We start from the raw sequence: 115,343 nt of genomic DNA on the forward strand, positions 1-115,343 counted from the left end.
AATGCCGAGCTCCCGGACAAGATGGCTGTTGTGTTTCAAGTCATGTTTTAATGCCCGATATAGCATGCTAAAATCATGCTACAGGAGGAAAAGCCATGACAGAAAAAAAACTCGCTGCAAAGCTTAGAGAGAAATACATCCAGGATCCGCCAGAAGGCATGTCGGCGGAAGAAATCCGTAACATGAACGATGGAGATATCCTTGATATGGATTACTTCATGCACGAAGATGATGATTTCTATGATGAGGTAGACTGATAACTAGTTATTCAGTATACCTCCGCTTTGCATGGCTCGGTCTTGCCCGAGCCTTTAATTCAAGGTTGCGCCTCTAAGGCGCAATTTCCTATTAAAGAATAAAGAGTCGCTTGCGACTCTTCGCGCCCGAGCGGTATTGCAAAGCAATAATTTTCATCTCCGCGAGGTGCGCATCCATAGCGGAGCGTTTTTTATATCATAGGAAAGCAATTTCCTATGATATAAAAAAAGACTGTACCATACGGCACAGCCTTTTTATAGCATAAAATTACTTCTTGTTTACAAGATCCTTAAGAGCCTTACCAGCTTTGAACTTAGGTGCTATAGATGCAGGAATCTTGATAGCTTCGCCAGTCTGAGGATTCTTACCTGTTCTAGCAGCTCTCTTTGTTGTCTCGAATGTTCCGAAACCAACAAGCTGAACCTTTCCTTTTTTCTTGAGCTCCTTAGTAACTGTCTCTGTGAAAGCGTTGAGTGCTGCGGCAGCATCCTTCTTTGAAAGTCCTGCTTCCTTAGCGATTGCATCGATAAGTTCTGTCTTGTTCATGTAATTTCCCTCCAAAAAGAAATTTATTTTACTACATTGCCCATTTTACCACCATTTCAAGCGCATAACAACAAAAAAAAGCGGAAAAATGCGGAAAAATCAAGATTTTTCACAAAAAAATGCTTAATTTTAGCCGTTTTTATCATAATATATCCTGGAATCCCGGCCTGTATAGATGTCTCGGAATACCGTCAACCATGATAGGGCCTACATCTCCCTGGATCAGAGGTCTTACATATGTAATAAACTCGTTCGTTACATAAGTTCCGTCTTTACTGATCCATTCTCTGGGTACAAGCCTCTCATCGTTTGCAATCTTATGAACGTCTTTTACCTCAGTTCCTGCCTGATAAGGATCGTCGGAAAGCCTCTCGATAACCACCATCTTACCGCTGTCGCCCTCATCGGCGGACTTCATTGCGGCACCACCGACTTCATACGCTTCAAGAATATCTACTCTGGATGCACAGTGGCTTGCGGCTCTCTGAAGTGTTGAAAGCTCGATTGCACGTGTCTTGCATCCACACTCTGTAGAAACAACGTTGCAAAGATATCTTGCAGTACCAGTAAGCTGCTTGTGTCCGAATGCATCAACGTACTCAACGGAGTTGTCGAGATCGCTGACATATTTGCCGTCCTTGGTTCTGATGCCCTCAGATACGGCAACAACTATAGATGCTTTTGTTTTCAAAAGAGATTTGATCTTCTTAAGAAATGCATCCATCTCAAAAGGAATCTCAGGCATATAGATGGCATCGGGGCCGTCACAATCTTCGCCCTTAGCAAGCGCTGTAGCACCTGTAAGCCAGCCTGCATTTCTTCCCATTACTTCAACAATAATAACCTGTCCGTGACTTGTCTCAAGAGACCAGCTGTCTCTTATTATCTCTTTTACGGACGTTCCGATGTACTTAGCTGCCGATCCGTAACCCGGTGTGTGATCGGTTAGCGCCAGATCGTTGTCGATTGTCTTGGGGCATCCGACAAATCTGATATCAGAGCCTGTGATAATGGCATAATCGGATAACTTCTTTATCGTATCCATGGAATCATTTCCGCCGATGTAGATAAAACAATCGATCTCAAGTTTTACAAGAATCTCAAAAATCTTCTCGTATATCTCTTTACTTTCAAAAATCTCCGGAAGCTTGTATCTGCAAGAACCAAGATATGCCGAGGGAGTTCTTTTCAAAAGCTCGATATCGAGCCCGGATTGAATGTGATCCGAAAGATCTACATAACGACCTTCCATGAGACCCTGTACGCCATGGATCATACCGTAAACTTTCTTGTATCCACGGTCCATTGCGGTCCTGTACACGCCGGCAAGTGAAGAATTAATTGCCGCGGTAGGTCCACCTGATTGCCCAACAATTACGTTTCTTTTCTTTTTCTGCACCATAACTCCTGTCCCCTTTCGAAAGTATATTTCCATTATATTCGAAAAAGCGATAAGTGTCATTAAAAAAAGAGCTTGATGAACGTTTTTCCGTTTATCAAGCTCTTTTTAGCAATCTAAAAAAATGTAACGCGCATAAAGAGCGCATTCCTTATAAGTGCAACGCAATATCAGATAAATCTACCTCTGCGGCTCTTACCTAAACTATATGCAATAGAAGCCACCACAACAAAGCTTACAACAACGATAGCACACACCGTGTAAAGTCTCTTCTTGTCCTCATCAAGTCCGTTCCAGAACTTGATAGCTTTATCAAGCTTCTTCTTTCCAAAATCCATAGCGTTTTGTACAAACTCTATCATTACATTACCCCCAAATAGAAACAATCTAAATCATTTATCTACTATATATTGTACCTCTGTGAATGTTTTTCCTCAAGTTTTTTTATCACATAGTCTTTCCAGATAAAATCTATTATAGCCGCAAAAGGAATTGCCAGAACGATTCCGATAACGCCGAACTTTCTTCCTCCGAGGACAATTGCCACAAGTATCATAAGAGGTGATACTCCAAGGCTCTCTCCGAAGAGTCTGGGCTTTAAGATGTATCCGTCAATAGTCTGAAGGATGATGGTAAAGACAATAAACCAAAGCGCATACCACGGATTCTCCAAAACAAGGATAAATGCACCTATCGCTCCACCTACTATAGGTCCGAATGTCGGCGCAAGATTGGTCACTCCGACAATAACGGAAATCAGCACAGAATACGGCTGTCCCGCTATAAGCATATAGATAAGGTTTGCAAAGCCGACTATGATTCCGTCAATAATATCAAAGCTGATATATCTGATAAGGATCGTATTACATCTGTCCGTGACATCACAGGTTCTTTTATATGTCTTTTCATTCATAGCAAGGCTTAAGAACTTTGAAAATCCCCTGATAAGTCTTCTGTTATCCAAAAGAAAATATATTGCGAAAATAAATGCAAGAACAAGATCGAACATTCCTCTTCCCGCATTAAGTGATCCGTTCACCAAGCTTCCCATATTCTCTGAGAAATAGCCGCCGATAATGCCGAGGATATCCTTCTCAAAGCTCTCCAAAGCCGTAAGATCTATACCAATAAGTTGCACTATTTTATTATTCTCAAGATCTTTCAAAAAATTATTTGAAGGATCGACATATTCTCCGATACTTGAGATCAGCTTCGATACACTGTCGATAAGCTGAGGAACAAGCGCCACAAACAAAAGAACTACCGCAAGAAGAATAAAAAATATAGTAAATGCGACAGAGAGTTTCCATCTCCTGCTCTCTTTTTTTATTTTCTTAAACAGGCCTCTTTCAAACATGAGCGCCACAGGATTAAATATATATGCTATTACTATGCCCAGAATTACAGGTCTGAGGAAACTGAAAAAAGAATTTATTCCCTTGAGAATTGAAGGGAAATTTGCCAATACCATATACAAGACAACAGCTGAACACGTAGCTATCGTGTAAGAAACCCACTTCTTTTTAATCCACTTGTTATCTAACTTCATTTCATTCTCCCGTCTATAAAATAAAGTTCTGCCAAACATCATGGAAAAAGCAGTCATAGCTGATATGACTGCTTTTATTCCCAATTTTATCCCAAAATGCCGGTTCCTGTTATTTGACTCCTAGCTGACGCCAGGTGGGTTACCGCAACTGCTATGCCTGTCTTCCTCTCCCGTAGCTGGTCTGCGCATGCGCAGGGCCGAAGGCGTGACATTTATAACAGCGATGTAGGAGTCCCGTTTAAAGTAATGTAGGTTCAAATTACACAGGAGTTGTCGGACATCCCAGGAGAACTACCTACGTAGTTCTTTTAGTTCTAATATAATTATATCCATACATGCGCATTTTTCAAGGGTTTACGCATGATTTAAGAGTAATTTCACAGATACCTAATATTTATAAATCGCACATATTCTGTACAAAATGTCAGATTTCCCTTGTAGCTTCCTTAAGCCAGTTCTTAATCTTCTCATCCTCAATAAGCGGTGAAACCCTGTCGTACACTGCTTTGTGGTACTTATTGAGAAGTTCGACCGCATCAGGCTTCATGTACTTCTTATCGATCGCTTCAAGATCTATCGGCACATAAGTAAGGTGATCGAATCCGTAGAACTTGCCATACTCAGATTCAGAGCGGTTTACAACTTCAACAATGTTCTCGATACGGATTCCATGGCTTCCCTCGATATATACACCCGGCTCGTCCGATACTATCATTCCCGGCTTAAGCTCTGCTTTGTTAGCGCCCTCCGAACTCCTCCATCTGATATTGTGAGGGCCTTCATGCACATTAAGCATATATCCTATGCCGTGTCCCGTTCCGTGGTTATAATCAATTCCAATATCCCAAAGCGGTCTTCTCGCATATATATCAACGTTTCTTCCCGTGCATCCGTCCTTAAATATTGCATTTGCAAGTTCAAGCATACCGGATACAGTCGCTGTGTAGTGCTTCTTTATCTCATCGGAAATCTCTCCGACTACGATAGTTCTTGTAACATCAGTTGTTCCGCCCATGTATGTTCCGCCCGAATCAACAAGAAGCATTCCCTGTGCCTTTACTTCAGCAGCGTTATCTTCAGTAGCTTCATAGTGCGCCATTGCCGCATTTGCATTATATGCACTGATCGTAGGGAAAGAAAGCTCAATAAATCCCGGAAGCTCCGCTCTCATACCGTCAAGCTTCATCGCAGCGGAGTACTCAGTCATAGGGATCTTTCCTACATTTTCTTTTACCCAGTAGATAAACTCTGTGAGCTTAGCACTGTCTCTTAAATAAACCTCACGGATATTCTTAAGCTCAGTCTCGTTCTTGATAGCTTTCATTATTTCTGTAGGGTTTTCCCTGTCTTCAATGACATATCCCGCTTCACTTGCCTTATCGGCAATAAGCCTATATGTAAGGTAATTGGTATTTCTCTTATCGATAAGGATATTTCCTGTAAGAACAAGCTCTGACACGTACTCTGCATATTCAGCATAATCTTTAAGAACAATATCGTTACTCTCGCAATATGCGCGAACCTCATCTGTAACTTCATCTTTCTGCACAAAAAGAATAAACATATCACTTGTTATCATTGCATAAGAAAGCGCTACAGGATTACATTCAACGTCATTTCCGCGAAGATTTGTAAGCCACATGATATCATCGAGCTTTGCCAAAAGATGCATCGATGTTCCGTACTCTTTCATCTTTGCTCTCACATCTGCAAGCTTTTGCTTAAAAGACTTACCGCAAAGTTCATCGGATAAAACATACATGTCATGGCAGGGAAGCGCCGGCCTGTCTGTCCAGACTTCTTCCGCAAGATCCTTACCAATCTTTAAATCCGCATTTTTAATCTTAAACATAGACTCAAGCACTTCGCCGTCTTCAGCAGGGACTACTCTTCCGTCAAAACCAAGTGCCTCACCTTTTTTTACATTATCGGAAAGATATTTCTCGATAGTGGGAACGCCTTCCTCTCCCATCTTGTAAAGAGTAACTCCCGTACCCGCAAGCTGGTTCTCAGCCTGAATAAAGTATCTTCCGTCAGTCCAGAGTCCCGCTTCCTTGTCACTTACGACAAGTGTTCCGTTCGATCCGTCAAAACCGCAAAAATACTCTCTTGTCTTGAAAAAATCTGCCGCATACTCTGAGTTATGAAAATCCGAAGTAGGAATCATATAATAGTCGATTCCGTTTTCTTTCATCGCTTTTCTGAGCTGCGCCAGTCTGTTTTTAATTGTTTTATTCTCTGTTCCCATATTAATTCTTCCTCTAAAATATTACTACTCACAATCCATGGTACACCAATTGTACCGGAACTGTGAGTAGTAATTGAATTTTTTTCTCAAATATTAAAGTCCGTACTTCTTAACTACAAGAGGAACAACCTTAGATGATCCGATTCTGCTGCATCCTGCCTCAGCATATGCCACAGCATCTTCTATCGTGCGTATTCCGCCTGCTGCCTTGATCTTAACATCAGGGCCGATGTTCTTCTTAAAGAGCTCGATATCCTCAAGAGTTGCACCTGCGCTGCCAAATCCTGTTGAAGTCTTGATATAATCAGCCTTTACCTCAGTAACGATCTTGCAAAGCTCTTTTTTCTCATCTTCTGTAAGATAACAAGTCTCGATGATAACTTTAAGGAGCTTATCTCCGCAAGCCTTTCTGATCTCTTCAAGTTCTTTCTTTACTTCGTCATATCTGTGATTCTTTACATCACTAACGTTAACAACGGTATCGATTTCCTCTGCTCCGTCCTTAATCGCTTCTTTTGCCTCTACAACCTTAGCCGCTGTGCAGCTGTAGCCGAGAGGGAAGCCGATAACAGTACAGAGTTTAAGGTTATCACCGTACTTATCATGCGTTCTCTTTAAATATGTTGGCGGTATGCAGACCGTCGCTGTTTTGTACTTTACTGCCTCGTCACAAAGACTTACGATGTCTTCCCATGTTGCATCTGCCTGAAGCTGAGTGTGGTCAATAAGTTTTATTATTTCTTTCTCGTCCATATTGAACCCCTTTCTTAATCCCTGTCCTTCATATCCATATAGCCCTTTCTGGGCTCGATTGCCATATATGCAGGACGTATGATCTTGCCGTTATTGGCAAGCTCTTCCATTCGGTGAGCACTCCATCCGACTATTCTCGCCATAGCAAAAATTGTAGGATAAAGCTCCTCAGGAAGCCCAAGCATACGATACACAAATCCTGAATAGAAGTCAACATTCGCACTTACACCTTTATACATAGTGCGCTGTCCGCTGATGATCTGCGGAGCAAGCTTCTCAACAAGCTCATACAATTTGAGCTCATCCTCACGGCCTTTTTCTATCGCAAGTTTCTCAACAAAGCTCTTTAATACCATAGCTCTCGGGTCTGACTTGGAATAAATGGCATGTCCGATACCGTAAATAAGTCCCGCCTTATCAAAGGCCTCCTTATTAAGAATCTTCTTAAGGTATGTGGCAACCTCTTCCTCATCTTCCCAATTCTTTACATTGGCTTCAATATCATCAAACATGTGCACAACCTTGATGTTGGCACCACCGTGTCTGGGTCCCTTAAGTGAACCGATTGCAGCTGCGATAACCGAATATGTATCGGTCATACTTGAGCTTACTACGTGTGTTGTAAAAGATGAATTGTTACCGCCGCCGTGTTCCATATGAAGCACAAGGCAGATATCAAGAAGTTTTGCCTCAAGCTCTGTGTACTTACAGTCAGGTCTTAATAAGTATAAGATTGTCTCCGCTGTAGACAGTTCCTCAAGAGGAGGATGAATAAAAAGCGTATTCCCCTCGTGATAATGATTGTAAGCCTGATACCCGTATATTGATAAAAGCGGGAACAAACTTATAAGCTGAAGGCTCTGCCTCAGTACATTCGGAAGTGATGTATCATCCGCAAGATCATCGTAAGAATAAAGTGTAAGGACACTTCTTGCAAGTGTATTCATCATATCCCTGCTAGGCGCCTTCATGATTATATCTCTTACAAAACTTGTGGGAAGACTTCTGTAAAATCCAAGAAGTCTGTTAAAATCACCAAGTTCTTCTTTATTCGGAAGCTTATCAAAAAGAAGCAGGTAAGCACATTCCTCAAAAGCAAATCTGTTGTCATCCGATGCAGCCTTTATGAGTTGTTTTACATCATATCCTCTAAAGTACAGTTCACCGTCCTTTGGAATGCTCTGTCCGTCTCTTTCTTCCTTTGCAACAATTTCTGAAATACGTGTAAGGCCTGTAAGTACGCCTTTTCCGTTTAAATCTCTAAGTCCTCTTTTTACGTCATACTTGACAAAAAGCTCATTTTCTATCTGATCAGCAGCTTCTGACAGTTTGGCAAGCTCAACTATCTCAGGTGTGTTTTCAGAGTAAATATTCTTTCCGTTTTCCATCCGCACCTCCGTTTAAGCATTTTTATATAAAATGTTTGAATCAAAGACCGAGGAATTCTTTTACTGCACCTTCCATCTCAGTCTTATCCACAACTTTCTTGTGTCTTATCTCAGCGGTTCTGATTGAAGATACCGCCTCGGGGATCTTAACCTTTGAAACCTCGGAGAGTTCGTCTGCAAGTTCGAAATCTCCCTTGGAATCATCCCCTTTGCCAAGAGCGTTCATTACGCTTCTTGTGAATTTGAAGGGACTTGCGGTTGATGCTATTACTGTAGGTGTCTTATCGCCCGTCTCTTCTATATATTTGCTGTATACCGCACTGGCTACAGCTGTATGTGTATCCATAAGATAACCTGTCTTGTCGAATATCATTCTGATAGTGTCAAATGTCTCCTGCTCTGACGCATATCCGCCAAAGAAGTCAACAAGCTTTGATCTCATATCATCTGTTATCTCATACTTTCCGTCCTTAGAGAGCTTGCCCATGTACTCAGCATCAGCTGCGGCATTATCGCCGGAAATATGATAAATGAGTCTCTCAAGGTTTGAAGAAATAAGAATATCCATTGAAGGTGAAGCTGTAAGCACAAATTCACGATTTCTGTCATATTCTCCCGTTTTAAAGAAGTCGAAAAGCACCTTGTTTGAATTTGATGCGCAGATAAGCTTTCCGATGGGCACACCCATGTTCTTAGCGTAGTATGCGGCAAGAATATTACCGAAGTTACCTGTAGGTACAACTACATTGATAGGATCGCCGTCTGCAATCCTTCCCTCTTTCAAAAGTTTTGCATAAGAGTATACGTAATATACGATCTGGGGAACCAAACGTCCAATATTGATGGAGTTTGCAGATGAGAACTGGAATCCCTTCTCATCCATCTCTTTTGCAAGCTTTTCATCTGTAAAGAGCTTCTTTACTCCTGTCTGAGCATCGTCGAAGTTTCCTTCGATACCGATAACACATGTGTTGTCACCCTTCTGTGTTACCATCTGCTGTTCCTGGATGGGGCTTACGCCGTGCTTAGGATAAAAAACTATGATCCTTGTGCCCGGAACATCCGCAAATCCTGCAAGAGCAGCCTTTCCCGTATCTCCGCTTGTTGCAGTAAGGATAACGATCTCGTTCTTTGCGTTATTCTTCTTTGCTGCCGTAGTCATGAGATATGGAAGGATTGAAAGTGCCATATCCTTAAAAGCAATAGTTGCGCCGTGGTACAGTTCAAGATAGAAAGCACCGTCTGCCTCTGAAATCGGAGCTATTTCTTTTGTATCGAACTTTGAATCATATGCATGTGAAATGCAATACTTAAGCTCTTCCTCTGTATAATCGGTAAGAAGAAGTCTCATTACCTCATATGCAGTACCCTGATAATCGAGCTGTGCAATCTCTCTTAAAGTCTTTTCAAGATGCGGTATATGATCAGGGACATACAAACCTCCGTCCGGTGCGAGTCCTCTGAGAATTGCTTCTGAAGCCTTAATATTACCCTGTGCTCCTCTGGTGCTACTGTACAAAACTTCCTTTGCCATTGCTTTTACTCCTCTTTTGTTGATACAATATTTAAAAATAAATGATTTAAGGACAAAAAAATAGAGCCCTTAAGTTAAAATTATAACATACAAACCGGGGGATTGTGTGAAAAAAAATAATTCAATAGGTGTTTACGAGACAACTTTAAAAGATGGAACTCCTTCCTTCAGGGCTTCCATAACATATTGCGGAAAACACATCGCACTTGGCTCTTTCCCAAGCAGGAAGGACGCTTCCAAAGTTTACCACGAAGCAAAACGAGTGTTAAATCGTTTATCTGTAGATATCGAATCGTACAAGCCATCCATGACTCTTCCCTTCGAAAAATTTGTTTCGCTAATAAATTACCGCGATAAAGGGATGTATATTGCCAATCCGATCTATTTGGAAAAAAAATATTTCACTTATTACCTTTCAAAAGATGAAAAATTAAAATTCGACATAGACGATCTCTTCTACTATTCATCTCACAAAATAATGAGAAGAGGCTCGCATCTGTTTGTTGCAGACTACGGAAGTCAGCTTTCCGTCCTTCAAAGGTACGGAATCAACAGCTATTCGGTAAGAGGACGTGACTACCGCTTTGCCAACGACGATCCGACAGACCTTAGATATGAAAATATAATCATTCTCAACAGATATCGCGGTGTAAGACAGTTTGCGGAAAAAGGCTTTGTCCGCTACAAAGCCGTGATCCACGTAAAAAGCAACTATGTCATCGGCAAATACAACAGCGAGGCCGAAGCTGCCATCGCATACAACAAAGCCGCCGATATTCTTCTTAAAAACGGCATAAAAAAGAACTTCTCGGTAAACTATGTAGAAGATCTCACACCGTCGCAATATGCCGACATATACCACAGAACAAAGATTTCCGACAAAATTTACGGGCTGAAGGTTTAAATTAACCTCCAGCCCGTTATGGTGAATTGTGAAATTGATGGTAATCTTATACGTAATTCATCTCATCGAATACGATAAGTCTCTTCTTCTCATATTCTTTTATCATTCTGTCTTTTTCAATCTGCTCAGCCTTAGCTTCGCCTCTGGCTATAGCATTGTTCTCAACAACAAAGTCAAGGAACTTGTGATATTTCTCTTTATCATTGATAATCTCCTGCATGTTGTTGATAGTATAGATGCAGTTCTCTCCGCGGCTCTTAAACTGGAATGTACAGTCAAAGATAACATCGTCAAAGAGCTTTATCATCATCTTCTTAGGTCCCTTAGGAATAGCAAGGTTGACGCATGCATAGTTGAAGTTCTTTACACGAACCTTGCTCTCTCCTTCTCCCAATACAGTTGCTTCATAGTTAAGAAGAACTCTGGGATAGATTCTCTTCTGGAATGTAGGAGGATCAAGTCTCTTCTTTGTATTAAGCATGATATCGTCATAACTTCCGCTGTTCTTGATAATCTCTGAAGGAAGCGGAGGAATTCTGTTAAATACAAGGTTGAGCCAATCGTTGTAGCTTTCCTTGTAATCAATGATCTCCATTGCATAACGCCATGTGTTCTTGTGTCTCTTTACATAAACAAGCTTTGCAAGAACATTGGTATTGCAGTTTTCCCAGTTAAGACTTACAGGCACCATAGCCTCTTCATTGATATAGTAAGGCTTATCAAGCTGAACCGAAAGTCCTTCTTCAGATATATCAACCGTAGTACCCTGGATGTCTTCACCGTCAACAGTGAATGTGCAAGGCACTTCAAGAGGTATTCTCTCTGTTCTTCTGTACGCAACACGTCCGTCAATGAACAGAACAGCCATGATCATATAATACAGATTCATGATCATCCAGAATAAAACTACACCCGGACCAAACGATGAACTGTCAAATATAACCACAATACATCTGAATATACCATAAACCGAAAGTGCAATAAGAAGCAGGAACGGTATCATGTAAAGCTCGTAGTGCTGCTTACCGCTGAGCTGGCTCTTCGCCGTAACCTTAAACTTCTTAAGCGTGATTCCGAAAGTCTCTAATGTTATGGGAAGAAGCATATAAGGGAACATAATAGTCTCATATATGCCCGTCCACTTATTGGAGCGGACGTTCCCTGAGAGCTGGCTAAGTGCAAGGTTCGACGTCAAGTACATCGGAAGCCAGAATGCCAAAACCTGCGGCAGGGTACATTTGAATATTGTAAATCCGAAAACCGCGTACAAAATCGGAGATATCATGTACACAAGTCTTTTTACCGGTGAATACCAATACCAGATTGATGCCCAATAATTTAATTTTTGAGAAAGAGAAAGATCTTTCGCAGTATAAATGTGCATCTTTCTTCCGGTTGCAATAACGCCTCGTCCCCAACGTATACGCTGCTGGATGAGGTTAGGAATATCTGTGGGCGAAAGACCCGAAGCCAAAGGATCGCTTGTTCCAAGGCAGACAAAGCCTGCTCTCTGGATCAGGATACCTGTAGCAAAGTCCTCTGTAATAGCCTCTGTATAAAAACCTCCAATGCTCTCAAGAGCTTCCCTAGCAATAATAGTATTTGAGCCACCATAGATAACACTGTTACTCTTAGTTCTGGCAGCCTGAATATCCTTGTAGAAATAGTCCTGTTCGTTCGGAATTCTGTTCTCTGAGAAAAGATTGAACTGGAACAGGTCAGGATTGTAAAAGTTCTGAGGAGACTGGATAAAGCCGATCTTTACCTTTTCTTCCTCACTCTTTCCTTCGTTCTTCATCTCCGCATCAACAAGATACGGTACGAGCTGCATAAGGAACCTCTTCTGAGGTATCATGTCAGCATCGAATGTAACAACGTAAGGTGATGTTGAATTTGCAAGAGCATGGTTAAGGTTACCTGCCTTTGCTCCAATATTATTGGCACGCTTGAGATAGTTTACGCCCATTTTCTTGGCAAGCTCTTCCATCTCAGGTCTTCTGTTATCATCGCACAGATAAACATGCACCTTACTCTTATCGGGATAATCCATGTTTTTACAGCCGTTGATAGTCTTGTATAAAAGCTCAGGCTCCTCACTGTATGTAGAAATATATACATCTATATGAGGAAATCTCTCCTTAGGAACATCCGGAACCTTGTAATTGTGGTCCGTGTGCATGTTCATAAAGTGAATAAGAGCTTCCACCATACCAAGTGCTTCAAAAACAAGGAGAATAACACCGCATACTACAGATAGTGCGCCTGCTCCGAACGGAATTGTAAAAAATATACGCCAGAACAGATACAGCACTGAAAAAAATGTATTTATCCAAAAGCAAATTTTAATCTTCATAATTGTTATCTCCGCGGAAGAATTTGAATGCATCTTCTTCAATGTTATGAGGATAATACTCAACTATAAGATAATCGTATTTTTCCCCGCTTTCATACTGTTTCTTAATATATTCACCGACATTAATATCATCCATCTTTTCCAAAGACCAGATGGCATCGATCTTACTGCACAAAGGAGCCATAAAAGGAATAACAGGTCCGAAATATGAATCCCTTATCATAAGCACACTGGGGCCGTCAGGATTATCGAGATTCTCGATATTTTCAAGGTTTGTAACCTGATCGACATAGAGTGAATACTGTGAATCCACATAATAATCGATATCAGGATTAAGAACCTCCATATTCAAAAGAGTATCCGAATACGATCCTTCCAATGTCTCTTCATCATTCATTATATAGGTTCTCTTATAATGACCTTCGAAATTAGGAAGATATGCTTCAAAATCCTCAAGTCCGGAATAAATAATACCGGCATCTCTACCCATAGATCCAAGCATATGGCCTTCAAATTTCTGCTTCTTATATGCCTTATCTGACAGGTAATATCCTGTAGGATCAAGGTTTGCTCCATATCTGTCATTAAGTTCATTGACCACTATCTTTGTTCCTTCAAAAGCTGCCGGAACGGTCCAGTGGTGGTCGGTCTTAAAGAACGCCTCTTTATAAGGAATGTCACTACTTGGTATATATTCACCAAGATTTATATTTGGTACGCCGAGTCTGTTGAGATATATCATCATCTCTAAGGTATCTTCTGTAGGGTCGTTTACAGGTGTTCCTGTTTTAAAATCAGAATACTGCCTGTGGTACTTGGATGGTGCCATGACAAAGAGCACCTTTGTACCATACTTCTCTACATAATTCTGTAATTTCTTAACTCTGAGTGCACACTCAAAGATATTTTTTTCTTCATCACGATAGAATGCCGAGTAATAAAGAAAACCGTTTTTATCTTTGACAAGCTCAAAATTATTAAATTCATCTTTGCCCAAAAGCTTCTGCGTTAAACCGTATGCTTCAACGAACTTAGTCTTCTCATAGACTCCGTCCTGCATAACGCTTTCATACTCTTTCGGAAGCTTTTGAGGCTCATTTAAATGTTTATCTGTTTCTTTTATAAAAGTATCTTTATTTGTGTAAATATTTACGGCACTAAACGCAAACATAGCCAGCAGGAAAACTACCGCAAATATTCTCTTTTTTACGAAATATTTCATGACGGCACCTTCCTTTAAAAGTTAAAGTAAATAAACGGATTGTAACTTCCGATAACCAGATAACTTACACTGATTATGATCATAACCGACATAAGAACCGGATATGCGATTGAGTATATCTTATGAACAGCCGAATCCTCATGTGAATGGAACCACTTGTTCATCATGGGAATAACAGGTGTTGAGAAAAGTATTCCCAAGATTAACGTAGGATAATACTCCCTGAGCATCATAACAGCAGTTGAACTTAATATTCCGTTATTGTTAAGTCCGAACATATTAAGATAAAAACGTCCTGCCTGATATATATCATCCGCTCTGAAGATTACCCACTGGAAATTAACTATCAGCAAAGTATACGCGTGCTTGATGAAAACATTATGTACTCGGTTGTCAAAGTCCAAAAGTCTCTCAAGAAGCTGCAGTACAAAGAAGAACATTCCCCATATAATAAATGTCCAGTTTGCACCGTGCCAGATACCTGTAAGAAGCCATACAATAGCAAGGTTTCTAACCATGGTATCTCTGTTTGCAACTCTGTTTCCTCCGAGAGGAATATAAACATACTCTCTGAACCAGTCTGTCAAAGAGATATGCCAACGCTTCCAGAACTCTGAAACTGATCCTGCAATATACGGATAGTTGAAATTCTCTTTGAACTTAAATCCAAAACAGAGTCCGAGTCCAATCGCCATATCGGAATATGCAGAAAAGTCATAGTAAAGCTGCAACGAATAAGCAATTGATCCAAGCCAAGCAAGTGTGGCGGGAACAGGAAGCTTATCGGTACCGATACGTGACCAGTTAAATACATTATCTGCAATCTGTCCAAAACTGTTGGCAAGGATGATCTTCTTACCTACACCGACTGCAAAACGTGACAGTCCGAGAGAAATCTTATCAATACTGCTCTTTCTGTCTCTGATCTGCTCCGCAATAGTGTTGTACTGTACAATAGGTCCCGCAATGAGCTGAGGGAAGAAAGCAACATAAAGTCCTACATAGAAAGGATTTTCTGCCTTTGTAACTCCTCTGTACACATCAACAACGTATGAAAGCGCCTGGAACGTGAAGAACGAAATTCCTATAGGAAGTGCAATCTTAAATTCAGGCACCAGTCCCTTAAATGCACTATTCACGATTCCAAGAACGAATCCAAGGTATTTGAATACAAACAACACCGCGATATTTCCGACTATCGAAAAAATAAGCAGTCCTTTTTTTACTTTATTATCTTCAACCTTCTCAATAATGATCGCTATTATACTGTTAAACAGTATCGAACCGATCATAAGAAAAACATAAACAGGCTCTCCCCAGGCATAGAATAAAAGACTCGCAAATAAAAGCCATACATTCTGCATCATTCTTGAAAAAGAGAGCAAATAATATCCCAGAAATACTATCGGGAAGAAATACACCAAAAATGGTATGCTGGAAAATAACATTCTTTACCCCTTTCTCTGAATCAGATATGACGGAATGATGAGCAGTAACAATGCAGCAATAAGGAGAAGTTCTCTGATACCTCCAACGGATGTATCATACTCCGCACCCGCAAGAAGTTTTCCGAGATCAACCTGCATTACTTCACCGTGCTTCTGAAGGAAGTTCTTAATAACATAGATCTCATCTACATAATCATCCGTAAATCTTGATAAAGTAACACCGTCTTTTTCATATGGTGCAAGATGATAATTGCCCGGATTGTCCTCTGTGGGATCAAGGTAATCATCAGCCCATCTGTACCATTCTCTTGTCTGTGCAGACTTAAGGTACGCTGTTGTCTCATCGATCACATCAAATAAATGCTCTTCAGAAAGCTGGTTCTGGCGAAGGTATGCAAATCTGTTCTTCAGATGCTTCATGAATTTCTTATCATTGCATATCTGTGCGTAGATATCACGTGTCTGGAACGCAAGGTCACCAAGATCCATCTCAACAAGAGGGTTGTTATTCATCGCCTGGTCATAATCCCATACAGGTCCGATCTTGAGTTTTTCACCCGAGTTCTTGTACATGTATGTTGAATGTTTACCGGCGTCGTAATTTCCAAAAAACTCATTTATCAGGAAATAATCCGCAAATGACTGAGTATCGATATACTGATCGTAAGTTCTGAAAATTGAGTAATCATCAGAATATACGACTTTTTCCATCTTGGAAAAATCTTTTTCAATGTACTGTTTTGTAACATCCGTAAGCTTAGACTGTGAAGGATACTTAAGACCGATCCAGTTATCGTAAGGCTTAACCTCACTTATAACTTTTCCGGACAATCTTCCGTATGTCTCAAGCATCGGATCCATTGATGTCTTTCTGTCTCTTCTTACAAGATAGCTGGAGTACACGTTCTTGGGATTGTACTTGTCAATCTTGACTCTGTCGTCTCCTCTTGAAATTGTCTCCATAAGAAGATATACACCCTGATATGTATATTTTCCGTTCTTTTCCATCAAGACTTCGCAAAATCTGCTGTCGGGAGCCATATTGTTGCCACCGATCTCAGATGCGATCCTGTAAGCAAGATAATTTCTTATCATGCTCTTATCGGCCATACTTCCGTTAAGAACCCACTCAGAGCCCATTCCCATTCCAAGGATATCTGAATCGTTCTCTTTTCCGTCAGCCAAAACAGTCTTGATCTTATATTGTTTCTTATCGTATCCGATAGATGAATGTCCCTTCATCTTGATACGTATCTTACTGTTATAAGAAACGGGAGTTGTAAGAGTATTCTCTCCTACTCCGCCGTCAATTACTTTGATATTTCCCGTTACATAGGGATCTTCACCGGAAAGGACTTCTTGACCTTCTCTGTACTTCTTATATGCAGGCATTTCCTTATCAACTGAAAGTACTACAATCGGAAGGTTTGTATGAAAACCCTCTTTAACCTTGTATTCGCTGTCAATATAACGAATAGGATCTTCAGTTGATGTGTCGGGAGCAAGCTTCGTATATGTTCCGTCTGATTTCTCCGTTAATGTTTCACCGGAACTGAAAGCACTTAACACTCCCATGACCACAATTACAAGAAAGAAAAGGGCAATAAGAACCTTCTTTTCATTAAACTGAAATTTCTCTCTCATTGGTCGCCCCATTCATTCTTATTGATTACTGATTGATCTCTTCGTCCTGTCTTACAAGACTAACTGACTTGATTCCAACTTTTGCTGAGAAGTTGGGAACAAATGATCCATTAGCCTTCTCACGCTTCTTAAGGATTGTCTCTGAAATTTCATAGATAAGCTCTGCTACATTCTTATCTTTGTTGACATTCTGAAGCTTCATGATAGCTTTTCCCGCAAAGAAAGATGCGATTTCCTTGTCAAGATCGTCTACCTTGTCAGCCTCTGCCTTCATAACGATCATAATTCTCTCGTTATCTCTTACAACACCGAAGAGTACAAGGAATACAAAGATGATAAATGTTCCGATTCCGGCCATAAGATAGTCAGATACACCACAAGTAATACCGATGGCAATTGCCCAGAAGATATACGCTGTGTCTCTGGGATCCTTGATAGCTGTTCTGAAACGAACAATTGACAATGCACCAACCATACCAAGTGACAACGCAATGTTATTACCAATTACATTCATAACAAGTGTTGTTACAAGTGCAAGCATAACAAGGGATACATTAAATTTACGGCTGTAAACAGCTCCCGAATGAGACACTCTGTATGAGATGTAGATCATAAGACTGAGAATGCATGCTGCTACAAAGTTTAAAATAACATTCTCGATTGATAAACTTCCTGCTTTGTCCATTAATCCTGTGTAAAGATACTCTTTCATTTTTTAACTCTCTCTTTCTCTTTCTCGTTTTTTCCTTTTATTTAGCAAATGATCTTGAACGACCATATTTACTGTTTGATACTCTCGGTTTGTCTACAATATCAAGTGTCTGCTTGATATATGAGAACAAGAAACCGTTATACTTAACTTCCATTGTTGTTTCTGAAGGATCTGCAACCCTGTATGATTCAATGTCATCTTTGAAGAACTGTGAAGGATCTTCAAGCGCTCTCAGATTCATATCGAACGTTATTCTTATATCATTGAATTCATTCATAAATGCCATTCTGTCATACTCAACGATACATTTTGGAATATATCCCTTCGTATGCATAAAGGTGTACAGTCCGTGGGCCAGATGTTCAGGCCTCTCAAGCAGGAAAGTATAGTCCCCATCTATCATACTCTCCGCCTCTTCAAGACTAAGGCTGAGCGATCTTTTTCTCTGGAAATCGCCCTCTTTAGCTTTAAGCTCAAGCTTAATGATATTGGTCTGGCCGTCGTAGATCCTCATTCTGATCTTCTGTCTCTTATCGAGTCCGTCCAGCTTCTCCATATAATCGTTATCATGGAATGTGTCAAAGTAAAGTGATCTTATTGTATAACCACCACCGTCCCTATTATGCGGATCGGCGTCCATGATCTTCTCAAGCTTGCTCTTATAAATGTATATCTCATCTGTTCCAATGATATACTTTAGTTCTTTTCTACTTACATCAAGCATATTCACCTCCCGTAATATATATCATCATAGGTGCGGAACTGAATATCATCGCCTTTTGAGCACATCTGGATAATGTAGCCCAATACTGCAAATACTGCAGCGATGCAAGCATCCACGATTATGTCGCTGTATACACCCGTGTATATAACGCCAAACATAACTCCTGCTCCTACAATTGGTGCAATCGCGCGGATAATCCGCTTCATTCCTGATTTGTCCTCGCTCTTTTCGCGTCTCTTCTTTTCAATAAGAGATAACAAGCCCAAGAATAAGCTCATTACCAAAAAGACGAAAAGCACAAGCAAGAACAGTTTAACTGTCGGACTTGGAATAAGAGGTTCCAAAACAATCATTCCACCGGCCATCAATCCCGTTCCTATAAGGAAAGAAGCAATCACCTTAAAGCTTCTGTGTCCCCATAGACACATACATATCGAAAGAAGTATCGATACGATGATTGCCAAAAAGAGGATTGAGTCCTTGGTAAAGTACAGATCGTAGTCCACTTTGGGTAATTCAAAAATTAGTTTTTCTTTCGTAAACATTAACAAATACCACCATTTTCACAATTTGAACACATTCTTACCACACAACGGTCACAATTATACATCATTTTCATCCGATATGGTAGACTTTTTTTGAAAAAATTAATTTTTTTATAATTTCTTATTAAATCAGCCTTTACATCACACCCTTTCTTCCAGAATATATGCGGAACCAAAAATAATTACAAAAAAATTTAATTACTTTGTTGACACCCATAATCAATTATGTTATAACTGTACTAACATTACTAGTACACGATTATTTCGGAGGTTTAAATATATGAATAAAAGATTTTTTGCAATTTTGGTTGCAGCAACATTAGCTTTTTCGCTTATGGCATGTCAGTCGTCGGAAGAATCATCCGAGTCAGGCACAAATATAGAAAATACCGCGTCCCCTTCGGATGCCACCCCTTCATTAGATACGGGTTCTTCATTCTCTGTTGGCGGTGATTTATCATCGCTTTCAGATGCCGCATCTACAGGGTCCTCTCTTTCTTCATCATGTGGCATCACTACTGACACAAAAACGGGGAACATTGGTATTTCAGCTATCCTATCTACCGGCACTGACATTGCCATAACTTACTAAACAGACGTCTCACTCTAGGGGTGATCAAACGACTCTGTATATATACTTTTAACCACCCATCTTGAGATTATCCCGATCAGATTACCTCCTTCTGCTGATACGATAATCCCAAGGTGGGATATAACCCAAACACATTTCTACGCACTGCGTATTACATATATATTTAGGACAGAACTATGGAGATTATGGAAAACAAGAACTATCTAAATGAACTTACATCCAATACAGACATTGATCCGGAATCTCTCGACATTCTTAAGATAGTGATCGTATACGGAACACTCTTCTGTGTTGGTGCTTACAATATAATCAATGCAATCTCAAATATATTTTTATCACTTCCTTTCGATTTCAGCGTAAAGCCCGGCAATGCAGCAATGACCAAATGGGCTGTTTTTGATATAGTTGAGATTCTACTGCACCTTTTAGTCGCAGCTCTATGCTTAATTGCCTTAAAAGCAGTTATAAAAAATGCAAAAAACCTCGAAACACTGGTCACTGCACCATTTGCTTTTGAATTTTTCGGATACACGATCAAATCCGTTATGTACAGAGAGTTTTTTTGCACAATGTATAAAATGCGTTGGCAGAACATATTATTTATCATAACGACCCTTGCTATGATCACTGCCAACCTCATTTATCTAAAGAGAGAAAGCATATATGAAATGATAAAAAAGCTTAATTGAAAAGTAGGGTAAAAAAATAACAGCCCGGATTGTTTTTCAGTCCGAGCTGTTTCTTTTATGCATGCATAATCTTGCCTTTGTTTAGCCGGATGCTACCATGTTATCAGCATTCTGTATAGCCTGAAGACGCGCTTCAATAGGCACAGTTCCTTCGCCTTCCGCTACTTCTCCTGTCTGAATCGTATTTATCGTCTCTGCGGTACGCTCAATCTCCCTGCTTGCCGCATCATCTTCAATTATTTCACGAGTGTTTTCCTTAGCACTTTCAAGTCTTGCTTCCCTTGCCGCATCTCTCGCTTCAATCTCGGAATTATACTCAATCTGGGACACATCTCCCCTTAAGTACATCTGTTGAAGCTGAGCATCTGTGTAGCCGGCATAGGCACTTGAGCCCGCCTGTGCTATCTTCTCCTGATTCTTTCTGTCAACAAGGCCGGGATTGGTCTCTTCAATAGTCTGCCTCTTTGCATTTTGGGCAGCTTCCTTTGCAAGTTTTTCCCTCTCACCTTTATCGGAAAGGTCTATCTTGCTTCTCTTCTGCTCCTGTTTTGGAATTTCCTCTTCTTTTAACTCCGGCTTAGGAATTTTCTCTTCTTCCCGCTCCGGTTTAAGCGCTTCCTCAGCTTTTTGTTTAAGCTCCTCAGCACGCGTTGTTTCCTTATCCTGCTTTTTCTCAGGAAGTTCGATGTTTGGAACAACTTCTTTTTCCCGCCTGTCATTTACTGCCTTATTGACATCATAAATGGCTGCGGAGTTTTCCTTGTCATCCGCTCTTAGGTCTGACTTATCATTCTTTACACGAACTGTATCACCATCACCGGATTTCGCTATTATAGGTCCATATTCCGATGTTTTAACTTCTTCAGCCTTAGCAAGCGCTTCCTTCGCTATACCTTGCGCCTTCTCATCGGGATTCCTATTCTGAGTATCAACGCTCTTTGCATCTGCCGTTTTCTGGAGTTCAATACCACGTGTATTTACGGATGAATTCTGCGAATTAGATATCTGACTATTAATACTTAAATCTGCCATAGTACCTCCTTCACTTTGCGCCGGTACATCACCTCAAATAACCGTGCAAAGATTTCATCCTATTTTGCAACCTCATTGTACTTCACTCTGACGAAAATAGAAAGATATATTCACGATATTTAATAGCCTTTTTATAAAAATTTTTCATTGCATAAAAAGAAGCTGTAACACTATATTTAGTGCTACAGCCTTTAAGCAGTACACATTACTGCGCATCATCTTTTTTATCCATGATCATATCAACCCGGCCTGCATACTTGATCTTATAGATTCTTCTAAGTGACTCGTTGATTCTGTCTTCAGATATAGTTCCGGCCTCGACAGCCTTCTTAACGCCTTCATATGCCTTTTTAAAATCTTCGGGAAGATATATCATATCGGCACCTGCTTTAATTGCCGCAACTGCCGCTTCATCTGCAGAATAGAACTTTGTTATCGCAGATGTATTAAGTGCATCTGTAAGTATGATACCGTCAAATCCGAGGTGATTACGAAGCTGGTCTGTAACCATCTTCTCAGAAAGGCATGCAGGTGTATCATCTCCGTCTACGTTAGGATAAGATGCTCCCGTTACCATGATCGCATTTACGGAATCATTCTTTACAGCTTCCTCAAATACCTTGTACTCAGAAGATTCAAGATCGGTTACACTCTTCTCCACTTCAGTCTTTCCACGTGACGTATCAGCCTTAGCAGGGAACGCATTAAGACATGAAGTCATTCCTGCGTCTTTAAGACCTGATGAAAAAGATACAGCGATATCCTTAACCTTATTAAAGTCCTTTTCTTCCTTATCACTGCTTGATGAATCAAGCACAGGAGAAATATTGAAGTTAAATCCATACTTATACATGGCACTTCCGATTGCTTTCGCATTATCGCGCGCAGAATCGGAATCAGTAACATCTGTTATGCCATCAATTCCGAGATTTGAAGAGATTGCTCCGTTCTTACTTCCGTCTTCAGCAACCAAAGTAAAAACAGGATACTTACTCATAGAAGAAGTTGTATCCAGCATTTCTGTTATCTGCTCTTCATTTTTGATATTTTTTGAAAAATAAGCCATTCCGCCAACAGCATAATTCATAAGAGCTTCCTGTGTTCCGCTCCCTGCCTTGACGGCTGTAGACACTCCCGTAAGCTGTTCGGGAGTAACGATAAAGAGTCCCGCAACCCTATCTTCCAAACTCATCCCCTCGATAATCGTATCAATACTGTCATCAAGAAGATCGTCATACGACATCTCCTGCGTCTGCGCCGAGTCTCCTCCAAATGCCTCAGGGCTTTCGATAACCACTTCCTCCGAGCTCATTTCGGCAGCCGCAACAAGATCTCCGCCTCCGTTTGGTTTAACAAACTTAAATACTTTATTTAGGGAATATACCGTTATGAAAACCAGGGCAGTTGTAACTACCATTACTCCTGCCAAAATTAAATAAGCAATCCTCTGGTTTCGCCTTCTTCTCTGTCTCCTCTCAAGTCTTCTTTGATCTAAAACTTGCTCATCCATTTCACTCATATCCCCATTATTCATTTATTCTTCCCCATTATTTTAACACATAAATATGCATAATCAAAGGGCAGAAGCTTCATCTTTTTACCTGCTTCTGCCCTATACCGAGTACCCTTCTGAACTAAAATTCTCCATGTCCAATGGACCGTCCTCCAATTTCCCAGCTACAATCTTTCCATTCATTTTCGCATTCAGATGCTGTGGTTGCAAGATATTGATATTGTCATAACCACTAATCATGTACCGGAAGAGCTGAACTTTAAATAAATCCTAAACAATACCTAATTACTTAGTTCAAAATATTTTGGTGGTCTGTACCATCCTTTCCCTGAATATTTTAATTACCTATCCCTTTGGACCGTACCTCCTATTCTTTCTCCCTGCTCTTTCCGTCTAAAGAACTCTCAGGAGAAGTATTCTTTATATTAATTCCCTTTTCTTTATCTGCCTTTATTATATTTATAGGCTCTTAATTTGTCAAGACATTTTATATTTTTTCTTTATTTATTTTGATATTTTATTTATAATTGTAAAATATTCTGTGTATATTCTAAATTGTATGCACATTACAAACAATTGTGCATATTCATTTCCCGGTAAAAAAGTCCCAGTAACAAAGCTGATTATAAAAGAAAAAATTGTCACACATTTAAAATGCGGACAATTTTTCCATAAAATAATTTACGATATTTTATTTTGTTTTTTGACAATATGGTTAAAAAACTGATCTATTACTGCCTCAAAAAAAGTAAGACCGCAAACAGTATCTTCCCTTTTATTTTTCAGACACATGCGCTCGGGATGCCATTGAACGGCCGCTATATCATAATCTTTGTGTATAACGGCTTCAATAATTCCGTCTTCACTCCACTGTATAGGTTCAAGCCCTTCTCCGAGCAGTTTTATATCCTGATGGTGCGCACTGTTTACGGTTATATCAGTCGTACCGTATGCTTCGGCAATAAAGCTCCCCTCTTTGGCAATACCGGAATGTACTTTATCAACAAGGCCTATATTCGTATGAATATCGCAGCTATCTATATTCTGCGTAAGCGTTCCTCCAAAAAATACATTGATTATCTGAAGCCCTCTGCAGATTCCCAGAACAGGAATATGATTTTCGACCGCATACTTAAGTATCTGAAACTCAACCTTATCCAAGTCATCATCTATGTCCCTGCTGTCGGTATTAAATTCACCGTATAATGCGGGATTTATATCGACGCCTCCTGGTATTATCACCATATCCGCATAGGGAAGTATATTTTTCAGATCATCTTCACCAACAATCTCAAGAGAATCTGCTCCCAATGCAGATACTACGTCATAATAATTATCATTTCTTTTTTCGTGTTTCTTTCCAACAACTGCTATCTTAAGCTTATCCATTTAAATCATTCGCGACTTAGAAAAGAATCAAGAAATTCTCTCGCTCTTTCCGTTTCGGGTTTTTCAAAGAAGCTCTCAGGTCCGGAATCCTCCAAAATCCTTCCGTCATCCATAAAAATAATCCTATTCGCAACCTTTCTGGCAAAATTCATCTCATGTGTCACAATGACCATAGTCATTCCGTCTGCGGCAAGCCCCGCCATTACATCAAGCACCTCTCCAATCATTTCGGGATCCAAAGCACTTGTCGGTTCATCAAAAAGCATGACCTCAGGATGCATGGCAAGCGCCCTTGCTATGGCAACTCTCTGCTGCTGTCCACCCGATAACTGCGCAGGAACCTTATCCGCCTGTGACAACACGCCTACTCTGTCGAGAAGTTCTGTCGCTTCTTTTCTTGCCTGGGCTTTTGAAACTCCCAGAACCCTAATCGGAGACATTGTCACATTATCAATTACTTTCTTGTGAAGAAAGAGATTAAACGACTGAAAGACCATTCCTATCTTGGATCTGAAAGCAGCAAGCTCTTTTCCCTCTTTGGGAATCTCTTTTCCGTTAACCTTTATCTCTCCCGAATCAATACTTTCCAATCTGTTGATAGTTCGGCTCAAAGTAGATTTGCCCGATCCGGAAGGACCTATAATTGCCACTACCTCACCCTTATTGACTGTAAGATTTATGTCTTTAAGTACATGATGATCGCCGTAATGCTTATCTACATGGCTGATCTCAATGATGGGATCACCGTTTTTTATATTAAAATTTCCGTTGTTATTATATTCTTTTTTATGCATTATACAATCCCTTCAACGCTAAGTTTCTTTGCGGTGCGCTCCGAAATTCGGTTTATCAGATAGTTTATCAGTATGTATATCACTGCCGTCACAAGATACACCGAAAGCATTGCGTCATAATTTGATATAAGAACCTTTGAATTCTGCATAAGATCCGGATAACTCACAACATACGCATATGTAGTGTCTTTTATCACTATAACTATCTCCGAAATAAGCGACGGTATGACAATCCTGAATCCCTGAGGAAAAACAATTCCGATAAACGCAGTAAATTCTCTCATTCCAAGTGACAATGCCGCTTCTCTCTGCCCTTTCGGAACAGCATTCACCCCTGTCCTTAAGACTTCGGCAACAACTCCCGCCGCAGATATTGCAACAGGAAGAACGATTTTCAAAACGGACGGCATATTTATGCCAAGCTGTGGAACGACCAGGAAAAAGAAATAAATAAAAAGAAGCGTGGGAACTCCTCTGGTAAATTCAATCAAAGCCATACTCACGGCATTCAGCGCCTTGAATCGTGACAGTCTTCCCATCATAAGAAACATTCCCGCAAAGAAGGCAAGAGTTCCTGCAAACACAGATGCTTTTATTGTTCCAAACAGTCCGCTTATCAGAAACTTCCAAGTTGTAAACTTCAAAAAGAAACTCCAATATTTTCCCGCAAGCTGTCCTTTTGAATAAAATCTATAGATGACTGCCGCTACAACAGCCGCAAACAAAGTTGCTGAAATTACCGTAAATATATTTATCAGTCGTTTGGTTCTTGGCCCCGGCGCTTCGTACAGATATGCCATGGCACCGGAATAATCAGCTTTTTTCATCTCTTTATCCTCACCTTTTTATCAATTCCGTTACCAATCTGTCCTATAATAACAGCCGTTACCAGATACAAGAATGCTGAAACAGCAAATGCCTTTACACCTCCGACATCACGCGAATTTATATGTGACACCAGACCCGTAAGATCTCTTGGCTTAAGTGGAACCTGTGAAGCAATTGCTGTTGTAAGCATTGTTGCAACACAGAGATTTGTAAGAGACAACACACTGCTTCTTACTGCCTGCGGAAGGATTATGTTTCTGACTATCTGCAAGAAACTCATTCCCAGGGCTCTTGCCGCTTCAATCTGTCCCTTACTCACCGTATTGACACCCGATATCAGATATTCTGATGCAAATGCAGCCGGAATAAGAGTTGTAGTTATCAATACGCAAGTCTCATAAGACCACACGTAATCAAGATACGGGAATGCATATACCAGTACTATAAGAAGCGCCGCTCCCGGTATATTCCTAAATATCTGAACAAAGCCATTTCCCAAAATGCGCATAGGCCCGATAGGACTTATGCGCATCACAGTAATTATCATTCCAATGACAATAGCTAATGCAAAAGAAATAAAGGTAAGTTTCCATGTGGTAAAAAGAGCCGCTATATAATCATTTCCGTATTCACTTAAAAGCTCACCTATACTCATTTATTACTCTCCAATAGTGGGTGCTGCGGGAACAGAATCAACATTTGTTCTGTCTCCGAGACTTATCTTCCAAAGCTTCTCCCATGTTCCGTCTTTTTCTATCTTGGATAAGAAGTCATTTACAAATTTTACACCGTCGGAATCAAGAGGAAGTCCTATTCCGTAGTTATCTTCAGGACCAAATGACTCACCTGCAAGCTCGTACACTCCGGGGTTCTTTACAAGTGTGCTGAGATTAAGTGTGTAATCTGTTACATATGCATCAACTCTACCCTGTGAAAGAGCTGCAAGTGCTTCCTGATCCGTTTCAAATTCCTGTACATCAGCCTCGGGAGCAAACTCTTCAAGGATTGCGGGACCTGTTGAACCGGCCTGAGTAGCAACCGTCTTACCTTTTAATGAATCAACACCTGTAACTTCTGTATTTCCGGCCTTTACAAGAATTCCCTGCTTTGATGTGTAATAAGGACCTGCAAAAGAAATCACTTCTTTTCTCTTATCGGTAATCGAATATGTAGCAAATACCGCATCAACCTGTTCGCTCTGAAGAACCGATTCTCTTGTGCTTGAATCAACCTGAGTTATCTCATATTTTGAAGCATCTCCGAGAATGTAATTTGCAAGAAGCTGATACAATCCCGCATCAAAACCTCTTATATGGTCATCTGTCTCATCGAGCTGACCAAAAAGGAATGATGTTCTTGTTCCTCCAATCTTGAGAACTCCCTGTTCCTTAACTTTTGTAGCCCACTTACTTGCTGCTATCTCATCATCTGTAGCAACTATTCCCGATGAAACAAGCTTATCAAATGCATCTTTATCTATAGGTGTAGATGCAAGTGCTTCTTCTGCATCTTGTGATGTAGCCTCAGATGAGCTTTCAGGTGCAGATGCTGTCTCTGTAGTTTCACTGCTTTCAGCTGCGCCGGACTGCACTTTTCCCTCTCCGCAAGCCGTAAGCCCCAATACCAATGCAGATACAGCTATTGATGCAACTACTCTCTTAAATAGATCTTTCTTTCTCATAATATATCTCTCCTGTACTTGAATTTATACGTATGATGATAAGTGACGTCGCATGTACGGTCAATTTGCCAAAATTTATAGCTCGGTATAAATTCAGCTTATGCGCATTATTACGAGACTTTTTGAATCAAAAAGAGTTTTTGAAATGTAAATGATTTATAACAAAAAACAGCCAAATACCTCCTGCTTCGAGAAGGTATCCGGCTGTAGTAGCGGTTCGCAATTTTCTGTTATTGTTCTTCCCAGAACGGGATTTTGAGTCTGACGATAGAATTGTCTTTTAAGTAGAAGCCGTCGCCAAGTTCTGTCTTCTTCCTGAACGGCTTGCCCTGGATCATAGTAATTTCCAAAGCCTTTGAGTTTGCAAGATCGTCAAAGAAAAGCATATGGCGTGTTTCTTTAACTCTCTTGAGCATATCAGGTGCACTGTAAGGAATTGCCTCGTTCTCTATGCCTCCGATAATGATACCGACACGCATATTCTTGTATTTACCTATCATGTTTCTGTAAGCTGCCATTACCGTAGCATTTGATTGAAGCTCTTCGACAATGGAAGGCTGATTTATTATGATAAGAATCAGCTTGCTTTTTGCAATGACATCTTCATTTCCGGCCGCAAGCTCATCATACCTTCTCTTAAGTTCCTCTTCTGCTTCTTTAAATGTTTCTACCGCAACTTCAGAACTTAAGCTGTAATGTGAAACGTTCGGCAGATTTTCAAGGCACGCAAGACGCTTATCAATTCCGTCAAAGATATGAACCTCAGACCTGTCGCGGTACATGACGTTCAGCATGCGAACAACATATTTGATAAAGCTGTGTCTGCCTCTTCCTTCCTTACCACTGATACCAAGAACACCGATATTTGCAAGGTTAATGATAAACGGATCAACCGTAGCATAATCAAGACCGATGATAATATCAAATGTTCTGCGCACATATTTCGCATAATCACGCACAACGTCTTTTGCAGTAAGAAGCGCAGGAATAACAGGAATCTTCTTGGCTTCATTATCATCTCTGCCATTTATCTCTTCGATGTATGCCCTTATTGCCATAACTCTGTCGATTTCCTTCTCACCTTCAAATGCAAGATAAGTCTGGCAATCCATGTATTTCTTGTTGACTTCGATAAGACATCTTCCCTTGATGTCCTCGATACGCTCCCTGCAATGTTCAAACAACGAACTGTATTCATTAGTATCATTACAGAACATCGCTATTCTACATGAGAAGTTGCTGAGATACTTATATCCCATGCCCTGAGTCTGCGTATTTGCAATAACAACGCTTATACCTACAGCAAGGCCTTCACGACAAAGCCCAAGAAGTTCATCATTGTCATTAAAATACATCTCACGCAAAGCGGTAAGATTATCTACCATCAGTATAATCTGCGGCAAATCCGTCTTTCCGGCTTCTCTGTAAGCGGAAAAAGAACTTACACCGACAGCAAGGAGTTTCTCTTTTCTTGCATCAAGCTCTGCATACAGAAGCTTAAGGAGATTTTTAAGCTTCTCATCCTCTGAAGATGTTACGACACCTCCAACATGCTTTAAGCCTTCGAAGTTTCTAAGTACCATTGAAGCAAAGTCTATGATAAAGATGTTTACTTCATCCGAAGTATACTTCGTTGTAACGTTTCTTATAAGAGTCTGCAAAAGATTAGTCTTTCCTACCTGAGTAGAACCGATAATCATAAGATTCTCTTTTGTAAGATTTACAGAGTGAACTCCCTGATACTGATTATCAGGATCATCAAACATACCGATTTCGCAAATTATATCGGTATCTTTGTTCTGATGAAAGCCGATCTCAGACGGGAAGTTAATAACTTCAGCCAAAGGCGGCAAGCAGATATCCTGAAGCTTTGCGATATTTTTTTCCTCGCAGTAATTCTTAATTCTGGCAACTATTGCCTCAAGCTGGTTTTGCTCACCCTTTGATTTCTCACCCTTCTGACTATATAAAACAGCTCTCCTTCCTGAAAGGTCAACGCTACTTATTTCAAATTTACGTCTGTTCTCCGTACTACTTACAACAGCAGGATCTCCGCTGTATGCCGACTGGAACAGCTCGAATATCTCGTTATTTCCAACCTGCAGATATGCTCTACCCGGCTCTCTGATCTCAGCAGCAAGAGGCGACTTAATTACCTCGTTACTATCCTGTTTGTCCTGAACCTTAAGACAAAGCTTGAACTTTGAGTTTGACCAGATCTGATCGTTTACGACACCTGCCGGCTTCTGCGTTGCAAGAATAAGATGCACACCAAGGCTTCGACCGATTCTGGCTGCACTTATCAACTCTTTCATAAATTCAGGCTGCTCGCTCTTAAGTTCCGCAAACTCATCGACAATAAGAATCAGGTGAGGAAGCGGCACTTTAGCTGTTCCCTTCTTAAAGAGACTGATATAATCATCAATTTTGTTTACGTTCATCTCAGCAAACAAGGTCTGTCTTCTTAAAAGTTCAGCCTTGATTGAACGAAGTGATCTGTCAATCTGCTTTCCGTCGATATTTGTGATTGCTCCGTTAAGGTGAGGAAGTTCTTTAAACTGGTTAGCCATACCACCACCCTTAAAGTCGATGATGATAAATCCAACCTCATACGGATGAAACAATGTAGCCATTGACAAAATATATGACTGTATAATTTCCGATTTACCCGAACCTGTAGTACCTGCGACAAGTCCATGTGGACCGTGATATTTCTCGTGAATATCAAGATAAACTGTTTCACCGTCACTGCGTACACCAAGCGGCGCAGCCATGCTCTTATAAATCTGTGAGCTATTCCATCTCTCCTCAAGATCAAGGTCATATGCGTTCATTATTCCAAGCAGCTTGTACAATGAAATATGCTTTGTAAGTGTCTCTTCAAGACTCATCTCATCGATATACACGCATGAAAGTCTAAGCGCAAGATTCTGCACATCCGCCCTATTTGTGTGAGGATATTCAAACGCCTGAATCTTCTTACCGTCTTCAACATCCTGAATATATCCCTTGTGCTCTCCGCTTTCAAGGAATACAATCTGCGAACAGTTCATATCAAGAAGCTCTGTCTGCTCTTCCCAGAAAAGGAAAACGAATCCAAGCTTAGACGCATTCTCGACAAAATCCATTACGGGATGCTTACGGATTTTTTCCGAACGGTATACAAAAATGACGTAGAAGGGAAGTTGCCCTATAATCTCTTCACCTAACTGCTCTCTTGCCGACAATTCATTGTACAAAAATTCGAGTGCACGCTTAGCACTGTCATCATCATACATGAAATATCTCATGCCACCGTTATTCGAAGACATGTTTTTAAACCATCTTGCCCAGGAAAAATCAGGTACATCGTGCTCGCCTATGATAAGGAACATCTTTACTTCCTTAAAGAAATACTCGCCCGCTATAGTGACCATCATGTTTTTCATGAGCTGGTAAAGCTTTGTTCTCTCAGCGACAAAACCAACCGCGTTAGCTTCGCGCAGATGAAGCACAACAGGCATGCCGTCAATATATTCATACTTGTCATGCACTTTTTCGGGAATATCCATCATATCATCGTCAATATCGATGTATTCTTGCTTCTTGAACTCAACCTGCTGTCTCGATGCCACAGAACCCGTTCCGATCCAGACATCAAGAAAGTCCTCTTCTTCTCTGCTGTGGGAAAAAAGATTTCCGTCAAACTGCCTGATTGAATTCATTGTGTCGTCAACAGAACGATTCATCTTGAGCATGATTGTCTTTTCATCCGCACGCTCCTTCTGAATATCCTTCTCTTTTCTAGCTATATAATCCTTGTAGTATTTGATTCTGTCTTCTGCGTTCTTGGCATTCTTTTTCTTTTCATAAAAATAATTGATCACTGCAGTTACGCCTGTTACAAGTCCCATCGCAGCAAACATAAGCACATAGGACATATTACTCTTCATCACAAGCGCACGCACTCCGACCATAACACTGAGCATCAATATGGTAGGAAGCAAAACAAGCCAGATGCTCTTTTTATCAGGATTCGGCTTAGACTTTGGCGGTAAAACCTCGATTGCCTTATCCGGAATCTTGTAGTGCTGACGCACACTACGCGTATATTGTGGATAGTGGAAATGAATATTGTTTGATTCAATCATCTGCGCCTGAAGTCTCGTATCGATTCCAAGCGAATCAGATGTATAAAGAAGGTCATCACATAGATAAAAAATATGACCGTATATTCCAATAAAATCCTTATTTTTAACGGGAATATTCAAGCCTTTTTGAAGAACGCCGTTTATGGTTACACCATATAAAAGGCCGCTTCCGTCTACTATAAAGCCGTCTCCGGTCCTTGTGAGCGTTACCTTGCCGTCCTTAATCTCTCTGTCAAAAAAGCGTATGATACAATCAGGTGCACCGCCGATTGTGATCATCGACTGCTCCCTTAAATTAATTACGAAATTATAATTATCCTGAACAACTCCAAAATCAGCATCAAATTCAATGTTAAGAAGTTCTTTGCCGCCATTTGCATCAAATGTGTAAAGAACATTACCAATCTCAAGATATCCGACATCCGACATTGCCTGTCCGAAAGCAACTGTACCATCTGATGTTATCTCAAGTTTTCCCTCATTGTTTCTGATTGAAATAATAAAATCCCGTCCAAAATCATCTGACAAAAGCTGCACCTGACAGTTGCGCCCCGTTCCAATTGTCAGACCTGTAAATTTATCTTCAACAACAATTTCCTTGTAGATTCTGCTGTTGAATATCGTAATTTTATAGTTCATGTACTTTTATCCCTCAAAAATGACTACAGAGCCGTCTCGCAGGCCCAAATCTGACAGGACTACCTCCCCTTTAATAAGTGCTATCGGATTCTCTGCTCTCATATAACACTTAGCCTGATCATCCATATCAATGTTCAGCTTAAAACTGTTTTTCAACCCGTAAATAAGCTCATTTGCAGTAATATCATCCGGTACTTCGATATCAAATTCCTGTCGCTGCTTTACATTCTTAAATCTAATAATTAATTTATTTTCCATAATCTACCCTTTATCTCTTGTAAATAAATTCTTCATTAGAAAGCTTCAAACAGTCACCGTCTCTAAGTTCCTGCCTCTGTCCGGAAATAAGCTTAATATCATTTAAGTATGTTCCGTTCTTGGAATGATTGTCTTCAATATAAACTCTTCCGGCAGAAATCGAAATAATCGCATGCTGGCGGCTGATCGTATTGTTGTCCCTTATGCAGAAATCGCAGTGAAGGTCATCCTTACCAATGCTGAAGTTTGCCTTTGAGATCGCAATGCTCTCTCCGTTCTTCTTTCTCTCAAGATGGCCACCATCCAGCCTCTGTGAAGGCGTCGCCATATTCATTCCGGTCATTGAATTGTCAAATCCACCACCTGCTCCCAAAACAGTCGTATCTCCGGAAGTATTTCCAAAGAGATCCTGCTGAGGGGTTGTAGCCTGAACCACAACCTGCGGATTGGCTCCCGCAATCGAAATATCCCCGTTCTGGCTCTCCTTCTTATTCTTGGAATTCTTTATAATGTAAATTACAACTACAGCTATAAGTGCAACTATTACTACACCCAAAACAATTATCACAGGGATTATCCAGCCGGGAAGTGCCGGAGCAATATCTTCCGAATTTCCGATTGATACTGCCGTTGAAGCAGCAGCCACATAATCATCTTCTTTTGCTTTTGCTTCCGCATCTGCCTTTAGTTTTTCAATACTTATACTGTCAAACTTTATTCCCATTCCGCTGAGCACTTTAACGATTGAATTGGAACTTACGGAATAGCAATAATTCCCCTCGCTTCTAAGGGTATTCATGCCGACAAGATAACCTTCTTTACTTACAAGAGGTCCACCGACACTGTTACGTCCTATCTGAACAGTATGCTCAATAAGCTGAACATCATTATTGTCTTTAACTATATTAACTACCTGACCGTTTGTTTTATTTACTCTCTCATTTGAGTAATATGCTTCGTTTTTCTGAAATACTATCTCGTCAGGGAAACCAAGAACGAATGCGTTTGTAAGATCTACAGTGCCATCGTTGTATGCTTCCTTATCATTTTGTTCGGAATACAGGAAAAACATCGGTGTTCTGTTATATAAGGTCTGCGAAAGTTTAAATACCGCCATATCAAGATTTCCACTGCTGTTTACCAAAGTAACGGGCTCAGTCACATCATTTTCAATTACAACATCATATGAAAACTTGGACCTTTCTCTTTCCATGTCGTCCTTTGAAACTTTAAATGTAGCAAGTATTTTGTCTTTTTCCTCATCAGACATGGTCATCTGGGTAAGACTTGTTATAACATACTCGCCCTTCTCCGCATCACCTATAAGAATTCCGGGGCCTCCCTTAACAATGTGATGTGCATTGTCTTCGGTTACATATACATAGTTAATCTGTACAACGCCATTTACCGCTCTTTCCATTCCCTCCTGCTGTGAAAGATCATCTATGGGATTGTAATCTTCCGAATCCTCGGCTGTTGCATCATCAGTCACTGAAATACCTGTAGCTGCTCCGTCTTCAAAAGTGGCATCGGTTAAAGCCGAATCTGAAGGAATCTCAGCTAAGGAAGCTTCCTCCACTGCTTCATCATTCTCTTTTGCCATTACAAACATATTTGACTGTGCAACCATAGTCATTATCATCAAAGAAGTAATAGCTCCCTTAAGTATTCTCTTATTCATCGACATAATAGGTGTCCTCCCAATTTTACTGAGTATTTTATATTTTCTGTCTATCAACGTTATAATCTTTAACATTGTCTATATACCTATTACGATTCCTGAAATATTATCAGATTCGCCTCTAGCCTTAACTAATTCTGTCATTTTCTTAATTCCGTCCTTTTTTGAGACATATTCCTTAATCTCTTCGTTTAAAAGAAGCCTCCAAAGCCCGTCAGAACAAAGCAGAAAGCTTGTCCTCTTCTCAAGTGGCCCTTTATAAAATTCCGGATATACATTATCAGATGCGCCGATACATTGCAATAGAATATTTTTCTGCGAGCTTACTGCTGCCTCCTGCGGCGTCATTCTTCCCATGTCTATCTGTTGCTGTACATAGCTGTGATCATGCGATATCTGTATGATTCCCTTCCTATTGATCTTATATATTCTGGAATCACCAACGCTCATTGCAAAAAATTCATCACCGAGAAAAATTATTGCTGCAGCGGTTGTTCCAAGTTGAAAGCCTCTTTCTCTTCCGTACTGTTTAAGTCCCTCATTCATCTGACGTGAAATCATTTCCCACTCGTTCTGAATAAGCCCGTAAATGTAATTTTTGCTATTTCTATAGGCTGCAAGTTCTTCTGTCTCTGCATTAATCGACACCTCAGCCTCTCTTGACAGTATAGACGGAAATTCGTTCTGAAACCACTGTCCCATTCTATTTATGAATGCTGCGCTTGCAACTTCTCCCTGAGACAAGCCTCCCATTCCGTCACATAAACACGCAAAGCATACCTTTCCCATTTTTTCGGTCCGGGCATGCTTCACCAGCAGAGCATCCTGATTAACTTTCTTCCTGTTTCCAATATCTGAATTTACATCAACCGAATACTTCAATTTATTCCCCTCATCTTGTTACTACTGCTCAACAGCAACTCCACCGAGGTACTTAAGCATATTTCTTTCTATCAAAAAAGATCTCAATTCGCTGTAATTCTTGCACTTATTTGAAACTGTGATCTTAGAATCACCTATCTGAATGATAATCGGAGCATTTGGATTGCTTCCGTCCGAATTGATATAGATTCTATCAGTCTCACTCCAATTAATAAATACCTTCTTCGTAAATGCCTTATAAAGAATACCCGATTCATCAACCTCAATTCTCGTAAAACATAATCTTATTGTATTGAAGAAGTTGACAACAGCAGTAATAAACAGCATCTTGGCAAATGTTCTAGTAGATCCTATATGAATATCAAAAACAGCGCTTGCCACTAATACTGCTATAGCCACAACTGCTACTAATGCACTTTCCCTAATTGAATACTTTATTTTTATCTTCTCGTTCATAATAACCTCAACATATTATACTGCCAATCCCCTTTGTATCAGGCATTATTCTCCGTAGAACTCAGACAGCTTTTTAATAAACTCTGTCCTACTCTCGTCTTCAAATCCGCGGAACAACACCCTTTCAATGTCCTTATGCATGAACATAAATTGTGATTCTCCACCGAGATTTCCTTCCGGATAAAGAACTCCTATGTAATCATATTCCTGCTTAGTCTCAAGATTCTGCTGCTTCACTCCAAAAATCATAAGCGGATGCTTTGAATCCCTGAGCCATATTACACTTCCGATTGGTAATAAATCTTTTACTTTAACGTCCATTTTAAAACCCCCTAATTATTTAAAAAAAATAATAATTGACATAATAATTACAAAGATTGAAAATCCAAACATAAACTTTGCCAATATACCTTTTGCGCCTTTATACAAATTAAATAACGCTGCACCAAAAAGAAAAAAACTTAAGCTTTTAACAAAATGTGCAATACCCCCCATATTAAATCCAGGAATTTGGGATATCCATATTATAAGTAAAGCAACATCTATTGCCAATAAAATGAATAAAACACTAATAATTATATTGCTTAAGCTTATTTTTTTATAATCATTAGTTGCTACTTCATACGAGAGACATTCATATATTCCATCTTTCAGCATTCTACATTTAAAAACACCATCGACTTCATGCTCCGGCATTCTCCCAGTAAATACCATTATTCCTTTTCCAAATTCACAATATGCTTTTACATTTGGCATATACATATAATCGCCCATAGTCAAGTTAAATTCCTTCACTATTTTGTATTCATCAGCCATTAGCCTAAACGTTTCTTCAGTATACTCAGCTTTCTTTTCATAAAAAAAACGCAACGAGGAAGCTACAAGACACCAGCAATATCCAAAAATGAAAAGCTTTGCAAGCTCTGTATCCCACTTACTTTTATCAAAAACACCTGAGCTATAATTAGTTTTTAAATAAAAATAGACAAATACTCCAAGTAAAGTTGCAACTATCGATAAAGAAAGTTGTATCTTAGACATTTTTTCAGTATAGTTTTTTAAAGGAATAGCCTGAAATATAAAAGCAAACATTAACACTACCAGTTCACATGCTATTATCGTCATTATAGTCACTAAAAACACTATTACTCTCCATAGAACTCAGACAGCTTCTCAATGAACTCTGTTCTGCTCTCGTCTTCAAAGCCGCGGAACAACACCCTTTCGATGTCCTTATGCATGAACATAAACTGTGATTCTCCGCCAAGATTTCCTTCCGGATAAAGAACTCCTATGTAATCATATTCCTGCTTAGTCTCTAGATTCTGCTGCTTCACTCCAAAAATCATAAGCGGATGCTTTGAATCCCTGAGCCATATCACACTGCCGATTGGCAGTAAATCTTTTACTTTAACGTCCATTTTCCCCCCCCAAAAAATCATTTAAAAAACTTAGCAATTCCTAAAATAATCAACATGATTGAAAATCCAAGCATAAACTTTGCCATTATGCCTTTTGCGCCTTTATACAACTTTAATCCAGCAATTCCAAATAAGCTTATACTCAAGGAAGAAATTACCCTCCCAATAAGATCAATATTAAGTTCTGGTGCCTGAGATAGCCAAAGCATTGCCAAAGCAAGATCCACAGCAATTAGTATGCAGAAAACAATATTCATTATTTGTACAATCTTAACTCTTATATCTTTATTTACAATTTCATATGACATACATTCATATATTCCCTCTTTAACCATTCTGCATGTAAATGCACAATCAACTTCATGCTCAGGTGCGCTTATCGAAAATAAAATTTTTCCACCTCTGAACTCGCAATAAGATTTCACATTTGGCATATACATATAATCACCCATCAGCAAGTCGAAATCTTTCACTATTTTATATTCTTCTGCTTTTAAAAAGATTGTCTCTTCTTTAGGTAATACATGGCTTTTTCTATAAAATAATCCAAACAACACCATAGCAAACCATAAAAACGGAATAAACATAAAAATTCTAATGTTAGCCTCATTCCAATAACTTGCATTAAAAATACCCGAACTATAATTTGTTTTCACATAAAATAAAGCAACTAATCCGGCTATAACCGAACATGCTGATAAAGGCAATAGAATTTTGGGATTGTTTTCCGAATGTTTTTTTAATGGAATAACGTGGTATATATACGCAAACATAATCACCATTAACTCCCATGCTATTATCATTAATACAGTCACTAAAACCATTGTCATCCTCCATCAACTATTTGTAATAACAAAACTATTTTATACCAAAAAAATCACACGCAACATCTGCTAAGTATTCTCCTGCATCTTTTCCTTTACCAGCCTTGAAAGCTTCATTCACTCCCCATACTGCAACAACACTGATTGCAGCAACCACAACAACCGGCGCTGTTGTACCAATCACAAATGAAAGCCCCGCTCCTACAGCCGCTGTTGCTACAGATGATAAAAGTGTATCCGTTGCTGTTTCAAGTACCGTCTCAGCAGCAACTCTTTCATTTGACATCTCTATACCGGATTTGCGTGCCAACTCCTGCTCTGAAAAATTATCCGCAGCGTTAAATGCAACATCAGCCACCACTCCAAGCCATTTCACTCCGGTCTTGAAATTCTTTACCTTTGCGGCTGCCTCCGCTTCATTTGCTAACGCTTCCATTGCATCATCAGGTAAATCATTTTGTATTGCAGAAATAACCGCTTTTTGGCGAGCTTTTTCAGCACTTTTTAAAAAATACGAGTTAAAATCAGACTTTAATGATCTTTTTGCTACTTCAGCAGCACTTACATTTACTAAATCATCACCTTCTTGTGAAATTGATTTTATAAAACTTCCCTTCTCACAGCTTGAATAAAGCGTTTTTTTCGCATCGAAAAATATATCATCTTTATTCTTTTCAAGTTCAGCAGTAAATGCTAATGTTCCAGTCCAATTTGCAGATCCAGTTAAAAAGTCTTTCATAAACTTATAGCCTGCTTTTCTTCTGGCTTTCATATCATCGCCGGAAATGGCCATATTAACTATATCATTAAACGTCTTTCCAATCGGTCCGACTGATCCAATGATACCCTGAACCAATCCTTTACCGTCAATCTTTCCATTAACTACTTTTCCAACAAGTTGCTTTTGAGCATCAGGATGCAGTTCTTCAAGAACCTCTGCAAAAGCCTCCGCTTCAGTTGCAGTTATTTCGGTGGCTTGAGTGTTCAATACTTCTTTCAAAGCCTCAAGATTATATGCACCGTTTTCATCTTTCCATTTTTCTTTGCACTTATCTTTAATAGAAACCGGGTCGCATAATTTCTCAATTCCGTCCTTCCATGAATCATTAAGCTCAAAAGTGCCTGTTTTCTTATCAAAATTTGTAGATAAATACTCTATTCCTTTATTGGCAGCATCTCTGTACGACTCACTATTCTCAAACAAGTTTGCTGTTGCATTGTTTATCTCATCAAACAGCCTTTCACGAGACTCCCAAAACTCCTTTTCTCTACGATAGCTTTCGGCAGCCTGTTTATGAAAACGATATTCATGCCTCCAATAATGCTTTTCTTCCGGCGTAGTTCCATGCGATCTTCTTTCACACTCCTCGGCTTCATCCCACTCTCTCTGCTCATTTTCTGCCGCCTCTCTTTTCTTTGTCAGGATTTCTCTCCCATCCAAAACGAGCCCTTCTGTAAGGAATGATTTAAGAGTTTTATTATCCATAATATCGCAATCATTTGCTGTTATTATTGCACCAATAAGTGTTACAATCGCTTCACACTGTTTTAAAAAATTACTAGCTGCCCTTCCCATAAATATAACCGAATTGGCTGCTTTATATACATCTCTTATACCATTTAATCTTACATTGCTCTCTGATAACACGCTTATTGATTCATCACACTGAATATTCAATTGATTCATATCCAAGAAATCGCTCTCTACCATTTTTCACTCCTCTGTTCCACTATTATTTACTATGCGCCGCACGTTAGACCATAACCTGTTTATGGCGTAGTTCCATTCGCAGAGCTCGACGATACATTATAACTAAAAGTATTTTGATACTGCTGTATAGCCACGCCTTCAGTATCTTTAAAGCTCTTCACAACAATTGCAATGTTTGTACTTTCTCTGGTTGTCATATGCTGCTTTTGTGTTCGAATATTCTTTTCATTATCAATCGCACTATGAGCATTTCCATTGGCAACTATCGTACTTTTATTGTCTTTTTTTCCCTCATTAAAATCTCTGCCTAAATAACTTCCATTAAGAACAACTGCTTTTCTGAATTCTTCGATATTATCATAATCAAGTTTTATTTCCGTTGAATTACCTGCCATTTTCTCATTCTCCTTACATTTTAATTTTTATTTTCATTATCCTTGTTCATCTCAACTTTGATATCCCGTTCTTTGTCACTCAGCTTCTGTAATGTTCCTCTTTCTTGCTGCTCCAGAACATCATAATACTCTTCCTGCTCATATTTATGTTTTCTAAACACAGAAAGACGCTCTTCGTAAATTCTTACAAGTTCCCCCTCTCGATTTATATTAGGATCATCCAATTCTCTGGATTCTTTCTCTAACCTGTAAACCAGTTCCTCGTTTCTATCTTCAAGTTCCCTTCTTAGCCCGGCATATCTGCTTTGCACTTCTTCTTTCTCAATCTGAATTGCATTAAGCTCTTTCCGATAATCACGCTTTTCTTTTTCCATGCCTGCCCCTCTCATCTTCTATATTTAGCCATTGTATTAATCAGCTCATTTATATAATCTTTGAAAAAAATCACATAAATCAACTCACTATAATTTTTGTTATATCATAGGAAAGCAATTTCCTCGTATGATATAACAAAATCAGGTTACAACAGAAAAATCCGTTGTAACCTGAATTGAGATCCCCATGTTATCCACGGAACTGAGAAGCGATGTCGTTATCTGTCTCTTCTACGATTGTAGCTGTAGAATCAAGTGCAGATGCGATCTCTCTGATAAGCTCTTCAGCCTTAATAAATCCGGGCTTAAGCTCCTCATAACGTGCTGCGTATGACTCGCTTGCAGCACCTTCCCACTCAGACTGAAGCTGTCCAAGTAAGCTGTCCATCTTTGAGATGACTCCGTTTACTGTATCAGCCTCTGTGCGGTACTGGCCTGCTCTCTCTCTCATCTGGGCAGGTGTAATTCTAATCTGGTTTGCCATAATTTTATCCTCCTTGTGGCATAAATAGAATAAATATGCTAACTCGTTTCCAAGTAGCTAACTGAATTTATAGGACTCTTTCCTTTTCGAGTACAAATAATCTGCTTCCAAATCCTATGTTTTATATGTTGTGAATATGTTGTTTACGCGTTTGCTTTTTATTCACATTTTAAAATATCCAGGCTTTATTATTACATGAGTTTTTGCCGTTGTAAAGGGGTTTTTTTTACGAAATTTTACAAATATTTGTTAAACAAACTGTTAACTTAATATGTTTTCCGAGACGCATTAACTTAATCTGACTGCATTTTTTGTTAAGCTATAAATTAAGTTTACATTTTTGAGTCAGCCTTAATATCATAAAAGAAAAACGAAAAAACAAACCCATGCCGCCCAAAAGACTGCATGGGTTTAAATTATTATTTCAAAGTATTAGTCAAGTGGATACTTGTCTGTAAGCTTCTTGATGATAGCGCGTGCTTCATCATTCTTCTCACCCTTGTTCTTGATAACAACGGCAATAGCTTCAGCGATCTGATCCATATCTTCTACATTCATTCCTCTTGTTGTTACGGCAGGAGTTCCGAGACGGATTCCGCTTGTAACAAAAGGTGACTGCTGCTCGTTAGGGATTGTATTCTTGTTGGCTGTGATATGAGCATCATCAAGCCATGCCTCTACTTCCTTACCTGTAAGACCGAAGTTTGTAAGGTCAACAAGCATAAGGTGGTTGTCTGTACCGCCTGATACGATCTTAACGCCTCTCTTCATAAGTCCGTCGCAAAGAGCCTTTGCGTTCTCAACAACGTTCTTTGCATACTCTGTAAATTCAGGAGAAAGAGCTTCCTTGAAGCAAACAGCCTTGGCTGCGATAACATGCTCAAGAGGGCCACCCTGGATTCCGGGGAATACAGCCTTGTTAATCTTGAACTTGTCCTGAGCGGACTGATTCCAAAGAATAAGTCCTCCTCTGGGTCCTCTGAGTGTCTTATGAGTTGTTGTTGTAACAACATCAGCATAAGGGAAAGGACTGGGATGAACACCTGCAGCAACAAGTCCTGCAATGTGTGCCATATCAACCATGAGGATTGCTCCGCAAGCGTCGGCAGCTTCTCTGAACTTCTTGAAATCTATTGTTCTGCAGTATGCAGATGCACCTGCAATAATAAGCTTGGGCTTGTGCTCTACAGCGAGTTTGTACATCTCTTCGTAGTCAAGCACTCCGTTATCATCAACTCCGTAAGGAACTACCTTGAAATATGTTCCTGAAATGTTAGCCGGGCTTCCGTGAGTAAGATGTCCGCCCTGGCTGAGATTCATACCCATGATGGTATCACCGGGCTGCAAAAGTGCAAACTGAACAGCCAGATTAGCCTGTGCACCTGAATGAGGCTGAACATTTGCATAATCGCAATGGAAGAGCTCTTTTGCTCTCTCGATGGCGATCTTCTCAACTTCATCAACTACGTGGCATCCGCCGTAATATCTTTTTCCCGGCAATCCTTCTGCATATTTATTTGTAAGCGGGCTTCCCATTGCAGACATAACAGCCTTGCTGGTCCAGTTCTCCGATGCGATAAGCTCGATATGATTATTCTGGCGCTCAACTTCCGCCTCAATCAATGAAGCGATCTCAGGGTCAATCTTTCTGACTTCATCCAATGAATACATTTCAACTCCTCCGAAATAATTGGTTAAATTCGACAATTTAATGTGTTAAAGCAACATCTTGCATATCGTACCATATATATGAAAAAAATGCTATAATGTTGGGGATTAATTATTTTTTTAACAGAGGACGCATATGTATTACTGTATTATCAACCCATCAGCAAGATCCGGAAAGGGAAAAGACATTTGGACCGGACTTGAATATAAATTCATATCCGCGGGAATCGAGTACACTCCCGTCTTCACCGAAGGTCCCGGACACGCATCGAAACTGATGACACAGTTCATCACATCTGCAAGCGAAGAAGAATATCCAATAAAAGTTATCGTCCTTGGCGGCGACGGAACGCTCAATGAAGCAATAAACGGAATAACCGATTTTGAAAAAGTAATTGTCGGCTATGTACCGCTCGGTTCAAGTAATGATTTTTCAAGAGATCTTAACTATCCAAAAGAATACGACGATCTTCTTGAGCGCATAATAGACGGCAAAGTCATAAGAACCCTCGATATAGGAAAACTCACCTACGGTTCAATGACAAAACCGATATCCAGACTATGTAAGACAACACCTGACAAGGTCAGATATTTCGGCGTAAGCTCAGGAATAGGATTTGACGCAGCGGTATGCGAAGAAGCCCTCTCATCGGGAACAAAGAATTTCCTTAATAAATTGGGACTCGGAAAGCTGACCTACGGAATAATCGCAGTTAAACAGCTGATAAAAGCGGATAAAATACCGTGCGATATCGAATTTGAAAACGGCAAACAGATACATTTGTCACACTTCTTATTTATCGCATCAATGATACACCGCTACGAAGGCGGCGGATTTAATTTTGCCCCGAAGGCAAGTCTTACCGACGGCAAATTTGACCTATGCATTGTGGGCGATATGAAGAGGGCAAAAATGATGCTCGCTCTTCCGTTCTCGTTCTTTGGTCTTCACTACTACTTTAAAGGTGTTTACAAATACAGAACATCAAGAATAAGAATCAAGACCATGCTTCCCATGTGGGTACATACCGACGGCGAAGTTTCGGTGAAATCAGATGACATCACATTGGAATGTTTAAAACAAAAGCTCCGTCTCATGACCTGAGACAGAGCTTTTTATTATTAATTATGCTATCTGATTCAATTGTATCTAAAAGCAAGCTTCTCTTCTTTTCTTCTGTAGAAATTCTCCATTGCCGATGTACGGTAATAGAAAATGTAGAAGATAACAGCCATCGCGAACGCAGTAACAACATCATAAACAGAATGCTGCTTCACGAACATGGTTGAAAGAATAATGAGTGTACCCAAAATGTCACTCGCAATCTTCCATCTCTTATTAAATTTCTTGCTTCTTCGGACAGCAATCATGGTTCCGATCGAGTTATATACATGGATGCTCGGCCATAGGTTAGCCGCTGTATCTTTGCTGTATATAATCTGTACAAGCGCTGTAAAAATATTATCCCTTGGCATCACAGCCGGTCTTAAGTGATGCATATTGGGGAAAAGAGTCGATATTATAAGAAACAACGTCATTCCTGTGGTCAGGAAAAAGAAGTTCTTGTAATAATCCTCCACCTCCAATGTCACAATAAAGAACACCAGCGTAAGCGATACGTAAAAGAACCATAAATAATACGGAACAATAAACGCTTCTATAAATGGAATCCTGTCATCAATAGCCGTATGTATAACGGCGTAATGTGAAAATCTGTGTTTCTCTATAATTGAGAACCAGGTAATATACAAAGCACCATACATAAGAAGCGGCATTGCCATTCCGAATACATTCTTAAAATAGCCCTTGTCGACCTTTTTTCCGACAAGTCTTGCGAACATATCTTTCATAATTTCCTCATTAGGTGTATTTGCTACTTCTGTATCTCAAACTACTTTATCACTTTATTGATATTAATTAAAGTGAAAAATTTTCTGTAATAATTTATATCCGGCCAAAGTTATCTTTCTGCCGCCTTTTCCGGGCAAATAAATATATGTGCCTTCAATACTGTATCTGATTCTTACATATAACCAGTAATTCTTGTCCTTGATGTAGTTTAAAAGATCTTTTCTCTTGGCAAGATTTTCGGGCGTATCCTCTGTAATAAGGAGCACCGAAGAAATAGCTGTAATAATCTCCAGATAATTAAACATATATCTGTATCTCTCAGGCTGCGACTTGATCATTCCGATATTCTCAACGTAATAATCAATCATGAGCTTATTCACCCTGATCTGCTGATCGATACGTGAAAGCATGATTTTCTGGTTAACTGACTGATCCTCACGCCCGATGTAATAATAATAGAAATTAACATCGAGGTAGTACATCGTCTTTACAAAAGGAAGCGGATTGAACACATAGATATTATCTACATAGAATGTGTGCTCAGGGAGCTTTAATCCGCACTGCTTCAAGAGCTTTGTCCTGAATATTACAGAATGCATGAGAAGATAATGTCCCTTGGGAGTTCTCTTTATGTCTTTCCATGAAAAGAGCTCTTCAACAGGAAACATAGTGTTATAACGCATAACCTTATGTCTCTTCTCGCCCACTTTGTTGTATACAAAATTGCTGATCAAAAGATCAAGCTGTGTATCTCCGCCTGCGAGGTCCGCAAGTGTCGACAATATTTTTCTGTAAGCAATCTCTTTTACCCAGTCATCTGAGTCAACTACCTTAAAGAAAAGGCCTGTAGCATGCTCAAGTCCGGCATTTACGGCACTTCCGTGTCCACCGTTGGGCTTATGAATTGCTTTTACGATCGTGGGATACTTTGCCGCATATTCATCGGCTATCTCCGCTGTTCTGTCCTTTGATCCGTCATCAACGACCAAAATCTCTACATCCTCACCGCCAACAAGCAGCGATTCTATGCATTTAGCCATGTACCCTTCTGAATTGTAGCAGGGAATCGCAACTGAAAGTAATTTCATATTGTATTTAACTCCTTAATCTGGTACTTTCATATTTCTCCATCGTTGTAAGGCAGTTTCTAAGATCATTGTACCTGCCGTCAACATCCCCCTCATTAATGACAACGCCCACAGACATTGCCATAATATCAATCATATCGTTAGTTATTATCGGATGAAGCTTGCACAAAATATCATTCTTTTCGGAAGCAAGGTCTGCATCCAAAAATTTGATCACAAGCGGATCAAGGTTAAGATCACGCGCTTCATCATCAATGCTCTTCTCCATAACTTCAGAGCGCTCGTAAGAAGTATCTACATTAAACTTCGGTGCTGAAGTCATTTTTTTCTCATCACTCATCTTTCCTGCCTCACTAATCTCGTTATTTACTTTGTCCTCGGTTTTTGTGGGTTTAGAGGCTTCTACAGTATCGTCCGTATCAGCTTTTTCAACCTTTTCAAAGCGAAATCTCTGTTCAACATCCGGATATTTCTCCCTGTCGACTTCCGACATGAACATTGAAAGAGGTCTGCAATAAACCGAATAGTCCCCATATAATGCCTGATAGACCACCATTTCTTCCCTTGTCTCGGAATGAATTGCAATAGTGACTATCTGATACATTTTCCCCTTAAAATGTCTGTATAACTCCTGTGGTTTTGGTACCGGTCTTTCCAAAAAAATCTACCTCCCTATAAGCGTAAACAATGTTTAGTATAAGCCCAAAATCGTTCTTTTTCAAATATCATTTAACTTTTTGATCGCGGGTGCAACCTATTATGACCATCTCGACACTGATAATATAATCAAGCTTTCCGGTCTTAACAGCCTCATCATTTGAAGCACACAGTTCAAGCGCATCTCTCAGCTCTTCAATTGTGTAATTGCCTGCCCATCCCACGTATTTACCGACAAGGAACGGTGCCAACCCCACGGCACTTGCAATCTGCGCTTTGTCCTTGTGATTTTGGGTCATCTCTTTTATCTGGAGCATTAGATTAAACTGCCTGGTTATTAAAGCAAGTATCTTCGCGGGCGGTTCCTTAAGCGCAAGAAGATCGTAGTAGAGATTTATCGCCACAGTCCTCTTTCTCTCTACGATTGCATCCGTCATTGCAAAAATACGGCCTGTAAGCCAGTTCGCACATACAGTCTCCACATCTTCATCCGTGATCTCATTTCTGTCTATGCAGTAGCAAACAAGCTTTTCTATCTCGGTACTTATATTTGACATATCTGTTCCGACGCGTCCCAAAAAGAGTGCAAGGGCACGTGGAGAGATTGTCTTTCCCTCAGCTTTGAGTTTGCCGGCGATCCACCTTCTCAAGGTATCTTCGCTCTGTTCATCGCAGCTGATATCAAGTCCAAGCTTAGATGCAGCTTTATAAATATCTTTTCTCTTGTCTACTTCCTTCTCAACAAAAATAAAGTACGTTGTCTCCGACGGACTCTTAAGATAATCCGCAAGTTCGGGACAACCGCTCTTGAAAAATCCGCTGTTCTCGATAAGTATCACTCTCTTATCGGATAAAAAAGGCATTGTCTCAGCCATATCGATTATCTCAGCCGGATTGCAGCCATCACCCTCGTATCTGGTAAAATTCATTGAAGAAGCGTCTACCCCCATGGCCTTAACAAGTTTATCCTTGTTCTGGAGCCTCAGATAAGCCTCATCACCGTATAAAAGATAGCAAGGCTTAAAATTCCCGCTTGCTATATCTTCATTTATCTGTCTCTGCTTCACCGGAAAATCTGATGTCTTAACTGCCATAAATAATCACACTCCATTCAATATGTTACCACAGATGCGCCAAAAACTCACCCGAATATATCATTTCAGATGCTCTATTTTTCATTCAGAAATTTCTTTGTTTCCAACACACCGTCTCTAACATTTATAATGACAGCCCCCGATTCGTCGGTCCTGTATACTTCCACGCCGATGCTTTCAAGCCTCTCAAGCGTCTCCTCATGGGGATGCCCGTAGGTATTGTTCTCTCCACAGCTTATGACGGCCATCTTTGGATTTATAAGCTCAAGAAATTCCACATCAGTCGTATATTTAGACCCGTGATGAGCAACTTTCAGCAAAGTTATATCTTTAAAAATCTGGGGATTGTTTCTTATGGTCTCCTTGATGTTCTCCTGCCCTTCCTCTTCCACGTCTCCTGTAAAAAGAGCTTTGAATTCCCCTCTTTTCATCAAAAGGACTGTGGAATAAGCATTCGCACCTTCCGTAGTCATTCCCTTATCGGGATTTATACACAAAAACTTTGATTTCCCTACGGTAATCTCTTCTCCGGTTGAAATATAAGAAACAGGAATGCCAAGCTCCCCTGCTCTCTTCTCAAGTTTCCTGTAATTATCTCCTCTTGAAGTTTCCGAAACATCGGGAAGAATCAGTCTCTTTATCCTTATCCCGCCCTTTTCCATATCATCCATTATTTCAAATAGCCCTGAAATATGGTCATTGTCCTCATGCGTAACAACCGCCGCATCAAGACTTCCGATCGCCCTGTACTTAAGATACGGGATTATCGAGTACCTTCCGACTTTCTTCTCCGACGTACTTCCGCCGTCTATGAGTATGCGCTCCCTTCCGTCTTCTATCACGATTCCGTCGCCCTGCCCGACATAAAGTGCAGATATCATCAGTTCAGGTTTGGGGCTGTATACCAAAGTAGCGACAGCGATTGCTATCAAAGCCCGTCTTATGTGCTTTTCAATATTCGATGATATATGAATATTTTTAATTCTACCTGTTTGGAAAAAGAGCCCCAGTCCTGCGATCATACAATAACATATGATTTTAGTTTCACCCGCATGACCTATATATAGAGTATTCCCCGGAAGGTTAGTCTGAACTCCGCATATGCCTTTGTAAAAAAGAAGTATCAAGTGCGCAATTATTCCCGGAACCACTCCCGAGATACCTACTGTAAAAAGACATACAATCCCCATGACCATCAGCACACTAACAAGCGGGATTATTATCATATTGGATATTAAAGAAAACAACGGATATGTGAAATAATACGACATATATATCGGTAAAGTGGAAATCATGATAGAAAAACCAAGAATGAAACCCGAACGGATTGCCGGATATATTTTGCAAAAGACATTATCATCATCGCCGGAAAACTTAAGCTTACCACTCTCTCTTTTCTCAAAAAGTTTTTCAAGCGCCGGTCTTACAACCGTAACGCCTATGACGGCACAAAAAGAAAATAAAAATCCGCTGTTATATAAATATAGCGGACAATCAAGAACCAGCAGAATCTCAGCTATCGCAAGCCCCGATAAAATATCGTATGTTCTCCCAAGGAGCGGAGCAAAAAGCCTTATTGTAAACATACATATCGCCCTGAAAGAAGACGATCCGACACCGCACATCTCTCCGTACAGATACATTACAGCTATCGGAATCGCTGTATAAAATACAGGCTTAATCTTACACTTTCGAAGTGCTTTATAAAGCCCCATTCCGATTATGGATATATGAAGTCCGCTAACGGCAAGAATATGCATTATACCACTGTTTTTATACATATCCTTTATATCATCATCCATAAAGGCCTTATCGCCCAGGATCATAGCCTTTAACACGGCTGAATCGTCATCACTGAGCACAGGATTCCGGTCAAGATTCTTTTCCAAAAGCATCTTAAGATCATAAAGTCTCTCCCGAAGAACATCCTCTCTTCCGTCCGCCTCCGTAATTTCAGCATTATATAATTTAAAAGCAATCTTCAAGGTCGCATAGTATAAGCGACTGTCAAATCCTCCGGGATTTCTTACTTTCTTAAACGACGTAAATTTCCCGCGTATCTTAACGTGCTCGCCGACAGAAGGGACATAAGCATCTCCCTCTTTTAAACTGCACATTACATATTTCATTTTTCCGATTGAGATATTCTGTGGAACCACATAAATAACATAAAGACTTTCACCTGACTGATCGGGACGGGCTTCTTTCCTTGCCACAACGCCGGTAACAAAGCCCGTTTCCCCATCTTGACGATCAGGTAATTCATATAAATAATTCGCAAAAGAAATTCTAAGATAAATAAAGACAATCGCCGTAATGACCAGTGCAACCGGACACAACGGTCTTTTCACTTATGTAAAACTCCTTATTTTGAAATAATATCTGTATTCTTTTCGTATGCACCCGAAATATTATAATCCATAAAGGTAAACGAAGAATCTCCGTCAACCGAAATAACCACTCTGTCTACATCCGGAAGCTCAGTTGCGGTATTTACTATAGAATAAAGCGCAACCTGCACCGTGACATTATTGGACTGAGTAAGGAAGGATGAATCAAAATCAATAAAGCAAACCTTGTCCTTGATATTAACACTGTTGATCTTGGTATCCTTATTGATCGTAGGAAAAGCATCATTTGTGTTAGGACCGTTTATAAGCTGCTCAATCCTTAATTTTTCCTCGGAAATATTGCTGTTATATACAACATATCTGTATACACGTTTAAGCTTATCTCCTGTCTTGTTTGCAAAATACAGCGTGATTTCCTTTTTCTTATTCTTATTAATCTCGCTGTCAACATTGTAGATAAAATCCTCACCCTTCATAGGACCTATGGCATTTCCCGAATGATCCTTTAAAGGTGCGGGCTCATATGGATCGTCTGTTGCCGAATCGGCATCGCCTTCGGAATTCATACGAACAGCCTCTTTTTTACCTACACAAAAATATACATAATCTATACCTTCAAGCTGTGTAAATGTACTTACGATAGCAGCTCTGGTAAGAACTTCTTTGGTTATTCCAAGCTTATCGTACTGAGCACCGAACTCAAGCTTAAGAACATTATTTACGTAAGTGTATCTGTTAAGCCAGGCATCTCCGACTACATCGCCATTTTTTTCGTTGGGCTTCTCTCCGGATTCATCGCCGGATATAGGAGCCTCATACAGACTCTTTCCGGGACTCTCCTCGAGCTTTTGGACAAGCTCTGTTATCGCACCGTACATATCCTTGGTGGGATCTGTCTTAAGTTCGTACTCAACCGGCACAATACTTGTCTCATCCGTTTTCACGTAGTAAACATTTATCTTATTGTCTACTTCGATCTTTTTTTCGCCGCATGAAACCAGAAAAGCGGATGTAAGTATGCTTGCTGCGCAAAACAATATTCTATTTTTCATAAAGCAGCTGGTTCTCATAACATATCTCTCTTACTTCTGATTTGTGTAAATAAGCGGTATCTTAACGGTAAAGGTTGTTCCCTTATCCACTTCACTGTCTACATCGATAGTTCCTCTGTGCATAAGGATCGCATTTCGTACGATCGCAAGTCCAAGTCCCGTACCGCCGATCTGTCTCGATCTTGACTTCTCAACTCGGTAGAATCTCTCATAAATATGATCGAGCGACTCCTTCGGAATACCCATACCGGTATCCATAACCTTCACAACAAAGAACTGCTGGTCGGCATCAACTTCAACCTTAACCTGACCTTTATCCTTGTTGTATTTTATCGCATTTTCAACAAGATTCATAACAACAAGTGATATTTTTACTTCATCTATCTCTGCCGTTACTGCGCGCTTACTCTCAAGTGTAAGTTCAATGTTATGTTTAACCGCAATAGGTCTTAATCTCTTGCAGACTATCTCAACAAGCTCGACAACATCAACACTTGTGATATTAAGATCCGCTGCTGTTTTATCCATCTTAACAAGAGAAAGAAGATCGTTGATGATCTTATCTTCTCTGTCTATCTCACTTACAATATCCACCATGAAATCTTTATAGACTTCATTTGGAACATTGTCCTGTGCCAAAAGAGAATCCGCCAGAACCTTCATGGAAGTGATAGGCGTCTTAAGCTCATGCGACACGTTGGAAACAAACTCCTGACGCGAATCGTCAAGGACTTTCATTCGCTTAAGCAGCGCATTGAAAGCTTTGATGATCTGCTCCGTTTCAAGGAAGTTAGGTCCGATAATAGGTTCATCGGTATATCCTGCCTTAACGTCATCAATTGCAGCCGTAATTCTGTCAAACGGCTGTAACAACGCTGCAGATACAACCGCAGCATAGACGAATATAACCAAAATAATGATGACCTCAATGGTTGTAGCTCTTCTGCTAAGAACCTCAAGAGTCGCCTCAATCGAGTCTGTCGATACACTCGTAAGGATAACTCCTCTTACAACCTCCGTAGGCTCATTCTTATCCGATATATCACCTTCCTGAATAATAGGCGCCTGAATAATAGGGGTAACTACCTCGATAAAGCCATCATCATGGTTGTATCTGGATACCGCCCCTTTTGAGCCCTTTTTAAGACAGTTTACAACTTCTTCGGAGATAATAGTCTTACCTTCGTTGATATTGTAAGTGTCCTTAATAACTTTAAGCTCATTATTAATAACCATCACACGTCCGTCGTAAATGGTAGTCAGCATCTCCAGCTCCGCATTTACGACTTCCGATGATGTATTTGTAAAGTACTCATTCGTAATAAGGTGATTAGCCAAAATTCTCAGCTGTGTCTGAACGCCTTTTGAATTGACATTGACAGCACGATCTTCATAACTTTGAAGGATCAGAATATGCATTATAATGCATGAAAATAATCCTGTCAGAAATACAATTATGAAAAATCGTGCTCTTAGACTCTTTAATAGGTTACTGATCTTTAATTGTTTAAAAAAACTTAAAATCACACCAATATAACGTTTCATATTTTTAGCTGTGGATTATGCCTGGAAATAATATCCACTTCCCCACTTTGTTCTGATATACTGAGGCTCGCTCGGATTAGACTCAAGCTTCTCACGAAGTCTTCTGATGTGTACGTCTACAGTTCTGGCGTCACCCTTGAAATCCCAATCCTTATTCCATACAACATCCATAAGCATATCTCTTGTATAGGGCTTTCCCGCATGTACTGCAAGATACTCTAAAAGCTCATACTCACGAACTGTTACATCGATTTCTTTATCGTTAATAAATACTCTTCTGTACTCCTGATAAATCTTAAGGTCACCAAACTGAAGGCACTTATCATCAAGAGTAGCCTTTGCCGATCTTCTGATTATTGCCTTGATTCTGGCCTTTACTTCCAAAATATTGAATGGCTTTGTGATATAATCGTCCGCGCCGTTTTCGAGACCAAGAATCTTGTCCATGTCATCGCCCTTTGCTGTAAGCATGATGATCGGAACATTTGAAAATTCCCTGATCTGCTGACAAGCATCAAGACCTGACATTACAGGTAACATAAGATCAAGAAGAATGATGTCATATTTATGGTGTTTTGCCATATCAACAGCTTCTTCGCCGTCATATGCACAGTCAACCACGAAATCATCCTGCTCTAAGCTGAACTTAATTCCTTTTACAATTGTCTTTTCGTCATCAACAACCAAAACTTTTTTACTCATAATCCACCCATTCCTATAATTTTGTTATACAGTGATGTATTCTTTTATCTTGGAAAAAAGCTTGTCTTTAATACCGGATATTTTCATTATATCTTCTATGGAATTGAATTTTCCATTCTGTTGACGGTACTTAACAATTCTCGCCGCTATGCTATCGCCTATTCCCGGGAGAGTCTTAAGTTCCTCTTCGGTAGCTGAATTAATATTAATCAATTCATAGTTAACCGATTTTACATCAACATCATGTCCGGTTTTGTCAAAAGAATTAAAATCTTCCGACAAGACATTGCCCTTTCCCTTAATCTCTTCCGTCTCTTCGAGAGTTGGAATTCTTAATTTAGCACCATCGGAAATTTCGGCTGCGAGATTGACATAAGTAGTATCAGCCTCGTCGCTAAATCCTCCGGCAGCAATAACAGCGTCATTTATCCTACTTCCAAAAGAAAGCTCATATACTCCGGGTTCGGATACTGCACCACATACATATACGACAAGCACTTGGGAACTGCTTTCTTCCGGACTTCCGATGCTTTCCTCACCGGTACTTTCATCCGAATAAGACTCCGCCCCTTCGTCACTTATCATCTTGTTCATAACAGGCTCTGTTTCAGCCTTTGTCGAAGTGCATCCGGTCAGCAAGCAAACTATACCGAACAACACTAAAAAGATTTTTTGCATGTATCCTCCATTACAGAGGTCCCCGCCATGCAATCTTTATTCTAGTATATATTAAGTAATTTATCAAGCTAATTTAACATTCGTTAATCGCCTTCTTCTGAAAGTCCGGCTGTAATAGGTTGATCGATCGGATCCTGGATAACCTGATCGTGATACTCCTGCCCCATTACCTGAGTTTTGATATTCTCGGACAATTCTTTAAGTATGGCGTTACAATCCGCTTCCTCATCATCCCAGATCTTTGCAAAAGCAATCTCAAGCTCCATCCAGAAATTACTTGTCTGAATAGTCTTGGGCATGGAAACCGAATCAGCGTAAATATCTACGAACTTATTGATACCGTCATGTCCGTAATCAATTCCGTAATGCGCTGCAAGTTTATGTGACATTTTGTAAATATCATCTTTTTCATCCATGCAGATCATTCTTGCAAACTCTTCCGCAACATCCGGATGCTCCGAATATCCGTTAACAACAAGACAGTTCGTAACAGACATGGTTCTTGTCTTAAGTCCGTTGGGAAGCTCCGGTACAGCGGGAGCTACGGCAAACTCATAAAGTTCACCACCATCGGCAGTAATTGACAAAGGATCTTTAACCTTAAGTTCGTCATACTTTTTGAAAATATCGGTTGTGGCAATGGTGAACAGGATTTCTCCCTTGAGGAATCTCGTCGCCATATCATCATAAGTAATTTCTTTCGCATCAATAGCGAAGAACTGCTTAAGCTGCTGATAAATCTTCATACAGCTGATAGTGTTACCGTTATATATTGCTATATCCTGATCGATATTTTCTATGTTAATATTATCTCCGGCGTCACCACCGAGATTCATATAAGCACCCACGAAGAAATAGTTATAGAAGATATCATTGACATCCCACTCCAAGATGGATTTGATCTTATCCGGAGCTTCGTATTTTCGTGAGAAGTTGATGATATCCTGAATCGATTTGAAATCCGAAGAAAGAATATCATTAATCTCTTCGTTAACCGCTTCTGTAGAGAAACCGTCATCTTCCGGAATTTCTTCAGCTTCGGCATCTTCACCCTCGGAGTCCTCTCCCTCTTCGCCTTCGCCGCTGTTTTCCTCTCCGGCTTCATCCGAAGACTCTTCACTTGAAGCTTCACTCGACTCTTCGCTTGCCTTTTCGGTATCCTCTGCACTTTCGGAAGAATCGCCTTCACCGGCGTTCTCATTGCTTTCTTCAAGCGCAGGCTCCTGCTCTACGGACTCTTCTTCCTGCTTTTTCTTTTCCATCTGATCCTTTGCATAGTTCTCAAGATATGTCTTGTTATATACGAGAGCACTGGTCTCAAAGTAGAAAGGATAAGCTACATATTTACCTTTGTATGTTACGGAATCAAGTGCCGCTTTCGGAAAAAGAACCTTGTTAAAAAAGCCGTCTGAATTATCGGCTTCAAGTGCAAGGCCGGCACAATAAACTTTCTCAAGAGTATCGTTTGTGGTAACAAAAATATCGGGAAAGTTCTTGTCTTCTACAGATGCCTTATTTACTTCTTCGAGGTATTCCATTCCCGAAACAAGCTTAGGCTCAACACGAACATTCCTGTTTTTATCGGAAAATTTGACCGCCATACTCTGAAGGTACGGAGTAATCGCATCATCCGTGTACCACACTCTTAGAGTTGTCTTATTTGAAAAAAAAGAAAATTCTTCAAATATGCTTTCATCTGAACGGGCATTAACAAAAACGCCCGCCAGCATGCATAATATTAGAACTATAGAAATAATTTTGGTTTCAAATTTCATATCTTCCCCAAACATGAGTCCAAAATGTCGATCATCTCGTCAACATTTTCTTTGGTTATGACAAGAGAAGGAACAAATCTGATGATCTCAGCTCCGGCATTTATCAAGATAAGTCCATTTTCAAGAGCCATATTGATCACATCCGCAACAGGTCTGTTAAATACAAGACCCTGCATAAAACCTGAACCTCTTCTGTCCACTATGAAATCGTAGCGATCCTTAAGCTCATCAAGTCTCTTTTCGAGATAAGGTGCCACTTTATTCACATTTTCTATTATATTGTCATTGTTAAATAAATCAAGAACTTTATTAACAGCTGCGCAAGCAAGCGGGTTACCGCCGTAAGTTGTTCCATGGTCTCCTGCAACAAGAGAATTGGCCCCAACTTTCTCGGTCATAAGGAATGCACCGACGGGAACTCCGCATCCCAAAGCCTTTGCGGTTGTCATGATATCAGGCTTTACTCCGAATTTCTGCCATGCGAACATTGAGCCCGTTCTTCCCATTCCGCACTGGATCTCATCGAGAATAAGAAGGATGTCTTTTTCATCACAAAGCGCCCTTACTTTGGTAAGGAACTCTTCGGTTGCGGGATAGATACCGCCTTCGCCCTGAACAGTCTCCATGATGATCGCACAAGTCTTGTCCGTCACGCATGAAAGAACGCTTTCAAAATCATTGAAATCGGCAAACTTAATATTTCCGATCATAGGCTCAAATGCCTCGCGGTAATGAGGATTGCCCGTAACGGAAAGTGCTCCGAATGTCCTTCCGTGGAATGAGTGATTCATGGCAATAATCTCGTGATCCGTCTTGCCATCCTTAAGGAACGCATATTTTCTTGCAGCCTTAAGTGCTCCTTCAACAGCTTCCGCTCCGCTGTTTGTAAAAAATACTCTGTCCATGCCCGAAGCTTTCTTTATCTTCTTTGCAGCTTCGATGGCAGGCACATTGTAATAATAATTTGATGTATGAAGAATCTTGTCTATCTGCGCCTTAAGTGTATCATTGTAATCTTTGTAGTTGTAACCAAGGGCAAATACAGCGATTCCCGATACAAAATCAAGATATTTTTTTCCATCTATATCATAAAGATATACGCCCTCTCCTCTGTCGAGAACGATCTGATAACGGTTATATGTATGAAGCAGTGCCTTCTCGGCCTCTTCTATGTAGTTTTTCATTGTCTCACTCATTTTTGCTTCTCCCTCAGCTATTCTGTGCAAGTGCGTCATCATCAGCCATGAACATGGTTCCTACACCCTTTTTGGTAAAGATCTCAAGAAGGATGCAATGAGGAATCCTTCCGTCAAGGATATGTACGTTATTAACACCCTTTCTGATAGCATCGGTGCAGTTGTTGAGCTTGGGAAGCATTCCGCCACCGATATTTCCGGAAGCGATAAGTTCATCCGCCTCAGAACATGTAAGTCTTGAAATAAAGGATGAAGGATCCTTGATATCCTTGTAAACGCCTTCGATATCCGTAAGGAATGCAAGCTTATTGGCACCTACAGCCTTAGCGATCGCACAGGCCGCATCATCCGCATTTATATTATATGTATCAAAATTATCATCAAGTCCTATAGGCGCGATGATAGGAAGATAGTCATTGTCAAGAAGGTCAAAAAGAATCTTGGGATCTACAGAATCAACCTCTCCGACATATCCGATATCTTTTCCGTCCGAAAACTTCTTTTTTACATGAAGAAGTCCCGAATCCTTACCACTTATTCCGATAGCCTTAACACCAAGTTCCTGAACCATTGTGACAAGCTGCTTGTTAACTCTTCCAAGTACCATCTCGGCAATTTCCATTGTCTCTGCATCGGTAACTCTGAGTCCGTTTATGAACTCAGCTTCTTTTCCGACCTTGGAAACCCATGAGCTGATAGCCTTTCCGCCACCATGAACGATGATAGGCTTAAATCCTACAAGCTTAAGAAGCGTAACATCTGTTATTACATTCTTCTGGAGTTCTTCGTTGCTCATGGCACTTCCGCCATACTTAACAACTATGATCTTTCTGTTGAATTTCTGAATATATGGAAGCGCCTCAACAAGTACTTCCGCTTTTTTTAATACATCCTGCATATCCTTATCCATTTTCTCAGCTCCTGTAATCTGCATTTATCTTGACATAATCGTATGTAAGGTCACATCCCCACGCGGTTGCCTGTGCATCTCCCTCGTGCATATCTACAAATACCGTGACTGTTTCTTCTTTCATGATCTTAAGTGCTTCATCCTCGTCGAAATCAAGCGGAGTTCCCTTATGGAACACTTCGATTCTTCCGGCCTTGCTCTCAAAGAATAGCTCAACATCGTTCTGATCAAACTGCGCTCCCGAATATCCCATAGCGCATAAGAATCTTCCGAAATTCGCGTCGCATCCAAAGATCGCTGCTTTTGAAAGATTGGATCCTACGATTGCTCTTGAAAGAGTTCTCGCATCTTCCTTAGTCTTTGCATTTACAACCTTTGCTTCAAAGAGCTTGCTTGCGCCCTCTCCGTCTGCCGCCATCTTCTTGGCAAGGAACTCGCATACATAGAAAAGAGCATTCTTAAAGGTCTCAAAGTCATCATTCTTATCTTTTATAACATCGTTTCCGGCTTTGCCGTTAGCCATGCAAAGAAGCGTGTCGTTCGTAGATGTATCGCCGTCAACCGTAATCATATTGAACGTATCCGAAACAACTTCGCTGACCGCATCCTGCAAAAGACTCTTTTCAATGGCAACGTCCGTAGTAAGGAAAGCGAGCATCGTGCACATGTTTGGATGGATCATTCCCGAGCCCTTGCTCATTCCGCCGAGAGTTACTTTTTTACCCGCAATTTCAAAAGAAACCGCTACTTCCTTATTTACGGTATCAGTTGTCATGATTGCCTTGGATGCATCTGTTCCCGCTTCCGGGCTTCCGTCAAGAGTCTTGCTCATCTTCTCAACTCCGGCAACAAGCTTATCTACAGGAAGCTGCATTCCGATAACTCCGGTAGATGCAACGGCAACTGTTTCGAAGTTCACGCCGAGACTCTTTTCTACAGCTTTTGCTGTAGCTTCGCAGGCATCAAAGCCCTCTTTTCCCGTACATGCATTGGCTATTCCCGAGTTAATGACAACAGCCTGCATAGGTTTTCCGGAATCAACTATCTGCTTGTCCCACTGAACACATGCGGCCTTTACAACATTGCTTGTAAAAGTTCCCGCACACACACAAGGTTCTTCCGAATAAACAAAAGCCATATCCGTTCTGTCTTTGTACTTGATGTTTGCTTCGCAGCTTGCAGCCTTGAAACCTTCTGCAGCCGTAACTCCGCCTTTAATAACTTCCATATCTCTTCTCCATTATCATTTGTTAAAGATTGTAAGATTTTCTTCGTTTAAAGCATGGTCGTAATAGTTCATGTCATCTCGAAGTGTCCAGCCCATCTTCTGCCAGAACTTGTTTCCGACCGTATTTGTCACAAAAGCATTTAAGCACACCTTGTTAATCTTTTCTTTCTTAAGTGCCTCGTAGCAAAAAAGAACCATCTTTTTACCGATTCCGTGCATTCTGTACTCTTCGCTCACGCAAACATGATAAAGACAAGCTCTTCTGCCGTCATGTCCGCAGAGGATCGCGCCGACTATCTTGTTATCTTCTATGTCAACTGCGCTGAGTCCCGGATTTCTTTTTATAAATCTCTCTATTCCCTCTCTGGAATCGTCTATCGATCTTATTCCAAAGCCGTGGATTGACATCCACAGAGCATAGACTTCATCATAATCATCCATTGTCATTGCACGAACCATTTATATCACCTGTTATCTTTCTGTATTTTATTACGGGAAGCTGGGTGCAAACTCAAGTCCCGTAGTTTCTTTAAGTCCAAAGAGAATGTTCATATTCTGAACAGCCTGTCCTGCGGCTCCCTTAACCATATTGTCAAGCGCACCCATCATGATCACTCTTCCCGTGCGCTCATCAATCTTAAATCCGATGTCGACAAAGTTCGCGCCTTCAACCCATCTTGTCTCAGGACAAACGCCGTCTCCAAGAAGTCTTATAAAGAACTCATCCTTATAATACTTTTCATATGCTGCCCTGATATCTTCAGCTGTCGGAAGCTTACCGTTCTTTTCCTTAAGAGAAGCATATTCCGTAGCAAGGATTCCTCTGTTCATCGGAACAAGGTGAGGTGTGAAGTTTATCACTATATCTTTCCCCGCTGCGTAGCTAAGCTGCTCTTCGATCTCGGGTGTATGTCTGTGACTTGCAACACCGTAAGGCTTGCTGCTCTCATTTACTTCGCAGTAGAGATTTGCAACCTTTGCGCCTCTTCCTGCGCCCGAAACACCGCTGAGTGCATCAACTATAAGAGTTGACGGATCGATAAGTCCTTCTTTTACAAGAGGATATGCCGTAAGTATCGAACATGTCGTATAACATCCGGGATTTGCGATAAGTCTCGCTCCCTTTATCTTATCCCTGTTTATCTCGCAGAGTCCGTATACCGCTTCATCAATGAACCGAGGCGCTTTATGCTCTATTTTATACCATTTTTCGTATACTGAAACATCTTTTAATCTAAAATCAGCGGAAAGATCGATGACCTTAACCTTATTTAATATGTCTTCATTAACAAGTGATGCGCAAAGTCCCTGGGGAGTTGCGGTAAAGATGACATCAACCTGATTTGCAAGTTCTTCCATATTGTCATCCATACATTTTGCATCTACTAAATTAAAGAAGTTTCCATATATACTGCTGTACTTCTCATCCACATAACTTCTGGAGCCGTACCATACAACTTCAGCTTCGGGATGTCCCTGTATGAGTCTTACGATTTCTGCCCCTGCATATCCGGTGGCACCAATTATTCCGACTTTAATCATTTTTATTCAACCTCGCAGTTTTTACATAAATGAACTTTCATTATAAATATTTAGGTATATAAACTTTTTTCAGTATACACCCTCAAAAAAATTATGCAACCCATTTTTAATATTTATGCAGTTTTTGTTGAATTTTTTAATATTTATTCATTTTAGTGTTGCATTTTATTTTTTCCGAGAGTATATTATGGTAAGTGGAATTAAGAAATTCGAATAAATAAAGTTACCATTTTACGTGGAAGAAAGGGAATAACATGGCAAAAGAAAAGGTTATTTTGGCTTATTCAGGCGGACTTGATACAACTGCTATCATTCCGTGGCTTAAAGAGAATTTTGATTACGAAGTAGTATGCGTTTGTATCGACTGCGGTCAGGAAGAAGAACTTGACGGACTTGAAGAAAGAGCTGTAAGCTGCGGCGCAAGCAAGCTCTACATCCTTGATGTTGTTGATGAGTTCTGCGATGAATACGTAGTTCCTTGCGTACAGGCTCATGCCGTATACGAGAACAAGTACCTTCTCGGAACATCTATGGCTCGTCCTCTTATTGCTAAGAAGCTCGTTGAAGTTGCAAGAAAAGAAGGCGCTGTTGCTATCTGCCACGGTGCTACAGGAAAAGGAAACGACCAGATTCGTTTCGAGCTCGGTATCAAGGCTCTTGCCCCCGACATCAAGATCATTGCAGCTTGGAGAAACGACAAGTGGACAATGGATTCTCGTGAGTCAGAGATCGAATACTGCAGACAGCACGGAATTAACCTTCCTTTCTCAGCTGATTCAAGCTACAGCCGTGACAGAAACCTTTGGCATATATCACACGAGGGACTTGAGCTCGAAGATCCCGCTCTTGAGCCCAATTACAAGCATCTTCTTGTACTCGGCAAAACTCCCGAAGATGCTCCCGATGTTCCTACAACAGTTACAATGACATTCGAGGCAGGTGTGCCCAAGTCAGTTAACGGCAAAGAGATGAAGGTTTCAGACATCATCCGCACACTCAACAAGCTCGGCGGCGAGAACGGTATCGGTATCGTTGACATCGTTGAGAACCGTGTAGTAGGCATGAAGTCACGTGGTGTATATGAGACACCCGGCGGAACAATCCTTTACGAAGCACATCAGCAGCTCGAAGAGTTGATTTTAGACCGTGATACCTATACAATGAAGAAAGACATGGGCAACAAGTTTGCCGACATAGTATATGAAGGGAAATGGTTTACTCCTCTTCGTGAAGCCGAGCAGGCATTTATCGAATCAACTCAGAAGTATGTAACCGGTGAAGTTACATTCAAGCTCTACAAGGGCAATATCATCAAGGCAGGTACTAAGTCACCTTACTCTCTCTACAACGAGAGCATCGCATCATTCAAGACAGGTGACCTTTACGACCACCACGATGCTGAGGGATTCATCAACCTCTTCGGTCTCTCTTCAAAGGTTCGTGCCATGAAGATGCAGGAAGTAGCCAACAACAAATAATTTATGGATTCACTTTCTTTATTGATCGTTTATATCATAGCAGTAAACATTATAGGGTTTGCCTTAATGGGAAATGACAAGCGAAGGGCGCGCAAAAACGCCTTTCGCATTCCCGAGGCAACCCTTTTTGCATTTTCAATAATAGGCGGAAGTATCGGAACGCTCATCGGAATGTATACTTTCAGGCATAAGACCAAGCACATGACATTCAAAATCGGTATTCCAGTTATTATCTTTGTGCAGATTCTTTTTATTGTTCTTTTACGTTTATCTCCATTACATTTTAGTTTTATATGATAATATGGAAAAAATATTTTTTGTAAAAGACGAAAGGTTTTGTAATTATGTATTTTGCAATATGTGATGATAACATCGCTGACAGAAAACAGTCGGAAAGGCTGCTTAAAAGGCAGGCCGAAAGGGTTCTCAAAGAATCCGGCGAACAGGTCTACATAGATTCTTTCGGAAACAAAGAAGCTTTTATGATCAGACCTCAGATGTATCAAGCTCTTTTCATAGATATGACTTTAGATGAAACCAACGGTTTTGTGATTGCCAAAACGTTACTTGATATCGGCATCACCAAGCCTATTATTTTGTGCTGCTCTTCTATTGATTATCGTAAGCTCGCCCGGGATGAAAATCTCAAAGCAGATAATCTATACTTTCTCGATAAGCCTATCAAAGTTGACGAACTCACAACTCTTGTCGACCGGATTGTAGCCGAAAGAGTTGCACCACCTTCAACACTGGAGCTTCGCTATCACGAGGAAACTATCTACGCATCAGGCGATGACATCGTATGTGCCAAAAGAAAAGGTGAAAACCTCCTTGTATATCTCGCAGACGGTCGCACTATCACTTTCGTAAGTTCAGTCTTCAATTTCTACGACCAATGCTCCATATTCCCTCAGATTTGTCCCGTCTCCAACGACGGCATCATAAACATCAACCACGTAAAAAAGAGCTCTCCCCTCCGCATCACAATGGACAACGGAGTATCTTTTTTCGTCGCCTTCTACTACTCCAAAATAGTCAAGCAGGCCATCGCCGATTCCAAAAAGAACAACTGACCGGCCGCAGGGCCTGCATATGCCAAAGTGAGCTTTACTGAGAATTTCATACGTGGTATGATACAGTATGTAGTATCAAAAACTACGTTTATTAACGCTTTTGGAGGATTTATGAGTTATAAAATAGTTGTAGACAGCGGATGTGATCTTCCTGTCGAGTATAGAAAGGACTCTCGTTTTGAGTTCGTTCCTCTCATTATGCAGGTTGATGATCACGTGATCGTTGATGATGATACATTTAACCAGAAAGAGTATTTGGAGCTTGTGGCAGCTTCTGAGGATTGTCCTAAGACTGCATGCCCTTCGCCCGATCTTTATATGAATGCATACAAAACAGACGCTGATGATGTATATGTTGTAACACTTACATCCAAGCTCAGCGGAAGTTATAACAGTGCTCTTCTTGGAAAGAACCTGTATCACGAAGAAGTTGGAGAAAAGAATATACATATATTCGATTCAATGTCCGCAAGTTGCGGAGAAGGCAATATCGCTCTTAAAATTATTGAGCTTGCCGAAGCAGGACTTCCTTTTGACGAAGTCGTAGAAAAAGTTGAAGCATATCGCGATGAGATGCTCACATATTTCGTACTTGATTCACTTGAGACACTCAGAAAGAACGGCAGACTTACCGGAATGAAGGCTCTTGTAGCTTCAACACTTAATATTAAGCCTGTATGCCACGGTGTTAAGGGTGAAATACTTCAGAAGAGCCAGGGAATCGGCATGAAAAAAGCTCTTGTCAAAATGACCGAGCTCATCGCAGCCGAGGTAAAGAATCCCGAGACCAAGACTCTTATGATTTCAAACGTAAACTGCTTTGAAAGAGCAGCTGTTGTTAAGGATATGATTCTTAAAAAAGTACCGTTTAAAGATGCTCATATAGTTGATACGGCAGGACTTTCTTCCACATATGCGGCAGACGGCGGTATAATCGTTACTTGCTGATCTCTTTTTTTACAAAACATCAGCATTAAGCCAAAGAATAAAAGACCATCGATTCAAACGAACCGATGGTCTTATTTTTTCAAATATCATTATGCATTTAAGTCTTTTACACTATCTCCGAGAACCATATGTCCTTCAAGAATCATGACACCCTGTCTGTAACGCTCTCCTCCGATCTTACGGATAAGATTGTAGATTGCATTTCTTCCCATTTCGTAAGTATCAACCTCAAATGTTGTGAGCTTGATATCACAAAGTCCGGGGAAGATGTAGTTGTCATATCCTGCTACGGAAATATCATCCGGAACTTTATATCCCTTTTCATTAAGGCGCTTAATAAGCATACTTGCAGATACGTCGCAATTACAGAAGAATGCTGAAGGCATTTCCTCCGGAAGCTTGAAGAATCTGTTATAATCCATCTCACCTGTGCTGAGATCCCTATCGGGAATTACCCAGTCTTTTCTGACAGGATGACTGTGCTCAAGTAATGACTTAACATAGCCAAGATATCTGTCTGTAATATTTCCCTCTGCCATTATGGTTCCCACAAAAGCGATAGATGTGTGTCCCATATCAAAGAGATGATTTGTAAGAAGATATGCACCGTGGAAGCTGTCGGCCACTACAGCGTCCTCATCCCCTGTGTGGTTGCAGAAATCAAGATATATCATTGGAATGGAAAAGTTCTCTCTGATAGATGTAAGATACTCTCCACTTAATCTTCCGATAACGATGATACCGTCAACCTTCTTGTCCGCAATGATACGCGGGAAATTCTTTTTCTTCTCACTCTGCTCAGATACAACCTCGAGCATGGTAAAGCATCCCATCTCCATAGCGATCTGAGAAACTTTCTGGTGCATCTTTGTATAGTAAGAACTGTATTCAGTCATATTATCTTCAGAAATAAGAAGACCGATAGTATAACTCTTACTAAAGATGTCTACCTTACGAGAAATAGACGGGATATATCCCATCTCATTTGCAAGAGCATGAATTTTCTCTCTGAGTTCGTCGCTCATGCCCTTCTGTCCTGATAATGCTTTTGATACTGTGACAGTGCTAACCCCAATTTTTTCAGCAATGTCCTTAAGTCTAACTGTCTTTGCCATATTGTCCCTCTTTTTAGACATTTTTTTATAGTATAACGTATATCTTCACAAAAATATACAACAAATTTAAATTATCTTAATTAATCTTCATTTAAGTAGTTGCCATGCCCATAAAATCCGCATTATTTAATTCATAAAAAAAATCCACACAAATAGCTATATTTATCATATAATTTTTTCTGTGATGACTTAATATTAAGGAGAAACTATGATAGCTCTCAAGATAAACAATATAAAAATATTCATGGAAAAGCTCCTCACAACTGAGGTTTTCGACAATTTCGATGTCGAGGAAGTCACGATTGAGACTTTCAATACTTTTTCAATCGACGGACATATAAATAAAGAATTTTATGCAGGTGTCCAAGACGAAACGGCTAATAATAACAACCGTTCTTTTTCCCTTTGGTCGGAACTTCGTCCCATCTGCCTGAATCTTATAAAGGGTAAAAGAACTCCGATCAGCTTTAAATTCATTCTCCATGCGGATAACACCACAAAAGAAACCGTTATAAGCAAATCTGAGAGTGATTTAGACCCCTCTATGCTAAATCTTGGGATAAACATCAAATTCGCAAATAACGAGCTTATATTGACCACAGGGACCGCATACAGCACATTCACCCTTGATAAGAGCGTAGAAAAAGCCTGGGACAATTACTTCCCAAGCTTTCTTGAATCATGTGGAATAGATAATCAATTATTATGATGCGCAGCTGCTTTGGTATTTCCTGAGTATTCCTATCAGATCGTCGTATTTAAGCTTTATATGGTCGTAATACGGCTCATATCCTTCCATAGATCCCGCTCTTAGAATCTCCGTAAGATCGTAAACCTGAGAATAAAAACCTTTAAGCCCCAGGTTTGCACTTACTCCCTTAAGTGCATGAACCGCCTTAAACGCTTCGGAAACATTCTCCTCTCCCAAATACTTGGAAAGGCTGGCCATACTCGGATCGCCAAGAAATCTGATCATAAACTTGGCAATAAGATCCTCGTTGCCCATAAACCGATTGTGGACATCTTCCCAATCAACTCCCCAGCCAATCAGTTCTTCTTTAAAAGCAGCATCCATTTAAAACACCTCACAAGAATTAACGTTTTACAGTGTAATTTTACACTATATAATTATTAACAGCAAGGTCATCCATCAGCATCCAGGATTCGCTTCAATTCTCCATTGTAGAAAGCTTTTCCGCCTGATCTGCGGCTATAAGAGAATCGATAAGTTCATCGATATCTCCATCCATTATCTGATCGATCTTATAAAGAGTTAAATTTATTCTGTGATCTGTCACACGTCCCTGATGGAAATTATAAGTCCTGATCTTCTCAGATCTGTCACCGCTTCCCACCTGACTTCTTCTAAGTTCTGCGGCATCTTCGTGTTGCTTTGCCTGTTCCATCTCATAGAGCTTTGCTCTAAGAACCTTTAAAGCCTTAGCCTTGTTCTGCTGCTGGCTCTTTTCATCCTGACACGAAATAACTATGCCCGTAGGGAAATGTGTAAGTCTTACGGCTGAATCCGTAGTATTTACGCACTGTCCGCCGTTACCCGATGCTCTGAAAACATCGAACTTGCAGTCATTCATATCTATCTCAACTTCAACATCCTCAACTTCAGGCATGATCGCAACGGTAATAGCCGATGTATGTATTCTTCCGCCCGACTCTGTAGCAGGAATTCTCTGAACTCTGTGAACGCCGCTCTCGAACTTAAGTCTTGAATAAGCGCCGGCACCCTTGATCATAAAGCTTACCGCCTTAATACCGCCTATTCCGATATCTTCAACGCTCATCGTCTCAACTCGCCAGTTCTGTCTCTCGGCATAACGTGTGTACACCCTGTACATATCTGCCGCAAAAAGTGCCGCCTCGTCGCCTCCCACGCCCGCACGTATCTCTACGATAACATTCTTGTCATCATTAGGATCTTTGGGCAAAAGAAGTATCTTAAGCTTCTCCTCGTATGAAGGAATCATACTCTTTGCATCTGCAAGCTCTTCCTTAAGCATTTCCTTCATCTCCGGATCGGATTCCTCTTCAAGAAGAGAAAGGCTCTCCTCTATGGTCTCCTTGCACTTTTTATACTCGCGATAGCACTCAACCAGAGCATCGAGGCTCTTTTGTTCCTTCATAAGCGCCCTGAACCTGTTCTGATCCGAAATAACATCCGGATTATTAAGTTCCATCGTAATATCTTCGTATCTTCTTAAAATATCTTCCAATCTGTCAAACATAATCTACCTGCTTTTTCTGTCAATGCTATGTAAAAAACGACAATCCCCGCATCTTCCGGCGACTTAATAGTAACACGCGCGAACTACTCTGTCGTTTCTGCTATAGTCCTTTATAACCTCAATATCATGATACTTGCCCTGCTTTTCAAGGAGCTCTTTTACCTCATCTCCCTGATCGTATCCTATCTCAAGAAAAACATAGGCTCCCGAGTACAGATATTCCCCTGCTTCTTCAGCAATTCTCCTGTAAAAGACAAGTCCATCCTCCGAACCGTCAAGAGCAAGCCTTGGCTCATAATCCTTCACTTCAGGAGCAAGACTTTCTATAACATCAGTCCTTATATAAGGCGGGTTCGAAACCAATATATCAAATTTGCCCACTTCTTTTCCGGGGAAAAGATCTGTCAAAACAATCTCAGTCCTATCGGAAAGTCCGAGTTTCTCAGCATTTTTCTTTGCTACAGAAATCGCCTTCTCCGAAATATCGGTGCAAAGAGCCTTTGTCTCATTTGTATAATTCAAAATGCTAAGAGCTATGCATCCCGATCCCGTGCAAAGATCAAGAACTCTCATCTTGTCCTCGCAAAACCTGAGCGCCTCTTCAACAAGAATCTCAGTATCCTGCTCAGGTATAAGGACATCCCCAGATACATCAAAAGAAAGCCCCATAAATCCCATACTCCCTAGAATATAGGCAACAGGCTCTCTCTTTACCCTTCTTGCAATAAACTCATCATAGAGTTTCTCTTCATCATCTGTCACAGCTCTGTCCGGATGTGCAAAAAGAGTGCTGTGATCCGTTTTACATACATATTCTAAAAGGAGCCGGGCATCAAGCTTAGCTTCTGTGATTCCGGCTCTTTCAAGATTCTCTGTTCCTTTTTCCAAACAATCTTTATAATTCATATACTTTTTAATCATCAATCGTCGTATTCGTCGCGTTTTCTTGAGCGCTCACGAACCTTCATCTCTCTGGTAAGTTCTTTGGTCTCTTCTCTCTTACGCTCGTAAAGCTCTCTTGTAGCTTCTCTCTTACTCTGCTTCTTTGCGGGAGCCTCAACTTCATTGTATTCTCCGCCGTCAACATCGTAACCAAAAGAGTCCATAAGGAACTGTTTCCAGTCAAATACAGCCTCTACAGACTTAATCGCAACCTCGATCATTGCATCGTTCGGCTCCTTGGTCGTAAGTCTCTGAAGCCAGAATCCGGGCGCTGAGATTATTCTGATAAGAATAAAGTTACTTCTGCCCGCAAGCCTGATTATCTCATATGAAATACCTGAAATAACAGGAATAAGCAATATTCTGAGTAAAACCTTAAATATAACGGAATCAACTCTGATAAAGAAAAATACAACAATACTTACAAACATAACAAATAGAATAAAGCTACTTCCGCATCTCTTGTGAAGTCTTGAACTCTTCTTTACATTCTCGGGAGTGAGGGGCTTACCTTTTTCAATGCAGTTGATGCACTTATGCTCTGCACCGTGATACCTGAAAAGCCGCTTGATATCCTTCATTCCCGATATTATCAATATATAAATGATAAAGATCAGAATTCTCAAAACACCTTCGATAATGGCTGTAAGAGAAGCATTTCTGATATATCTTCCGATAACAAGCTCTGAAAGCGCATAAGGAAGCACCATGAAAAGAGCAATAGCAAGGACAAAAGAAGCCACTGTAGTCAAAATCATAAGCACACTGTCTTCATGTCCGCTCGACACCTTGTCAAGCTCCTCGTCAAATTTGGATGGCTTCTGGGGCAATTCCTCATAAAAAGATGATGAATAAGTCAACACCTTAATGCCCAACATAAGTGAATCTATAAACACAAACACTCCTCTGATAAAAGGAATATTCAGAAGCTTACTACCATAAGCCACTCCGTGAAACTCGTCTATCTCAACAGCTATATCTCCGTCAGGCTTTCTGACTGCAACGGCGTACATATCCTTATTACGCATCATAACGCCTTCAAGAACCGCCTGTCCGCCTATTCCGGAATAGTGATCTATCTTGTGTTTCTTCATCTTTCACCTCACTATTTAAAAAAGGTTGAGGCCATAGCCTCAACCTCTCTTTTTTACTTCTGCAAATTACTTATTGTCCATGCCGTATTTCTTATTGAACTTATCAATACGTCCACGAGCAGCTGTAGCCTTCTGCTGGCCTGTGTAGAATGGATGGCACTTTGAGCAGATTTCAACGTGAATGTCGCTCTTAGTTGATCCAACTGTAAATGTGTTACCGCAGTTGCAAGTAACAGTGGCCTGATGGAATTCTGGCTGAATGTCCTGTCTCATCTCTTTCTCACCTCTCTATATACAAAGAATCTTCTCATATCACAAAATTAATCGCCGTTTACAACAGCTATATAAATATAACATAGACAGTTTTTTTATGCAAGCTTTTTTTCTTTAAAAAAATTCACCCTTACAAAACCGTGCTATTAGGGATATAGCCCGTTTTCACGTATTCTTTGTACGTTTTATGAAGTTTATTTGTAGCAATAACCGCATAAACTCCGGCAATAATAAATCCAAAACCTGCCGGAAATCCCATCTCAAAAACACAAATTATCGAATTGACAATTCCGTATCCGAGAAGAATAAATGCCGCTACCAAACTTCCTTTAAACTGAATAATAAGCGCAAGAATAATAAGAAGGATATAATCCAGGATTCCCCAGTAATTCCCCTGAGAAATGCTAAACACAGCAGATATAGCGGTCAGTACATATATTGAAATGGCTGAACCGCTGATCTTCTTATATACTCCGGCCAAAGGCGGAAGTTTCATAAATTGTGAAGCCTTCATCCTGTTTGAAGGAGCCTTATTTGCTCCAAGCAGCGAATCAAGGTCATCTACGCCATTCTGTGCATAGTAATTCCCCTGAACACCATAACCATTCTGCGGATATCCACCATTGTTTGGATACATGTTGTTTTGGGGATATGATCCGTTTTGAGGATATTGGCCATTTTGAGGATATGCACCATTCTGCGGATACATATTGTTCTGAGGAAATGTAGCATTCTGAGAATACACTCCTCCCTGTCCATTCATTCCGTTCTGCGGATAAACACTGCGCTGTCCATTAATTCCATTCTGAGAATACGCATTATTCTGAGGATTTGTTTTCCCCTGACCATCACTGCCGTTCTGCGGATAAGCACTGCTAAGTTCTTCCGTTTTATTACTGTCAAAGCTTTCCTGCACATAAAAGCTGTTCTGCGTATTATATTTATTTTCTACAGTCGTTCCATACGAATCTGTCTTTAAAGGCGCACCGCAATTTGCACAATATAAAGATGCATCTTCATTATTGCACCCGCATGTTCCACATACCATTATTGCTCTCTCCTACTATATTCGTTATTCCTTTGTTGCGTTGATTATAGCACAGCGGATGTGAATAAAAAAGTAAATTTCTTTACATAATTAAAACATTTTTATGAATAAGCTGATAAAAAAAATCGCGGAATCACAGATAAGCGAAGTCAATAAACTCTTCTTATCTGTGGTTTTCCGCGATTTTTGCCTGATTTCTTATATATTTCCCAGATAGCAAATAGCACTTGCACTATTACTATCTGAGATTCTGTTTAATCTTTATGAATTATGCTCTTCATTTAGATAGGAATATAATATTCATTTGCATAATGAGGCCCCAGTCTTCATCGCCGTCCAAATTAAATGTCAGCATATCAAGTGTTACAAAATGATATATTATGGTCGCACCCAAAGATCAATATAGTATCCATCTTTAGGATTGCGATTATCGCTAGCAATATGTACAAGATTTCGATCCCCAAAAAACGAAACCGTTACATTTGTAGTCACATTACAGTCTTGCACGCCACCATGCTCTGTCCATCCGCGCACCGTTGTAGCCATATGAGCATAAAATGACCTTGTTGAATTCATAGCGGAATTATATCCTTGATCAATCCAAGCCTGTTTATTTTCATTTACAGCTTGCTGTCTACCAGCCTCAATGCCTTGCTTCTGGCCATCTGCTAGGCCTCTCGAATATCCGGCGTTATCCCCTTCAGCTCTTCCTTCCTTTATACCATCTTCCTTTCCTGCCTTATAGCCTTCGTCTCTTCCTTCTTTTAATCCTTCTTCTTTGCCTTCCTTAATGCCTTCCTGGCGAGCAGCTTCAATTAGCGCCGAAACATCTATTGTTCCACCGTCATAATAACCACTCTCAAGTGTGTATTTATCTCCACTATCCAATGAAAGGTCCAACGTTCCCTGATACTTTATGTCATTAATCTTAGAAATAACATCTGAATATGATGCACTTTCTGAAATATTATCATTTGCATAAGCACTTTTATTCAGCCCTTTTATAATAGACAACTTATTCTTATTTATCGTTAACAAAAGATTGGTGTACTTCTTATTAAGGTTTGAAACCATTTCATTAAGAGCATCAATCTCAGCAGATATATCAGAAATATCCTGCGACAGCTCATCATCAGAACAATTATCATTAAGAGTATCAACCTTATCATCTAAAGTATCAATCCCGTCAGATATAGAAGTGATATCTTCCGAATCAACCAAATCTTCTACTTCCTCAGCATGTACATTTACTGAAAGTAACAATGATGCCACCATTGCCACTCCTATTATTTTTATAAAATTCCATGTAAAACCAAGATTTCTTTTTTTCATATTTTCTATCCTCATTTTTTCATGAATCAGCGCTTAAATAAGCAATTAATAAGCCCCATGAAAACAGTTTTTATTCTGCCTTCATAGGGCAAGTCTGGCAAATCATCTTACAAATGCAATTAAATATTTTAAAATACCGCTATTTACATATTATGGTTGTAATGTAAAATCAACAAACCATCCATCATTAGGATTACGATCCACACTAGCAACATGTACACTATTTCCTGAAATCGTTACTGTTATAGGCACAGTATCTAAATGACAATTTTGCATACCACCATGCGGTGTCCATCCGCGTACAATTGTAACTAAATTGGTAGAATATGACTTTGTCGCATTTATACCATAACTGTATCCTTGGTCAATCCAAGCCTGCTTATTTTCATTAATAGCTTGCTGTTTACCAGCTTCAATACCTTGTTTCTGTCCATCTGCTAAGCCCCTGGAATATCCAGTTTTATCGCCATCAGCTTTTCCATCTTTAAGTCCTTCATTATAGCCTTCTTCTTTTCCAGCCTTAAAGCCTTCCTGACGTGCAGCTTCAACAATAGCAGAAATATCAATAGTTCCGCCATCATAATAACCTTTCTCAAGTGTATATGCTCCATTGCCATCTAATGTAACATTCAGAGTTCCTTTATAATCTATATCATTGATCTTAGCAATGATATCTTCATAGGATGCATCTTCAGATATATTATCCTGTACATATACTTTAGAGTTTAATCCACTTATAATATCTTTTTTATGCTGATTAACTTTTGAACGAAGCTTAGTAAAATCATTTGCAATAGCAGAAAACAAATCATCAAGATTATCAATTCCATCAGCTATAGATGAAATTTCCTCTGTAACTTCTGAATCTGAGCACTTTTCGCTCAAATCATCAACCTTATTGTCAAGAGTACTAATCTCTTCTGAAGCTGTCGCAATGTCTTCTGAATTAACCAAATCTTCCAGCTCCTCGGCATGTACATTAACCGAAAGCAACAAAGATGCTGCAAATGTTGCACCAACAAGTTTTATAAAACTAACATTTCTTTTTTTCATACGCCTTATAACCCATCCTGTCTTTGTTTTTTTCAGAAAAAGCAATATACTATGTATAAAGAATAAACTAGCTTTCACACCTCCTCTCCGTTTGAACATATAACCTATATATATCCCATGAAAGCATTGTATCTCGCATCCATATGACATTGTAATTCGTCAAATTATTTATGCTTTTTTCTGAACTATATCGAATTATAGTACATTTAATAGTGTATTGTACATACATTTTTGCATAATAACAATCATTTTTATACAAAAAACTTTTTAGAAACAATGTTAAACCTTTAGTCCACTTAATTTTTTCAACCATTATTTGCTATTTTTCTCATATTTCTAAAAAAAATCGCAGAATCACAGATAAGCAAAGTCAATAAACTCTTCTTATCTGTGGTTTTCCGCGATTTTCGCCTGATTTTTCTTAGATTTATCTTAAAAATACAGATAATAAATCACTTGTTCAATTCTTATCTGTGTCTTCCAAATGAATTTTAATCTGAATATTTATACATGTAATCTCTTGGTACATTATTATTATTTACCACCTGAACCATAGATATGCCCTCAGTTACACCGCATTGATACCATCCATCACCTACATATGTGCAGTTAGAGATTGGAGTATCTACCACTACTCTTCCCCAAGGATTATCTCCAGATTGTATCCATAGTTTAACAACATCATTAGAGTTTAGAGATGTACCATGAGTATTCGTATTTTTAATATAGAAATATTTGTAAGACTTATGTGTTATGATAGGACTAAGGGATACTGTACATGTTTTATCAATGGCCATCCAACATCTGCCATTAGTCATTATGTCTTCTCTTCCTGCTTCTTCTCCTTGCTTTTTGCCATCTGTTAAGCCTCTGGAATATCCAGCTTTATCACCATCTGCTCTTCCTTCCTTTAAGCCGTCTTCCTTTCCTGCCTTATAGCCTTCTTCCTTTCCTTCCTTAAAACCTTTTTCTTCACCTTCCTTAAAGCCTTCCTCTTTTCCTTCCTGACGAGCAGCCTCAACTATAGCAGAGATATCAATCGTACCACCTTCATAATATCCGCTTTCAAGCGTATATTTACCATTATTGTCCAGGGAAGCATCCAATGTTCCCTGATACTTTATATTATTGATCTTTGAAATGATATCTGAGTATGATGCATTTTCAGATATATTATCATTTGCATAAACGCTTTTATTTAAACCATTTATAATGGAATGCCTATTCCTCTCAGCTGTCAATAATTCATTAGTATATTTCATAGTAAGCGTTGAAATTTGTTCGCTAAGATATGCAATAAAATCTTTCACCCCGGAAATATCATCTGACAACTCTTCATCCTGACACTTGTCATTTAGAGCATCAACCTTGTCATCCAAAGTATCGATTCCATCTTCTATCGTAGCAATATCTTCTGAAACATTTTCTTCCTCTGCGTGCACATTGACCGAAAGCAACAACGATGTCATCATTGCTACCCCCATCATCTTCATAAAGCTTCTTTTTAAACCAACATTTATTTTTCTCATACTCTTTATCCTCTATTTTTTCATTAATCAAAGCTTAAACAATTCATAAACCCTATGAAAGCAGTTTTCCTGCCTTCATAGGGCACCATTATATCTTACTTATACAAATACACAGTAAACTCAGTGAGTTCTTTATTCGTACCATTTCTGCCTTGTATAGCAAGCCATGTTGAATTTTTATTAAGGTTATACCTAGTATTAAACGCTATTCGATCTAAAGAACCTGTTCTCGGCACATAATCAAACCCTGCAATAAGATAATCACTCATACCTGTTGTTGCACCGCTTGCAACTGCATAATAATTATAATTCTTATAAACATCTACAGGTATATTTATTACTCCTATAGCTGTCGAAGTCACCTTAAAGGAAATAGTATCAGGCAAAGTTGATGCTTCTCCTTGCCTTTTTCCATCTGTTAAGCCTCTGGAATATCCTGCTCTGTCGCCATCTGTTAAACCTCTAGAATATCCCGCTTTGTCTCCATCTGCTAAGCCTCTAGAATATCCTGCTTTATCGCCATCTGCTAAACCTTCCTTTAAGCCATCTTCCTTTCCTGCCTTATAGCCTTCTTCCCTTCCTTCTTTAAGTGCTTCCTCTTTTCCTTCCTTAAGGCCTTCTTCTTTTCCTTCCTTGAAGCCCTCTTCTTTTCCTTCCTTGAGACCTTCTTCTTTTCCTTCCTTGAGACCTTCTTCTCTTGCTTCCTGACGAGCAGCCTCAACTATTGCAGAAATATCAATAGTGCCGCCTTCATAATATCCACTCTCAAACGTATATTTACCATTATCATCAGGAGTAACATCCAATGTTCCCTGATACTTTATATCATTGATCTTTGAAATAACATCTGAGTATGATGCATTTTCAGATATTTTATTATTTGCATAAACGCTTTTATTCAAACCACTTATGATGGAATATTTATTCTTATTAATTGTCAATAAAAGCTTAGAATAATTATTACTAAGTCTTGAAATTGTATCATTAAGAATATCAATCACACTAGACATATCAGAAATATCATCTGACACCCCTTCATCTTGGCAATTGTTATTAAGTACATCGACTTTTTCATCAAGAGTATCGATTCCATCAGATATTGTTGTAATATCTTCTGAATTATCCAACTCCTCTACTTCTTCAGCATGCACATTCATCGTAAAAAGTAATGATGCTGCCAATGTTGCTCCCATCAGTTTCATAAAATTCCGTGTAAAACCAAGATTCCTTTTTTTCATACGTCTACCCATCCAGTCTTTGTTTTTTTGTTCAAAAAAATTTTCATATAATAACCCAAGAGCACAAACCAGCTTTTACTCCTCCTCCCGCTTTTATAGGACGCTCTTTAAATTGTTAATATATTTCTGTTTTTCTGAACTATATCGAATTATAAAACATTTGCTATCGAATTGTACATACTTTTTTATTTAATATTGATTATTTTTAAACAAAAAGTGCTTAAAGAATATGTAATGCCGTTCTTTAAGCACTTTCTTTTTTTAGTTCACAATGCATATTGACCGTCAAAAAAGCATAAGATAATATGCACTTTTCGCCTTTATGACATTATTGTTTAACACTATTATTTATTTGCTACATATATATCTGCAGATATATCATTCTTTTCTTTACCCGAACCATTAAAAGTAATAACTGCTCCGCGAGGAACATTTGTAAATAATGCAGCCGATCCGCCACCATAATAGTCAACATGGGCATATATAGTAGTCCCGGACGATGTGCTCATCTGAATAGGTTGCCTGCCATGTCCATGAACCCAAATTGCTAATATATTATAGTCACCATCAACTACCCATGTATAACTATGACCTTCGCTCATATTCCCAAGATTTTTAATGTCATGGTGCCTCATATTAACACCTTGTGTCTTGCCATCTGCTAAACCTCTGGAATATCCAGTTCTATCACCATCTGCTGAGCCTCTGGAATATCCAGTTCTTTCGCCATCTGCTAAGCCTCTGGAATATCCAACTTTATCGCCATCTGCTTTTCCAGCTTTAAATCCTTCATTATAACCATCTTCTTTTCCTGCTTTAAAGCCTTCCTGACGTGCAGCTTCAACAATAGCAGAAACATCAATTGTTCCGCCGTCATAATATCCACTCTCAAGTGTATATTTTTCACTACTATCCAAAGTAACATTCAAGGTTCCTTTATAATCTATATCATTAATTTTAGCAATGATATCTTCATAGGATGCATTTTCAGATATATTATCCTGTACATATACTTTAGAGTTTAATCCACTTATAATATCTTTTTTATGCTGATTAACTTTTGAACGAAGCTTAGTAAAATCATTCGCAATAGCAGAAAACAAATCATCAAGATTATCAATTCCATCAGCTATAGATGAAATTTCCTCTGTAACTTCAGAATCTGAGCACTTTTCGCTCAAATCATCAACCTTATTATCAAGAGTATTGATCTCTTCTGAAGCTGTCTCAATGTCTTCTGAATTAACCAAATCTTCCAGCTCCTCGGCATGTACATTAACCGAAAGTAACAATGATGCTACAACTGTTGCACCAACAAGTTTCATAAAACCAAGATTTCTTTTTTTCATGCGTCTGCCCATCCAGTCTTTGTTTTTTATTCAAAAAAATTTGTCATATAATAACCCAAGAGTACAAACCAGCTTCTTCTCCTCCTCTCTGCTTTTATAGAGCACTCTTTAAATTGTTAATATATTTCTGTTTTTCTGAACTATATCGAATTATAGAACATATGCTATCGAATTGCACATACTTTTTTATATAATATCGGTCATTTTCAAACAAAAAGTGCTCAAAGAATATAAAAGATCATTCTTTAAGCACTTTTTCATTTTATAACATCAATTAATAATATCTATCGACTACCAAAAAGCATTAGATAATATCTTTTATCTTCCGCCATACACTATAGAAAACATCTGACCTTCAAGATCACATCCCCATCCTTCAGTAGATGAAGCCATTGAAACAACCGTTCCTTTAGTAAGATATCCCGACCACGTTCCAGAAGCATACAAGGCTTTACCATGCGACTTGGTCTGTTCTGCATTTATTCTAACCGTTCCCCCTACAGTCACTCTCGCACGAACAGTATCTCTATGATTATCTTCAAACCGTGCTGCCGCGCTTGCATAAATATGATATGTTCCATTTTCAGGAATAACATATGTAGCGCTCTTTGACGTTGTATAGTATGGAGTTATGCCAGCCACTTCTTTATGCCCTCTTGCATATCCTGCCGCATCACCCGCTTTAACACCTCTGTCATATCCTGCTTTGTCTCCTGCTTCAAGCCCTCTCTCATATCCAACCTTGTCACCGTCTTGTTTTCCGGCCTCATATCCTTCTTTACGCGCAGCTTCAATCAACGCCGACACATCAATTGTTCCACCGTCATAATATCCACTCTCAAGTATATATTTATCACCGCTATCCAAAGCAAGATTTAATGTTCCCTGATACTTTATGCCATTAATCTTAGAAATAATATCTTTATATGATGCATATTCAGAAATATTATCAAGCGCATAAACATTACTGTTCAAACCTTTTATAATGTCAGCCTTATTCTTATTTATTGACAGCAGAAGCGAAGCATAATTTTTAGCAAATTCATCAAGCTGATCATCAAGATCATTTATCCCTTCCGAAATGCTTGTAATATCATCTGCCACTCCGTCATCTGAACAATTCTCGCTCAAATTATCAACCTTATCATCAAGTGTCTCTATCTTTTCTGATATTGCATCAATATCACCAGAATCAGAAAGTTCCTCTACTTCCTCCGCATACACATTAACCGAAAGCAGTAAAGATGCTGCCAATGTTGCTCCCATCAACTTCATAAAACCTCTTCTAAATCCAACATTTCTTTTTTTCATACGTTTTATCCATCCTGTTTTTTTATTTTTTTTAACCAATCTTAAAAACTCTACTCTATGAAATTTTGATTTGTGAAACTGTAAAAAATTGAAACCAGATCTTAAAAAGAAAAAATTGAATAAATGACTTTTTAGAGCAAAACATGCATGAAAAGTCATTCTTCTTACCATGTCCACCATTCATCCGTGGAGGAATCTATGACTTTTTTATGTAAAACACTCAAAAAAGTCATGCATCTCATGCTATCTGCTCTTCAATTGTAGAAAAAAACATGACTTTTTTAAGCAAAATCATCTCAAAAAGTCATACCCCTCTGTTTCTCGCGTTCAATCTGCAAGAAATCCCATGACTTTTTATACCAAAACCGCTTCAAAAAGTCATACCCCTCATTAATTCACAATTCTCTCGCACACTTCTGCACTTCACCCGTAGCGGATTCCATAGAAAATCCCGCAGAGAATTGAGAATGCATAGATTAACCGTCACCCCAACGCTACGTATAGCCCGAACAAGCAACCCTCATAATACCGCACCTCCTTTCCCGCCAAAGCACCCGGATATTTTATCTAAGGAAACGCCGATCTCTGTCAGCATTTCTTCAGCACCCCAAAAGAAAGCATCCCAGATTAGCTTTCTCCCACCTTAGCCTACTTCTTCAAATACTTCCTAAGCTTCGTCTTTATCCTCTGCATCGCATTATCCGTGGATTTCTCATCTCTGCCAAGAACTGCGGAGACTTCTTTTATGGACATTCCCGTAATATAAAGATCGAGGACCTGGCGCTCGAGATCGCTGAGATCACGGTCGATGGCGTTCTCAAGAGCTTCGAGGTTTTCGCGCTCTATGATCTGCTCCTCGGGAATGGAACTTGAATCAGATTCGAGAACATCTTCAAGAGCCACTTCGCTGTCGGTGGCGTTGTCGCTGTTCTCGGCATATAAAGAAATATAACTGTTTAAAGGCGCATGTTTTTTGCGCGCAGATGCCTTGATCGCCGAATACATCTGCCTTGAGATGCACAGGTCGGCAAATGTGGCAAAGCTTGCATCTCTTCCGATGTCATAGTCCCGTATTGCTTTAAAAAGACCTATCATCCCTTCCTGGATGAGGTCGTCCCTGTCAGCGCCGAGAATAAACATAGATGCAGCTTTTTTGCGGACAAGATTCTTATATTTGTCCATAATAAAATCCATGATGCCGGATTCTTTGTCTCCCGCATCATGGAACTTCACTATAAGCTGTTCATCGCTTTGTCCGTCATAATTTGTTTTCATAGGTTAACCAAGCCTCTGTCTTACAACTTCAAACGCAAGTACACCTGCAGCTACCGAAGCGTTAAGCGAATCGATATCGCCCTTCATGGGAATAGACGCTATCATGTCGCAGTTTTCCTTAACAAGTCTTGAAACACCGCTTCCCTCGTTTCCTATAACAATTCCGATAGGTCCTTTGAGATTAAGCTTGTACATCTCGGTTCCGCCCATGTCCGCACAAGCAAACCAAAGTCCTTTATCCTTAAGCTCCTCAATGGTCTTTACTATATTTGTAACTTTGGCAACAGGTGTGTAGTTAAGTGCACCTGCAGAAGCCTTCGCAACAGTCGCAGTAAGTCCCACAGCCCTGTGCTTTGGAATAATAACTCCGTGCGCTCCCGCAAGATTTGCCGTTCTGATGATTGCGCCAAGATTGTGCGGATCCTCGATACCGTCAAGGATTATAACAAAAGGATCTTCATTCTTTGCTGCAGCCTTTGCGAGAATGTCTTCAACTTCCGCATATTCATAGGAAGCCGCATAAGCAATAACTCCCTGATGCTTTCCTGTCTCCGAGAGCTGATCGAGTCTCTCTTTTTTCACAAAGCTCACAACCGTATCCTTGTGCTTCTTTGCTTCACGCATTATTGTCTGAACAGGGCCGTCCTTACATCCGTCCAGGACAAAGAGCCTGTCTATCGTCTTTCCTGCACGAAATGCCTCAAGAACCGCATTTCTACCCTCTATTATTCTGCTTTCAAAATTCTCTTCCATCATAATTCCTCAAAATATATCAATTCTTTTTCACCGGCAACGCCCTTTATAAATCAATTCTCACTCAAGAATATCCAGCCCGAGCCTCTCTATTCCAAGTTGCACAAGCTCACATATTCTGTCCATATTATCCGTAAGATAAAGATATCCGACAACAGCCTCAAATCCCGTTGCGTCGAGGTAGTCCATTGTCGTGGCGTTCTTTGCCTTGGTGTGCGGCTTTGAATTGCGGCCTCTCCTGTAAATGTCAGCCTCTTCTTCAGTCAGATCATCCATAAGAGCCTTTATAAAAGCAGACTGTGTGCCCGCTTTCACAATATCACTTGCTCTTTTATGGAGCTTATTGACCGCAGTGTTGCCCTTATTTACAAGGATTGACCTTACCACCACATCAAAGATCGCATCGCCTATATAAGCAAGCGTAAGAGGGGAATAAGTCCGAATGTCCTTCCCCTCAATGCCGAATTTATCATTTAGATATTCATTCAAATGAGCTGCCATTTAACTCCCTCACGAGTATCCTTGATCTCAACTCCCTTTTTAAGGAGCTCGTCGCGGATAGCATCAGCTGTTGCGAAATCCTTTGCCTTCTTAGCTGCCGCTCTTCTCTCGATAGCATCAAGAACATATGCCTCAAGCTCGGGATCCACTGCCTTTTCTTCCTTAGAAGCAGCCGCATGTCCGATAAGATCAAGTGAAAGAACCTTATCAAAGCTCTTTACAAGTGCAAGCTTAGTTGCGCCGTTTGCATCAGCCTTGAGCACATCATAAAGAAGCGTGATTGCCATAGATGTGTTGAGGTCATCCGAGATTGCATCCCTGAACTTATCCTCAAACTCTTTTACAACAGCCTCATCAACATTGCCCTCTTCCTTAAGCTCGGCAATCTTCTTTATAAGTTTATTAAATGCTCCTGTCACATTATCAAGTGCCTCAAAAGAGAACTCAAGAGGCTTACGGTAATGAGACTGTAAGCAGAAAAATCTGTAAACAAGCGGATCGTATCCTTTTTCCTTAAGAACGGAAACAGTAAGGATTGCTCCCTTTGACTTTGACATCTTTCCTGACTTGTCATTCAAATGGTTGCTGTGGAACCAGTATTTGCACCACTCATGGCCGAGATAGCTCTCAGACTGCGCAATCTCATTTGTATGATGAGGGAAAATATTGTCAACACCGCCGCAGTGGATATCGATATATTCGCCGAGATGCTTCATTGATATGCATGAGCACTCAATATGCCATCCGGGATATCCAACGCCCCAAGGGCTGTCCCACTTAAGCGCCTGCTCCTCAAACTTTGACTTTGTAAACCAAAGAACAAAGTCTGTCTTGTTCTTTTTATTTGTATCCTCTTCAACATCGTCACGAACACCGACCTGAAGCTGTTCTTTCTCGATATCTGATGAAAAAACATAGTAATCATCGAGCTTACTTGTATCAAAATATACATTTCCGCCGGCAACATACGCATAGCCCTTCTCAAGAAGAACCTCTACCATATGGATAAACTCGGGAATGCAGTTTGTGGCAGGCTCAACAATATCGGGGCGCTTGTTTCCGACAGCGTCAAAATCCGTAAAGAAAGCATCAGTATAGTACTTTGCAATCTCCATAACGCTCTTGTGCTCTCTTTTTGCCCCTGCGAGCATCTTATCTTCGCCCGTATCAGCGTCCGATGAAAGATGTCCGACATCAGTGATGTTCATAACACGCTTAACGTCATATCCCGCGTACATAAGTGCCTTGATAAGCACGTCCTGCATGATGTATGTGCGGATGTTACCGATATGTGCGTAGTGATAAACGGTAGGTCCGCAAGTATACATGGTCACCTTTCCGTCTTCTCTGGGCACAAAATCCTGAATTGTTCTTGTAAGTGTATTATAAAACTTAAAATTTGCCATCTATCTAAGATCTCCTTGATAACGAAAGTATATTTATAGTTCGTAGCTCTTTTCCACAGACAATTTACTGCTCACAACCGCCGCAACAGCTTCTTGGCTGTTCTCCCGTATTAAACGTAACATTGGTCGAGTGCAGTTCAATAGGACTGGTCAAAAGACATATCGCCTGCGAAGATATTCCCTCGCCGTTTCCGGTAAATCCGAGACCTTCCTCTGTCGTTGCCTTTACATTTACCTGGCTTATCTCAATCTCAAGCGCGTCCGCGATATTCTGCCTCATCTCGTCGATATAAGGTCTCATCTTTGGTGCCTGAGCAATTATCGTAGCATCAATATTCTCGATAAGAAAACGATTTTCAACAAGCATTTTTCCAACTTCTCTCATAAGTGCAAGAGAATCTGCCCCCTTGTACTTGGGATCCGTATCGGGAAAATGTTTACCGATATCTCCGAGAGCCGCAGCGCCCAAAAGCGCATCCATTATCGCATGAAGCAGTACATCTGCATCAGAATGTCCCAAAAGACCTTTTTCATACGGAATCTTTACGCCACCTATAATAAGGTCCCTGTCAGAAACCAGGCGGTGTACATCATACCCCATTCCTATGTGCATCTTAATCCTCCGATTCTAAAAACAACCAATCGCACAGAGACGATCGCATAAATCATATAAAAAGTTCCACTATAAAAGCCGTCGCGCAGGCAAGTCCCGCAACTGTCAAAAGGCTCTTTTTGTTAAAAGCAAGTATAAGTGCCACGCCAAACCCTGCAAGCGCCGAAACTCTATTATCTGTCGCATTCAAGATAGCCGGAAACGTCATCGCCGCTAAAGTAGCGTATGGCACATAATAAAGAAACGATCTTATAAAAGTGCTCTTTATCTCTTTTCTGATAAGAGTAAGCGGCAGCGCCCTAATCGCGTAGGTCACAACTGCCATAAGAAGAATGTATGCATAGACGTTATTCATCTTTTTCCTCCTTAACAGGTGCGATCACGGCTGCACAGGCAGCTACGAGCACTGTAATTATTATAATTCTAAATCCCGAAGATATACAGTTAAGAAACGGTGCAAACGCAAATATCGTGCTAAATACCATTGCAGCAACGACTACCGCGCGCACATTCTTATCTTCCCTCGTATCGGGAATTATTATCGCAATAAACATACCATAAATGGCAAGTCCCAAACAACTTATAAGTCTCTGCGGCATTATCTGTCCCGCAATAGCGCCGAGAACGGTTCCAAGCACCCAGCCCGATACGGAAAGCGTTATAAGTCCGTATGAATACATGGGATAAAGACCGCCTTTTTTAAGTACGCTGACTCCGAAGACCTCATCTGTAACGCCGTAAGAAATCCCAAGTCTGTGCAGTGTGCTTGTCTTAGGGTCAAGTCTCTGTGACAGAGCCGCCGACATAAGCATATATCTTAAATTGATTATAAACTGTAATACGGCAAGTTCAAGAAAACTTCCGTTTTTTTCGATTATTTCAAGTGCCGAAAACTGTCCTGCGCTTGTGACATTAAGAAGAGATGTCATCGCCGATTGAAATACAGTCATTCCAATCTTCGAACTCTCTATTCCGAATGCAAAAGAAACCGCTATATATCCCAGAAAAATAGGAACCGCATCCCTGACTCCGTCTCTGAAGTCACTGAATTTGCCAACATTCATACCAAACTTTTTTCACCCTCAAATATCATAGATTATTGCAGCAATCCGCCAATTCTTCGCAGTTTACGCCCGATATGCTGCCCTGAACCATCTTTTCGCTTCCGCCGCCTTTTGCTCCAAACTTCTCTCTAAGAAGTGCGGAAACAGCGCGCGCATCGCCTTCCGCCTTTCCGGAAGCCACTATATATCTGTATCCCGCTTCGGGATTTCCCGCAAATACTCCGCAGAATCCCTCGTGATCTGCCGCAAGCAGATTGACAGTTTTTCTCATTAGGTTCGTATCCGTATCTGTGCCCTTAAAAAGAAATACATTCTTAAGCCCCTTGTCTATCTCAGCCAGTTCATACTCAAGGAGTTTTTCCCTGTCCGCATAAAGATCTGCCTTAAGAACTGCATTTTCATCTTTTAACCGCGCAACGGATGAAGGTACATTGTCAAAAGAAGTAGTAAAGTCAGCCGCAAGATCCGACAAAATATCATGTTCAGTCGAAAGGAACTCAAGAGCTCTTTTGCCGCACAAAATATTAACCCTGACTCCGCCCTTGTAATTGCGGACTCCCACAACTTTCAAAAGCCCGATCTCGCCGGTTCTCTCAACATGAGGCGCACAACATGCGCAGGAATCATAACCTTCGATATTTACAATGCGAATCGCACCCGTAAGCTCTTTTTTACTGCGATATGGAATGTCTTTCAGCTCATCTTCCGAAGGAAAACTTGCGACAACGCTTATATTCTTCCAGATAGCTTCATTTACGCATTTCTCAATCTCTTTTATATCTTCGGCACTCAGAACACCGTTATAATCCATCGTAACTTCGGTATCACTCAGGTGAAAACCGACATTGTCATAGCCATACTTTGAATTAACTATGCCGGAAAAGATATGCTCTCCCGTGTGCTGCTGCATGTTGCTGAATCTGTGCTCCCAGTCGATTCTGCCATGAACACTTGCTCCCGCTTCAATGCTCTTATCAAGCACGTGATAGATCTCATCTTCGCCCGAATCCGTCTTCCTGATTCCCGTGTAAAAGACTTCAAATTCCACTCCGTCAGCGGTCTCAAGCCTTCCAACATCAGGAGTCTGGCCTCCCTGTTCAGGAAAAAAAGCCGTCTTATCAAGAACAGCTTCAAATTTACCGTCTTCACGCCCGCTGCAATATAGAACGCTTGCGTCAAACTCGGTTATATATGCACTTTCATAATAAAGTTCAACTGTTTTACCCATAGGATGTATTTTAGCAGAATAAAGAGTTGCTTTGCAACTTTTTAGCCTCTATAGCATAAAGAAACACAGCGTCACTAAACTCGTTAAAAACCTCGTTAAGTGACGCTGTGTGGCTCGCACTAAGTTCGGCAAAGCCTCACTAAGTGCTCTGCACAAAAAAGAGACTGCATCAAACAGTCTCTAAATACAAACTCGATAACACCTCTTTTACCCTTTCCTTAATAGCATCTTTCTCGGTCTTAAGCGAGAATGCCATCTCGGTGTAAAGAAGTTTCTCAGCCATATTCAAATATTTCTCGTTGAGCGAAGCAAATTTCTTGCCCTCGGCTTCGCGTGTTGCCTTGATCTTATGAAGCGATTTCACAAGGCTCATCATCTCATCGGCAAGATTTCTCTTTATAATGCCGGCGATCTCAGGTTCAGCCTTCTTGCCATCGGGAAGTTCGAGTTCATCCACTTCTTCAATGTCACAAATAAGCTCTTCGGCATCGTCCGCACTCATAACATCACGAACCTTATCCTCAGCCCCTTCGACAGGAACATAGATAACACTGCCTGCGTCTACAGCGGAAACCATCATGTAATATTGCTTTTCTTTTCCCTTCTCAAGAAATGCCGGAACGAGAATATCCCGAACCTTGCACAATCCATGGCTACCGTAAATTACACATTCACCTACATTCAACATTCCGTTCCTCCTTCAATATTCTCAAAAAAAAGCCAACATACCTTTATGTAAGCGCTTTCAGCAAACAAGAAAAAAATATATGATTCCACGTCCGGAATCCGCGAGCCTTAATAAGTATATCACAATAAAATATTTTTTGTAATAGTATATCGTTTAAAAAGTTTACAAATTTTTTATACATTCGAACCAAATTTTCTACTCCACTCCTCAAAAGTCAGTACATTCACGTACTCCACTCTCATCTCGTCAAGAAGTACCACTCTGGTCATGTGGTTGATATGATGAAGTTTGAACCCGCACTTATCCTGCACCTTTTTTGACCGCTCATTCCCCTCAAAATACGCACAAAAAACACGGCTAAGATTCAGATCCTCAAAGCCATGTCTAAGTATCTCCATTGACGCTTCCGTTGCGATTCCTTTATCCCAAAAAGGGTAGCCTATCCAGTAGCCAAGTTCCGCCTCGTTTGTTCCAATGGGGCGCTCGGGGCTTCCGTCCAGCGTAAGCCCTATGCTACCGATAACTTCTCTCCCACGCTCTTTAATGCAGATAGCATACACCTCATCCCTGGCAAAAACAGTCCTTATTATCGCCCTGCTGTATGCTTCATCCTTATGAGGCGGCCATCCGGCCGGAGGTCCCACCCTTTCGTCACTGGCATATTTATATAAATCCGCCGCGTCGCTATTTTCCCATTTTCTTAATAACAACCTATCTGTCTGCAGTACCATCCGCTTTATGAACCAGTCCTTTTTGTGCATTCAAAAATTCTATATAGTCGTTTTCAGGAACGGGTCTCGAATAATAAAAGCCCTGAAGATATTCTACACCGTTATCGATAAGAATTCTTGCCTGTTCCAGGGTCTCAACACCCTCCGCAAGCACATGGAGTCCGTTTTTCTTCATAAAATCTATCGTATGTTTGAGCACGTTGAGCTTCTCGGGATTCTCCGGATCAAGGCAGTTCCATATAAACTCCCTGTCCATCTTAATAAGCACATAATCAAGCTTAAGAAGTTCCAAAAGACCGGAATCTCCCGCGCCAAAATCATCCATAGAGAAAGTAAATCCCTGCTCACGCATTTTTTTGAAATTTTCTTTAAACGTCGCATCGCCCGTTATATGGGCCGTATCTGTAATCTCAAAATTGATGTAGTTAGGCGGAATGTGATATTTTTCCATCTTTCTGAAAAGTCTCTCATGTGTATGCGCATCAACCGCCTCATTTCCTGACAGATTAACCTCAATCGTCTTGATTCCGTAGCTTGACAGATTCTCTTTTGCAATAAAAGAGCAGACTTTCTCAAATACAAGATCGTCAATTTCCTGAACAAGCCCGCACCTCTCGGCAATCGGGATAAAATCTTCGGGTGAGATATATTTTTCGCCGTCGCGTCTGCGAAGCCTTACAAGAGCTTCCGCAGAGGAAAAAGATCCTTCTTTGACACTGAGGATTGGCTGATAATAAACGTCAAAGCTCTTATCCTTCACAGCCTGTCTGACAACATCCTCTATCGTATTTCTGTAAACCATCTTATCGACTATGTTTTCATCAATCACAATGTTGGGTGAAGACTGTGCATAGGCGTATTCTCCGGACACATATGTAAGAATCTGCATAGCCTTATCAAGCTCTTTTACAATACGCGGAGCCTCAACAACCGAGAACGTAAACCTGTAGCTTCCCGCGCCGATGCCCTTATACAGATTGATTGCCGACATGAAACGCTCAACAATATCCGCTCTTCTCGTTATAAAACTAAGCGTATTCCAGCTCGACATGTACGCATTCAGCTGGTAGTCGGAATGTGCGAACTCGGCAACCTTCCTCTGCTCCTCTTCAAGCGCTTTTCTCGCTGAGTCGGTGAAAAGAATATTCTTCTCAATAAAAATAACAGACATTATGAAAAACGGTCTCGGCTGAGCGAAGCGCTCTGCAAGCATCGCAATAAAGGCATCTTTGTTCCTGACACCCGGAATACTCTTTTCATAATAATCTTTGGGATTTTCGATAAATATGTAGATGATTATCGCAGAAATTATGATCGCAGCAGACGATATCTGCGTGCCCTTCCTGACAATTTGATATACAAACATCGCACACCAAAGAAGGTGAGAAACCAGAATTGCGGCAAATACTTCTTTTTTGGCTCTTCCGTTATAATTTATGGCAAGACTTATTGCCGCAACAGAATAAAGCATGCCCAAAACATAGCATATCGTAAGAAGCACAGGGCTTGAAGTCCCTCCAAACAAAGCTTTGGATGCTATAACGAGCAACACCCCGATACCCGCAGGCGCCGCAGATAGGCAGGCATATTTTGCCGAAATGCCTCTTTTAATTGTAAATCTTGAATATGTGTACAGACAAAGTGAAAATATAACCGCAAGAAGTGTGATCAGATACAGGCCTCTGGAAAGCCCCTGCACCCACAAGAACGATGCATCCGGATATACAAATGCGCCATACTCCACCATCTCAATTATTATATTTAAAACAGACAACACTAAGAAAAGACAGAACATACGCGTCGTGGAAAGCTGGAGTATGCTCTTTCTGATATAGATAAGCATCAAAATTCCAAGAACTAAAATTGCAATGATTAGTGTACGTATTTCCATATTTTAATTATAATCTTTCTTTTAGGTGTTGTATATAAAATACTCTTGTTCATTTTTATTAATGTGATGCCTTGTTGATAATTTGAAAAATTACTTTTGAAACAATTAATCAAACATCAGCAAGACATCACACTAGCTTTATGTAGTTTGATATTCTCCATCACAAAATAGCACAATTCACTTCTCGGTTTTAATCAGATAAGATGTGTACGGCGGTATATCAAGTCCTCCGCCAAAATCAATGTCTTCACCTGTGATAAGATCTATGCCGCAGCCTGCACCTGCATTGAAATCAGCATGGAAAGGTGCTTCATCCGCATTTATCACAGTAAGAACTCTCTCTCCCTCACCTGCGCGCTGGAATATGCACTGCCTGTTGGTAAGAAGAAGCGATGAAAAATCTCCGTAGTTAAGCGCCTTTGATTCTGCTTTAGCCTTGCATAGCTTTGCGATATGATCTGTAAGCTCGTTCCACTGTGGCTCTTCAAAGCACGGTCTGAGCGCAGGATCTCCCATCGATTTATCAGCTTTCTCGCCCCACTCACTTCCGTAATAGATTGTGGGAATGCCCGGCATTCCGAACATAAGCGTATAGATCAGCTTAAGATGCTCGGGGCGCTTAAGAATACTTGCAATCCTGCTGACATCATGATTATCAACAAATGACAAAAGATGTCTTCCTCTGTACAAGGTCCAATTCTCGGGACCGAACTGACGGAGCAGTGAATGAACTATCTCAAACAGGTTCATGCTGTTAAGCGCAGAAAACATGCCCTTATAGCACTCGTAGTTAGTCGCACTGTGACATAAGTCATCGCCCATTATCCTGTTATAATCGCCGCCGATCATTTCACCCGTCAGATAAAAGTCAGGTTTCATCGCAGTTGTCTCTCTTCTGAGAGTCCTAATAAAGTCCTGATCGAGGCAATAGGCAACATCAAGTCTGAGTCCGTCTATATCAAACTCTTTTACCCACAAGCGAATGCTCTCAAGAAGGTAGTCCGTGACCTGAGGGTTCTTAAGATTAAACTTCACAAGGTCGTAGTTGCCCTCCCAGCCTTCGTACCAAAGGCCGTCGTTGTAATTGCTGTTTCCGTCGAAGTTAATGTTGAACCAGTCTTTATATTGAGAATCCCATTTCTTTTCGCAAACATCGACAAAGCCAAAGAAGCCTCTTCCCGCATGGTTGAAGACTCCGTCCAATATAACTTTTATGCCTTCTTTGTGGAGCGCGTCGCAAACTTTGGCAAAATCCTCGTTCGTGCCGAGTCTTACGTCTATCTTCTTGTAATCCCTGGTGTTGTAGCCGTGAGTGTCCGACTCAAAGACAGGATTAAACAAAACCGCACCTACACCCAATTTTTTGAAATGCGGAATCCATTCAATGACTTTTAAGATTCTGTGCTCAAGCTTCCCATCGTTTTCAAAGGGCGCACCGCAGAATCCTAAAGGATATATCTGGTAAAAAGAAGTTTCATATGCCCACATAAAAAGCCTCCTTATTTACAATATTGAAATCACAATTATATTATATACCGATTTGTCTCAATTTTTTATTCAAATTTGAAAAATACGTGTTGACAATAGGCATACCACGATGTATATTATCTAAGTCGGCTGTTTCAAACAGCTCTGACAAATAAATGGCGAGATAGCTCAGTTGGCTAGAGCACGCGGTTCATACCCGCGGTGTCGAGGGTTCGAATCCCCCTCTCGCTACTGCCCGTAACCGCATGGTTGCGGGCTTTTTATTTTTCCATGACATATTTTGTGTCATACTTTTAAGGAGTGACCTGTTCATTAGTCTATAAAGAGCTCTTTGAGCATTCCGTTTATCCCCTTGATATCTAAAGGATTATCACTTGTTTCATATGTAAATATAAGATTCTTTCCCAGAAATATTCCATTTTTCCTATATTCATCGAGTTTATTCAAACACCCTTTTCTATATTCTTCATCATCCAAAAGTCCAAAATGCTCCAAGTATATCTCTTCTCTATTCTTGATATTCAGTATTGTAAAATCAGGATATCTCACCACTCCTCCCATAACCAAAGGCCTTTCATAATGATATGGTATCCCCAGATTATAAAGCATATCTGCCAATATGGATTCTGACTTTGATCTTACTTTTTCACCTCTTATAGTGTCATATTTTTTATTTTCAGGCATATATGGATTTGATTGAAAGCTCTGTGACTGCCATTTCATGGCATATAGATCATCAGTGATGATGTAAGGCGTGACAAGTTTTTGGCGTTCGGATGAAAGATTTGTGAAGATTGATTCAGCGGTTTTCCGCTTAAAACGCTTTATAAACTTATCTATACTGTCAAACTCTTTTCTTGCTTGCTTCAGAAATTGCTTGTTATAGCTTTTCTGTGCCAAATTTCTCGCAATATTTACATTGTCCATTGGAATATACTCTTCCGATAGATTTGTATAATCTAACACTTTATAATAACGTATCTGATGATCCGATCTGCTTATCCTAAGTTTTCCTTCAGGGAATTTCTTCTCGTCTTTTTCTGCAACTTTTATAGCATTCTTTAAAAGAATCTGTCGTTGCTCCAGTCGCTTGATTACTTTATTCATTTATATTGTCCTCTTTCTATTTTATGTGATACAGCATCATACAAGAATATGCTTCATACTTGCACCTATTTTTCTTGCGATATGACTTTTTCTTACAAATTCATTCTAAAAAGTCATGGATTCTCTTATGTATCTTTATGATTTTCAATTGATTTATGACTTTTTTGAATGTTCTTGCTTTAAAAAGTCATGCTTTTCTCCCTCTTATATGTCCAATTCATGCTTATCGCATGACCTTTTTTAGCATTATTTCTCAAAAAAGTCATATCCTGCCTTCCCTTAGCATTCCAACTATCGCTTATCGCATGACTTTTTTAGCATTCTCTCTCAAAAAAGTCATATCCTGCTCTTTCTTAGCATTCCAACTATCGCTTATCGCATGACTTTTTTAGCATTTTCTCTCAAAAAAGTCATATCCTGCTCTTTCTTAGCATTCCAACTATCGCTTACCGCATGACTTTTTAGCTTCTTGGCATAAAAAAGTCATACCGCAACATCTTTATCACAGTTCTACTAAAATTTATCTTCACAGCTCAAACAAAAGCTCCCAAATAGAGCCTCTCTACAAAGCATTCTCAAATACATCCCAAATACACTGCTAAATTCTCAGTGAAAATCCTTATCCGAACGGATAACTCATGATACTGGCGCCGGAACCGGCGCCCGAATAATATACACAACAATATAAAAGCAGAAACCATTCTATCACAAAGTAAAAGCTCTCACAAGCCTGCATCACTTCTTAGCGTAACTCCAATGCACAATCACGCTCCGCTACGCCCTTTCACGAATCCCAATATTATTCCTCCACCAATATACGAATCCGTCACCTTATCACTACGCCTTTCCGCGCTTATTCCACAACTTTATGAATCCACTTCTTGCTCGCAAACCTTATCGTGAATATGATTGCCCTTATTCCCCAGTCGCAGAACATGCCGATCCAAACACCCATGGCGCCGATATGCGCAACGCGGATGAGGTAAGTTGCAAGTGATACTCTGCAAAGCCACATGGTAAGCGTTGATACGATCATCGAAAACCTGACATCTCCTGCAGCTCTCATACCATAAGCCGTCACAAATGAAGGAGACCAGAAAATAGGCTTAATAAGCGTAATCCAGCCCATCATATAGATACACTGTCTCGCACTCTCAGAAGGCATTCCCGCTAGCACTGTTACCGGCCTCGCAATCGCATATGCAATGAGGCAACTCGTAAGAACCGCTATATATCCCCATTTGATCATCTTCTTGGTATAAAAAACAGCTTCATCCTTCTTGCCTGCGCCAAGGCACTGCCCAACAATAGTCATAAGACCGATTCCGACTCCGACACCTGCCACGCCGTTTACATTCTCCAGAATAACAGTCATAGACTGCGCCGCAATGGTTATCGTCCCGAGCGTTGAAACAGATGACTGAATCGCAAGTCTTCCAAACTGGAACATGGAATTCTCGATTCCGTTCGGCACACCCATAGCGAGAATCTTCTTAATGCTATGCTTATGCGGACGAATCTTCAGATAATCTCTCACAGATATCTCGTTCTTCTCGCTTCTGAGAAGCACCAGCAACACAACAGCATTAAACATCCTTGAAACAAGCGTAGATGTTGCCGCACCCGCAACGCCCATCCTGAAAACATAGATGAGCACGGCATTCCCCACAACATTAAGCATATTTGAAATAATAGCAATCTTCATGGGAAGCCCCGTATTTGCCTGCGCCCTGAAAATCGCGCTGGACGCCGCTGCAAGCGATACAAACGGATATGATATTATGGTCAAAAGAAAATAAATCTGCGAAGCTCTCATTACATCAGCCTCAACCTCGCCAAATATAAGGCTTAAAAGTCTTGTCCTGAAAATCAGTCCCAGAATTGTCATAAAAAGAGAAATCGAAAGAGAAACCAAAAGCACCTGTCTTGCAGAGTCATTGGCCTTTTTGAGATTTTTCTGACCTATATAGTTGGAGCATATGATAACTCCGCCCGTTGCCATTGCATTAAACGCCTGAACAACAAGTAGATTTACAGCATCAACAAGCGACACTCCCGAAAGAGCCGCAGGTCCGACGGTACTTACCATCATGGAATCTGCCATGCCCATAAGGGAAGTGAGGAATTGTTCAGCTATAATAGGAATCAGCAACAGAAATAGTTTCCTGTTGCTGAACATATGATTAGATTCGGATATTTGTTTACTCATATTTGTTTCCCATAAAAACCACAAACGTTCGCGATATACGGATTGCTCCGCGCTGACGCGCTCCCGCAATCCTACGGACATTCGGAAATCGTCGCACTCACTTCGTTCGCACTCCTTCTTTCCTCATGTCCGTTATGTCATTTCATAAGCACAGTTTTTCATGCAAGCATGGAAAAAACTGTGCTTACTCATTCCATATATCGCTCACATTCTCTCCGGCGCACTGAAGCCGAGGAGATCAATTCCTGTCTCAAGGACCTTAAGTGTTATCGCAAGAAGAGCGATGTAGCTCTCCTTCTTGTACTCATCTGTCTCGGCAAGGATTCTGGTTCCGTGGTAGAAACTGTTGAATGCATTGCTGAGGTCGTAGATGTATGCGCAGATTCTGTTAGGTGCAAGATCTTTGGCTGCGCTCTCAACCGAATCGGCAAATCTTGTAAGAAGAAGCATGAGGCTCTTCATAGCATCGCTGTCGGGATTACCAAGCTTTGCATCCTTGATGTTTCCGCCCGCTTCCTCGAACTTCTTGAGGATAGACTTGATACGGACCATTGTGTAAAGGATGTACGGGCCTGTATCTCCCTCGAAAGAAGTGAATTTATCAATATCAAATATATAATCCTTTGAAGGCTGGTTTGAAAGATCTCCGTACTTGATGGCAGATACTGCAACCTTGTGCGCTGTATCTTTTGCCTCCTCATCAGAAATCTCAGGATTACCCTCCTTGATTCTTGCAAACATCTTCTCATCAATCTCAGAAATGAGATTCTCAAGACGCATTACACCGCCCTCTCTTGTCTTGAAAGGCTTGCCGTCAGCGCCATTCATTGTTCCGAAGCCTACAAAGTGAAGCTCTGTCTCGGGCATAACGAGCTTTGTCTTTCTTGCACAACGGAATACCTGTGTGAAATAAAGCTCCTGTCTCTTATCAACAACATAGATGATTCCCTGAGGATGAACCTCGTCCATACGCTGTCTGATAGTCGCAAGATCGGTTGTGTTGTACAAAGAAGCTCCGTCTGACTTAAGGATCATGCAAGGCGGAATCTCTTTTGTATCATTCTCCTCTGCAACGTCAACTACAAGCGCCCCCTGGCTCTCATGCGCATATCCCTTGCTCTTCATGTACTCAACCATGTCAGGGATTGCTACGTGCGCGTCAGACTCACCTTTCCAGAGGTCAAAAGATACTCCGAGCTTGTTATAGTTCTTCTTAAGATCTTCTACAGACACATTCAAAATGTGATGCCAAAGAGCTCTGTAAGGCTTGTATCCGTCCTGTAAAAGCTTGGTTGCTTCCATAGCCTCAGCTTTAAATGCCTCATCCTCCTTGGACTTCTTGCTTGCCGCAGGATAAATCTCCTCAAGCTCTGATACGGTAAAAGGCGCCTCCTTGGGATAAGAGCCTGTATAATCGGGATCAAAGTAGCAAAGATCGGGCTTTCTCTCCTTGAGACCCGTGATAACAAGTCCCATCTGAAGTCCCCAGTCACCGAGATGAACGTCACCGATAATCTTATTTCCTGTGTATCTCAAGATTCTCTTGATACTCTCTCCGATAACAGCTGAACGAAGATGTCCCACGTGAAGGGGCTTTGCAACGTTAGGTCCGCCGTAATCGATGATATATGAAGGCTCATGACCTGGCATTGTAACACCCATGTGCTTCTCATGAAGCATCTTTACGATGTAACCTCTTGCAAAATCACCGCTCACGATGATATTGAGAAATCCCGGCTTAACCGACTCAACTTTCTCAAACATCTCGTTGCCTGCAAGATTTGCAGCAACATCATCAGCGATCATAAACGGAGCCTTGCCGTACTTCTTGGCACCCGCCATTGCACCGTTACACTGATACTCGCACAGATCGGGCCTGTTCGAAATGGTAACCCTTCCGAGCTCCCTGTCATATCCGGCCTTCTCAAACGCATCTCCGACTTCCTTTGAAATAATCTCTAATACTTTATCCAAATCAAAACCTTCTTTCTAAAAGCTTTTTATTTCCGTAAAAAGAAACACCGATCCAGTATTTCTTTAGATTACCAACTACACGATTTTATCAAAATCTACTATCTATGGCAACGTCAAATGCTCTGCGCCGCATATACAGCCGCTTCACTCTACCTCAGTCTTCTGCCTTTCTCTTTCCGCCTTCGAGAACCCGCATCCGCAGTAGTCCTGCCTGTACAGCCCGAATTTCTGCGACAATTCTATAGACCTTTTATAGCCTTCCTTCTTCTTGAAATCAGATGGCAAAAAAACTACCTTCCCGCCGTTCCAAACTGCTCCGTCGCTACGAGTTTCGCCGCCGGCATCCAAAGAATCCATCTCTCCGGCTTCAATCTTCTCATTCACAAACTCCGCAGCCTGCGCCCCGACTTCATTCAAGACATCGGCATTCTTCAAAGGACTTATCGTAAGCGTAGTCGTAAAATACTCAAATCCCTCTTTTGCCGCTATCTCAGCAGTCTTTCTAAGCCGCAGCTCAAAGCACTTTCTGCATCTTTCGCCGCCCTCGGGAACATCCTCAAGCCCGCGCACGGCATCAAGATACTCCTTCACGTCATACTCGCCCTCGATGATACCTATCTTCCTCGCGCGCTCATCAGAGTGCATCCCCGCAAAATCCTGCGCATCAACCTGCCTGTTGTACTCCTCTATAAGCCTCTTTTCCTCGGCAACACGCTTATAATACTCCGCGCTCTCCGTAATATTCGGATTGTAAAAAAATACCGTCACATCGAAAAATTCCCGAAGATACTCAAGACAGTGCGACGAACAGGGTGCACAGCACGCATGCAAAAGAAGCTTTGGCACCTTGTTCCTTTTTTGAAACTCGTCTATTCTCTTTTCCAGTTCTTTAGAATAATTAACTTTGTTCACTTCACAAACCCAATCGCCGCTATGATCTCATCCGCAACCTGAACCGGCGTCTTGCCGTCAGTATCCACTATGATATCCGCAGCTTCTTCGTAGATCTTTCCGCGCTTATCCTGGAGCTCTTTTATCCTTGCAAGAGGATCTTCGCTCTTTAATAAAGGCCTTGTGTCGTCGCCCTTAAGCCTATCATACACAGTCTCGGGCGCCGTCCTTAAATACACGACCTTGCCAACCTTCTTAAGAAGCTCCCTGTTCTTCTCTCTGACAGGAAGCCCGCCGCCAAGCGAAATAACAGTTTCTCTCATATGATCCGAAACCATCATTTCCACAAGTCCGGTCTCCATATCCCTGAAAGCTTCCTCGCCGTCCTGCTCAAAAATATCAGAAATCTTCCTGCCCTCAGCCTCTTCAATTGCTTCGTCGGTATCTATCAGTTCAAGATCAAGCTTATCGGAAAGAATCTCAGAAACCGTGCTCTTTCCGCTTCCCATAAATCCCTCGAGGATTATGTTGGTAGCGCCCAGAACCTCCATCATAAGCGACTTATATATGATGTCAGCCTCTTCTTTACTTATCTTAACGCCCTCTTCCTCAAACCACAGCTCAAATGCATCGATTCCCTGATACAGAAGCATCTTAAGTCCGGAAAAGACCTTTCCTCCGGCGTCCTTAACCATCTTCATAAACTTAGTCTCAAGCGGCTTGTACACAACATCTATCGCCGCATACACATGCTTATAGAACTCCGCGTCCTCGATCGGTGCACTGTTAACATCGGGGAAAAGACCTACTGACGTGCACTGGACAGCAAAGAATCTCTTTTCTTTCTCCAAAAGCTCTTTATAATTTTCAAGCGGCATGGGAATTATCTTTTCCCCAAGGCTCTCATCAAGCGCACTGTTAACCTCTTTTGCCACGGTTTCTGCCTTTTCATATGTCCTGTTAAGAACGTACACCTTCTCTGCACCTTTGCTTGCACAAAGATATGCAACAGGCCTTGCTACTCCGCCGGCGCCCAGTATAACAACGCATTCACCGTCAAGCACTATGCCCTCATCCTGCATGGCATGGTAAAGCCCCGACATATCAGTGTTGTAGCCCTTAAATCCGCCATCCGTTCTAACAAGCGTATTAACCGCACCGATTCCCTCCGCAAGCGGATCAACCTCAACAAGATGGTCGATAACATCACTCTTATACGGAACCGTAACGTTAAGTCCCTTTATTCCGAGGGCATTCGCACCCCTGACAGCGTTCTTAACGCCACCCTTCGGCACTTCGAACGGAACATAAACAAGGTTGATTCCCTTCATCGCTGCGATTGAATTATGAATAAGAGGAGACAATGTATGTCTCACGGGATTCCCTATCAGTCCGCATGTCAATGTATTTCCATCAGTATGATTCATATTCTGTCACCTCTTCTGCTTACTTATATTCACGGTCATTTTTTTCTTATGCTAAATTGTACCTTCTATTCTTTAATAAAGCAATTCTCTGAATCAATAGCAAAGCGCTTTTTATCATGTAAAAAATCTATCGAAGCATAAAGAAAAAGAGACGCATCATCTGCAGCGTCTCTTTCGCATTTTTCTATATTCAACATTTTCAAATTATTTACTCAGTTCTTCTTAATAACAAGTCCGTCCTCGGTACTGGCAATGATACTACTCTTATTTCCCGAAAGATCGTCTCCCACAAAATACTGATACTCGCGAAGAATCTGATCTTTCTGCATTCCGGAGATTGCCTCAACCATATCATCCGAAAGAAGACCGTCTATCTTAAAAAGATTTCTCGAAGCATCGTCATAGATTCCAAAAGAAATCGCAACATTATCAATAGAAGCGTTTCCCCTCTGCACATAATCGCTTGAAAGCTCCTCTTCTGCGTCACCCTGTGCACCGGTCTCAGCTTTATCTAGAAACTCGGTATTATCCCTTGCGTCATTACCCACAGTTGTCGGAAATTTGTAAGCACTGCTTCCACTATACCCGTTAACTCTGCTAATCGCCATAATACCAAGCCTCCTTTCCTTGCCACATCTGCTACTGTAAAAAACGTAATCGTTTAAGGTAACACACTGTCGCCCTTTTAAAATATATATCGGAAGAAAAGCCCATAAATTAAGCGTCAATTATAAAAAATTTATGAAATCTCGCATAAATTATTACTTTCGCAAGGTCTACCCAAGTCAAAAATGCTTTTTGCCTCACTTTCTGATGCCCGCTGCCTTCAAAAGCCGCACGGTATATTCAGCCTGAGGATGCCTATACACTTCATCCGTCTTACCATGCTCAACTATCCTGCCGTCCTTCATGATCATCACATGATCACTGATCTGGTAGACCACCCTAAGGTCATGAGATATGAAAATAATGGATATCCCGAGCTTTTTGTGAAGCGACCTGAGCAGCTCCATGATCTGCGACTGAATCGTCACATCAAGTGCGGAAACAGGCTCATCCGCTATAAGCAGTTTCGGATATCTCATAAGTGCAATACCTATGCACACTCTCTGCCTCTGTCCTCCGGAAAGCTGTGAAGGATACCTGTCCAGCATCTCAATAGGAAGCTCAACATCCTTCATAACCTCTTTTACCCGCTCAAGGCGCTCTTCCTTCGTCCACTTCCGCTTCTTGTCGACCTTAAGCGGTTCCTCCATAAGCCATCCCACTTTCTTGGAAGGATTCAGTGAACTGTACGGATCCTGGAACACCATCTGCGGCCCCTCGTACTTCTGCATAAGCTCGCCCGTGTAGTCCTTATTGATCCCGACTATCGTCCTTGCAAGCGTCGACTTTCCGCATCCGGACTCTCCCGCAATCGCAAGCACTTCACCCTCTTCCATCTCGAAAGTCACATCGTGAAGAATCTGTATTTTTTTATTTTTGGAAAAGAGCTTTCTCTTTCTGTTCTTATAAAAAACATTAAGATTAGCGGCTCTTAAAACCTTATCCTCGCTCATAATCAGTTTCCTATGTCAATCTTTGGAATAGCCGCGATCAGCTTTTTGGTATAAAGATCCTGCGGAGCCCCAAACACTCTCGCAGTATCGCCACTCTCAACAATATTTCCCTTCTGCATCACGATAACCCTCTCGCACAGCTGACTTACAAGGCTAAGGTCATGTGAAATAAAGATGATCGACGTTCCGCGCTCCTTGTTAATCTTTTTAAGAAGCTCGACTATCTGCGCCTGAACTGTCACATCAAGTGCCGTCGTTGGCTCATCAGCGATAAGTATCTTAGGATTTCCTATCATTGCGGCAGCTATCATAACCCTCTGCCTCATTCCGCCCGAAAGTTCATGCGGATACATGTGATAAATATTCTCCGCATCATTTAAGCCAACGGCCTTCAGCATCTCTATCGCCATTTCTTTGCGCTTCTTTTTATCGATGTCAGAATGATGGATGAAAAGAGATTCCTCAACCTGCCAACCGATTCTTTTAACCGGATTAAGACTCGTCATCGGCTCCTGGAAGATCATCGAGATCTCATCTCCCTGATACGACCTCAAAGTCTTTCTGTCACAGGTAAGAAGATCGTCCCCGTTAAACATGATCCTTCCCGTCTTGGTGATCGAATGCCTGCTTAGAAGCCCCGCTATCGCAAGCGCGCTCATGCTCTTTCCCGAGCCCGACTCTCCGACAATACCGACAATCTCGCCCTCTTCAAGCATCAGGTCAAAATCTTCCACCGCGACCTCGGGAAACCCGTGATCATGAAACTCTATATGAAGATCAGTTACGTCAAGTATCACTCCCATCTTCTGATTCCCTCACCCAAAAACGAAAAGCCCAAAACCATCAAAACAATCACAAGTCCGGGACAAAGACAATAACTCGGAGTTGTAAACATGTACTGCTGCGCATCCGAAAGCATCTTTCCAAGACTTGCATATGGCGGCTGCGAACCGACGCCCAGATAACTAAGTCCGGCTTCCGCGAGCACCGCATTGTTAAATCCGATAAGTATCGACGAAGCCAGAACTCCCTTTATATTGGGCAAAATATGTACGAATATCATCCTGACATCAGATACGCCCTGGAGTTTGGCACTTTCCACATAATCTGTATTGCGGCAACGGAGCACTTCTCCCCTTACAATCCTTGCAAAGCTCGGAATAAATGCTATTCCGAGTGAAAGAAGAAGCTGCATCCATCCCGTTCCGAAAACACTGACAATCACAAGAGCCAGCAAAATGCTCGGAAACGCAAACATCGCATCAATAACTCTCATTGTGATCTCATCAAAGAGACCTCCGAAGTAGCCCGTAAGCGCTCCAATAAGCGTTCCCGCAAACGCACCGATAAACACGGTTCCAAGAGCAATGAGGAATGTGACCCTGCTTCCGTACATAACTCTGCTAAACACATCTCTTCCCATGTTGTCGGTTCCCATAATATGTTTAAAAGAAATCCCCTGAAGCTTTTCTGCCGCACTCATCTTGGTCGGTTCATACGGCATCCAGAAAAGCCCCACTACTATCATCAAAAGGATAATTCCGGTAATAATGACACCCGCGCACATATAGGGATCTTTTTTTATTTTCTTAAAAACTTCCGTAAATTTATCTCTCATTCTTCAATCCCTATTCTCGGGTCAACAATTCTATAAATAATGTCCACCAAAAGATTGGTGACAATAACTATCATCGCAATTCCCATGATTATAGCTTCAACCACGGGGTAATCTCTGTTACTTATGCTCGTAAGAAGGATTCTGCTTATTCCGGGAATTCCAAAAACCTGCTCTATTACGATACTTCCCGCAACCATATCGGCAAGAAGCATTCCAAGGAAGGTTATGACAGGAATAAGCGCATTCTTAAGAACATGTCTGTAAAGAACGCCGTTCGTGTTATTTCCTCTACTGTAAGCGGTTCTCGTGTAATCTTTTTTCGCCTCGTCGATGACGCTTCCCCTTAGCATCTTGACCGTCATAGCGATCTTGGGAAGAGCAACAGCGATTGAAGGAAAAATCAGATATCCAACAAATCCCGCAAAATTATCCGTGTACGAAACAAATCCGCCCGGAGTAAAGAGTTTAAATACCATTCCAAAAATAAAAGTTATAAGTATTCCTGAAAAGAAAGGCGGAACAGCCATGATAATCTGGTTTATAACCGTAACTGCGCGGTCCAGCACTCCCCCTTCGTGTTTAGCCGTGATGATTCCCATCGGAATCGAAACCACTATCGTAAGTAAAAAAGACATAATCGCCATAGTCAGCGTGATCGGTATCTTATTTAAGATCATCCCCGCAACCGGTACGCTGTAGTTGTAGCTTTTTCCCATATCACCGTGTAAAAAAGCTGCAAACCACCTGAAGTACCTGACTATAACAGGATCGTTTAATCCCATCTGCTCTCTTGTCTGAGCGATGAGCTCGGGAGACGCCTCCGTTCCCAGCTTTTTGAGCGCGGGATCTCCCGGAATTATACTAAAAGCGAGGAATACACACAGTGAAACAACCACTAAAGTAATTATCATAGAAATGACTTTTTTAATGATATATTTCATGTGCATATTCCTCGCAAACTCTTAAAAATGACTTATTCAGCCGGTCTTATCTTTGCAATGTCCTGCAAATAAATAGGATAAAAGACATATCCCGTAAATTTCTTATTGAGCGCAACGTACTCAGGAAGATCCTGAATGTAGACATTCGCTGCATCTTTTGACAAGATACGCTCACACTCTTTGTAATACTCGGTCTTCTGGGCATCATCAGCTGTTTCTGTAGCCTTGTGAAGTGCCTCGTCGAAGTCCTTGTTGCTGTAATTAAATGTATTCTTGCTTGAAGTCGACTCATATCTTGCAAGAAGTGCTCCCGCCGATACTGTGGAAGCATCAAATCCTACAACCGTCGACTCATATTTTTTGTCAGTATAAACATCGCTGAGCCATGTATTCCACTCAACTTCCTGAATATTCGCCGTAACTCCGATTGCCTTAAACTCCTCAACAAGAACCTGCGCCGTATCAACGTGCTGCTTGTAATTGGAGGGAACGGTTATCGTAAACTCGAATCCGTTCGGATATCCCGCCTCAGCCAAAAGAGCCTTAGCTTTCTCAGGATCATGGTTGTAAGTATCATTGAGCTCAGGCAAAAAATATTTCGTAAATGCAGGGTACATCGCACTTCCAATCTCAGTACCCGCTCCGTCGGAAACAAAATCCATTATTTCCTGAGGATCGATCGCATAGCAAAGCGCCTGACGAACTCTCACATCATCAAACGGCTTAACTGCGTTATTAAGATAAAGAGCCTGAACCAGATTCATGGTTCCTTCGTAGATCTCGAACTTATCAGAGAGCTGAGCCACCTGTGCTGAAGGGATTCTCGCATACATATCTATCGAACCGCCCTCAAGGTCAAGCACGATTGCATCTGAATTTGCCTCGATCTTAAACACTACATCCTTAATAAAAGCTTTTTCACCCCAGTAATCATCAAATCTTGTAACAACAAGACTCTCCTGTGGCGCGTTTGAAACGTACTTATAAGGTCCCGTACCTATAGGGTTTGTCTCGGGATTTGCATTGGCCTTCGGGATTATCGCCACAGTAAACTGCGGAAGAAGCTCCGAATCAGCCTTATTAAGTACTACCTCAACATGCTTGTCATCAACAATATTTACACTTTCAATTTCTGAAAAAGAAGAAATAAGCGGTTCGCTACCGTCAACTCCCGCGTTACGTTCCAAAGAATACTTGACATCCTCCGCTGTAACATCGGTTCCGTCGTGGAACTTTACTCCGTCTCTGAGTGTAAAAGTGTAAACCTTGTTGTCCTCTGATATTGTGTACTCACTTGCTACAGCAGGGTTAAGATTACCGTTCTCATCGGGTTTAACGAGTCCTTCGAACACGTTAAACATTACCTCTTTCGTACCTGCCCCTGTCATGTGGTGGGGGTCAAGACTGTCTATGTCCTGAGGTATTCCTACGATAAGTTTGGAAGTATCTCCCGCATTTGCCTGCTCAGAAGCTGCAGATGAACCTGCGCCTGAGTTCTTTGCGGAATCCCCTGCCTTGTCGCTTGAGCAACCGCTCAATGCAACAGTCAGTGTCGTTAACACAACAGTCAGAAGTGCGCAGATTTTCTTTCTGCCATGCCTTCTTGTGATCATGTTAAAATCATCCTTCCTGAATATGTGATTTGAGCCGGCTTCACGCCTGCTCTGCTCAAATATATAGCCTTGACAAAAAAATGTCAAGGCTATTGTTCATTCCTTTTTAAGGAGCGGTGTGCTCTTATCAGTTGCGTCAGTTATTATTCCATCGGCTTCTTTCTTAAGAACCGATTTAAGCTCATCCATAAAAGTATTAACATCTTTAAATTCACGGTATACAGAGGCGAATCTTACATAAGCTACGGGATCGAGATTTTTCATCTTATCCATAACTATCTCACCAATAGCTCTGCTCGGTATTTCCTTCTGTTCCATATTAAAAACTTCCGTCTCAACGGCGTCAACCATCTTAGTTATCTGTTCTGCGCTTACAGGCCGCTTATGGCAAGCTCTGAAAACGCCTGCTTCAATCTTCGCTCTGTCATAAGGTTCCCTGATGTCACCCTTTTTAATGACGATAAGAGGAATCGTCTCGACCTTTTCATAGGTCGTAAATCGCTTACCACACGAATCACAGACACGTCTCCTTCTAATCGAAGTATTTTCATCGGCGGGTCTTGAATCAATTACCCTCGTATCATCTTTTCCGCAGAATGGGCACTTCATACAGAATCCTCCACTATGTCCACAATATATTGCCTATGCAAAATCCATTTCCACAAATTATTGTATCATCATTTTTCGTATTTTTCCACACAATTTATAATTAACTCTGTGACGCGAGGTAAAATGCGACATTGCGGACAATATAGGGTCTCAAATCCCGATATAAAGCGGCCTCACAGTTGGTACACTATATACAGCTGAGCGACGAAACAAAGAGTAACCGAAACCAGCGAAAACAGTGACTTTCTCGATGATTCTTCCAAGGCTTCACCGTCAATTTCCGTCGTTCCCGACGCCCCCGTAAGAAGAATCAGCAAAGGGAAAATAAACGGGAAGAAATATCTTCCGTGAACTCCGTTTACGCTTGAAGCTCCCGGATCTGTCCACTGAACATACTCAGCCGTAAATATCAGCACCGTCGTAATGGCGACCGCCACTGCTATAAACACCTTCAAAGCAGCGTCGTTTCGCACCTTGACAGCAATCTCCGCTTCATTATGCCTGTTCATATAAATGTTTCTGCTTACATACGCCGCAACAAGCATTATAAATATGAGTACCACCGCATCATTTGTGCCGTCTTTAAATACAAGCGCACTTCCAAAGAACTGCATGATATAGTCATATCCCTTTGTCCTGAATGTATTGAGAAGAATCGGGATATATTTAACGGGATTCATCGCGATCACTCTGTTTGTCGCATTTATGTCTGAATATCCAAGGCTTAATATATGCGATGAAATTTTAAACCACACAAGCGCAGGCACGACTGTCAGCAGTCCGATTGCCGTCGCATGGGTAAAATAGCTCTTTTTACTCTCAAACTTATCCATCGGAATAAGGAAAAGAAGTAGGCAGAAAGCAACATACACTATCTTAAACTGCCCCAGCAAAAACGGAATTATATACAGTGCCACAAGATATCCCTTCTTGGCATACGCTTTCTCATCATATCGAAGTCTTAAAACCAGCGCAGTAAGAAGATACACAAGCGCGGCAGTCATAAGATCGGGAGATATCGATGTGTACTGCTTCATCATAAAAGGATGAACCGCCATCCAGAGGAAATACTCTTTTCCAAAGGGCGAGATTTTGATTCCAAGATACAAAATAGCTCCTATCGCAATAAAATTCGCAATCTTAGCGACCATCTCGATTACGATAATGCTATGCGTAAACAGCCTTGTTATTGCCATAAAAAGAGCCGGAACCGTGTGACAGACAGGCGAATACAGCGCAATATTCGTATATGTTATGTACTGCATATTTGCGGCATCCTTCACATCAAAGCCCATTCTGTTACGCGCTTCATACCGGGAAACAGAGACTCCGTCTCCTGTCCCCCACGTCGAAGGCCACGCAAACGGCCTTCCTATCGCATTATTTTCATCAAGCTCAGGGAACACGTCGCCTTCAGAAATCGCATACGCCCTCCTGTAATGATTACCCGAATCAGGCTCCGCAAAAGGCGTAAACACCATAAACGCAAGTACACCCATTGTGATATACAATGCTAAGAACAACCTCTCATACGAGATATCCCTGTTTCTCAAAACCATAAATCCCGCAAGAACGATCAATATCCATACCGTAGAAAAGACATATGCCTTCACCTTGGGAAAAGAAGCCGCTCTCACCTGCATATTAAGCCCAAACGCCGCATTCCCGTTCTCATCCAAGACACCTTCCTGTGAATATCCAATAAGCTTAAGCCCGTTCACACTTATATTCTTAAAGACCAGCTTCAGATTGCCCGCCGCAACATGCCTGTCCACATCAATCCAAGTCACATCCTCATCATCTGCTTCAAGCCCCGAAGTATCGTACGCTCTTACAAACTCTCCGCCCTTGGAATCCTTAACAGTAAGCTCAAACTCCCCATCGCCTTCATAAGACATCCTAAGCCCTATTTGCCCGATATCCCAAGCCTTATAATCAACATTAAACTCCTGCCCGTTTTCGTCTATAGGAACCTCTCCCCACGAAATCGTAGAATAATCCACTCCCTCCGCCGGAAAACTATACTCCAGATTCCCACCAACAGAACCCTTGATAGTCAAAAAAGAAAAGATCAATACAATAAAAGATACAACAATATACCCTAAATTCTCTTTCAAACTGCTCACAATCTTCATACCGCTCTCCACCCTTACACATTCTTTTTCTCAACAATCACTATAATACCATCTCCCTATACGCTTTTCCATAAAAGATACCTCGTCATCCCGCCCCTCTCACACCATTCCCCCTCTCGCACCTTAAGGAAAAGGGCTCCCGCATCCAAGCATGTGCCTAAAGCCTTTCAAAGACAGCCCCGGTTCATGGGGAATATGTTCGGAAATACACAATTCCTTGGCTTCACAGTATGGATATAAGGCAGATTTTCGCAGTATTTACACATGTTGCTATATTCAAGAGCAATAAAAAGACTTAAGTTTTCATTCTGCCCTCGCTCCAATTGTTTGAGCCCATTTATGGGCGAGTTTTGGAGCGAAGAATGAAAGCTTAAGTCTTTTTATGCCTTGAATATCAACATATGTAACAACAAGAAAATCTGCCTTATATCCATACTGTGAAATCAAAAAAGAACACCATTTCCGAACATATTCCCCATGAACCGGGGCGTAAATAAAGGGCTATAGCACATACTTGTGCGACAGCCCTTAAGTTTATTTTCTCTGCAGGAAATCCGGAATCTTGAGTGATTTGGGTTCCACTGTTGCCTTAATCTCGCTTGGTCTGTTGATTGAAAGTCCCGGCCTAGGTGATGGATTTGCGGCGGGAGCATCAGTCACAGCGGAGATAGGTGAAATTATCGGCTGTACCGGAGGTACAGTTGCGATAGGTGTTATAGGTGTTGAAACGACCGGTGTAGGTACAGGTGTAGGCTGAGATGCAGCAAATACGCGGTTTGTTGCGCTCTGTGCAGCAGCTGCCTTAGTCTGTGTACTGGTCTGAACCTTCTCTTCAATACCTGTTGCGATAACAGTTATTGTACAATTATCTGTCTTGCTCTCATCATACATTGCACCGAAGATGATGTTTACATCATTTCCTGCAAGCTGACGAACATATTCGGAAGCATCGGATGCATCCTGAAGTGTGATATCACCGGAAATATTGATGATAACACTTGAAGCGCCATTGATCTTAGTCTCAAGAAGAGGACTTTCAACCGCCATCTTAACAGCGTCAATAGCCTTCTCGTCTCCCTTACCGTTACCGATACCGATATGAGCAATGCCCTTGTCCTTCATGACAGTCTGAACATCGGCAAAGTCAAGGTTAATAACAGCAGGAACATTGATAAGATCTGTGATTCCCTGAACGGCCTGCTGAAGGACCTCATCAGCTTTCTTGAGCGCATCAGGCATAGTTGTACGTCTGTCTACGATCTGAAGAAGCTTATCATTAGGGATCACAATAAGTGTATCTACATTAGACTTGATATTCTGGATACCAAGCATAGCATTTTGCATACGTACGCGTGCCTCAAAGCTGAAAGGCTTTGTAACAACGCCTACAGTTAGAATCCCCATCTCTCTGGCAAGCTTAGCAACAACGGGAGCTGCACCGGTTCCGGTTCCGCCGCCCATTCCGCAAGTAACGAAGACCATATCTGCACCCTTAAGTGCTGCAGAAATTTCCTCCGCACTCTCTTCTGCCGCTTTCTCACCAATCTCAGGCTTAGCACCTGCTCCGAGACCCTTTGTAAGCTTTTCACCAATCTGTAAAAGCTTGGGTGCCTTACAAAGCTGAAGCGCCTGCTTATCTGTATTAATACCGACAAATTCTACGCCGGTAATATTTTCGTCTACCATTCTATTAACAGCATTATTACCTGCACCGCCAACCCCTACGACGATGATTTTGCAAGTAGTTTCAGCATCGTTTGACTTTATTTCAAGCAAGTTTTCTCCTCCTTCATAACTTGGACTCCTTATTAGCTATGATACGATTTTTTTACTCAATTATCAACCCGTTTTTTAAGTAGAATTTTGTTTAAATTTCACTTTACTCAGACACAATTCTTTAATTTTTCGGGGTAAATGTAAAAAGTTTAGTGTCTTCATTTAAATCTTTCAGATTAAGAATTCCTGTCTGTCCTTCAAGTTTTGGCAATTGATATTGAAGTTGTTGAATTTTTTCGTCAATATAATCATTTTTACCTATACTGACTTCAACTCCACCAAAATAAAGATAAACATTAAAATCACTGTCGAAAAAAATCTTATCCGCATGAAGCTGATATTTATTTAAAAGCTGCGTAATATCAAGGATCTCACCAAAAACCACCTGATGAGCATCATCGATAGGGAGCTTTTCATGCATAGTAATGTAATCAAAATTAAGTCCCATAACCTGAGGGACATCTTCGGTCGTTTCGGAAGAGCATTCCACAACAATGCCCTCTCTGTCAAAGTATATATATTTTCCCAAATATGCTATATATCCAGCGACAGCTTTTTCAAATACATTGATCTTGACCGTATCGCGCGAAACTATGTCCACGTCGATCTTCTCAATAAAAGGAACATCTTCAATGCTCTTGTTCATATATTTCATAGACAAAAACATTGAGTTATGACACAGCTTATCGGTTATAACCATGTCAGCGATCTCTTTTTGGGTATAATGAGTGTTTCCGTCAACCACGACATTCTTTACGGTATAATTGTCCGCAATATAAAAGACTACCGCTATGACGATCAGAGCAGACGCAGTGATTATACCCGAAATAACATAAAGACTCCGTTTATATCTAAAGGAGTCTCTCAGTTTCTCAAAAGGATGAAAAGCCGGTCTGGCAGCATATGAACGTTTTTTTCTCTTTTTACGCTTCTTCTTTGCCATATCAAAACTATCTTCCTATGTTTCTTCCCACATTAAGCGCTATTCCAAGCTCCGCGAGCTGGAACACAACCGCAGTACCACCGTAACTTATGAACGGAAGTGTAATTCCTGTATTGGGAATTGTATTGGTAACAACCGCTATATTAAGAATAACCTGAATAGCAATATGCGCCATAACGCCGATAACAAGCAGTGCTCCAAACATATCAGGTGCATTGTTTGCAATGATCATAAGTCTCCAAATAAGAAGAAGGAACATAAGCATTACGGCGATAGCTCCAAAAAGTCCGAGCTCTTCGCATATAACCGAAAAGATCATATCGTTCTGCGCCTCGGGAATAAAGCCCATCTTCTGCATACTCTCGCCAAGCCCTTTTCCGAATGTTCCGCCGGAACCGATCGCATAAAGAGACTGAAGCGTCTGGAATCCCTTACCTGTCGCATGTCCCTGGGGATCAAGCCACGCAAGAACTCGCTCGGATCTGAAACTTCCTTTTGCTCCCGCGTTTACAATTATAAGAACCGTAACAGCTGCAAAAGCACCTACAGACAAAGCTGCCATTACATATCTCTTATAACCGGGAGTCGCAACAAAAAGCATTATAACGGCAATCCCCATTACGATGATAGCTGAGCTCAGGTTCTTGGTACACATACGGATCATTATCGCAAGAAATGCCGGAAATCCTATTGCCACTCCGTATCCCTTGGGAGTTAAAAGAAGCTTTTGAAGCCTTAAGATAAAAGCCGCAACAAAAATGATAACGGAAATCTTTGCTATCTCAGCCGGCTGAATAGATCCGATTACAGGAACCTGAATCCATCTTTTCGCACCGTTGACCTCTCTTCCTATGATAGGAGTCAGGATAAGCAGGACCACTGACGTTGCATACAACGGAAAAGCAAACTTTCTCAAGAGCCCATAAGGGAAATAGGACATAAATATCATGGCAACAATTCCGCCAAATACCGCTCCGAACTGATGCTTGAAGTAATATGACGAGTCACCGTTCATCTTAAGATTAGCCCAATATGTACTTGTCGAATATATCATTACAAGCCCAAACGCAAGCAAAAAAAGTATTACAAATATCAAACTGTAGTCAACATATGTTTCTTCTCTTTCTCTTTGCCTTCTTAAAACGTTCACTCCGGTCCTTGCCATATCAGATCATCCCCTCATATTTTTTGTCATATTCTCAAAGTCTGTTTACATACTCCTTGAATTTCTTACCCCTTGTCTCGTAATTCGGGAACATATCCCAACTTGCGCATGCGGGTGAAAGAAGTACCGCTTCCCCTTCTTTTGCGTTGGCACTGCAATATTCAAGCGCCTCCTCAAAAGTATCTTTAAATACAAATTTATTGAATCCGTGCTTCTGTGCACATTCTGCAATTTTTTCCTTGGTCTGTCCGATGAGAACGAGCATCTTTACCGTATCGCCAAAGTTCTCGATCCACTCATCGTACTCACTGCCCTTGTCATAGCCGCCGCCGATAAGAATTGTAGGCTTACACATCGCCTTGATTCCCTGAATGGCCGCATCGGGGTTTGTACCCTTGGAATCGTTGTAATAATCTACTCCGTTCTTTGTCGCAACGAACTCAATTCTGTGCTCAACAGCCTTGAAATCGCGAACAACTCTGAGAATTGTTGAAAAAGGAACTCCCATAGCAACAGCCATAGCGATCGCAGCCATAACATTCTCTACGTTACACATTCCCACCAGGTTCATATCATGAATATTCATAACTTTGACAGCTTCACCTGCGATACTCATGTATATCTCTTCGCCGTCAAGATAGAATCCGTCTTTAAGTTTTTCGGATGTTGAAAAGAAAACCACCTTAGCGGGACATTTTTCTCCAAACTCTCTTGTATATGGATTGTCGTAGTTAAGTACGCATGTATCCTCTTTAGTCTGGTTATTTGTAATGTTCTGCTTCATCTCGGCATAGCACTCCATAGTGTGATGCCTGTTTAAGTGATCGGGTGTTATGTTTAAGATAGCCGAAACCTGTGCATGGAAATTATCAACCGCCTCAAGCTGGAAAGAACTTATCTCTCCGACAGTTACGGTGTCTTCCTTCATTTCAAGTGCACTCTCAGCATATGAAACACCGATATTTCCAACAACATAGCTGCTCTTAAAGTGAGCCTTCATTATCTCTCCTACAAGAGTTGTTGTTGTAGTCTTTCCGTTTGTTCCGGTGATCGCAACAAGCTTTCCTTTTGCAAAGTTATAAGCAAGTTCTATCTCACTCCAGATAGGGATATTTTTTTCCTTAATACGAAGTACCGTAGGTGCATCAAGAGGAACCGCAGGGCTTGGAACCACAAGTACAAGTTCGTCGAGAACCTCATCGGAGATATCGCCTATGATGATCTCAGTGTTCTCTTTATCCTCTTCATTAAGCTTTTTTACTATATCTTCTCTTGTGACCTTTGTATTTTCTTCAAGCATTACGGGAACGGCGCCAACCTGGTGAAGGAGTCTTACCGATCCTACTCCCGACAATCCCGTTCCGATCACAAGTACTTTTTTTCCTGTTATCTCACTAGCTTTCATTTCTCTCAACCTCTGTTATAATCCTGCATATGCTATAAGGCACATGATAATTGTTACTGTTGTAAATACATTAACTACCTTTGTTTCTGACCAGCCGCCCTTTTCAAAATGATGATGGATCGGAGCCATTCTGAAGATTCTTTTTCCGTTTGTCAGTTTGAAATAAGTAACCTGCATGATAACGGAAACAACTTCGATAAGGTAGATGAATCCAACAATTACGATGAAAAGAGGCATATTCATAACATATGATATTCCTGCAACGAAACCTCCGATTGCAAGCGATCCCGTATCTCCCATCATTACTTTTCCAGGATAAACGTTGTATACGAGATAACCGAGGAGTCCGCCCATCATTGCCGCAGCCATCACTTCAGCTCCAGTAGATCCGCAGCGCATAGCTGCCAATACAAAAAATCCTGCAACAACAGCCGTTACCGATGCACAAAGTCCGTCAACTCCGTCAGTAAAATTCGTTCCGTTAGCGGTACCAAGTGATATGAAACACAAAAGCGGAATATTAAATATTCCAAAGTCTATCTCGCTTCCTATAAAAGGAATCTTCATTGCAAGTGTCATATCCGTGCAATTCTCTACATATAATGAAAAGATAATTGCCACAAGGAGCTGTCCCAAAAACTTCTGCCAGGCTCTAAGCCCCAGATTATGCTTCTTTACAACTTTGATGTAATCATCGATAAATCCGATCACACCAAAACCGAAAGTCAGTATAAGAATAGGAATTACTTCCTTATGAAATGCAGCGTAGGAAACACCTATAATAAAGAAGGGAAGCAAAAAGATAATTCCTCCCATGGTAGGCGTTCCGGTCTTTTTCTGATGAGACTCAAGCCCCTCTTCTCTCTCAGTCTGTCCCGCTTTGAGCTTTCTAAGAATCGCTATGATCTTAGGCCCAGCAAGTACTGCAATAAGGCATGATGCACATACCGGTATCAAAGTTCTTACAATATAATCATTCACGTAAATACCCCCAATGAATTTTAATTATTTGCAGTTTCTTTAGGCGCGTCATCTGAAGGCTCATCCTCAAATGCACTGCTACCCAATTCATATCCGCTATCAGGATCAACTAAATTTCCTGTGTTCGGGTTAATATAATACCCCGTCTCAGGGTCAACGTCAAATGATTTCCAGATAGGCTCCTTATTTTCTTCTTTTTCTTCTTTTTCTTCTTTTTGCTCTTCAGAAGAATTTCCCTCAGCAGCTTCGTCTTCCTGATTTTCCTCTACTTTGGGAGGTGCGGAAGTAATACCGTATTTTTCTCTGAACTCATTAAGTTCCTGCTGCTGTTTCTCTGTAACTTCCTCTGTCATCGGATATCCGAGATAAGGAAGCGCTTCTGTAAGAATGTTATGTACAATTGTTGTAGCAAATCTCGCATTATCCTGCTTGATCGTATTGGGTCTGTCCACAACAACATATATCGAGATCTCAGGATTATCTGCAGGCGCATATCCCATAAAAGAAACTACGTAGTTTATCTTATCACGCCTACCATTGATACTCATCTCGGCAGTTCCTGTCTTGCCGCCAATCTTATATCCTACAGGTACGGCCGTTGTTCCTGTACCGCCTTCCTGAGTAACAGTGTTGCAATACTCAACTATCTTCTCTGAAGTGCTGTCGGAAACAGTCTGTTTAAGGAGTCTCGGCTCGATATTCTTTATTGTGCTTCCGCTGCTTGAAAGAATCTTTTTTACAACATGAGGCTGATAAAACTTACCGCCATTAATTAAGGAATTAAAAGCAGTTATCATTTCTATCATGGTGCAGTTGTAACCCTGACCGAATGAGTATGTTGCAAGATCGGTCGGAACCATTACGACATCCCCGCTCTTACTGTTCTCACCGTTTTCTCTGTGTATCATTACATCGGTATCCATGAAAGGTTCACCCGGAAGATCGATATTGGTCTTAAGTCCAAGCCCAAGGTTTTTCTGATATTTTGAAAAAATATGTATTCCCGTCGCCTGAGCAACATGCATCATTGCAACGTTACATGATTTCTGAATACCCTGCTGAACAGAAACAATTCCGTCACCACCTGTGTTATGGCAGTGAATTTTATGTCCGCCGACTTCAAGATATCCTCCGCAGTTATATGTCTCATTACCCGTGATCTTTCCGCTGTCAAGACCTATGGCAACAGTAATAGGCTTGGAGACAGATCCGGGCTCATAGGTATCAGATATGCAGAAGTTCTTCCACATCGCTTGCAGATTTGCAACTTTCTGCTCGTAAGTATCGGCATCATCAGAATTATTTAACTGCTCTGCTCTTTCCGCTGTAATATAGACAGGATTGTCTTTATCATCCTTAACCTGCTCTACATCTCCTTTATGGATTTTAATATTACCATCTTCATCCAACACATCTTCTGTGTATTTATGAAGCTCGGGCATTCCGACAAGTTTGGAAGCATCCCACGGATTGTTCAGGTCAAAGTTGGGATAGCTTGCCATTGCAAGAATCTCGCCGGTATTGATGTTCGTCATAATACATCCGACATTCATTGCGCCGTTTCCCGGACGAACTTTTCCTTTGTTCTCTTCATTAAATACATTGAGATATTTCTCAACAACCGCCTGAAGATGGCTGTCTATAGTAGTAACTATGCTGTTACCGTCTATTGCAGGAATTGTTGTTCTTTCAAGCTTTAAGTCATCATCAAGATAACCGTACTCTCTTCCTTCAACTCCTCCAAGAATATCGTTGTACTGTTTTTCAAGTCCCCACTGTCCGACATCATCGGCAGAAGTAAATCCGATAACATCACTTGCCAAAGTGTTCTCAGGATATTTTCTTATATAATTGGCTTCAAAATATACACCTTTAAGATTTTCTTTTGACGCATAATCCTGAAAGTCTTTTATCTCGTCGTAGCTCAGCTTTTTTGCCAGAATGTAATACTTCTTATCCGAATTTTTTTCCAGATAATCCTGTATCCATTTAAGGTCGATCCCGTTTGCACTCATCTGTGCAGCAAAATACTTATTTAGCGCATTAAGCGTAAGCTGGATTTTATCCTTATTTTTCTCTTTGTCACTGAGAAGTACATTTGCATTAAGGATCAGATTATATACCTTCTCACTCCATGCGAGCGTGCTTTCGTTACAATCAAGGATCGAACCTCTTTTATAAGGAATAGTCGTCGAATCATATCTCTGCTGGGAAAGAACTTTTTTCTCATATTCCTTGCCGTTATTGGTAGTGATACTGATAAGTCTCGCTCCTAATCCAGCAAAAGCCAGTAATACCAACATAAAAAGTACTACCAGCTTTTTCTTCATTCCTATTGTAAATTTCTGCACATTTTTAGTTTTAACAGTTTTCATGGCAAAAGATATTTCCTTATTACTTATTTGACGCCTGCGGTATAGGTGCGAGCTGTCTTACATAATCGTCGCCGCCATCGTCAGTGTATTTTACGATCTGGCCGTCATCAGCATAAGTCATACCGAAGCCAATAGCCGCCTCTTTTATCTCATCAAGGCTCATCCTGCCGTTGGCTCTGTTATAGTTCTCGTCATTATCCTGTTTTAAACTGTTCAGCTGTTTCTCAAGCTGGGCTATATTTTTCATACTGGCAGTAACTCTTGACTGAAGCGAAATATAAAAAGCCAAAGTTCCTACCATTACAACCATTGCAAAAGACAAGAACAATAAGTATCCAAAACTCATATGATGGCGTTTTTTATGTCTTCTTAAAGGCTCCTGAACATGGACTCTTCTACGCACATGATCAGGTTCATATACTCGTCTGACTGTGTTGCCATAGATGTATGCGTTAGCCATATTCATTCTCCTTTCTGTTTTAGTGTGTGATTGGACCGTCACAGCGCTTTCTCAAAAACTCTGAGCTTTGCACTCTGCGATCTCTTGTTTTCAGAAAGCTCTTTTTCACTTGGAAGAATAGGCTTTCTTGTTATTACTTTGCCCTTTGAAACTTTG

The 115,343-nt window shown here is 40.8% G+C and carries 107 protein-coding genes, 1 tRNA gene and 1 other RNA gene (1 of these 109 running past the window's edge); 11 read left to right on the top strand and 98 right to left on the bottom strand.

Annotation, left to right across the window (positions count from 1 at the left end):
• Window positions 1-95: 95 nt before the first annotated feature.
• Window positions 96-257, top strand: coding sequence for a hypothetical protein (locus BM398_RS17160; protein ID WP_175531920.1), 162 nt, complete (start codon window positions 96-98; stop codon window positions 255-257).
• A gap of 268 nt (window positions 258-525) precedes the next feature.
• Here BM398_RS17160 and BM398_RS11230 read toward each other — a convergent pair whose 3' ends face one another.
• The 9 genes from BM398_RS11230 to thrC form a co-directional block, all read right to left on the bottom strand.
• On the bottom strand, window positions 526-804 hold the full coding sequence (locus BM398_RS11230) for an HU family DNA-binding protein (protein ID WP_026513150.1): 279 nt from the start codon (window positions 802-804) through the stop codon (window positions 526-528).
• Window positions 805-946: 142 nt separating this feature from the next.
• A complete protein-coding gene (locus BM398_RS11235) occupies window positions 947-2,206 on the bottom strand; it encodes a 6-phosphofructokinase (protein WP_092337754.1) in 1,260 nt (419 codons plus the stop codon).
• A gap of 167 nt (window positions 2,207-2,373) precedes the next feature.
• Complete coding sequence (locus BM398_RS11240; protein ID WP_026654403.1) at window positions 2,374-2,565, bottom strand: hypothetical protein; 192 nt, start codon at window positions 2,563-2,565, stop codon at window positions 2,374-2,376.
• A 41-nt stretch (window positions 2,566-2,606) separates the two neighbouring features.
• Window positions 2,607-3,752 carry an AI-2E family transporter gene (locus BM398_RS11245; RefSeq protein WP_092337755.1) on the bottom strand — a complete coding sequence of 382 codons (1,146 nt, stop codon included), beginning with the start codon at window positions 3,750-3,752 and terminating at the stop codon, window positions 2,607-2,609.
• An 84-nt stretch (window positions 3,753-3,836) separates the two neighbouring features.
• Window positions 3,837-4,044, bottom strand: a non-coding RNA gene (gene ssrS / locus BM398_RS11250) — 6S RNA.
• Between the two features lie 132 nt (window positions 4,045-4,176).
• Complete coding sequence (locus tag BM398_RS11255; RefSeq protein WP_092337756.1) at window positions 4,177-6,000, bottom strand: aminopeptidase P family protein; 1,824 nt, start codon at window positions 5,998-6,000, stop codon at window positions 4,177-4,179.
• Between the two features lie 93 nt (window positions 6,001-6,093).
• Window positions 6,094-6,753, bottom strand: coding sequence for a deoxyribose-phosphate aldolase (gene deoC / locus BM398_RS11260; protein ID WP_026666969.1), 660 nt, complete (start codon window positions 6,751-6,753; stop codon window positions 6,094-6,096).
• 14 nt (window positions 6,754-6,767) lie between these two features.
• Window positions 6,768-8,141, bottom strand: a complete 1,374-nt coding sequence (locus BM398_RS11265; protein WP_092337757.1) for a citrate/2-methylcitrate synthase — start codon at window positions 8,139-8,141, stop codon at window positions 6,768-6,770.
• A 40-nt stretch (window positions 8,142-8,181) separates the two neighbouring features.
• On the bottom strand, window positions 8,182-9,675 hold the full coding sequence (thrC, locus tag BM398_RS11270; RefSeq protein WP_092337758.1) for a threonine synthase: 1,494 nt from the start codon (window positions 9,673-9,675) through the stop codon (window positions 8,182-8,184).
• 106 nt (window positions 9,676-9,781) lie between these two features.
• On the opposite strand from thrC, the gene BM398_RS11275 reads away from it, so the two are divergent.
• Window positions 9,782-10,579: an AP2/ERF family transcription factor gene (locus BM398_RS11275; RefSeq protein WP_092337759.1), complete on the top strand. Its 798-nt coding sequence runs from the start codon at window positions 9,782-9,784 to the stop codon at window positions 10,577-10,579.
• A gap of 46 nt (window positions 10,580-10,625) precedes the next feature.
• Here BM398_RS11275 and BM398_RS11280 read toward each other — a convergent pair whose 3' ends face one another.
• The 7 genes from BM398_RS11280 to BM398_RS11310 are packed head-to-tail and all read right to left on the bottom strand — an operon-like array spanning window position 10,626 to window position 19,227.
• Window positions 10,626-12,932 (bottom strand): glycosyltransferase, encoded by a 2,307-nt coding sequence (locus BM398_RS11280; protein ID WP_175531921.1) that lies wholly within the window; start codon window positions 12,930-12,932, stop codon window positions 10,626-10,628.
• A complete protein-coding gene (locus tag BM398_RS11285; protein WP_092337761.1) occupies window positions 12,922-14,154 on the bottom strand; it encodes an alginate O-acetyltransferase AlgX-related protein in 1,233 nt (410 codons plus the stop codon). Before BM398_RS11285 ends, BM398_RS11280 begins: the two co-directional genes overlap by 11 nt.
• Window positions 14,155-14,168: 14 nt before the next feature.
• Window positions 14,169-15,602 (bottom strand): MBOAT family O-acyltransferase, encoded by a 1,434-nt coding sequence (locus BM398_RS11290; protein WP_092337762.1) that lies wholly within the window; start codon window positions 15,600-15,602, stop codon window positions 14,169-14,171.
• Window positions 15,603-15,605: 3 nt separating this feature from the next.
• Window positions 15,606-17,246 (bottom strand): CotH kinase family protein, encoded by a 1,641-nt coding sequence (locus BM398_RS11295; protein ID WP_175531922.1) that lies wholly within the window; start codon window positions 17,244-17,246, stop codon window positions 15,606-15,608.
• 25 nt (window positions 17,247-17,271) lie between these two features.
• Entirely contained in the window at window positions 17,272-17,958 is a 687-nt protein-coding gene (locus BM398_RS11300; RefSeq protein ID WP_092337764.1) for a DUF4956 domain-containing protein, read from the bottom strand.
• A gap of 37 nt (window positions 17,959-17,995) precedes the next feature.
• Window positions 17,996-18,682, bottom strand: a complete 687-nt coding sequence (locus BM398_RS11305) for a polyphosphate polymerase domain-containing protein (RefSeq protein WP_092337765.1) — start codon at window positions 18,680-18,682, stop codon at window positions 17,996-17,998.
• Window positions 18,683-18,684: 2 nt separating this feature from the next.
• Window positions 18,685-19,227 carry a hypothetical protein gene (locus BM398_RS11310; RefSeq protein ID WP_092337766.1) on the bottom strand — a complete coding sequence of 181 codons (543 nt, stop codon included), beginning with the start codon at window positions 19,225-19,227 and terminating at the stop codon, window positions 18,685-18,687.
• Between the two features lie 280 nt (window positions 19,228-19,507).
• Here BM398_RS11310 and BM398_RS17165 point away from each other — a divergent pair, with 280 nt between their 5' ends.
• Together BM398_RS17165 and BM398_RS11320 are read left to right on the top strand one after the other, a co-directional pair.
• Window positions 19,508-19,819 (top strand): hypothetical protein, encoded by a 312-nt coding sequence (locus tag BM398_RS17165; protein WP_175531923.1) that lies wholly within the window; start codon window positions 19,508-19,510, stop codon window positions 19,817-19,819.
• A 176-nt stretch (window positions 19,820-19,995) separates the two neighbouring features.
• On the top strand, window positions 19,996-20,508 hold the full coding sequence (locus BM398_RS11320) for a hypothetical protein (protein ID WP_092337768.1): 513 nt from the start codon (window positions 19,996-19,998) through the stop codon (window positions 20,506-20,508).
• An 81-nt stretch (window positions 20,509-20,589) separates the two neighbouring features.
• Here the strand turns inward: BM398_RS11320 and BM398_RS11325 are convergent, their stop codons facing one another.
• From BM398_RS11325 to glyA, 21 genes are all read right to left on the bottom strand, one after another.
• Window positions 20,590-21,540 (bottom strand): hypothetical protein, encoded by a 951-nt coding sequence (locus BM398_RS11325; RefSeq protein ID WP_092337769.1) that lies wholly within the window; start codon window positions 21,538-21,540, stop codon window positions 20,590-20,592.
• Window positions 21,541-21,745: 205 nt separating this feature from the next.
• Window positions 21,746-23,074 carry a glycoside hydrolase family 3 N-terminal domain-containing protein gene (locus BM398_RS11330; RefSeq protein WP_092337770.1) on the bottom strand — a complete coding sequence of 443 codons (1,329 nt, stop codon included), beginning with the start codon at window positions 23,072-23,074 and terminating at the stop codon, window positions 21,746-21,748.
• A 660-nt stretch (window positions 23,075-23,734) separates the two neighbouring features.
• A complete protein-coding gene (locus BM398_RS11335; protein ID WP_092337771.1) occupies window positions 23,735-24,442 on the bottom strand; it encodes a gamma-glutamyl-gamma-aminobutyrate hydrolase family protein in 708 nt (235 codons plus the stop codon).
• A 5-nt stretch (window positions 24,443-24,447) separates the two neighbouring features.
• The gene (locus BM398_RS11340; RefSeq protein WP_092337772.1) at window positions 24,448-25,236 is read right to left on the bottom strand and encodes an amino acid ABC transporter ATP-binding protein; all 789 of its coding nucleotides are present in this window, start codon (window positions 25,234-25,236) and stop codon (window positions 24,448-24,450) included.
• A complete protein-coding gene (locus BM398_RS11345) occupies window positions 25,236-26,063 on the bottom strand; it encodes an amino acid ABC transporter permease (RefSeq protein ID WP_092337773.1) in 828 nt (275 codons plus the stop codon). Before BM398_RS11345 ends, BM398_RS11340 begins: the two co-directional genes overlap by 1 nt.
• Complete coding sequence (locus BM398_RS11350) at window positions 26,060-26,719, bottom strand: amino acid ABC transporter permease (RefSeq protein WP_092337774.1); 660 nt, start codon at window positions 26,717-26,719, stop codon at window positions 26,060-26,062. Before BM398_RS11350 ends, BM398_RS11345 begins: the two co-directional genes overlap by 4 nt.
• Before the next feature lie 3 nt (window positions 26,720-26,722).
• The gene (locus BM398_RS11355) at window positions 26,723-27,745 is read right to left on the bottom strand and encodes a glutamate ABC transporter substrate-binding protein (RefSeq protein ID WP_092337775.1); all 1,023 of its coding nucleotides are present in this window, start codon (window positions 27,743-27,745) and stop codon (window positions 26,723-26,725) included.
• A 230-nt stretch (window positions 27,746-27,975) separates the two neighbouring features.
• Window positions 27,976-32,514, bottom strand: coding sequence for a type VII secretion protein EssC (gene essC, locus BM398_RS11360; RefSeq protein ID WP_242949806.1), 4,539 nt, complete (start codon window positions 32,512-32,514; stop codon window positions 27,976-27,978).
• A gap of 6 nt (window positions 32,515-32,520) precedes the next feature.
• Window positions 32,521-32,772 (bottom strand): EsaB/YukD family protein, encoded by a 252-nt coding sequence (locus BM398_RS11365; RefSeq protein WP_026654386.1) that lies wholly within the window; start codon window positions 32,770-32,772, stop codon window positions 32,521-32,523.
• Window positions 32,773-32,782: 10 nt separating this feature from the next.
• Window positions 32,783-34,459, bottom strand: coding sequence for an FHA domain-containing protein (locus BM398_RS11370; protein WP_175531924.1), 1,677 nt, complete (start codon window positions 34,457-34,459; stop codon window positions 32,783-32,785).
• Between the two features lie 72 nt (window positions 34,460-34,531).
• Complete coding sequence (locus BM398_RS11375) at window positions 34,532-35,335, bottom strand: PP2C family protein-serine/threonine phosphatase (RefSeq protein WP_092337777.1); 804 nt, start codon at window positions 35,333-35,335, stop codon at window positions 34,532-34,534.
• Window positions 35,336-35,356: 21 nt separating this feature from the next.
• Window positions 35,357-35,791, bottom strand: a complete 435-nt coding sequence (locus tag BM398_RS11380; protein WP_092337778.1) for a hypothetical protein — start codon at window positions 35,789-35,791, stop codon at window positions 35,357-35,359.
• A 45-nt stretch (window positions 35,792-35,836) separates the two neighbouring features.
• Window positions 35,837-36,112, bottom strand: coding sequence for a DUF4176 domain-containing protein (locus BM398_RS11385; protein WP_092337779.1), 276 nt, complete (start codon window positions 36,110-36,112; stop codon window positions 35,837-35,839).
• Between the two features lie 15 nt (window positions 36,113-36,127).
• Complete coding sequence (locus BM398_RS11390; protein WP_092337780.1) at window positions 36,128-36,934, bottom strand: hypothetical protein; 807 nt, start codon at window positions 36,932-36,934, stop codon at window positions 36,128-36,130.
• A gap of 2 nt (window positions 36,935-36,936) precedes the next feature.
• Window positions 36,937-37,212, bottom strand: coding sequence for a DUF4176 domain-containing protein (locus tag BM398_RS11395; protein ID WP_026654375.1), 276 nt, complete (start codon window positions 37,210-37,212; stop codon window positions 36,937-36,939).
• 17 nt (window positions 37,213-37,229) lie between these two features.
• The gene (locus tag BM398_RS11400) at window positions 37,230-38,036 is read right to left on the bottom strand and encodes a hypothetical protein (protein ID WP_092337781.1); all 807 of its coding nucleotides are present in this window, start codon (window positions 38,034-38,036) and stop codon (window positions 37,230-37,232) included.
• 34 nt (window positions 38,037-38,070) lie between these two features.
• Entirely contained in the window at window positions 38,071-39,747 is a 1,677-nt protein-coding gene (locus tag BM398_RS11405) for a hypothetical protein (protein ID WP_092337782.1), read from the bottom strand.
• A gap of 59 nt (window positions 39,748-39,806) precedes the next feature.
• On the bottom strand, window positions 39,807-40,142 hold the full coding sequence (locus tag BM398_RS11410) for a TIGR04197 family type VII secretion effector (RefSeq protein WP_092337783.1): 336 nt from the start codon (window positions 40,140-40,142) through the stop codon (window positions 39,807-39,809).
• Window positions 40,143-40,162: 20 nt separating this feature from the next.
• Window positions 40,163-40,516, bottom strand: a complete 354-nt coding sequence (locus BM398_RS11415) for a hypothetical protein (protein WP_092337784.1) — start codon at window positions 40,514-40,516, stop codon at window positions 40,163-40,165.
• A gap of 190 nt (window positions 40,517-40,706) precedes the next feature.
• Window positions 40,707-41,000, bottom strand: a complete 294-nt coding sequence (locus BM398_RS11420) for a WXG100 family type VII secretion target (protein WP_026654369.1) — start codon at window positions 40,998-41,000, stop codon at window positions 40,707-40,709.
• Between the two features lie 432 nt (window positions 41,001-41,432).
• A complete protein-coding gene (gene glyA / locus BM398_RS11425; RefSeq protein WP_092337785.1) occupies window positions 41,433-42,671 on the bottom strand; it encodes a serine hydroxymethyltransferase in 1,239 nt (412 codons plus the stop codon).
• Window positions 42,672-42,804: 133 nt separating this feature from the next.
• Here glyA and BM398_RS11430 point away from each other — a divergent pair, with 133 nt between their 5' ends.
• Window positions 42,805-43,773 carry a diacylglycerol/lipid kinase family protein gene (locus BM398_RS11430; RefSeq protein ID WP_092337786.1) on the top strand — a complete coding sequence of 323 codons (969 nt, stop codon included), beginning with the start codon at window positions 42,805-42,807 and terminating at the stop codon, window positions 43,771-43,773.
• 35 nt (window positions 43,774-43,808) lie between these two features.
• Here the strand turns inward: BM398_RS11430 and BM398_RS11435 are convergent, their stop codons facing one another.
• The 15 genes from BM398_RS11435 to argC all read right to left on the bottom strand — a co-directional run bounded on the left by BM398_RS11435 (window position 43,809) and on the right by argC (window position 60,338).
• Complete coding sequence (locus tag BM398_RS11435) at window positions 43,809-44,519, bottom strand: phosphatase PAP2 family protein (RefSeq protein WP_092337787.1); 711 nt, start codon at window positions 44,517-44,519, stop codon at window positions 43,809-43,811.
• Between the two features lie 63 nt (window positions 44,520-44,582).
• The gene (locus BM398_RS11440; protein WP_026666942.1) at window positions 44,583-45,608 is read right to left on the bottom strand and encodes a glycosyltransferase; all 1,026 of its coding nucleotides are present in this window, start codon (window positions 45,606-45,608) and stop codon (window positions 44,583-44,585) included.
• 7 nt (window positions 45,609-45,615) lie between these two features.
• Window positions 45,616-46,212, bottom strand: coding sequence for a DUF1653 domain-containing protein (locus tag BM398_RS11445; protein ID WP_442857305.1), 597 nt, complete (start codon window positions 46,210-46,212; stop codon window positions 45,616-45,618).
• Between the two features lie 121 nt (window positions 46,213-46,333).
• Window positions 46,334-47,359, bottom strand: a complete 1,026-nt coding sequence (gene holA, locus BM398_RS11450; RefSeq protein ID WP_092337789.1) for a DNA polymerase III subunit delta — start codon at window positions 47,357-47,359, stop codon at window positions 46,334-46,336.
• Window positions 47,360-47,433: 74 nt separating this feature from the next.
• Window positions 47,434-49,710: a DNA internalization-related competence protein ComEC/Rec2 gene (locus tag BM398_RS11455; protein WP_092337790.1), complete on the bottom strand. Its 2,277-nt coding sequence runs from the start codon at window positions 49,708-49,710 to the stop codon at window positions 47,434-47,436.
• Window positions 49,711-49,724: 14 nt separating this feature from the next.
• Window positions 49,725-50,762 (bottom strand): GerMN domain-containing protein, encoded by a 1,038-nt coding sequence (locus BM398_RS11460; RefSeq protein WP_175531925.1) that lies wholly within the window; start codon window positions 50,760-50,762, stop codon window positions 49,725-49,727.
• Between the two features lie 30 nt (window positions 50,763-50,792).
• Window positions 50,793-52,181: a sensor histidine kinase gene (locus BM398_RS11465; RefSeq protein WP_330390582.1), complete on the bottom strand. Its 1,389-nt coding sequence runs from the start codon at window positions 52,179-52,181 to the stop codon at window positions 50,793-50,795.
• A 141-nt stretch (window positions 52,182-52,322) separates the two neighbouring features.
• Window positions 52,323-53,009 carry a response regulator transcription factor gene (locus BM398_RS11470; protein ID WP_092337793.1) on the bottom strand — a complete coding sequence of 229 codons (687 nt, stop codon included), beginning with the start codon at window positions 53,007-53,009 and terminating at the stop codon, window positions 52,323-52,325.
• Between the two features lie 24 nt (window positions 53,010-53,033).
• A complete protein-coding gene (locus tag BM398_RS11475; protein ID WP_092337794.1) occupies window positions 53,034-53,687 on the bottom strand; it encodes a helix-hairpin-helix domain-containing protein in 654 nt (217 codons plus the stop codon).
• Window positions 53,688-53,770: 83 nt separating this feature from the next.
• A complete protein-coding gene (locus BM398_RS11480) occupies window positions 53,771-55,462 on the bottom strand; it encodes a type 2 periplasmic-binding domain-containing protein (protein ID WP_092337795.1) in 1,692 nt (563 codons plus the stop codon).
• Window positions 55,459-56,658, bottom strand: a complete 1,200-nt coding sequence (locus BM398_RS11485) for an aspartate aminotransferase family protein (protein WP_242827229.1) — start codon at window positions 56,656-56,658, stop codon at window positions 55,459-55,461. Before BM398_RS11485 ends, BM398_RS11480 begins: the two co-directional genes overlap by 4 nt.
• A 13-nt stretch (window positions 56,659-56,671) precedes the next feature.
• Window positions 56,672-57,568: an acetylglutamate kinase gene (gene argB, locus BM398_RS11490; RefSeq protein WP_092337796.1), complete on the bottom strand. Its 897-nt coding sequence runs from the start codon at window positions 57,566-57,568 to the stop codon at window positions 56,672-56,674.
• 4 nt (window positions 57,569-57,572) lie between these two features.
• Complete coding sequence (gene argJ / locus BM398_RS11495; protein WP_092337797.1) at window positions 57,573-58,796, bottom strand: bifunctional glutamate N-acetyltransferase/amino-acid acetyltransferase ArgJ; 1,224 nt, start codon at window positions 58,794-58,796, stop codon at window positions 57,573-57,575.
• 15 nt (window positions 58,797-58,811) lie between these two features.
• A complete protein-coding gene (locus BM398_RS11500) occupies window positions 58,812-59,255 on the bottom strand; it encodes a GNAT family N-acetyltransferase (RefSeq protein WP_092337798.1) in 444 nt (147 codons plus the stop codon).
• A 30-nt stretch (window positions 59,256-59,285) separates the two neighbouring features.
• A complete protein-coding gene (gene argC / locus BM398_RS11505; protein WP_092337799.1) occupies window positions 59,286-60,338 on the bottom strand; it encodes an N-acetyl-gamma-glutamyl-phosphate reductase in 1,053 nt (350 codons plus the stop codon).
• A gap of 254 nt (window positions 60,339-60,592) precedes the next feature.
• On the opposite strand from argC, the gene BM398_RS11510 reads away from it, so the two are divergent.
• From BM398_RS11510 to BM398_RS11525, 4 genes are all read left to right on the top strand, one after another.
• Entirely contained in the window at window positions 60,593-61,816 is a 1,224-nt protein-coding gene (locus BM398_RS11510) for an argininosuccinate synthase (protein WP_026513111.1), read from the top strand.
• A 3-nt stretch (window positions 61,817-61,819) separates the two neighbouring features.
• Window positions 61,820-62,113, top strand: a complete 294-nt coding sequence (locus tag BM398_RS11515; RefSeq protein WP_092337800.1) for a DUF1294 domain-containing protein — start codon at window positions 61,820-61,822, stop codon at window positions 62,111-62,113.
• A 47-nt stretch (window positions 62,114-62,160) separates the two neighbouring features.
• A complete protein-coding gene (locus tag BM398_RS11520) occupies window positions 62,161-62,889 on the top strand; it encodes a response regulator (protein WP_092337801.1) in 729 nt (242 codons plus the stop codon).
• 111 nt (window positions 62,890-63,000) lie between these two features.
• Window positions 63,001-63,837, top strand: a complete 837-nt coding sequence (locus BM398_RS11525) for a DegV family protein (protein WP_092337802.1) — start codon at window positions 63,001-63,003, stop codon at window positions 63,835-63,837.
• A gap of 89 nt (window positions 63,838-63,926) precedes the next feature.
• On the opposite strand, the gene BM398_RS11530 is transcribed toward BM398_RS11525, so the two are convergent.
• Complete coding sequence (locus BM398_RS11530; RefSeq protein ID WP_026654345.1) at window positions 63,927-64,952, bottom strand: substrate-binding domain-containing protein; 1,026 nt, start codon at window positions 64,950-64,952, stop codon at window positions 63,927-63,929.
• 208 nt (window positions 64,953-65,160) lie between these two features.
• On the opposite strand from BM398_RS11530, the gene BM398_RS11535 reads away from it, so the two are divergent.
• Window positions 65,161-65,661 (top strand): DUF5721 family protein, encoded by a 501-nt coding sequence (locus BM398_RS11535; protein ID WP_092337803.1) that lies wholly within the window; start codon window positions 65,161-65,163, stop codon window positions 65,659-65,661.
• Here BM398_RS11535 and BM398_RS11540 read toward each other — a convergent pair.
• The 24 genes from BM398_RS11540 to BM398_RS11655 form a co-directional block, all read right to left on the bottom strand.
• Window positions 65,656-66,027: an Hpt domain-containing protein gene (locus BM398_RS11540; protein WP_092337804.1), complete on the bottom strand. Its 372-nt coding sequence runs from the start codon at window positions 66,025-66,027 to the stop codon at window positions 65,656-65,658. The two genes, BM398_RS11535 and BM398_RS11540, sit on opposite strands and share 6 nt — an antisense overlap.
• Window positions 66,028-66,121: 94 nt before the next feature.
• Window positions 66,122-67,192 carry a peptide chain release factor 1 gene (prfA, locus tag BM398_RS11545; RefSeq protein ID WP_026654343.1) on the bottom strand — a complete coding sequence of 357 codons (1,071 nt, stop codon included), beginning with the start codon at window positions 67,190-67,192 and terminating at the stop codon, window positions 66,122-66,124.
• 63 nt (window positions 67,193-67,255) lie between these two features.
• A complete protein-coding gene (gene prmC / locus BM398_RS11550) occupies window positions 67,256-68,098 on the bottom strand; it encodes a peptide chain release factor N(5)-glutamine methyltransferase (RefSeq protein WP_092337846.1) in 843 nt (280 codons plus the stop codon).
• Window positions 68,099-68,112: 14 nt separating this feature from the next.
• Window positions 68,113-69,228 carry a DUF1385 domain-containing protein gene (locus BM398_RS11555; RefSeq protein ID WP_092337805.1) on the bottom strand — a complete coding sequence of 372 codons (1,116 nt, stop codon included), beginning with the start codon at window positions 69,226-69,228 and terminating at the stop codon, window positions 68,113-68,115.
• A 66-nt stretch (window positions 69,229-69,294) separates the two neighbouring features.
• A complete protein-coding gene (gene rpmE, locus BM398_RS11560) occupies window positions 69,295-69,501 on the bottom strand; it encodes a 50S ribosomal protein L31 (protein ID WP_026654342.1) in 207 nt (68 codons plus the stop codon).
• A 130-nt stretch (window positions 69,502-69,631) separates the two neighbouring features.
• The gene (locus BM398_RS11565; RefSeq protein ID WP_092337806.1) at window positions 69,632-70,549 is read right to left on the bottom strand and encodes a zinc ribbon domain-containing protein; all 918 of its coding nucleotides are present in this window, start codon (window positions 70,547-70,549) and stop codon (window positions 69,632-69,634) included.
• 378 nt (window positions 70,550-70,927) lie between these two features.
• The gene (locus tag BM398_RS11570; RefSeq protein ID WP_207648077.1) at window positions 70,928-71,881 is read right to left on the bottom strand and encodes a Yae1 family protein; all 954 of its coding nucleotides are present in this window, start codon (window positions 71,879-71,881) and stop codon (window positions 70,928-70,930) included.
• A 150-nt stretch (window positions 71,882-72,031) separates the two neighbouring features.
• A complete protein-coding gene (locus tag BM398_RS11575; protein ID WP_139233815.1) occupies window positions 72,032-72,934 on the bottom strand; it encodes a hypothetical protein in 903 nt (300 codons plus the stop codon).
• A gap of 491 nt (window positions 72,935-73,425) precedes the next feature.
• Complete coding sequence (locus tag BM398_RS11580) at window positions 73,426-74,463, bottom strand: hypothetical protein (RefSeq protein ID WP_092337809.1); 1,038 nt, start codon at window positions 74,461-74,463, stop codon at window positions 73,426-73,428.
• A gap of 95 nt (window positions 74,464-74,558) precedes the next feature.
• Window positions 74,559-75,701 (bottom strand): hypothetical protein, encoded by a 1,143-nt coding sequence (locus tag BM398_RS11585; RefSeq protein WP_092337810.1) that lies wholly within the window; start codon window positions 75,699-75,701, stop codon window positions 74,559-74,561.
• A 344-nt stretch (window positions 75,702-76,045) separates the two neighbouring features.
• Complete coding sequence (locus BM398_RS11590; protein WP_092337811.1) at window positions 76,046-77,050, bottom strand: FliH/SctL family protein; 1,005 nt, start codon at window positions 77,048-77,050, stop codon at window positions 76,046-76,048.
• A gap of 318 nt (window positions 77,051-77,368) precedes the next feature.
• Window positions 77,369-78,361 (bottom strand): hypothetical protein, encoded by a 993-nt coding sequence (locus tag BM398_RS11595; RefSeq protein ID WP_092337812.1) that lies wholly within the window; start codon window positions 78,359-78,361, stop codon window positions 77,369-77,371.
• A gap of 648 nt (window positions 78,362-79,009) precedes the next feature.
• On the bottom strand, window positions 79,010-79,636 hold the full coding sequence (sigH, locus tag BM398_RS11600; RefSeq protein ID WP_092337813.1) for an RNA polymerase sporulation sigma factor SigH: 627 nt from the start codon (window positions 79,634-79,636) through the stop codon (window positions 79,010-79,012).
• 3 nt (window positions 79,637-79,639) lie between these two features.
• Window positions 79,640-80,389, bottom strand: coding sequence for a 23S rRNA (guanosine(2251)-2'-O)-methyltransferase RlmB (gene rlmB, locus BM398_RS11605; protein ID WP_026654338.1), 750 nt, complete (start codon window positions 80,387-80,389; stop codon window positions 79,640-79,642).
• 60 nt (window positions 80,390-80,449) lie between these two features.
• Window positions 80,450-80,890 (bottom strand): Mini-ribonuclease 3, encoded by a 441-nt coding sequence (locus tag BM398_RS11610; protein ID WP_092337814.1) that lies wholly within the window; start codon window positions 80,888-80,890, stop codon window positions 80,450-80,452.
• Window positions 80,875-82,296: a cysteine--tRNA ligase gene (cysS, locus tag BM398_RS11615; RefSeq protein WP_092337815.1), complete on the bottom strand. Its 1,422-nt coding sequence runs from the start codon at window positions 82,294-82,296 to the stop codon at window positions 80,875-80,877. Before cysS ends, BM398_RS11610 begins: the two co-directional genes overlap by 16 nt.
• A 64-nt stretch (window positions 82,297-82,360) precedes the next feature.
• Window positions 82,361-82,909 carry a 2-C-methyl-D-erythritol 2,4-cyclodiphosphate synthase gene (ispF, locus tag BM398_RS11620; protein WP_092337816.1) on the bottom strand — a complete coding sequence of 183 codons (549 nt, stop codon included), beginning with the start codon at window positions 82,907-82,909 and terminating at the stop codon, window positions 82,361-82,363.
• 52 nt (window positions 82,910-82,961) lie between these two features.
• The gene (locus BM398_RS11625; protein ID WP_092337817.1) at window positions 82,962-83,264 is read right to left on the bottom strand and encodes an AzlD domain-containing protein; all 303 of its coding nucleotides are present in this window, start codon (window positions 83,262-83,264) and stop codon (window positions 82,962-82,964) included.
• A complete protein-coding gene (locus BM398_RS11630; protein ID WP_092337818.1) occupies window positions 83,257-83,973 on the bottom strand; it encodes an AzlC family ABC transporter permease in 717 nt (238 codons plus the stop codon). Before BM398_RS11630 ends, BM398_RS11625 begins: the two co-directional genes overlap by 8 nt.
• Before the next feature lie 25 nt (window positions 83,974-83,998).
• A complete protein-coding gene (locus BM398_RS11635; RefSeq protein WP_092337819.1) occupies window positions 83,999-85,201 on the bottom strand; it encodes an alanyl-tRNA editing protein in 1,203 nt (400 codons plus the stop codon).
• Between the two features lie 169 nt (window positions 85,202-85,370).
• Window positions 85,371-85,889, bottom strand: coding sequence for a CarD family transcriptional regulator (locus tag BM398_RS11640; RefSeq protein WP_026654330.1), 519 nt, complete (start codon window positions 85,887-85,889; stop codon window positions 85,371-85,373).
• 173 nt (window positions 85,890-86,062) lie between these two features.
• Window positions 86,063-86,599, bottom strand: a complete 537-nt coding sequence (locus BM398_RS11645) for a GNAT family N-acetyltransferase (RefSeq protein WP_242949807.1) — start codon at window positions 86,597-86,599, stop codon at window positions 86,063-86,065.
• 1 nt (window position 86,600) lies between these two features.
• Window positions 86,601-88,511, bottom strand: a complete 1,911-nt coding sequence (locus BM398_RS11650) for an EAL domain-containing protein (protein WP_092337821.1) — start codon at window positions 88,509-88,511, stop codon at window positions 86,601-86,603.
• Between the two features lie 177 nt (window positions 88,512-88,688).
• Entirely contained in the window at window positions 88,689-89,999 is a 1,311-nt protein-coding gene (locus tag BM398_RS11655; protein ID WP_092337822.1) for an alpha-amylase family glycosyl hydrolase, read from the bottom strand.
• 157 nt (window positions 90,000-90,156) lie between these two features.
• On the opposite strand from BM398_RS11655, the gene BM398_RS11660 reads away from it, so the two are divergent.
• Window positions 90,157-90,230 (top strand) — tRNA-Met (locus BM398_RS11660).
• Window positions 90,231-90,311: 81 nt separating this feature from the next.
• Here BM398_RS11660 and BM398_RS11665 read toward each other — a convergent pair.
• The 21 genes from BM398_RS11665 to rsmH form a co-directional block, all read right to left on the bottom strand.
• Complete coding sequence (locus BM398_RS11665) at window positions 90,312-91,106, bottom strand: PDDEXK family nuclease (protein WP_092337823.1); 795 nt, start codon at window positions 91,104-91,106, stop codon at window positions 90,312-90,314.
• Between the two features lie 853 nt (window positions 91,107-91,959).
• Window positions 91,960-93,315 carry an MATE family efflux transporter gene (locus BM398_RS11670; RefSeq protein ID WP_092337824.1) on the bottom strand — a complete coding sequence of 452 codons (1,356 nt, stop codon included), beginning with the start codon at window positions 93,313-93,315 and terminating at the stop codon, window positions 91,960-91,962.
• Between the two features lie 204 nt (window positions 93,316-93,519).
• A complete protein-coding gene (argS, locus tag BM398_RS11675; RefSeq protein ID WP_092337825.1) occupies window positions 93,520-95,289 on the bottom strand; it encodes an arginine--tRNA ligase in 1,770 nt (589 codons plus the stop codon).
• A gap of 144 nt (window positions 95,290-95,433) precedes the next feature.
• Window positions 95,434-96,201 (bottom strand): epoxyqueuosine reductase QueH, encoded by a 768-nt coding sequence (locus tag BM398_RS11680; protein WP_092337826.1) that lies wholly within the window; start codon window positions 96,199-96,201, stop codon window positions 95,434-95,436.
• The gene (gene aroE, locus BM398_RS17430) at window positions 96,198-97,607 is read right to left on the bottom strand and encodes a shikimate dehydrogenase (protein WP_092337827.1); all 1,410 of its coding nucleotides are present in this window, start codon (window positions 97,605-97,607) and stop codon (window positions 96,198-96,200) included. The genes BM398_RS11680 and aroE overlap by 4 nt, the downstream gene beginning before the upstream one ends.
• Window positions 97,608-97,819: 212 nt before the next feature.
• The gene (locus BM398_RS11690) at window positions 97,820-98,215 is read right to left on the bottom strand and encodes a hypothetical protein (RefSeq protein WP_092337828.1); all 396 of its coding nucleotides are present in this window, start codon (window positions 98,213-98,215) and stop codon (window positions 97,820-97,822) included.
• Window positions 98,216-98,410: 195 nt separating this feature from the next.
• Entirely contained in the window at window positions 98,411-99,166 is a 756-nt protein-coding gene (locus BM398_RS11695) for an ABC transporter ATP-binding protein (protein WP_092337829.1), read from the bottom strand.
• 2 nt (window positions 99,167-99,168) lie between these two features.
• Window positions 99,169-99,969 carry an ABC transporter ATP-binding protein gene (locus tag BM398_RS11700; RefSeq protein WP_092337830.1) on the bottom strand — a complete coding sequence of 267 codons (801 nt, stop codon included), beginning with the start codon at window positions 99,967-99,969 and terminating at the stop codon, window positions 99,169-99,171.
• Window positions 99,960-100,784 (bottom strand): ABC transporter permease, encoded by an 825-nt coding sequence (locus BM398_RS11705; protein ID WP_034461908.1) that lies wholly within the window; start codon window positions 100,782-100,784, stop codon window positions 99,960-99,962. The genes BM398_RS11700 and BM398_RS11705 overlap by 10 nt, the downstream gene beginning before the upstream one ends.
• Entirely contained in the window at window positions 100,781-101,725 is a 945-nt protein-coding gene (locus BM398_RS11710) for an ABC transporter permease (protein ID WP_092337831.1), read from the bottom strand. The genes BM398_RS11705 and BM398_RS11710 overlap by 4 nt, the downstream gene beginning before the upstream one ends.
• A 32-nt stretch (window positions 101,726-101,757) precedes the next feature.
• Entirely contained in the window at window positions 101,758-103,338 is a 1,581-nt protein-coding gene (locus BM398_RS11715; protein ID WP_092337847.1) for an ABC transporter substrate-binding protein, read from the bottom strand.
• Between the two features lie 96 nt (window positions 103,339-103,434).
• Window positions 103,435-103,947, bottom strand: coding sequence for a transcriptional regulator NrdR (gene nrdR, locus BM398_RS11720; protein ID WP_026666913.1), 513 nt, complete (start codon window positions 103,945-103,947; stop codon window positions 103,435-103,437).
• 173 nt (window positions 103,948-104,120) lie between these two features.
• On the bottom strand, window positions 104,121-106,082 hold the full coding sequence (locus tag BM398_RS11725; protein WP_092337832.1) for a DUF2142 domain-containing protein: 1,962 nt from the start codon (window positions 106,080-106,082) through the stop codon (window positions 104,121-104,123).
• 534 nt (window positions 106,083-106,616) lie between these two features.
• Window positions 106,617-107,858, bottom strand: a complete 1,242-nt coding sequence (ftsZ, locus tag BM398_RS11730) for a cell division protein FtsZ (protein WP_026654315.1) — start codon at window positions 107,856-107,858, stop codon at window positions 106,617-106,619.
• A 121-nt stretch (window positions 107,859-107,979) separates the two neighbouring features.
• Window positions 107,980-108,801: a cell division protein FtsQ/DivIB gene (locus BM398_RS11735; RefSeq protein WP_092337833.1), complete on the bottom strand. Its 822-nt coding sequence runs from the start codon at window positions 108,799-108,801 to the stop codon at window positions 107,980-107,982.
• A gap of 7 nt (window positions 108,802-108,808) precedes the next feature.
• Window positions 108,809-109,966 carry an FtsW/RodA/SpoVE family cell cycle protein gene (locus BM398_RS11740; RefSeq protein WP_092337834.1) on the bottom strand — a complete coding sequence of 386 codons (1,158 nt, stop codon included), beginning with the start codon at window positions 109,964-109,966 and terminating at the stop codon, window positions 108,809-108,811.
• 34 nt (window positions 109,967-110,000) lie between these two features.
• On the bottom strand, window positions 110,001-111,371 hold the full coding sequence (murD, locus tag BM398_RS11745; protein ID WP_092337835.1) for a UDP-N-acetylmuramoyl-L-alanine--D-glutamate ligase: 1,371 nt from the start codon (window positions 111,369-111,371) through the stop codon (window positions 110,001-110,003).
• A gap of 15 nt (window positions 111,372-111,386) precedes the next feature.
• Complete coding sequence (mraY, locus tag BM398_RS11750; protein WP_092337836.1) at window positions 111,387-112,352, bottom strand: phospho-N-acetylmuramoyl-pentapeptide-transferase; 966 nt, start codon at window positions 112,350-112,352, stop codon at window positions 111,387-111,389.
• Window positions 112,353-112,372: 20 nt separating this feature from the next.
• Window positions 112,373-114,727 carry a penicillin-binding transpeptidase domain-containing protein gene (locus tag BM398_RS11755; RefSeq protein WP_092337837.1) on the bottom strand — a complete coding sequence of 785 codons (2,355 nt, stop codon included), beginning with the start codon at window positions 114,725-114,727 and terminating at the stop codon, window positions 112,373-112,375.
• Between the two features lie 19 nt (window positions 114,728-114,746).
• Window positions 114,747-115,187, bottom strand: coding sequence for a hypothetical protein (locus tag BM398_RS11760; RefSeq protein ID WP_026654310.1), 441 nt, complete (start codon window positions 115,185-115,187; stop codon window positions 114,747-114,749).
• Window positions 115,188-115,225: 38 nt separating this feature from the next.
• A protein-coding gene (rsmH, locus tag BM398_RS11765; RefSeq protein ID WP_092337838.1) for a 16S rRNA (cytosine(1402)-N(4))-methyltransferase RsmH crosses the window boundary here: on the bottom strand, window positions 115,226-115,343 show its end. The gene runs 821 nt beyond the window's last position; only the last 118 of its 939 coding nucleotides appear in the window; the start codon falls outside the window, past its right edge; it ends in the stop codon at window positions 115,226-115,228.

Origin of the sequence: Butyrivibrio sp. M55, from assembly GCF_900116865.1 — a bacterium.
Lineage (GTDB): Bacteria > Bacillota > Clostridia > Lachnospirales > Lachnospiraceae > Butyrivibrio.

Excerpts from the sequence above, each read along its gene's own strand:
- BM398_RS17160 (WP_175531920.1), top strand. The coding sequence starts at position 96 with ATGACAGAAAAAAAACTCGCTGCAAAGCTTAGAGAGAAATACATCCAG.
- BM398_RS11230 (WP_026513150.1), bottom strand. The coding sequence starts at position 804 with ATGAACAAGACAGAACTTATCGATGCAATCGCTAAGGAAGCAGGACTT.
- BM398_RS11235 (WP_092337754.1), bottom strand. The coding sequence starts at position 2,206 with ATGGTGCAGAAAAAGAAAAGAAACGTAATTGTTGGGCAATCAGGTGGA.
- BM398_RS11240 (WP_026654403.1), bottom strand. The coding sequence starts at position 2,565 with ATGATAGAGTTTGTACAAAACGCTATGGATTTTGGAAAGAAGAAGCTT.
- BM398_RS11245 (WP_092337755.1), bottom strand. The coding sequence starts at position 3,752 with ATGAAGTTAGATAACAAGTGGATTAAAAAGAAGTGGGTTTCTTACACG.
- BM398_RS11255 (WP_092337756.1), bottom strand. The coding sequence starts at position 6,000 with ATGGGAACAGAGAATAAAACAATTAAAAACAGACTGGCGCAGCTCAGA.
- deoC (WP_026666969.1), bottom strand. The coding sequence starts at position 6,753 with ATGGACGAGAAAGAAATAATAAAACTTATTGACCACACTCAGCTTCAG.
- BM398_RS11265 (WP_092337757.1), bottom strand. The coding sequence starts at position 8,141 with ATGGAAAACGGAAAGAATATTTACTCTGAAAACACACCTGAGATAGTT.
- thrC (WP_092337758.1), bottom strand. The coding sequence starts at position 9,675 with ATGGCAAAGGAAGTTTTGTACAGTAGCACCAGAGGAGCACAGGGTAAT.
- BM398_RS11280 (WP_175531921.1), bottom strand. The coding sequence starts at position 12,932 with ATGAAGATTAAAATTTGCTTTTGGATAAATACATTTTTTTCAGTGCTG.
- BM398_RS11285 (WP_092337761.1), bottom strand. The coding sequence starts at position 14,154 with ATGAAATATTTCGTAAAAAAGAGAATATTTGCGGTAGTTTTCCTGCTG.
- BM398_RS11290 (WP_092337762.1), bottom strand. The coding sequence starts at position 15,602 with ATGTTATTTTCCAGCATACCATTTTTGGTGTATTTCTTCCCGATAGTA.
- BM398_RS11295 (WP_175531922.1), bottom strand. The coding sequence starts at position 17,246 with ATGAGAGAGAAATTTCAGTTTAATGAAAAGAAGGTTCTTATTGCCCTT.
- BM398_RS11300 (WP_092337764.1), bottom strand. The coding sequence starts at position 17,958 with ATGAAAGAGTATCTTTACACAGGATTAATGGACAAAGCAGGAAGTTTA.
- BM398_RS11305 (WP_092337765.1), bottom strand. The coding sequence starts at position 18,682 with ATGCTTGATGTAAGTAGAAAAGAACTAAAGTATATCATTGGAACAGAT.
- BM398_RS11310 (WP_092337766.1), bottom strand. The coding sequence starts at position 19,227 with ATGTTTACGAAAGAAAAACTAATTTTTGAATTACCCAAAGTGGACTAC.
- BM398_RS17165 (WP_175531923.1), top strand. The coding sequence starts at position 19,508 with ATGAATAAAAGATTTTTTGCAATTTTGGTTGCAGCAACATTAGCTTTT.
- BM398_RS11320 (WP_092337768.1), top strand. The coding sequence starts at position 19,996 with ATGGAGATTATGGAAAACAAGAACTATCTAAATGAACTTACATCCAAT.
- BM398_RS11325 (WP_092337769.1), bottom strand. The coding sequence starts at position 21,540 with ATGGCAGATTTAAGTATTAATAGTCAGATATCTAATTCGCAGAATTCA.
- BM398_RS11330 (WP_092337770.1), bottom strand. The coding sequence starts at position 23,074 with ATGAATAATGGGGATATGAGTGAAATGGATGAGCAAGTTTTAGATCAA.
- BM398_RS11335 (WP_092337771.1), bottom strand. The coding sequence starts at position 24,442 with ATGGATAAGCTTAAGATAGCAGTTGTTGGAAAGAAACACGAAAAAAGA.
- BM398_RS11340 (WP_092337772.1), bottom strand. The coding sequence starts at position 25,236 with ATGCATAAAAAAGAATATAATAACAACGGAAATTTTAATATAAAAAAC.
- BM398_RS11345 (WP_092337773.1), bottom strand. The coding sequence starts at position 26,063 with ATGAAAAAAGCTGATTATTCCGGTGCCATGGCATATCTGTACGAAGCG.
- BM398_RS11350 (WP_092337774.1), bottom strand. The coding sequence starts at position 26,719 with ATGAGTATAGGTGAGCTTTTAAGTGAATACGGAAATGATTATATAGCG.
- BM398_RS11355 (WP_092337775.1), bottom strand. The coding sequence starts at position 27,745 with ATGAGAAAGAAAGATCTATTTAAGAGAGTAGTTGCATCAATAGCTGTA.
- essC (WP_242949806.1), bottom strand. The coding sequence starts at position 32,514 with ATGAACTATAAAATTACGATATTCAACAGCAGAATCTACAAGGAAATT.
- BM398_RS11365 (WP_026654386.1), bottom strand. The coding sequence starts at position 32,772 with ATGGAAAATAAATTAATTATTAGATTTAAGAATGTAAAGCAGCGACAG.
- BM398_RS11370 (WP_175531924.1), bottom strand. The coding sequence starts at position 34,459 with ATGTCGATGAATAAGAGAATACTTAAGGGAGCTATTACTTCTTTGATG.
- BM398_RS11380 (WP_092337778.1), bottom strand. The coding sequence starts at position 35,791 with ATGAACGAGAAGATAAAAATAAAGTATTCAATTAGGGAAAGTGCATTA.
- BM398_RS11385 (WP_092337779.1), bottom strand. The coding sequence starts at position 36,112 with ATGGACGTTAAAGTAAAAGATTTATTACCAATCGGAAGTGTAATATGG.
- BM398_RS11395 (WP_026654375.1), bottom strand. The coding sequence starts at position 37,212 with ATGGACGTTAAAGTAAAAGATTTACTGCCAATCGGCAGTGTGATATGG.
- BM398_RS11400 (WP_092337781.1), bottom strand. The coding sequence starts at position 38,036 with ATGGTTTTAGTGACTGTATTAATGATAATAGCATGGGAGTTAATGGTG.
- BM398_RS11405 (WP_092337782.1), bottom strand. The coding sequence starts at position 39,747 with ATGGTAGAGAGCGATTTCTTGGATATGAATCAATTGAATATTCAGTGT.
- BM398_RS11410 (WP_092337783.1), bottom strand. The coding sequence starts at position 40,142 with ATGGCAGGTAATTCAACGGAAATAAAACTTGATTATGATAATATCGAA.
- BM398_RS11415 (WP_092337784.1), bottom strand. The coding sequence starts at position 40,516 with ATGGAAAAAGAAAAGCGTGATTATCGGAAAGAGCTTAATGCAATTCAG.
- BM398_RS11420 (WP_026654369.1), bottom strand. The coding sequence starts at position 41,000 with ATGGCAAACCAGATTAGAATTACACCTGCCCAGATGAGAGAGAGAGCA.
- glyA (WP_092337785.1), bottom strand. The coding sequence starts at position 42,671 with ATGTATTCATTGGATGAAGTCAGAAAGATTGACCCTGAGATCGCTTCA.
- BM398_RS11430 (WP_092337786.1), top strand. The coding sequence starts at position 42,805 with ATGTATTACTGTATTATCAACCCATCAGCAAGATCCGGAAAGGGAAAA.
- BM398_RS11435 (WP_092337787.1), bottom strand. The coding sequence starts at position 44,519 with ATGAAAGATATGTTCGCAAGACTTGTCGGAAAAAAGGTCGACAAGGGC.
- BM398_RS11440 (WP_026666942.1), bottom strand. The coding sequence starts at position 45,608 with ATGAAATTACTTTCAGTTGCGATTCCCTGCTACAATTCAGAAGGGTAC.
- BM398_RS11445 (WP_442857305.1), bottom strand. The coding sequence starts at position 46,212 with ATGTATCAGATAGTCACTATTGCAATTCATTCCGAGACAAGGGAAGAA.
- holA (WP_092337789.1), bottom strand. The coding sequence starts at position 47,359 with ATGGCAGTTAAGACATCAGATTTTCCGGTGAAGCAGAGACAGATAAAT.
- BM398_RS11460 (WP_175531925.1), bottom strand. The coding sequence starts at position 50,762 with ATGAAAAATAGAATATTGTTTTGCGCAGCAAGCATACTTACATCCGCT.
- BM398_RS11465 (WP_330390582.1), bottom strand. The coding sequence starts at position 52,181 with ATGCATATTCTGATCCTTCAAAGTTATGAAGATCGTGCTGTCAATGTC.
- BM398_RS11470 (WP_092337793.1), bottom strand. The coding sequence starts at position 53,009 with ATGAGTAAAAAAGTTTTGGTTGTTGATGACGAAAAGACAATTGTAAAA.
- BM398_RS11475 (WP_092337794.1), bottom strand. The coding sequence starts at position 53,687 with ATGCAAAAAATCTTTTTAGTGTTGTTCGGTATAGTTTGCTTGCTGACC.
- BM398_RS11480 (WP_092337795.1), bottom strand. The coding sequence starts at position 55,462 with ATGAAATTTGAAACCAAAATTATTTCTATAGTTCTAATATTATGCATG.
- BM398_RS11485 (WP_242827229.1), bottom strand. The coding sequence starts at position 56,658 with ATGAGTGAGACAATGAAAAACTACATAGAAGAGGCCGAGAAGGCACTG.
- argB (WP_092337796.1), bottom strand. The coding sequence starts at position 57,568 with ATGGATAAGGATATGCAGGATGTATTAAAAAAAGCGGAAGTACTTGTT.
- argJ (WP_092337797.1), bottom strand. The coding sequence starts at position 58,796 with ATGGAAGTTATTAAAGGCGGAGTTACGGCTGCAGAAGGTTTCAAGGCT.
- BM398_RS11500 (WP_092337798.1), bottom strand. The coding sequence starts at position 59,255 with ATGGTTCGTGCAATGACAATGGATGATTATGATGAAGTCTATGCTCTG.
- argC (WP_092337799.1), bottom strand. The coding sequence starts at position 60,338 with ATGATTAAAGTCGGAATAATTGGTGCCACCGGATATGCAGGGGCAGAA.
- BM398_RS11510 (WP_026513111.1), top strand. The coding sequence starts at position 60,593 with ATGGCAAAAGAAAAGGTTATTTTGGCTTATTCAGGCGGACTTGATACA.
- BM398_RS11515 (WP_092337800.1), top strand. The coding sequence starts at position 61,820 with ATGGATTCACTTTCTTTATTGATCGTTTATATCATAGCAGTAAACATT.
- BM398_RS11520 (WP_092337801.1), top strand. The coding sequence starts at position 62,161 with ATGTATTTTGCAATATGTGATGATAACATCGCTGACAGAAAACAGTCG.
- BM398_RS11525 (WP_092337802.1), top strand. The coding sequence starts at position 63,001 with ATGAGTTATAAAATAGTTGTAGACAGCGGATGTGATCTTCCTGTCGAG.
- BM398_RS11530 (WP_026654345.1), bottom strand. The coding sequence starts at position 64,952 with ATGGCAAAGACAGTTAGACTTAAGGACATTGCTGAAAAAATTGGGGTT.
- BM398_RS11535 (WP_092337803.1), top strand. The coding sequence starts at position 65,161 with ATGATAGCTCTCAAGATAAACAATATAAAAATATTCATGGAAAAGCTC.
- BM398_RS11540 (WP_092337804.1), bottom strand. The coding sequence starts at position 66,027 with ATGGATGCTGCTTTTAAAGAAGAACTGATTGGCTGGGGAGTTGATTGG.
- prfA (WP_026654343.1), bottom strand. The coding sequence starts at position 67,192 with ATGTTTGACAGATTGGAAGATATTTTAAGAAGATACGAAGATATTACG.
- prmC (WP_092337846.1), bottom strand. The coding sequence starts at position 68,098 with ATGAATTATAAAGATTGTTTGGAAAAAGGAACAGAGAATCTTGAAAGA.
- BM398_RS11555 (WP_092337805.1), bottom strand. The coding sequence starts at position 69,228 with ATGAAGAAACACAAGATAGATCACTATTCCGGAATAGGCGGACAGGCG.
- rpmE (WP_026654342.1), bottom strand. The coding sequence starts at position 69,501 with ATGAGACAGGACATTCAGCCAGAATTCCATCAGGCCACTGTTACTTGC.
- BM398_RS11565 (WP_092337806.1), bottom strand. The coding sequence starts at position 70,549 with ATGGTATGTGGAACATGCGGGTGCAATAATGAAGATGCATCTTTATAT.
- BM398_RS11570 (WP_207648077.1), bottom strand. The coding sequence starts at position 71,881 with ATGAAAAAAAGAAATCTTGGTTTTACATGGAATTTTATAAAAATAATA.
- BM398_RS11575 (WP_139233815.1), bottom strand. The coding sequence starts at position 72,934 with ATGAAAAAAAGAAATGTTAGTTTTATAAAACTTGTTGGTGCAACATTT.
- BM398_RS11580 (WP_092337809.1), bottom strand. The coding sequence starts at position 74,463 with ATGAGAAAAATAAATGTTGGTTTAAAAAGAAGCTTTATGAAGATGATG.
- BM398_RS11585 (WP_092337810.1), bottom strand. The coding sequence starts at position 75,701 with ATGAAAAAAAGGAATCTTGGTTTTACACGGAATTTTATGAAACTGATG.
- BM398_RS11590 (WP_092337811.1), bottom strand. The coding sequence starts at position 77,050 with ATGAAAAAAAGAAATCTTGGTTTTATGAAACTTGTTGGTGCAACAGTT.
- BM398_RS11595 (WP_092337812.1), bottom strand. The coding sequence starts at position 78,361 with ATGAAAAAAAGAAATGTTGGATTTAGAAGAGGTTTTATGAAGTTGATG.
- sigH (WP_092337813.1), bottom strand. The coding sequence starts at position 79,636 with ATGAAAACAAATTATGACGGACAAAGCGATGAACAGCTTATAGTGAAG.
- rlmB (WP_026654338.1), bottom strand. The coding sequence starts at position 80,389 with ATGGAAGAGAATTTTGAAAGCAGAATAATAGAGGGTAGAAATGCGGTT.
- BM398_RS11610 (WP_092337814.1), bottom strand. The coding sequence starts at position 80,890 with ATGGCAGCTCATTTGAATGAATATCTAAATGATAAATTCGGCATTGAG.
- cysS (WP_092337815.1), bottom strand. The coding sequence starts at position 82,296 with ATGGCAAATTTTAAGTTTTATAATACACTTACAAGAACAATTCAGGAT.
- ispF (WP_092337816.1), bottom strand. The coding sequence starts at position 82,909 with ATGCACATAGGAATGGGGTATGATGTACACCGCCTGGTTTCTGACAGG.
- BM398_RS11625 (WP_092337817.1), bottom strand. The coding sequence starts at position 83,264 with ATGAATAACGTCTATGCATACATTCTTCTTATGGCAGTTGTGACCTAC.
- BM398_RS11630 (WP_092337818.1), bottom strand. The coding sequence starts at position 83,973 with ATGAATGTTGGCAAATTCAGTGACTTCAGAGACGGAGTCAGGGATGCG.
- BM398_RS11635 (WP_092337819.1), bottom strand. The coding sequence starts at position 85,201 with ATGGGTAAAACAGTTGAACTTTATTATGAAAGTGCATATATAACCGAG.
- BM398_RS11640 (WP_026654330.1), bottom strand. The coding sequence starts at position 85,889 with ATGTTGAATGTAGGTGAATGTGTAATTTACGGTAGCCATGGATTGTGC.
- BM398_RS11650 (WP_092337821.1), bottom strand. The coding sequence starts at position 88,511 with ATGGAAATACGTACACTAATCATTGCAATTTTAGTTCTTGGAATTTTG.
- BM398_RS11655 (WP_092337822.1), bottom strand. The coding sequence starts at position 89,999 with ATGTGGGCATATGAAACTTCTTTTTACCAGATATATCCTTTAGGATTC.
- BM398_RS11665 (WP_092337823.1), bottom strand. The coding sequence starts at position 91,106 with ATGAATAAAGTAATCAAGCGACTGGAGCAACGACAGATTCTTTTAAAG.
- BM398_RS11670 (WP_092337824.1), bottom strand. The coding sequence starts at position 93,315 with ATGAGTAAACAAATATCCGAATCTAATCATATGTTCAGCAACAGGAAA.
- aroE (WP_092337827.1), bottom strand. The coding sequence starts at position 97,607 with ATGAATCATACTGATGGAAATACATTGACATGCGGACTGATAGGGAAT.
- BM398_RS11690 (WP_092337828.1), bottom strand. The coding sequence starts at position 98,215 with ATGGCGATTAGCAGAGTTAACGGGTATAGTGGAAGCAGTGCTTACAAA.
- BM398_RS11695 (WP_092337829.1), bottom strand. The coding sequence starts at position 99,166 with ATGAGCGAGGATAAGGTTTTAAGAGCCGCTAATCTTAATGTTTTTTAT.
- BM398_RS11700 (WP_092337830.1), bottom strand. The coding sequence starts at position 99,969 with ATGGGAGTGATACTTGACGTAACTGATCTTCATATAGAGTTTCATGAT.
- BM398_RS11705 (WP_034461908.1), bottom strand. The coding sequence starts at position 100,784 with ATGAGAGATAAATTTACGGAAGTTTTTAAGAAAATAAAAAAAGATCCC.
- BM398_RS11710 (WP_092337831.1), bottom strand. The coding sequence starts at position 101,725 with ATGAAATATATCATTAAAAAAGTCATTTCTATGATAATTACTTTAGTG.
- BM398_RS11715 (WP_092337847.1), bottom strand. The coding sequence starts at position 103,338 with ATGATCACAAGAAGGCATGGCAGAAAGAAAATCTGCGCACTTCTGACT.
- nrdR (WP_026666913.1), bottom strand. The coding sequence starts at position 103,947 with ATGAAGTGCCCATTCTGCGGAAAAGATGATACGAGGGTAATTGATTCA.
- BM398_RS11725 (WP_092337832.1), bottom strand. The coding sequence starts at position 106,082 with ATGAAGATTGTGAGCAGTTTGAAAGAGAATTTAGGGTATATTGTTGTA.
- BM398_RS11735 (WP_092337833.1), bottom strand. The coding sequence starts at position 108,801 with ATGGCAAAGAAGAAGCGTAAAAAGAGAAAAAAACGTTCATATGCTGCC.
- BM398_RS11740 (WP_092337834.1), bottom strand. The coding sequence starts at position 109,966 with ATGGCAAGGACCGGAGTGAACGTTTTAAGAAGGCAAAGAGAAAGAGAA.
- murD (WP_092337835.1), bottom strand. The coding sequence starts at position 111,371 with ATGAAAGCTAGTGAGATAACAGGAAAAAAAGTACTTGTGATCGGAACG.
- BM398_RS11755 (WP_092337837.1), bottom strand. The coding sequence starts at position 114,727 with ATGAAAACTGTTAAAACTAAAAATGTGCAGAAATTTACAATAGGAATG.
- BM398_RS11760 (WP_026654310.1), bottom strand. The coding sequence starts at position 115,187 with ATGGCTAACGCATACATCTATGGCAACACAGTCAGACGAGTATATGAA.